General features: G+C 29.2%; 102 protein-coding genes and 2 pseudogenes (1 of these 104 running past the window's edge). 52 read left to right on the top strand and 52 right to left on the bottom strand.

Annotated elements, in window-relative coordinates:
- The 12 genes from FDT66_RS08515 to rnpA all read right to left on the bottom strand — a co-directional run.
- On the bottom strand, positions 1 to 243 hold the start of the coding sequence (locus FDT66_RS08515; RefSeq protein ID WP_138535753.1) for an O-antigen ligase family protein. 1089 nt of this gene lie to the left of the window's left edge; 243 of the gene's 1332 nt are visible here — the first part of the coding sequence; its start codon is at positions 241 to 243; the stop codon falls past the left edge of the window.
- Between the two features lie 32 nt (positions 244 to 275).
- The gene (rfbC, locus tag FDT66_RS08510; RefSeq protein ID WP_138535752.1) at positions 276 to 836 is read right to left on the bottom strand and encodes a dTDP-4-dehydrorhamnose 3,5-epimerase; all 561 of its coding nucleotides are present in this window, start codon (positions 834 to 836) and stop codon (positions 276 to 278) included.
- The gene (gene rfbA, locus FDT66_RS08505) at positions 836 to 1690 is read right to left on the bottom strand and encodes a glucose-1-phosphate thymidylyltransferase RfbA (RefSeq protein ID WP_138535751.1); all 855 of its coding nucleotides are present in this window, start codon (positions 1688 to 1690) and stop codon (positions 836 to 838) included. Before rfbA ends, rfbC begins: the two co-directional genes overlap by 1 nt.
- Positions 1691 to 1872: 182 nt before the next feature.
- Positions 1873 to 2829, bottom strand: coding sequence for a PorP/SprF family type IX secretion system membrane protein (locus tag FDT66_RS08500; protein WP_138535750.1), 957 nt, complete (start codon positions 2827 to 2829; stop codon positions 1873 to 1875).
- 6 nt (positions 2830 to 2835) lie between these two features.
- Entirely contained in the window at positions 2836 to 13287 is a 10452-nt protein-coding gene (locus FDT66_RS08495) for a T9SS type B sorting domain-containing protein (RefSeq protein ID WP_138535749.1), read from the bottom strand.
- A gap of 51 nt (positions 13288 to 13338) precedes the next feature.
- The gene (locus FDT66_RS08490) at positions 13339 to 15228 is read right to left on the bottom strand and encodes a PorP/SprF family type IX secretion system membrane protein (protein WP_138535748.1); all 1890 of its coding nucleotides are present in this window, start codon (positions 15226 to 15228) and stop codon (positions 13339 to 13341) included.
- 1 nt (position 15229) lies between these two features.
- A complete protein-coding gene (locus FDT66_RS08485) occupies positions 15230 to 17407 on the bottom strand; it encodes a T9SS type B sorting domain-containing protein (protein WP_138535747.1) in 2178 nt (725 codons plus the stop codon).
- Positions 17408 to 17598: 191 nt separating this feature from the next.
- Positions 17599 to 18606, bottom strand: coding sequence for a dTDP-glucose 4,6-dehydratase (gene rfbB, locus FDT66_RS08480; RefSeq protein ID WP_138535746.1), 1008 nt, complete (start codon positions 18604 to 18606; stop codon positions 17599 to 17601).
- Between the two features lie 2 nt (positions 18607 to 18608).
- Positions 18609 to 19652: a hypothetical protein gene (locus FDT66_RS08475; RefSeq protein WP_138535745.1), complete on the bottom strand. Its 1044-nt coding sequence runs from the start codon at positions 19650 to 19652 to the stop codon at positions 18609 to 18611.
- A gap of 22 nt (positions 19653 to 19674) precedes the next feature.
- Positions 19675 to 21363 (bottom strand): DUF6909 family protein, encoded by a 1689-nt coding sequence (locus FDT66_RS08470; protein ID WP_138535744.1) that lies wholly within the window; start codon positions 21361 to 21363, stop codon positions 19675 to 19677.
- A 27-nt stretch (positions 21364 to 21390) separates the two neighbouring features.
- Positions 21391 to 23022, bottom strand: a complete 1632-nt coding sequence (locus FDT66_RS08465; protein ID WP_138535743.1) for a S41 family peptidase — start codon at positions 23020 to 23022, stop codon at positions 21391 to 21393.
- Entirely contained in the window at positions 23003 to 23401 is a 399-nt protein-coding gene (gene rnpA, locus FDT66_RS08460; RefSeq protein WP_138535742.1) for a ribonuclease P protein component, read from the bottom strand. Before rnpA ends, FDT66_RS08465 begins: the two co-directional genes overlap by 20 nt.
- Positions 23402 to 23575: 174 nt before the next feature.
- Between rnpA and FDT66_RS08455 the strand changes: the two genes are divergently transcribed.
- The 19 genes from FDT66_RS08455 (at position 23576) to FDT66_RS08365 (ending at position 42718) form a co-directional block, all read left to right on the top strand.
- Positions 23576 to 24754, top strand: a complete 1179-nt coding sequence (locus tag FDT66_RS08455) for an acyl-CoA dehydrogenase family protein (protein WP_138535741.1) — start codon at positions 23576 to 23578, stop codon at positions 24752 to 24754.
- Between the two features lie 72 nt (positions 24755 to 24826).
- A complete protein-coding gene (locus FDT66_RS08450; RefSeq protein ID WP_138535740.1) occupies positions 24827 to 25594 on the top strand; it encodes an SGNH/GDSL hydrolase family protein in 768 nt (255 codons plus the stop codon).
- Between the two features lie 321 nt (positions 25595 to 25915).
- Complete coding sequence (locus tag FDT66_RS08445; protein ID WP_138535739.1) at positions 25916 to 26497, top strand: HupE/UreJ family protein; 582 nt, start codon at positions 25916 to 25918, stop codon at positions 26495 to 26497.
- A 55-nt stretch (positions 26498 to 26552) separates the two neighbouring features.
- Positions 26553 to 26984 carry a deoxycytidylate deaminase gene (locus tag FDT66_RS08440; RefSeq protein ID WP_138535738.1) on the top strand — a complete coding sequence of 144 codons (432 nt, stop codon included), beginning with the start codon at positions 26553 to 26555 and terminating at the stop codon, positions 26982 to 26984.
- Positions 26971 to 28542 carry a S41 family peptidase gene (locus FDT66_RS08435; protein WP_138535737.1) on the top strand — a complete coding sequence of 524 codons (1572 nt, stop codon included), beginning with the start codon at positions 26971 to 26973 and terminating at the stop codon, positions 28540 to 28542. The genes FDT66_RS08440 and FDT66_RS08435 overlap by 14 nt, the downstream gene beginning before the upstream one ends.
- Positions 28543 to 28557: 15 nt before the next feature.
- Positions 28558 to 29322, top strand: a complete 765-nt coding sequence (locus FDT66_RS08430) for a UDP-2,3-diacylglucosamine diphosphatase (RefSeq protein ID WP_138535736.1) — start codon at positions 28558 to 28560, stop codon at positions 29320 to 29322.
- 116 nt (positions 29323 to 29438) lie between these two features.
- Positions 29439 to 30428: an AAA family ATPase gene (locus FDT66_RS08425; RefSeq protein ID WP_138535735.1), complete on the top strand. Its 990-nt coding sequence runs from the start codon at positions 29439 to 29441 to the stop codon at positions 30426 to 30428.
- A 64-nt stretch (positions 30429 to 30492) separates the two neighbouring features.
- Positions 30493 to 31362 carry a DUF58 domain-containing protein gene (locus tag FDT66_RS08420; protein WP_138535734.1) on the top strand — a complete coding sequence of 290 codons (870 nt, stop codon included), beginning with the start codon at positions 30493 to 30495 and terminating at the stop codon, positions 31360 to 31362.
- A 7-nt stretch (positions 31363 to 31369) separates the two neighbouring features.
- Entirely contained in the window at positions 31370 to 32287 is a 918-nt protein-coding gene (locus FDT66_RS08415; protein WP_138535733.1) for a BatD family protein, read from the top strand.
- Positions 32274 to 33281 (top strand): vWA domain-containing protein, encoded by a 1008-nt coding sequence (locus FDT66_RS08410; protein WP_138535958.1) that lies wholly within the window; start codon positions 32274 to 32276, stop codon positions 33279 to 33281. The genes FDT66_RS08415 and FDT66_RS08410 overlap by 14 nt, the downstream gene beginning before the upstream one ends.
- Before the next feature lie 46 nt (positions 33282 to 33327).
- On the top strand, positions 33328 to 33690 hold the full coding sequence (locus FDT66_RS08405; protein ID WP_138535732.1) for a four helix bundle protein: 363 nt from the start codon (positions 33328 to 33330) through the stop codon (positions 33688 to 33690).
- Positions 33691 to 33709: 19 nt separating this feature from the next.
- A complete protein-coding gene (locus FDT66_RS08400) occupies positions 33710 to 34756 on the top strand; it encodes a vWA domain-containing protein (protein WP_171032355.1) in 1047 nt (348 codons plus the stop codon).
- Position 34757: 1 nt separating this feature from the next.
- A complete protein-coding gene (locus FDT66_RS08395) occupies positions 34758 to 35573 on the top strand; it encodes a tetratricopeptide repeat protein (protein ID WP_138535731.1) in 816 nt (271 codons plus the stop codon).
- A 47-nt stretch (positions 35574 to 35620) separates the two neighbouring features.
- The gene (locus FDT66_RS08390; RefSeq protein ID WP_246034807.1) at positions 35621 to 37366 is read left to right on the top strand and encodes a BatD family protein; all 1746 of its coding nucleotides are present in this window, start codon (positions 35621 to 35623) and stop codon (positions 37364 to 37366) included.
- 2 nt (positions 37367 to 37368) lie between these two features.
- Positions 37369 to 38127 carry an SH3 domain-containing protein gene (locus FDT66_RS08385; protein ID WP_138535729.1) on the top strand — a complete coding sequence of 253 codons (759 nt, stop codon included), beginning with the start codon at positions 37369 to 37371 and terminating at the stop codon, positions 38125 to 38127.
- Between the two features lie 65 nt (positions 38128 to 38192).
- Positions 38193 to 38501, top strand: a complete 309-nt coding sequence (locus FDT66_RS08380; RefSeq protein WP_246034805.1) for a hypothetical protein — start codon at positions 38193 to 38195, stop codon at positions 38499 to 38501.
- Positions 38502 to 38586: 85 nt separating this feature from the next.
- Positions 38587 to 40173: a SulP family inorganic anion transporter gene (locus tag FDT66_RS08375; RefSeq protein ID WP_138535728.1), complete on the top strand. Its 1587-nt coding sequence runs from the start codon at positions 38587 to 38589 to the stop codon at positions 40171 to 40173.
- A gap of 41 nt (positions 40174 to 40214) precedes the next feature.
- Positions 40215 to 42083 (top strand): SulP family inorganic anion transporter, encoded by a 1869-nt coding sequence (locus FDT66_RS08370; RefSeq protein WP_138535727.1) that lies wholly within the window; start codon positions 40215 to 40217, stop codon positions 42081 to 42083.
- A gap of 5 nt (positions 42084 to 42088) precedes the next feature.
- Positions 42089 to 42718 carry a carbonic anhydrase family protein gene (locus FDT66_RS08365; protein ID WP_138535726.1) on the top strand — a complete coding sequence of 210 codons (630 nt, stop codon included), beginning with the start codon at positions 42089 to 42091 and terminating at the stop codon, positions 42716 to 42718.
- Between the two features lie 79 nt (positions 42719 to 42797).
- On the opposite strand, the gene FDT66_RS08360 is transcribed toward FDT66_RS08365, so the two are convergent.
- Both FDT66_RS08360 and FDT66_RS08355 read right to left on the bottom strand, forming a co-directional pair.
- Positions 42798 to 43190: a hypothetical protein gene (locus FDT66_RS08360; RefSeq protein WP_138535725.1), complete on the bottom strand. Its 393-nt coding sequence runs from the start codon at positions 43188 to 43190 to the stop codon at positions 42798 to 42800.
- A gap of 41 nt (positions 43191 to 43231) precedes the next feature.
- On the bottom strand, positions 43232 to 43750 hold the full coding sequence (locus FDT66_RS08355) for a CvpA family protein (RefSeq protein ID WP_138535724.1): 519 nt from the start codon (positions 43748 to 43750) through the stop codon (positions 43232 to 43234).
- Positions 43751 to 43831: 81 nt separating this feature from the next.
- On the opposite strand from FDT66_RS08355, the gene FDT66_RS08350 reads away from it, so the two are divergent.
- The gene (locus tag FDT66_RS08350) at positions 43832 to 44188 is read left to right on the top strand and encodes a hypothetical protein (protein WP_138535723.1); all 357 of its coding nucleotides are present in this window, start codon (positions 43832 to 43834) and stop codon (positions 44186 to 44188) included.
- A gap of 4 nt (positions 44189 to 44192) precedes the next feature.
- Here the strand turns inward: FDT66_RS08350 and FDT66_RS08345 are convergent, their stop codons facing one another.
- Positions 44193 to 44987 (bottom strand): SDR family oxidoreductase, encoded by a 795-nt coding sequence (locus FDT66_RS08345; RefSeq protein WP_138535722.1) that lies wholly within the window; start codon positions 44985 to 44987, stop codon positions 44193 to 44195.
- 103 nt (positions 44988 to 45090) lie between these two features.
- On the opposite strand from FDT66_RS08345, the gene FDT66_RS08340 reads away from it, so the two are divergent.
- The gene (locus FDT66_RS08340; protein WP_138535721.1) at positions 45091 to 46455 is read left to right on the top strand and encodes a TlpA family protein disulfide reductase; all 1365 of its coding nucleotides are present in this window, start codon (positions 45091 to 45093) and stop codon (positions 46453 to 46455) included.
- On the opposite strand, the gene FDT66_RS08335 is transcribed toward FDT66_RS08340, so the two are convergent.
- The 3 genes from FDT66_RS08335 to FDT66_RS08325 all read right to left on the bottom strand — a co-directional run bounded on the left by FDT66_RS08335 (position 46452) and on the right by FDT66_RS08325 (position 48823).
- The gene (locus tag FDT66_RS08335; protein WP_138535720.1) at positions 46452 to 46811 is read right to left on the bottom strand and encodes a YraN family protein; all 360 of its coding nucleotides are present in this window, start codon (positions 46809 to 46811) and stop codon (positions 46452 to 46454) included. The genes FDT66_RS08340 and FDT66_RS08335 overlap by 4 nt on opposite strands.
- A gap of 444 nt (positions 46812 to 47255) precedes the next feature.
- Positions 47256 to 48245: a S66 peptidase family protein gene (locus FDT66_RS08330; RefSeq protein ID WP_246034803.1), complete on the bottom strand. Its 990-nt coding sequence runs from the start codon at positions 48243 to 48245 to the stop codon at positions 47256 to 47258.
- 2 nt (positions 48246 to 48247) lie between these two features.
- Positions 48248 to 48823, bottom strand: coding sequence for a hypothetical protein (locus FDT66_RS08325; protein WP_138535719.1), 576 nt, complete (start codon positions 48821 to 48823; stop codon positions 48248 to 48250).
- Between the two features lie 166 nt (positions 48824 to 48989).
- Between FDT66_RS08325 and metG the strand changes: the two are divergent.
- From metG to FDT66_RS08300, 5 genes and pseudogenes are all read left to right on the top strand, one after another.
- Positions 48990 to 51065: pseudogene (metG, locus tag FDT66_RS08320) on the top strand (methionine--tRNA ligase); the annotation flags it as partial.
- A 48-nt stretch (positions 51066 to 51113) separates the two neighbouring features.
- The gene (locus tag FDT66_RS08315; protein ID WP_138535717.1) at positions 51114 to 53438 is read left to right on the top strand and encodes a hypothetical protein; all 2325 of its coding nucleotides are present in this window, start codon (positions 51114 to 51116) and stop codon (positions 53436 to 53438) included.
- Positions 53439 to 53448: 10 nt separating this feature from the next.
- Positions 53449 to 54351: a histone deacetylase family protein gene (locus FDT66_RS08310; RefSeq protein ID WP_138535716.1), complete on the top strand. Its 903-nt coding sequence runs from the start codon at positions 53449 to 53451 to the stop codon at positions 54349 to 54351.
- Between the two features lie 343 nt (positions 54352 to 54694).
- Positions 54695 to 55153, top strand: coding sequence for a lipocalin family protein (locus FDT66_RS08305; RefSeq protein ID WP_138535715.1), 459 nt, complete (start codon positions 54695 to 54697; stop codon positions 55151 to 55153).
- A gap of 5 nt (positions 55154 to 55158) precedes the next feature.
- Positions 55159 to 55866, top strand: a complete 708-nt coding sequence (locus tag FDT66_RS08300) for an OmpA family protein (RefSeq protein WP_138535714.1) — start codon at positions 55159 to 55161, stop codon at positions 55864 to 55866.
- A 61-nt stretch (positions 55867 to 55927) separates the two neighbouring features.
- Here the strand turns inward: FDT66_RS08300 and FDT66_RS08295 are convergent, their stop codons facing one another.
- Positions 55928 to 57106, bottom strand: coding sequence for a DUF3095 domain-containing protein (locus tag FDT66_RS08295; RefSeq protein ID WP_138535713.1), 1179 nt, complete (start codon positions 57104 to 57106; stop codon positions 55928 to 55930).
- A 93-nt stretch (positions 57107 to 57199) separates the two neighbouring features.
- On the opposite strand from FDT66_RS08295, the gene FDT66_RS08290 reads away from it, so the two are divergent.
- From FDT66_RS08290 to FDT66_RS14035, 5 genes are all read left to right on the top strand, one after another.
- A complete protein-coding gene (locus FDT66_RS08290) occupies positions 57200 to 57763 on the top strand; it encodes a helix-turn-helix domain-containing protein (RefSeq protein WP_138535712.1) in 564 nt (187 codons plus the stop codon).
- A gap of 7 nt (positions 57764 to 57770) precedes the next feature.
- Entirely contained in the window at positions 57771 to 58217 is a 447-nt protein-coding gene (locus FDT66_RS08285) for a response regulator (RefSeq protein ID WP_138535711.1), read from the top strand.
- Positions 58218 to 58220: 3 nt separating this feature from the next.
- Positions 58221 to 60008, top strand: coding sequence for a CHASE3 domain-containing protein (locus tag FDT66_RS08280; RefSeq protein WP_138535710.1), 1788 nt, complete (start codon positions 58221 to 58223; stop codon positions 60006 to 60008).
- Between the two features lie 147 nt (positions 60009 to 60155).
- Positions 60156 to 60701, top strand: a complete 546-nt coding sequence (locus tag FDT66_RS08275; RefSeq protein ID WP_222927915.1) for a hypothetical protein — start codon at positions 60156 to 60158, stop codon at positions 60699 to 60701.
- 7 nt (positions 60702 to 60708) lie between these two features.
- Positions 60709 to 60858, top strand: coding sequence for a DUF5670 family protein (locus FDT66_RS14035; RefSeq protein ID WP_171032354.1), 150 nt, complete (start codon positions 60709 to 60711; stop codon positions 60856 to 60858).
- A gap of 77 nt (positions 60859 to 60935) precedes the next feature.
- On the opposite strand, the gene FDT66_RS08270 is transcribed toward FDT66_RS14035, so the two are convergent.
- Entirely contained in the window at positions 60936 to 61229 is a 294-nt protein-coding gene (locus FDT66_RS08270) for a hypothetical protein (RefSeq protein WP_138535708.1), read from the bottom strand.
- 331 nt (positions 61230 to 61560) lie between these two features.
- Between FDT66_RS08270 and FDT66_RS08265 the strand changes: the two genes are divergently transcribed.
- Positions 61561 to 62577 (top strand): helix-turn-helix domain-containing protein, encoded by a 1017-nt coding sequence (locus tag FDT66_RS08265; RefSeq protein WP_138535707.1) that lies wholly within the window; start codon positions 61561 to 61563, stop codon positions 62575 to 62577.
- Between the two features lie 124 nt (positions 62578 to 62701).
- Here the strand turns inward: FDT66_RS08265 and FDT66_RS08260 are convergent, their stop codons facing one another.
- Together FDT66_RS08260 and FDT66_RS08255 are read right to left on the bottom strand one after the other, a co-directional pair.
- The gene (locus FDT66_RS08260) at positions 62702 to 64855 is read right to left on the bottom strand and encodes a xanthine dehydrogenase family protein molybdopterin-binding subunit (protein WP_138535706.1); all 2154 of its coding nucleotides are present in this window, start codon (positions 64853 to 64855) and stop codon (positions 62702 to 62704) included.
- Positions 64856 to 64877: 22 nt separating this feature from the next.
- Entirely contained in the window at positions 64878 to 65336 is a 459-nt protein-coding gene (locus tag FDT66_RS08255; RefSeq protein ID WP_138535705.1) for a (2Fe-2S)-binding protein, read from the bottom strand.
- A gap of 147 nt (positions 65337 to 65483) precedes the next feature.
- Here FDT66_RS08255 and FDT66_RS08250 point away from each other — a divergent pair, with 147 nt between their 5' ends.
- From FDT66_RS08250 to FDT66_RS08235, 4 genes are all read left to right on the top strand, one after another.
- The gene (locus tag FDT66_RS08250) at positions 65484 to 66860 is read left to right on the top strand and encodes a DUF1800 domain-containing protein (protein ID WP_138535704.1); all 1377 of its coding nucleotides are present in this window, start codon (positions 65484 to 65486) and stop codon (positions 66858 to 66860) included.
- A 102-nt stretch (positions 66861 to 66962) separates the two neighbouring features.
- Complete coding sequence (locus FDT66_RS08245; protein WP_138535703.1) at positions 66963 to 68153, top strand: DUF1501 domain-containing protein; 1191 nt, start codon at positions 66963 to 66965, stop codon at positions 68151 to 68153.
- Positions 68154 to 68248: 95 nt separating this feature from the next.
- Complete coding sequence (locus FDT66_RS08240) at positions 68249 to 69169, top strand: hypothetical protein (RefSeq protein WP_138535702.1); 921 nt, start codon at positions 68249 to 68251, stop codon at positions 69167 to 69169.
- Positions 69136 to 70101 (top strand): WG repeat-containing protein, encoded by a 966-nt coding sequence (locus FDT66_RS08235; protein WP_138535701.1) that lies wholly within the window; start codon positions 69136 to 69138, stop codon positions 70099 to 70101. Before FDT66_RS08240 ends, FDT66_RS08235 begins: the two co-directional genes overlap by 34 nt.
- Before the next feature lie 96 nt (positions 70102 to 70197).
- Here FDT66_RS08235 and FDT66_RS08230 read toward each other — a convergent pair whose 3' ends face one another.
- The 8 genes from FDT66_RS08230 to FDT66_RS08200 all read right to left on the bottom strand — a co-directional run bounded on the left by FDT66_RS08230 (position 70198) and on the right by FDT66_RS08200 (position 76367).
- Positions 70198 to 71340, bottom strand: coding sequence for an ATP-binding protein (locus FDT66_RS08230; RefSeq protein ID WP_138535700.1), 1143 nt, complete (start codon positions 71338 to 71340; stop codon positions 70198 to 70200).
- Between the two features lies 1 nt (position 71341).
- A complete protein-coding gene (locus tag FDT66_RS08225; RefSeq protein WP_246034801.1) occupies positions 71342 to 71977 on the bottom strand; it encodes an HD domain-containing protein in 636 nt (211 codons plus the stop codon).
- Positions 71978 to 71982: 5 nt separating this feature from the next.
- Positions 71983 to 72735 carry an SDR family NAD(P)-dependent oxidoreductase gene (locus FDT66_RS08220; protein WP_138535699.1) on the bottom strand — a complete coding sequence of 251 codons (753 nt, stop codon included), beginning with the start codon at positions 72733 to 72735 and terminating at the stop codon, positions 71983 to 71985.
- Positions 72736 to 72910: 175 nt separating this feature from the next.
- Positions 72911 to 73843: a hypothetical protein gene (locus FDT66_RS08215; RefSeq protein ID WP_138535698.1), complete on the bottom strand. Its 933-nt coding sequence runs from the start codon at positions 73841 to 73843 to the stop codon at positions 72911 to 72913.
- 102 nt (positions 73844 to 73945) lie between these two features.
- Positions 73946 to 74425 carry a hypothetical protein gene (locus tag FDT66_RS08210; protein WP_246034799.1) on the bottom strand — a complete coding sequence of 160 codons (480 nt, stop codon included), beginning with the start codon at positions 74423 to 74425 and terminating at the stop codon, positions 73946 to 73948.
- A 109-nt stretch (positions 74426 to 74534) separates the two neighbouring features.
- Positions 74535 to 74870, bottom strand: a complete 336-nt coding sequence (locus FDT66_RS08205; protein ID WP_138535696.1) for a single-stranded DNA-binding protein — start codon at positions 74868 to 74870, stop codon at positions 74535 to 74537.
- A gap of 413 nt (positions 74871 to 75283) precedes the next feature.
- Positions 75284 to 75412: a hypothetical protein gene (locus tag FDT66_RS14220; RefSeq protein ID WP_262709562.1), complete on the bottom strand. Its 129-nt coding sequence runs from the start codon at positions 75410 to 75412 to the stop codon at positions 75284 to 75286.
- Between the two features lie 16 nt (positions 75413 to 75428).
- Entirely contained in the window at positions 75429 to 76367 is a 939-nt protein-coding gene (locus FDT66_RS08200) for an IS1595 family transposase (protein ID WP_138535695.1), read from the bottom strand.
- A gap of 105 nt (positions 76368 to 76472) precedes the next feature.
- On the opposite strand from FDT66_RS08200, the gene FDT66_RS08195 reads away from it, so the two are divergent.
- From FDT66_RS08195 to FDT66_RS08185, 3 genes are all read left to right on the top strand, one after another.
- Complete coding sequence (locus FDT66_RS08195) at positions 76473 to 76679, top strand: hypothetical protein (RefSeq protein WP_138535694.1); 207 nt, start codon at positions 76473 to 76475, stop codon at positions 76677 to 76679.
- A 394-nt stretch (positions 76680 to 77073) separates the two neighbouring features.
- Positions 77074 to 77550: a hypothetical protein gene (locus tag FDT66_RS08190; RefSeq protein ID WP_138535693.1), complete on the top strand. Its 477-nt coding sequence runs from the start codon at positions 77074 to 77076 to the stop codon at positions 77548 to 77550.
- Positions 77551 to 77924: 374 nt separating this feature from the next.
- Entirely contained in the window at positions 77925 to 78278 is a 354-nt protein-coding gene (locus tag FDT66_RS08185; RefSeq protein WP_138535692.1) for a hypothetical protein, read from the top strand.
- A gap of 10 nt (positions 78279 to 78288) precedes the next feature.
- Here the strand turns inward: FDT66_RS08185 and FDT66_RS08180 are convergent, their stop codons facing one another.
- Complete coding sequence (locus tag FDT66_RS08180) at positions 78289 to 78756, bottom strand: CBS domain-containing protein (protein WP_138535691.1); 468 nt, start codon at positions 78754 to 78756, stop codon at positions 78289 to 78291.
- Between the two features lie 107 nt (positions 78757 to 78863).
- Between FDT66_RS08180 and FDT66_RS08175 the strand changes: the two genes are divergently transcribed.
- On the top strand, positions 78864 to 81161 hold the full coding sequence (locus tag FDT66_RS08175; RefSeq protein ID WP_138535690.1) for a M20/M25/M40 family metallo-hydrolase: 2298 nt from the start codon (positions 78864 to 78866) through the stop codon (positions 81159 to 81161).
- 66 nt (positions 81162 to 81227) lie between these two features.
- Here FDT66_RS08175 and pyk read toward each other — a convergent pair whose 3' ends face one another.
- The 5 genes from pyk to FDT66_RS08150 form a co-directional block, all read right to left on the bottom strand.
- Positions 81228 to 82655, bottom strand: a complete 1428-nt coding sequence (gene pyk, locus FDT66_RS08170) for a pyruvate kinase (protein ID WP_138535689.1) — start codon at positions 82653 to 82655, stop codon at positions 81228 to 81230.
- A gap of 1 nt (position 82656) precedes the next feature.
- Positions 82657 to 83127, bottom strand: coding sequence for an IPExxxVDY family protein (locus FDT66_RS08165; RefSeq protein ID WP_138535688.1), 471 nt, complete (start codon positions 83125 to 83127; stop codon positions 82657 to 82659).
- Between the two features lie 91 nt (positions 83128 to 83218).
- Positions 83219 to 83956: a ribonuclease III gene (rnc, locus tag FDT66_RS08160; RefSeq protein ID WP_138535687.1), complete on the bottom strand. Its 738-nt coding sequence runs from the start codon at positions 83954 to 83956 to the stop codon at positions 83219 to 83221.
- A gap of 3 nt (positions 83957 to 83959) precedes the next feature.
- Positions 83960 to 85213: a beta-ketoacyl-ACP synthase II gene (fabF, locus tag FDT66_RS08155; RefSeq protein WP_138535686.1), complete on the bottom strand. Its 1254-nt coding sequence runs from the start codon at positions 85211 to 85213 to the stop codon at positions 83960 to 83962.
- Positions 85214 to 85220: 7 nt separating this feature from the next.
- On the bottom strand, positions 85221 to 85457 hold the full coding sequence (locus tag FDT66_RS08150) for an acyl carrier protein (RefSeq protein ID WP_004569249.1): 237 nt from the start codon (positions 85455 to 85457) through the stop codon (positions 85221 to 85223).
- Positions 85458 to 85627: 170 nt separating this feature from the next.
- On the opposite strand from FDT66_RS08150, the gene purN reads away from it, so the two are divergent.
- The 4 genes from purN to FDT66_RS08130 all read left to right on the top strand — a co-directional run bounded on the left by purN (position 85628) and on the right by FDT66_RS08130 (position 91496).
- Complete coding sequence (gene purN, locus FDT66_RS08145) at positions 85628 to 86200, top strand: phosphoribosylglycinamide formyltransferase (RefSeq protein WP_138535685.1); 573 nt, start codon at positions 85628 to 85630, stop codon at positions 86198 to 86200.
- Positions 86193 to 86828, top strand: a complete 636-nt coding sequence (locus tag FDT66_RS08140) for a ribonuclease H1 domain-containing protein (protein ID WP_138535684.1) — start codon at positions 86193 to 86195, stop codon at positions 86826 to 86828. Before purN ends, FDT66_RS08140 begins: the two co-directional genes overlap by 8 nt.
- A gap of 87 nt (positions 86829 to 86915) precedes the next feature.
- Positions 86916 to 90164 carry a VCBS repeat-containing protein gene (locus FDT66_RS08135; protein ID WP_138535683.1) on the top strand — a complete coding sequence of 1083 codons (3249 nt, stop codon included), beginning with the start codon at positions 86916 to 86918 and terminating at the stop codon, positions 90162 to 90164.
- A 3-nt stretch (positions 90165 to 90167) separates the two neighbouring features.
- On the top strand, positions 90168 to 91496 hold the full coding sequence (locus tag FDT66_RS08130) for a vanadium-dependent haloperoxidase (protein WP_138535682.1): 1329 nt from the start codon (positions 90168 to 90170) through the stop codon (positions 91494 to 91496).
- 69 nt (positions 91497 to 91565) lie between these two features.
- Here FDT66_RS08130 and FDT66_RS08125 read toward each other — a convergent pair whose 3' ends face one another.
- The 7 genes from FDT66_RS08125 to FDT66_RS08095 form a co-directional block, all read right to left on the bottom strand.
- Positions 91566 to 92306: a succinate dehydrogenase/fumarate reductase iron-sulfur subunit gene (locus tag FDT66_RS08125; protein WP_138535681.1), complete on the bottom strand. Its 741-nt coding sequence runs from the start codon at positions 92304 to 92306 to the stop codon at positions 91566 to 91568.
- Between the two features lie 79 nt (positions 92307 to 92385).
- Entirely contained in the window at positions 92386 to 94383 is a 1998-nt protein-coding gene (locus FDT66_RS08120; protein WP_138535680.1) for a fumarate reductase/succinate dehydrogenase flavoprotein subunit, read from the bottom strand.
- Positions 94384 to 94395: 12 nt separating this feature from the next.
- Complete coding sequence (locus FDT66_RS08115; protein ID WP_138535679.1) at positions 94396 to 95073, bottom strand: succinate dehydrogenase cytochrome b subunit; 678 nt, start codon at positions 95071 to 95073, stop codon at positions 94396 to 94398.
- Between the two features lie 103 nt (positions 95074 to 95176).
- The gene (locus FDT66_RS08110; RefSeq protein WP_138535678.1) at positions 95177 to 95800 is read right to left on the bottom strand and encodes a DUF6973 domain-containing protein; all 624 of its coding nucleotides are present in this window, start codon (positions 95798 to 95800) and stop codon (positions 95177 to 95179) included.
- Positions 95801 to 95825: 25 nt separating this feature from the next.
- Positions 95826 to 96191, bottom strand: a complete 366-nt coding sequence (locus FDT66_RS08105; RefSeq protein WP_138535677.1) for a DUF2200 domain-containing protein — start codon at positions 96189 to 96191, stop codon at positions 95826 to 95828.
- Between the two features lie 9 nt (positions 96192 to 96200).
- Positions 96201 to 96617 (bottom strand): SRPBCC family protein, encoded by a 417-nt coding sequence (locus tag FDT66_RS08100; protein WP_138535676.1) that lies wholly within the window; start codon positions 96615 to 96617, stop codon positions 96201 to 96203.
- Between the two features lie 8 nt (positions 96618 to 96625).
- A complete protein-coding gene (locus FDT66_RS08095) occupies positions 96626 to 99454 on the bottom strand; it encodes a VPS10 domain-containing protein (protein WP_171032353.1) in 2829 nt (942 codons plus the stop codon).
- 316 nt (positions 99455 to 99770) lie between these two features.
- On the opposite strand from FDT66_RS08095, the gene FDT66_RS08090 reads away from it, so the two are divergent.
- Positions 99771 to 101105, top strand: a complete 1335-nt coding sequence (locus FDT66_RS08090; RefSeq protein WP_138535675.1) for a DEAD/DEAH box helicase — start codon at positions 99771 to 99773, stop codon at positions 101103 to 101105.
- 78 nt (positions 101106 to 101183) lie between these two features.
- Positions 101184 to 102476: an aminopeptidase P family protein gene (locus tag FDT66_RS08085; protein WP_138535674.1), complete on the top strand. Its 1293-nt coding sequence runs from the start codon at positions 101184 to 101186 to the stop codon at positions 102474 to 102476.
- Between the two features lie 149 nt (positions 102477 to 102625).
- Here the strand turns inward: FDT66_RS08085 and FDT66_RS08080 are convergent, their stop codons facing one another.
- A complete protein-coding gene (locus FDT66_RS08080; RefSeq protein WP_138535673.1) occupies positions 102626 to 103408 on the bottom strand; it encodes an alpha/beta fold hydrolase in 783 nt (260 codons plus the stop codon).
- Positions 103409 to 103463: 55 nt separating this feature from the next.
- Positions 103464 to 104330: a winged helix-turn-helix domain-containing protein gene (locus FDT66_RS08075; RefSeq protein ID WP_138535672.1), complete on the bottom strand. Its 867-nt coding sequence runs from the start codon at positions 104328 to 104330 to the stop codon at positions 103464 to 103466.
- Between the two features lie 125 nt (positions 104331 to 104455).
- Here FDT66_RS08075 and FDT66_RS08070 point away from each other — a divergent pair, with 125 nt between their 5' ends.
- The 3 genes from FDT66_RS08070 to FDT66_RS08060 are packed head-to-tail and all read left to right on the top strand — an operon-like array spanning position 104456 to position 106193.
- The gene (locus FDT66_RS08070) at positions 104456 to 105019 is read left to right on the top strand and encodes a YceI family protein (RefSeq protein WP_138535671.1); all 564 of its coding nucleotides are present in this window, start codon (positions 104456 to 104458) and stop codon (positions 105017 to 105019) included.
- Between the two features lie 3 nt (positions 105020 to 105022).
- The gene (locus tag FDT66_RS08065; protein ID WP_138535670.1) at positions 105023 to 105610 is read left to right on the top strand and encodes a hypothetical protein; all 588 of its coding nucleotides are present in this window, start codon (positions 105023 to 105025) and stop codon (positions 105608 to 105610) included.
- Positions 105611 to 105614: 4 nt separating this feature from the next.
- Complete coding sequence (locus FDT66_RS08060; RefSeq protein ID WP_138535669.1) at positions 105615 to 106193, top strand: hypothetical protein; 579 nt, start codon at positions 105615 to 105617, stop codon at positions 106191 to 106193.
- 60 nt (positions 106194 to 106253) lie between these two features.
- Here the strand turns inward: FDT66_RS08060 and FDT66_RS08055 are convergent, their stop codons facing one another.
- From FDT66_RS08055 to FDT66_RS08030, 6 genes are all read right to left on the bottom strand, one after another.
- Positions 106254 to 106631: a plastocyanin/azurin family copper-binding protein gene (locus FDT66_RS08055; protein ID WP_138535668.1), complete on the bottom strand. Its 378-nt coding sequence runs from the start codon at positions 106629 to 106631 to the stop codon at positions 106254 to 106256.
- Between the two features lie 35 nt (positions 106632 to 106666).
- Positions 106667 to 107218, bottom strand: a complete 552-nt coding sequence (locus tag FDT66_RS08050; RefSeq protein ID WP_138535667.1) for a carboxymuconolactone decarboxylase family protein — start codon at positions 107216 to 107218, stop codon at positions 106667 to 106669.
- Between the two features lie 455 nt (positions 107219 to 107673).
- A complete protein-coding gene (locus tag FDT66_RS08045; protein ID WP_138535666.1) occupies positions 107674 to 108513 on the bottom strand; it encodes a helix-turn-helix domain-containing protein in 840 nt (279 codons plus the stop codon).
- Between the two features lie 39 nt (positions 108514 to 108552).
- Positions 108553 to 109794: an AbiH family protein gene (locus FDT66_RS08040; protein ID WP_138535665.1), complete on the bottom strand. Its 1242-nt coding sequence runs from the start codon at positions 109792 to 109794 to the stop codon at positions 108553 to 108555.
- A complete protein-coding gene (gene brnQ, locus FDT66_RS08035; protein ID WP_138535664.1) occupies positions 109787 to 111061 on the bottom strand; it encodes a branched-chain amino acid transport system II carrier protein in 1275 nt (424 codons plus the stop codon). The genes FDT66_RS08040 and brnQ overlap by 8 nt, the downstream gene beginning before the upstream one ends.
- Position 111062: 1 nt before the next feature.
- Positions 111063 to 112613 carry a serine hydrolase gene (locus FDT66_RS08030; RefSeq protein WP_138535663.1) on the bottom strand — a complete coding sequence of 517 codons (1551 nt, stop codon included), beginning with the start codon at positions 112611 to 112613 and terminating at the stop codon, positions 111063 to 111065.
- Between the two features lie 46 nt (positions 112614 to 112659).
- On the opposite strand from FDT66_RS08030, the gene FDT66_RS08025 reads away from it, so the two are divergent.
- The 3 genes from FDT66_RS08025 (at position 112660) to FDT66_RS08015 (ending at position 115038) form a co-directional block, all read left to right on the top strand.
- A complete protein-coding gene (locus tag FDT66_RS08025) occupies positions 112660 to 113445 on the top strand; it encodes an alpha/beta fold hydrolase (RefSeq protein WP_138535662.1) in 786 nt (261 codons plus the stop codon).
- A 118-nt stretch (positions 113446 to 113563) separates the two neighbouring features.
- Entirely contained in the window at positions 113564 to 114094 is a 531-nt protein-coding gene (locus FDT66_RS08020) for a sigma-70 family RNA polymerase sigma factor (protein WP_138535661.1), read from the top strand.
- Positions 114095 to 114156: 62 nt separating this feature from the next.
- The gene (locus FDT66_RS08015; RefSeq protein WP_138535660.1) at positions 114157 to 115038 is read left to right on the top strand and encodes a PhzF family phenazine biosynthesis protein; all 882 of its coding nucleotides are present in this window, start codon (positions 114157 to 114159) and stop codon (positions 115036 to 115038) included.
- A gap of 126 nt (positions 115039 to 115164) precedes the next feature.
- Here FDT66_RS08015 and FDT66_RS14165 read toward each other — a convergent pair.
- A pseudogene (locus FDT66_RS14165) lies at positions 115165 to 115343 on the bottom strand (IS110 family transposase); the annotation flags it as partial.

Below are 115343 nucleotides of genomic sequence, written 5' to 3'. Positions count from 1 at the left end.
ATTTATCTTATTCTTTTTGTAAAAAATTTTTAACAAAATAATTATAAAACATATTGCAGGAAGTATAGCTCCCAATAATAAATCATTTTCATTATAGTACCCATAATAGGGATGTTTATAATCAACATATGGAATAGCTCTAAATAAATTTATATTTAACAGCATAGCAAGCACTATTGTAGACTTTTTTAGAGCTACTAGAACAACAAAAATAAACACACAATAAATTAAAGCTTGTTCCATTATTAATTTTAATTCAAAATACTTAAAAAATATTAACTAAGCTCATTGGTAAGCTTAAAGTCAACAATTGTTTTTAAATTTTTATCTTTTTCAGATAATAAAATCTCGTCTTCACTCAACTTCCAATCTATATTCAAAGTTTTATCATTATAAATAATGCCATCTTCGGCTTCTTTGTTGTAATAATTATCGCACTTATAAGAAAATATAGTATTATCCTCTAAAGTGGCGAAACCATGTAAAAATCCTCTTGGTACAAATAATTGTTTATTATTTTCTCCAGATAATTCTATTGAGAAATGTTTACCAAATGTTAGTGAATTTTTTCTAAAATCTACAGCAACATCTATAACTTTACCTTGAATTACTCTTACTAATTTGGCTTGTGCATGTTCGCCTTTTTGTAAATGTAAACCTCTTAAAACGCCTTTTTGTGATATAGATTGATTGTCTTGAACAAAATTTACTTGTATGCCTGTTTTTTCTTCAAATATTTTTTTATTAAAAACTTCAAAAAAGTTACCTCTTTTGTCTCCAAAAACAGTTGGTTCTATTAAAAAACAACCTTTTAAAAATGTTTCTGTAACTTTCATTAAATTTTAAATAAATTGTTAGAATATCCACTTTTTAAAAGTGGTTCTGTTAAATCGGTCATTTCTTTTTTTGTAATAAAACCAGCTCTAAATGCAGCTTCTTCAATAGCACCAACTTTTAAGCCTTGTCTTTCTTCTATTACCTGCACGAATTGGCCTGCTTGCATTAAAGAATCAAATGTTCCAGTATCTAACCAAGCTGTTCCTCTATCTAATATTTCTACTGATAGTTTTCCTTGTTTTAGATAAACATTATTAATTTCTGTAATTTCTAATTCTCCTCTTTTACTAGGTTTTATATTCTTAGCAATTTTTACAACTTCATTATCGTAAAAATAAATTCCGGGAACTGCAAAATTGGATTTTGGTTTTAACGGTTTTTCTTCAATAGATAAAACATTATTTTGTTCATCAAACTCAACAACTCCATATCTTTCTGGATCATTTACATGATATGCATATACAATTCCGCCATCTGGATTATTATTTGCTTTTAATAAATTTGATAAACCAGAGCCATAAAAAATATTATCTCCTAGAATTAAAGCTACTTTATCTTTACCTATAAATTTTTCACCAATAATAAATGCTTCTGCCAAACCATTAGGGTTTTCTTGTACTTCGTATTGAAAGTTACATCCTATTTGAGATCCATCTCCCAATAATTTTTTAAAAAGTGGTAAATCTTGTGGTGTAGAAATAATAAGAATTTCTCTTATTCCTGCAGAAATTAACGTTGAAATTGGGTAATAAATCATTGGTTTATCATACACTGGCATTAACTGTTTGCTAACTGCTAATGTTAATGGGTGTAATCTTGTGCCAGAACCTCCTGCTAGAACTATTCCTTTCATATAGTGTACTATTAAAAACTATTTCAACTTTTATTTGATATGAATAATATTTATGTAGAAATAAAAGTCTAAAATATAATTTTAGCTTTCAAAAATACAATATTAACTAAGAAAGTTTACTTGTTTTTAAGTTTAATTAGTTGTAAAAACATAACTAATTTTTTATATGATTTATTGTTTAACTATTGAAAAATATAATATTTTTGAGTACATCTTGCTGCGCTTGCGCTTCTAACAAAATCGAAGCCTAAAGTAATCATATGAGAACCCACGTTAAAAGCTTGGGTTTTGTTTGTATTGATTCCAAAACCATAAGAAGCGTAAAAATTCCCTTTTTTTATTCCTACAATTGGTGCAACACTATTAGGGTTTAAAAATTGGTCATTCAAAAAATTATAACTTATGCCTGCCCAAATGTAACCATCGTTTGTTTTTTTTCTAAGCTTAAGGTTTAAATCTGTTCTAGATCTTTTGTCTGCTTCAAAATACTCTACAAAAACCGAAGGTTCAAATTCATAATTGGCAGAAAATTTATTAAATATATAGTAATTAAAAACAGTATATCTTCTTAATACCAAGGGTTCTCCGTTGGTAAATGTTGCTTCATCTTTATCTAAAATATTAGAAATATTTAAACTGATTCCGTAATGATTAAAACGATATAAAAAACTTACATCAAAATTTGAAGAATTTACACTTCTATCATCTATTACAGAAGAGTCTGATCCTGAGAAATTGTTGGTATCTATTCTAAACATATTATAACTATATGTAAAACCGAAAGAGAAAAAACTATCGTTAAATCTACTTAATGTTAAGTGACTTGCAAAGGTTATTTTAGCACCTTGTTGTGTTGTGTTTCCATTTCTATCATTAAAAACAACTAAACCTCCACCAAATCTATCTCCAATTCTACTTTCTATTGAAAAAGACTGTGTGTCTGGTGCATTTTTTACTCCTAACCACTGAGACATTCCATTGATTCGAATTCTTAATCCGGTTCCAATTCCAGCGTAGGCTGGAGTAATTACAAATGGATTGTCACCCATATAATTTAGGTATTGTGGTAAATTATTTTCTTGACTGAATAAATTTAAGTTTGTTATTATACAAATAACAATTATATATATTTTTTTCATAATCTATTATCTATATAGTGTGAAGTTTCCAATTAACTTTTTTTCAGCTCCTAAAATGTCTGAATAGTAAATAACATACCAATAATCTCCTGTTGGCATAGGTTTACCGTTATAAATTCCATCCCAACCTTGTTGAATTCCATTAAACTCTTTTAGCAATCTGCTATATCTATCGTAGATATAAACCCTAATATTATGATAGGTTTCTACTTGTTCTGGATACCAAAAATCGTTTTCATTGTTATTGTTTGGAGTGAAAAAGTTTGGAATTATAATAGGAATATACTCTCCTATAACTTTTGCAGAAACTTCGCAACCTTTTTCATCTTTTACGGTAATTGTGTATTCTTGTGTAACGTTGATTAAAAACGTATTATCAAAAATAAAATCGCCTCCATTTAAACTATAGGTATAAGGAGGTGATCCTCCATTAATTTCGGCTATTAGTGTGTTTTTTGTATCTGTATTGATAAAGATTTCTAAATTATCTACTTTTTCAATTTCTATTTGCTCGGTTACAAAACAGCCATTTGAATGTGTTGCTTTTAATTCATATTTTCCAGGAGGCAAATTTTCATATGTTCCATTAGTTTGTTGTTGTTCACCATTAAGTGTATAAGTAATTTCATCTTTTAAATCTGTGTTTATTATTCTTGATGTTACTATTGCACCTTCTGAACAAGTGTAATTTACAGATGTTGAAAGGTTTAAATTTATGGCTGGTTTTAATGAAATAGCAACTGTTTTTTCACATCCATTTTTTCCTTTTACAACTACATTGTATGTTTTTCCACCTGCTAAGTTTGAAAAAACGAATTGATTTTCTTTATAAGCTTCATTTTCTATTTTTGTTGAATATGGCGCTTCATCTCCAGAAATTTTAAGTTCAAATGACCCATTAGCATCTCCAGAACAAGAAACTTCAACAATGTTTATAGGCTCTATTAATAATTCTGTAGGTTCAGAAATTACTACTGTTTCTTTAATTGGTTCACAACCCAATTCATCTTTTACAAAAACATCATAAGTACCAGCAGCCAAATTAGGAAATACACTTTGTGATTTATAATTTACTCCATCTATACTACATAAAAAATCACCTCTTCCTCCTTTTGCGTTTATAGTTATTGATCCATTATTTGCACCAAAACATTCACTATTTTTTGTTAAAATAGGTCCATCAAAAATTAAAGGTTCTGGATTGTCAATTATAATTTCTTCATTAATTGTACATCCTGAAGTGTGTGAAGTTGTTAATGTGTAAGTTCCTGATGGTAAATCTTTAAACTCTCCAGAAGTTTGAGGAGCTCCACCATTTAAAGAAAAAGTTACTTCATTGCTAAGTGAAACATCAACAGAGGCATTTATTGTTGACAGGTAGTTCGTGCAATTTACTACTGTGTTTGTTGTTACATTTAAAGCAACTGCTTCTTGCAATTGTACAGTTACTATTTTTTCGCAACCACTAGCATCCTCAATAAAAACTACGTGTGTTTTACCACCAGATAAATTATTAAAATCTAACTGATTTTCTATAAAAATACCATCATTTAATTTTGTTTTATAAGGAGCTTCACCTCCTGAAACATCTAATGAAAATGAGGCGTTTGCTTCATTAAAACAAGTTTCATTTGTAATATTTACTGCTGTAGCTTTTAATTCAGTAGGTTCTTGAATAGTTACAGTTTCCATTATAAAACATCCGTTTTCATCTTGTACTATTACGTCATACAGTCCTGCAGAAAGGTTTGTAAACACATTTTCATTTACATATTTAACTTGGTTTATACTGTAAATTAAATTACCTGTTCCACCTTTTGCATTAATAGTTATAGTTCCATTATTTTCTCCAAAACAAGTGATATTACTAACTTCTACAGGAGCTATTAATTCTAAAGGAACTGGCTCTATAATTTCGTGAGCTGAGGTTGTAAATACACAATCTTTACTAGTAACTCTAACTTTATAAATACCTGCATCTAAATTTTTGAAAGTTTCTGAGGTTTGTTTTGGTCTTAAAACAACATCAACTTCATTTAATAATTCATATTCATAGTTACCTAAACCACCAGATGCACTCGCAGAAATTATTGCATTTTTTTCTGTTGCACAACTAATTAATGAAGCTTCTACATTTAATATTGCTGTTAATGGTGTCAACGGATTTATGTTTATAATGGTTGAAGCGTCAGAAATACATCCTTTGTTGTCTTTCACATAAAATTGATGATTGCCTGCTGTAACTGTAAAAAGGTTAGAGTTTGTAAAATTAATTCCATCTTTACTAAAAGTATAATTTCCAGTACCTCCTGTTGCTGTAACTTCTACTAAAGCTGTACCAACATCGCAAGAAATATTATTTTTAATAAATGCATTTGCTATGATTTTTGAAGGTTCATTTATTGTAACTGGAAATTTAAAATTACATGAAAAATCGTCTGATACAGTAACTGTATAATTGCCATAACTTAGACCTTTGAATATGTTTGATTTTTGTTTTGCTGAAATATTTCCTCCATCTTTTTGAATTTGGTACCAATAGTTTGTTGGATTTCCTTGTCCTCCTGAAACTGCATCAATACTAATTTCTGCAGTATTGCCTCCGAAACAATCTATTTGGTTTATTTCTGACCATGTTGCGACTATTGGTGTTGGATTATTTAAGGTAATATTTTTTGAAATTTCACATCCGTTTTTATCTAAAACCAATACTGTAAAAATATCTGCAGATAAGTTTTCTATGAAATTATTGCTACTATAATCTTGAATAAGATTTCCAGAAGATGATACTACTTTATATAGATAGTTTTCCCAACCTCCAGAAGCATTAATTAAGATAGAACCAGTATTGGAAGCGTTACAACCTATTTCTGTAATTACAGTTTGAAAATCTAATGCAGCAATTGGGTTTTCTACAGAAAACACTTCTGATATTACTTCGCAGAAAGGAGCTTCTGTCATTTTTACAACTACATAATAATCGCCTTCATTTAAATTGTTTATAGTTGTTTTTCCTATTGAATTTCCAGATGTTGTTGTTGGGTTTCCTGTTGTTTGATTAAATAAACGATAAGTATAATTTCCAGTGTAAGGAGTAGATGCATCAAAATCAATCGAAACCTCACCTGTATTGCTATCAAAACAAGAAACATCTTTTTGTTTATTTACTTGTAACTGAAATGTTTCTAAATCTTTTACCTGATGTGCTATTTCTAAGCTACAATTTGTATCTAAATTGGTTATTGAAATAGTATATATATCTTTTAATAAGTTGGTAAAAACACCAGTATTGTTTGTTTCAGAAAATCCTGAGTTTCCTTTAATTGAAAAAGATACGTTTGCTATTGGTAATGTTGATGAATAAGTTACTGTAATGTTTTCGCCTGTGATACAGTCTAAATTTTTATCAACAGAAACTGTGGCAGCAGTAATTTCTGAAAATGGTTGAATAATTGCATTTGTAGTTCCTATACATCCTGCAGAATCGTATACATTTATTGTATAATTTCCACCATTTTTATCATCAGAAATAAAGGTTGAATTATTTCCAGTTTGAACAATGGTGTCATCTGAAACATCTGCAGTACCTTTATTGTTTATAAACTCAAAAGTTGTATACGAACCTGTACCTCCAGAAACTAAAGAGGTGTTTATTGATATTTTTGCATTTTCACTTATGGTTGAAGTATTGCATAAAAACTGAGTAATTATTGGTGTTGGTACAACAATTGGGTCGAGTTCTTCTATTAAAACGTTTGCTTTATCTACACTACAACCATTTGAACCTACAACTGTAATTATATAATTTCCTGGAGATACATTTACAAAGCTATTAGAGGCAATATCAAAATTACCAGAAGAAGGACTTAAACTGTATGTGTAGTTTAAGTTTGGATTTGAATTAAGTAACGTAATTTTACCAGAATTACTGCCTTCACAAGAACTGTTTTCGATTGTATAATCGAAATTTGGTAAAATGGCTTCAGGTATTTTAATGGCTATTGTTTTAAAACAGTTGCCACTAGAAATAGCATTATCGTAAACAATTACATTATAATCATCTGCTTTAGATAAACGAATCGTTTCTGGGTTATTTACCAAATTTGTTCTTGGGTAAATTGTATTTCCTGAACTATCTTTTACTTCGAAATCGTAATTACCAGAACCACTAATTACGTTTAAAGATAATTCTGAATCTGGGATTAATGAGCAATCTAAATTCTTGGTTATGGTTCCTTCAAAATCTAAGGTTGGTATAATTTTTACAATTTCTGTAGCACTCTCACAGCCATTGCTATCTTTTATTTTTACAGAATAATCTGCTGGTTGTAAATTATTAAATACTGATGAGTTTTGAAATGTAACTCCGTTATCTATGGAGTAAAAATAAGGTGCTAAACCTTTATTACCTGTTACTGTTATCGTTTTGTTGGAATCACAGCTATTTGCTGTTACTGTAGCTATTTCTGGATTTTCACTAACATTCATGTTTACAGTATCTATCAATTTAAAACAATCTGATTGATCTTTAGCTTGTACAGTAATTGTAGATGTTGCTGTTGGATTTTTAATATTTGAAAGAGGTATTTCTATAGAAAGGTTAGAAGTAACGATGTCATTTACAAAATTTGGACTGCTTAAAGTAAATTGATAATTACCAAAACCTCCTTGTATATTGTTAATTTCTATAATTCCAGGAAAATTACATGTAATATCTTTAACGTTTAAAGCAGTTCCAAAAATTTCAGTTGCTTGTTTAATTTCAACATCTCTACTTCCCCATGAACAAGAAGCTCCATTTGTTATAATTAAATAATAATTTCCAGAAGATAAGTTTGACACTGTAATATCATTTGTATTACTCTGACTTCCGTTTAAAATATTTGCATTTGTTGTTTTGTTAAATAAACTCCAATTTAAATTACCTGTTAATGGATTTTTACTATCATCTATAGAAAAAATAATTTCTCCTGTATTAGATGTTGGACATGCATTTTTTACAACATTTCCAGTAATCAAAATTTCTGGTGAATATGCATCATAAACATCTACGCTGTTTTGTTTTATACAACCTGTAGCGTCTTTTACATAAAATGTGTAATTTAATCCTGGGGTTAAATTATCAAACACGTATTGACTTGAATTTGAAGGAATTGGACTTTGCCAAGATGAATCTGAATTAATTGAAAATTGATATGGCGCAACACCATCTTGAGCCTCTACAGTTACACTAAATCCGTCAACACAAGTTCCTCCTGGAGTTGTACTTACCACTAAGTTAGAAACCGGATAAGGAATTTCGTAAGCATCTAAATATTTTTCACACCTTACTGTAACTCCATCTGATTCCAATAACCTAATTGCAGGAAATACTTTTGTACCTGATGCAATATTCATAAAAACAGGATTTGTACTCCAATTTGTACCATTATCTGAACTATAATTTAAAATATAAGGATTGTAAGAATTGGTAGTTTCGAACTCAAACCCAAATTGACTTGGGTCTATTACAGTACAATCTGGTACAATAGGTTTTATTGTTGCATCTAACAAAATTGGGTTTTCTATTATCGCGTTTGTAGTTTCTACACAGCCATCTTTTCCTGTTACTGAAATAGTATAATTTCCTGCAGAAAGATTTATGAAATCTTTAGTAGTATTAAAATACAAATCTATAATACTTAATAGACCTGAAGGTCCATTCAATTCAATTTTGTAAGGTGCTGAACCACCTGTTATATCAAGTTTTATTGATCCTTTTTCACCAAAACATTTTGGGTTTATATTGGTTGCGTTTAAATTTAAATCTGGTGTTTTATTAACGGCTATAGTTTCTACAAATTCACAATAACCAATAGTACCAGAATGATCTCTTACAAAAACATCGTAGTTACCTGCAACATTTACACTTTTTGTGTTTTGATTTGTAAAGTCTGAATCTGTTGGCAATACTCCATTAGCAACTATTGCGTAAACATAATTAGCGTCTCCACCAAATGCATTTATTGAAATTTCGCCCTGTTTACAACTTATATTTGTAACATTTATGGAGGCATTTAATTGCGGATAAATTGTGTGACTTGAAGCAACAGATTCACATCCTAATTCATCTTTAACCTTTACAGTATATGTATTTTGAACTAAATTTAAAAAAGTATATATATTTGGAGTTGTTGTATTTGGAGAAAACCAAGGACCATTATTAATGCTAAAAAAATAATTTCCATTTCCTTGAGTTGCATTTACCGTTATTTTACCATTAGAACCATCATAACATTGTGTACTTGTAGCTGCGTGTTGCACCTCTACAGCTGGTGTAATTTCAATTGTTGCATTTGTACTTGAAAAACAATTATTTGCATCTTTTGCTTGAATTGTATATTCACCAGCAGAAAGGTTTGTAAATTGATTTTGCCAAGAAATACCATTATCTATACTATATTGATAAGGTGGTTTTCCTCCAGAAGCATTTGGAGTTATGGTTGCATCTGAACCACTACAAGAAAGTTTTTTAGTTACTGCTGCTGAAACTAAAATTTCTGTAGGTTGTGCAATAATTTCTGTACCTAAATCTAAAATACAACTCTCTTTTTTTATTTGAACACTATAACTATTAGCATTTAAATTAGATATTGTTAAAGGAGAAATACTTGAAGAAACCCAATTTTGTCCGTTTAAAGAGTACTCATAATTCCCATCAAAATTTTCTACAGATAGTGTAATGTTTCCATCTGTACCTCCTAAACAGCTTACATTATTTGAAGAAGATATAAAACCATTAAAAGATTTATTTGGTTGTATAGTAGCTGTAATGGTTTCTTTACAATCTAAACCATAATTAACATCTATAAAATATGTTCCAGGGCTTAAATTGTTAAATACATTTGAGCTTGTAGAAACGCCTCCATTAATTTGATATGTATAAGAAGTATTTGCTGGTTTTACCGTAATTGAGCCTTTGCCATCGCAAGAATAAGTAATATCTGATGTAAAATTTGGTGCTGTAGGTAAAGGATTTATTGTAATGTTTTGTAGGTTTAAAATACAGTTATTTGCATCTTTAATAGAAGGTAAGTATATTCCTGATTTTAAGTTATTAAAACTTTTTTGAGAAATGTAATTGCTACCGTCAATACTAAATTTGTAAGGTGGTTTACCACCAGAAATAGCATTAAAAGTAATAATACCTAAACTACTACAGGTGTAATCTTGCACCAAACTGGCAGAACCAAGAATTTTTGTTGGCTCTGTAAGTGTAATTGTTTTTTCATAAACACAAATATCTAAGTCTTTTGTTGCATTAATTTTTACAGTATATGTGCCACTTGCCAAATTATTGAAAATACCAGATGATTTGTATGTTGTGCCATTATCTATGCTATATTCTAAAGCATATCCAAGAGAGTTACCATCAATAGAAAGATTTATTGCCCCATCTTTTTCTCCAAAACAACTGATATTTTTTATTTCTTCTTTAAAAACTAGTTCTGCTTCTTTGTTTATAACAACTTCATTTGAGAGTTTCCAACAGTTGTTAGCATCCATTACTAAAAACTGGTAAGTTCCTTGCTTTCCGTTTGAAATATTTATTGAATTTTCTGTAAAAAAATCTGAAATTGGAATTTCTTCGGCAGTATTATAAAAATTAACTCCATTATAAGACCATATTGCATAATTGTAAACTGGTGTTCCTCCAGTAGTGTTAAATTTTATGACACCATCTGAACAATTAATATCTTTTGATACTACTGCATTAAAATCTAATGGCGTTGGTTTTGTAAAAGTTACATTGCCAATAAAATTACAATTGTTTGGTGCAGAAACCTCTACTGTATACGTTCCTTCTTGAGCAACTTCAAAACTATGATCGTTGTCTGGTTTTGGACCAACTGTTGCTAAATTTGCTCCATCTTTGAATAATTTATAAGTATAATCTCCTGGAATATTTTCCACTTGAACTCTAATTTCTCCTAAAGAAGTTGAGCAAGAAATGGAATTTGTAATTAGTTTTACATCAATATTTTTCTCTAAAACATCAATATTATTTACTGTATAAATACAAGATGTTGCTGCACTTCCTTTTTTTCTTATGAAAATAGAATAACTACCTGATGAAGAAATATTAAAAGTATTGGAATCTTGAAAAGAACCAGGATTGTTTGTTAAGCTAAATTCATAATCATTTGGAATGTTATTGATTACGATACTTCCGGAATTTCCACAAATTATATCTTCTGTTACAATTTGAGGATTTAAAGTTGCTTTGAAAACATTAAAATAAAAACGCTTAAAACAACCACCTTGAGATCTAATTTCTAAACGATATTGCCCAGGAGAATTCGCTGTAAAATCGTTGCCATTTTTAACTGTATTCCAAACACACGTATTATTTACATTTGCGCAATCTTGGTCTGTAACTGCAGCACAAGAAGTTTCATCTAGTTTTTGCCAAATTATAGTGTCTGAATTATCTATATTGGTTTCTATTTGTTTGATACTTTCATCTCCACAAAGATAAATTTCTGCTAATTGAGAACCATCATTAGGGCACGTTTTTACTTCATCTGCATAAGCTAAAAGAGGATTATCTTGTGTATAAAACGAAACTACATTTATAATTTCTGATGAACTGATACAACCTACTGGAGCCAGTTTAGAAACTGTATATGTACCAGTTTCTGAAACAGTTATTGACTGAGAGTTTCCAATTACTTCTCCTTTATCATTTTTCCATTCGTAAGAAATAAATCCACTTCCTGCAGTTAAGGTTACGTTTTCAGCACATAAAATTTCGTCACGTTCAAATTTACATCCAGAAACATCTACTAGAAAATTTGATGGTCCTTGCAAGCCTATATTACATGCATCTACTCCATAAAAACTTGGATCTTCGTTTATTGATATGCCACTTGTTTTACCAACATAGCTTGCAATTACTTGATTTTCTATTCTATTGGAGCATACGTCTCTTAACTCATTACAGTTTTCTACAACCTTAACTTTTATTCTTATATTGTATTTAGGATCTCCTTTTTCAACCAAATTATCTGGTATATTAAAACGTAAAACTCCTCTAAATTCATTACTTAAAACTGGTGGTTCGTATGTATACGTAATGCCTGGTGGTAATGATAGTTCAGCTTCTAATAAATCTACATTTTTAGGTAATCTGTCAATTAATACTGTGTTTAATGCATCGTCATTTCCTTTGTTTCTAAAGCTTACATTATACCAAATTAAATCGCCTAAATCTACTTCATCACCTGCAATATCATTACCTTCATCATCTTCAATTGTTTTAATTAATTCTATATCTGGCTCTATAATATCTATACTCATAGCATTTAAGAAAACCCAATATCCATCTCCTTGAGAAGTCATACTAACTTTTGCGCTAGTTTGGTTATTTGCTATTAGTTTATTGTTTACATTATTTACGTTAAATAAATCTGCATCAAATCCTAAAGTATTTTGGCTTTGTGGTTGTCTGCCTGTTTGAAAAGTGTCGTTTACTGTTATAGAACCATTAAAAAAGTTTGTAGCGGAATTTAAGTTTGGAGTAGATAAAGGCTGATAAGTGCCAGTTACATCTTCCATTTTAAACTGATCTCCTTTTAAATTAAAATCACCTTCTAGAGCTGCAACAAGCATTCTTGCTTTTACAGGACCTACTGGTATTGTATTAAATCCTTCATAAGAAATTTCTGCAGATTTAGGATTTCCTCCTCCTTGTATGCTTGCAAAACCATCAAAAATGGAAACTCTTCTACTTGGTTCTGTTTGATTTTCATATACAACTACCATAATCCACCCGCCTGAAGAACCTGTATTGCTTGTACCTCTTACTGTGGCTTTAATATTTGCTGCATAATAATCTCCATTCGCATCACCCAAATTACTTACGATAGAAGTAATATCTTTGTAACAAGTGTATACTACTTTTTCTGCCTCATTACTTGTTTGACCGTCGAAAATAATATCTCCAACAATATTTTGGTAGTTCCCTCCAGGAAGTTTAAATTTAATTTCATTAAAATCGTCACTTCTGGCCTCTTTTGTATCCCAATATTTATAAGGATACACTGCTGCCCAATACAAACCTGCGTATATTACTTTTGAACAACTTGGTAAATTTAATTGTGCCTTACTTGATGAGAAAGTGGTAGCATCACCATCAATATCAATATAATTTAAATTTAGCCTGTTATTTCCTTCACTTGTGCCATTGTAATCGTCGTTAGGCACAGTTCCGTCTTGATCTTTACTTACGATGTTATTTGCAATAAAAGAAATATCTCCTTTTAAATTAACACCACCATTTACAAGCCTTTGTGTGAAGGGTACATTTTTGGCTCTAGTGGAAATTTGACTGTTTTTTTGTGCGTAAAACTTTAAACCAATTGATTGTACAATTAGTAAAAGAAATAGTAATTTTCTTAGGTTTGATAACTTTTTCATATTGGGGGGATTATGAATTATAGTTGATAGTTGATTTTTTATTTTATACTTTTATTCTACATATAGTATCCATTTATCTTCTGTATAATTTCCATTTAAATTAGAATGATATAGTTCTGTAATTTCTTTTTTTGATGTTTTTCTATCCAAATAAACATACCTGTAGTTATTTTTTTTATTGATGAAAAACTTTGGATTTAGTCCTTTTCTTTTTAATTTTTCTATAAATTTATTTGCGTAGAATTTTTTGGAAAAAACATTCACAATCAAATAATAACCAGTTTGTATAGTATTATTAGATTTTAATTTCCTAATTCTTATAGGCTTAGTAGTGATTCCTTTTTTTGATGGTTTTTTTACTGTTATTTGTTTAGCTTTTATAGGTTTTTTGTTCTTTATCAATGTAGTGCTTAAGTTATTTAAAGGAATAACTCCAACTCTATCTTGATTTACTTTAACAATGGATAATAATTTTTTATATCGATTATTAAATTTTGAGGCTACCATGTTTTGGGCTTCATTATTTGTTTTAAATGAGCCTAAATACACATAATAATTATTTTTGTTTGGATGTTTAAAATAACTCGCATTAAACCCTTTGCTCTTTAAAGTGTTTAAAAAATTAATTGCGTTGTTTTTAATTGAAAAATAATTTGCAACTACGTAATATCCATCAGAGACTTTATTTTGTGTAAGATCTTTTTCAAGTTTTTTCTTTGGAATTGTAGTTCTTTCTTTTTTTGATGTAAATGATTTTACGTTTCGTTGTATAGTATCTTTGGGTTTGTTAGAAATAATTTCTACAGCTGTATTTTGCTGATTGCTTTTTATTAATTTAAGTAATTGTAAATGCTTTTTTTGTGCTTCTTTTTGTTGCAAAGCGTTAATGGAGTCTTGTTTAGCTTTGTAAGCATCAATCATTTTGTAAACGTCTTTTTGATTTTTATCATTTACTTCTTGATTTGTTTGTGCTGATTTTTTTGTAGTGGAAAGTTTGTTTTTAAATGATGAATCGTCTTTTATTGTTACGTAATCTTGTTTACCAAAATTATACGTAAGCCCAATTTCATTTGTAATACCCAAATTATTTTTGCCTTGTTCATACACAAAACCGATAGATATTCTTTCAGAAATATTAAATCCGATACCTAATGAAGTTCCGTAAAAATCGTCATAGGTAGATTGAATCCAACCTATTTTTGGCAAGTCTAAAAGTAAACTTGTAGTATATGTTAATTTGTTTTTTCCTGGTTTTTTAACAATATTTAAAAATTGAATTTTTCCATCTTTTAAAAGGCCTTCGCTATTTGCAAAAGGTTTTGTATACATCAAATGACCAGAAATTGTTTTCTCAGAAAAGGGTGTTATAAATTCGTAATCTTTTAAGTCGTAATCGAATAAATTCTCTAAAAATATTCCCATGTCAAAACTTCCTAAAGTAATATTTACTGCTGGCTGAAAGTTTATAATGGGTCTTTCTTGAAAATTACTAATAAATGGATCTGGATTTGTTACTACAATTTTACTCCTATCAATTCCGTTTCTAGAATACATAAAGTTAAATCCGAATGCAAGTGCGTTTTTTTGACTTAATTTTACTTGATATGCATAATTTAGTAAAACTCCGAAATTTTTAAATATGCCAAAGTTTTGTTGAAATACACCTAAACCAACTCCAATTTTTTCACTTATTCTTCCAGAATAACTTCCAACATATAATTGTGGAGAATCATCAAAATCTGAAAATTTATTTCTACTTAAAAAACTTAAATAGGTAGCATTTTCTCTAGCAACAGAAAAAGTAGGATTTAAAAAAAAGCGATTAGATTTTAAAAAATTATGTGAAGAAAAATTGTTGTACAATTCTTCTTGAGTATTTTGCGAAAAAATAGCGGTAACGCAAAAGAGTAAAACTACGATGTAAATGGGGGGCTTAAACATTTTATTTTATAACTGAAATAGTTCCTTTTTTTATGGGTTTATCTTTTGTTTTTATGATATAATAAAACAACTGACTTTTAGAAATTAAATCATTTCTAGGCCAATTGTTTTGATAATTTGTAGTTTTTAACAACAACTTACCATTCGCATTGTAAATTTGAACTTCTACAGCTTCTTTAAATGAATATTGGTTAGATAACACCCATGTATCATTAATACCATCTCCATTTAAAGTAAGCACATTTGGTACTGTTTCTTCCCCCTCTAGAGAAACAGTAACCGTTTTTAAAAGCTCACAATTGTTTACTTTTGCTAATAAATTGTAGTTACCTGCACTACTAATTTCAATAGACGCAACCGTACTTAACACAATACCATTGTCATCTAGCCATTCATAAGAATCTGCTCCACTAGCAGTAATTATTTTAGTTCCCCCCGAACTTAAAATAATGTCTATTGGCGAATCTATCGTAACAACAGATTCGTCAAAATCTAACAATATGATTTCTTTAGATATAACTTCACAACCAAATGCTTTTATTCTAATATGATAATTACCAGGTTCTATAGTTTCTAAAATTGCACTTGTTGCATTGGTTATAATACTATTATTTTTATACCATTGATATTGGTAACTTGTATTTTCTGTTGTTGAAAGTAATATTGAATTTCCATTACAAATCATATTAGAAGATGATGATGAAGTAATAGCACTTTCAGGCAAACTCAATTTTACATCAATTTTATTGGAACTATTTTTTACAATACCTGATGTGATTTCTAACCAATACAATCCATTATCTTCAAAATTATCAATCGTAATATCTTTTTCTAAACCATTAGTTAATTTGGCTCCGTCTTTAAACCATTGAAAGTTCAAATATGAAAGTTGATTATTTGATAATGTGTATGTATTATTTTGTGCGTCTTTTACTTCAACAGACTTTAACAATAAATCTATATTGGTAGATTCACATGAAGTGTAGTTTGTGTCTGTATCAACTTCTAATGATAAAGTATTCAAATCATTAACTACAAATTCTGAAGACTCTTTACTACTTAAACAAGATGTTCCGCTCGTAACTTTTGCCTTATAAATACCAGATTGAGTAATTTCAATTTTATTGGAATTGCTATTTGAAATTTCAACATTGTTTCTGTACCATTTTATTGAAGCATTTATAGCATCATGACCAATCTCTAAAGTTTTGGTTTCACCGTCAAGAATAATTGAATTTGTATTAGAAACTGCAGAAATACTAAAATTTGAATTTACCTCTTTAATCACCACGTTTTCTGAAGTACCTACACAACCATTTGAATTTTCTATTTCTAAACGATATGTGCCAAAATCGTCCATTGATGTTATTGTATAAGTTGGTGAGTAGTTGGGTAAACCAGTTATTTTTTCACCATCTTTAAACCAAGTATATACATAATCTTGATTGTTAGTTTCAGATTCTAGTACATAATTATTACCTGAACATAGTTCTACAATAGCATTTCCTCTTATTTTTGATACAACACTTGGTAATTTTGTAACCTCTACAATATTTGAAAAAACTGATGCAAAACAAGAACCATAAAATATTTCGCTGTAATATAAACCTGGTTCTGTAACAGTTAATTTTGGACCTCCAAAATAAAATTTTACACCATCTTTATACCATTGATAATTTGAGGCTGAAGTATAATTTAATTCTAATTGTTTGGATGCACCATTGCAAAGAATAACATCTTTATAATTATTTAAAATAAGTTTTTCTGAAGTAATATAATAGGCTTCAAAAGCATCAGATTCTGGACTAATTTTTTCTGGTGAAGAAGATTTAACCCTAAGCTTATAACCTGTTCCATGAATGGTTTGTGGTAGTTGAAAATTTACGGTAAATTTAAATGAAGTATTTTGATTGGCAATTGTTTTTAAAATTTCTGAAGAAGAAAAATCACCATTTTCATCAGATAATTCTAATGTAAAAATATTATTATCGTTAAATGTTGCGGAGTTGTAACCTATTTCAACTTCAAAAGAATTGAAGCTATCACTTGCACATGCGTAAGTGTAACTTAATATTGGTTTCTCTATATTTTGAGATACTAATAAAAGTGTACTTAAAATTAATAAAAAAGTAAGGGGGGCTCTTTTTTTAATAATTCTTGTTTTTATGTCTGTTAACAAAGTTAACAACAGGGGTTACAGAATCAAAAGTACATTTTTTTTTATAAAAAAAATTCTTTTCTATAAATTTTCTTTTGTTTTGATATATAACCACTTAGTTATCATCTTTAAAAAAAATATAGAAAAGTTTTTTTAGGAAGGCCTTTATAATTTTCTTAGGCATTCTTAATTCATTTAACAATACTGCTACCTTAATTGTATTTTTTTAAATACCAGTGAATTGTTTTTAAAATACCTGATTCAAAATTTTCATCTGCTTTCCAACCTAGTTCAGTTTCTAATTTAGAAGCATCTATTGCATATCTAAAATCGTGTCCTGGTCTGTCTTTTACAAAACTAATTTGATTTTTGTAAGAATTTTGTTTGGGTTGAACTTGATCTAAAATTTCACAAATTTTGTTGGCTATATATAAATTGTTTCTTTCGTTTTCACCTCCAATATTGTAGGTTTCACCTGATTTTCCTTTTTTATAAACTAGCTCTATTCCTTTACAATGATCTAAAACATACAACCAATCTCTTATATTTTTTCCATCACCATAAATAGGAATATTTTCTCCAGAAATTGCTTTTCTTATAATGGTTGGAATGAGTTTTTCATCATGTTGTTTTGGACCGTAATTGTTAGAGCAATTTGTGGTAACCACATTCATTCCATAAGTATGATAATAGCTTCTTACCATAAAATCTGATGAAGCTTTAGAGGCACTATATGGGCTGTTGGGTGCATATGGAGTTTCTTCTGTGAATAATCCTTTTGCTCCTAAAGTTCCGTAAACTTCATCTGTTGATATGTGATGAAATCTTGATTTTTCAAAACCTTTTTTAAAGCTGTTTGGAGAGTTCATCCAGTGATTTTTGGCGACATCCAATAAATTAAATGTTCCAAAAACGTTTGTTTTTACAAAAGCATCTGGATTTTTTATGGAATTATCTACATGAGATTCTGCTGCAAAATGAATTACTCCAGTAAAATTGTATTTTTTAAAAAGACTTTCTACCAAGCTTCTATCACAAATATCTCCTTTTATAAAAATATGGTTGGAGTTATTTTCTACTTCTTTTAAGTTGTGTAAATCTCCTGCATAGGTTAACAAATCTAAATTTATAACTTTAATTTCTTTGTTATTTTCAAGAAAATAAGATATAAAATTAGCACCAATAAAACCAGCACCTCCAGTTATTAAAATTGTTTCCATTCTTACTTTTTATAAGTATTTAAGTAGGAATTTAGCTTTAATAATAGTAAAATAAAAATCATTATTAATGCACCAACTATTGCTAGTTGAAAAGCTTTGTTTTTAGTAACTCCTTTAATTTCAGATCCAATTGGTTGAAAGTTAGAAATAACGTTTATTACTTCATATTTCTCTGATTTATCTTCAACAACAGTTTTTAAATCTGCATTTAATTTTCTATTTGTTTCAAATAACTCTAGCTCTTTTGTAGTTCTTTTTTCGCCACCTAAATCTATACTGGTGCCTGAAGATTGCTTTTTAGCTTCTTCCACCATTACTTCCATATAAACTCTTCGTAAAGTATCTATTTGAGTTAAATTTTGACGTAATAAAGAATCTGTTCTATTTAAATTTTCGTTTGTTAACGTTTTTAAACGATTAAAATATTTGTTTTTTACAACGGAGGAAATGATTACCTCATCTAACTTATTAAATATGTCATTTTTTTCTGCAATGACGTTTATTTTATGAATTTTGTAGTCCAAATCTGTAAAAGAGGCTTTAAATTCATCAAATGTGTAACTTTTAACAGTTGTTGTATCTACAGATTGAATAAAATCGTTGTAAGAATCTATAACATCATTTTGATTTGCTATAGGCTCAATAGTAAACTTTTTTAAAGCTGCAGCTTCTTCTTTATTTATATTGAAAGTATTTTGTAGGCCAAGTGTATCTTTCTGTTTTACTAAATCATTATAAAATTTTACATTATTGTACAATTGCCTAGAACTTTTAAAGTTTGGCTGTACTAACATATTAGATTCAAACCTATCTGTAGTAGTTATTTGTAAAAAAAGACCAATGATAAAACCAATTACAGCTGCAATTCCAATTTTTATAATGTTCTTTTTTAGAAAAATTAAAATGGTAATAAAAAAATGGAATATTCCTTTAAAAATATTACCTATAAAGTTGAAAAAATTCTTAAAACCTCTTCCTATGATCACAAATAAAGAGCCTAAATCTACTTCTTCTTCATTTTTGTTGGTTGGTTGATTTGTTGACATGCTAATTTTTTAATCTATAAATTTAACTATTAAAAATTTGTTCTAATATTTTTTGTGTAATTGCGTAAGTTGGTGTTACTCCTGTCATTCCTAAACCACCAGATGCTAATGTTGCTCCAGTTTCTAAAGGATTATCTGATGCATAATACGCATAACGTACTTGTACATTTTCAGAAATATTACCTCTAATTTTTGAGGCAGATTGTATTGCTTTTTGATAATGGGCTCCTTCCATTTCTAAACCTATTACATTCCAAGTAGAATTATGGAAAAACTTTAGCAAATCTTTATTTTGTAATGAGGTTCCTAAAACTGAAATCATGGAACCATCAAAAGATTTTACACCAAAACCTTCTAAATCTGCTTTAGAAAGCTCATTTTTAAAAGGATAATTATCAGCTGTTCCTTCAAAAATATGTGCAGAAGGTATCATAATATCTCCTTTACCTCCTTCTAAAATTCCTGCTTTTCCCATTATTGAAACTGATTTTACATCTAAATGTGTTTTGGTATTTTTTTCACATGTATATGGTTTCAGTAATTCATCCATAGTTTCATAGGCTTGTTCGCCAAAAGCATAGTCCATTACAATGATTACAGCATTATCTTCTACCTTGTCTTTTTTAGAGAACGATAAAACATCGAAATTTATTTTAGATGTATCTATTATTTGAACATTTATATTGGTTCCTGAGGTATCTTTTACGTAAATCAATCCGTTTGTTGAGGCGTAATCTTTTACTTTTTTTTGCAAGGGTTTGCTATTTACGTTGCTTAAAAGTTGATAAAGTTCAAAACCTTTTAAGTTTTTAGCTTCTTTTGGCAACGCATTTTTCGCATATATAGAGTTTAATACGCTGTGCATATTTGCACTAATAATATGGATTGGTCTTTCTAAAAGATTATTTAATTTTAGTACTTTTTTAATGTTGTTCGCCCATATTTCACCATAGATATGGTGTCCTATTTCTTCTACTAAAACCGAGCTGAAAGTAACCGTTCTTTTCTTGTTTTCTAAAACTTCATTGATGGCTAATTTACCTAACCAATATATTAATTGGAAAAAACGGTCTGGGTTTTCGTTTGTAGAAAAAGTTTTATAAATGGCTGAAACTTCGTCAAAAGTTCTTCCTAAAATATTTGCTAAATGTACAATGGTTACTTCTCTTTCTTTTTCAGAAATTTCTTTTTGATGAATTATAATTGTTTCTAAATGTTGCCATTCTCTTGTGAAATCTTCACCATCATTTAGGGTTACTCTTTCTTGAATTTTATGAGATTCTATAAATAAAAATGTAAGGTGTGTAAGAATATCATAAATTTCAGATCTTCCTCTGGTAATTTCAATATTCATTTGGTCTTTGTCTATTCTATAACAATTTCTTCTTCTTTTTGGAGGAATAATTGGTGTAAAATGACTGTTTTTGTAACCTTCGTCAGCAGTTAAATTTATGTATTGGCATTCTTCAATTCCTATTGGTAATCTTTCAATTACGTAGGTTAAGCCATTTAATTCTATTCTTTCTTCTGCAATAGAGCCATAAATTTCTGGTCTTAAAAGCAATAAAGATTTTCTTAAGGTTTCACCAGAAATACCCATTGGTTTGTAAAAACCTCTACTAAATAAATGACGCATAGAAATGTACAGTTTTTCTATGGCATTTGTAGATTCTTGAGCTCTAGTTCTATTTATTTTTTTGGTTTCTGACATGTATTATTTTAAAGGGCAAATATAAAACTATTTACCTGATAAAATTTGATTGTATTTATCTTGATTGTTCAACAATTCTAGTGCTTCATATATTGTTTTATCATTTTTTAGTTTGTGCTGGTAAACACCTTCTCTGTAAAAATATCTTTGCAATATTTCTTCTTTAATTATTTCTGATAAAATGTCTTTATTTTTAGATATTTCTTCAATTTTGATATCAAATAGTTTTTCTTTTATATTTTCATATTCTTTAGAAATATTATTTTTATCTGAAGCTAAATATGCTTTTTTGAATAGTTTTTCTTGATTTGTTAAAAAAGTAGTATCTATTTTTAAATAGTTTTCGAATTTTTTGAAATCGTTATTTTTAAAATCAAAATCATTTACTTTTCCAATTGTTGGGTTTTCATAATAATATTTTGTGGCGAAATTAAAAATTGCTTTCGAATCTAATAATGCTTCTGTTGTTTCGTTTTTATCGGAAGTTTTTGTAATTACATCTGGTAAAACTCCTCCACCATCGTAAACTGTTCTTCCGTTTTGAGTTTTAAAGGCGTTTATTCCACTATCGGAAAATTTAGGTACGTTGCCATCTTTATCTCTATTTGCATAGTCTAATTCTTGAATACATCTTCCACTTGGAGTATAATATTTTGAAATGGTAACCTTTAATTGTGTTCCGTAAGTAAGTGGCCTGTAACGTTGTACCAAACCTTTACCAAAAGAACGTTTTCCTAAAATTACGGCTCTATCATAATCTTGTAACGAACCACTTACAATTTCAGATGCAGATGCAGAACGTTCATTTATTAAAACCACTATTGGAATGTTTAGATCTAAAGGATTATTTGTTGTTTTATATGTATTGCTCCATTTTTTAATTTTTGCTTTTGTGGTAACAATTGTTTTTCCTTTTGGTAAAAAGAAATTAGAAATATTTATAGATTCTATCAAAGAGCCTCCAGGATTTGAACGCAAATCAAAAACTAGTTTTTTCATGCCTTGTTTTTCTAACTTTTTAAATGCTTTTCTAATTTCAGAAGATGCCTTTTCATTGAAGCGAGTTAATGTTATATAACCAGTATCTTCATTAATCATTTCTGCAAATGGTACAGGGTTTACAACAACTTTATCTCTAATAATTTCTTTTTTTATGATACTTCCTTGTCTATCAATTTCTACATTAAACTTACTGTTTGGAACTCCTTTCAAAAACGTAGATAATTGTTCAGCATCCATATTTTTTAATGATTGTCCATTAACAGAAATAATAATATCTCCTACTTTTAAATTGGCTTTGTCTGCAGAAAAATCTTTATAAATTTCTTTAATTTCAATACCTTGAGTTGTGTAAAAAACTGAAACTCCAATTCCACCATATTCTCCTGCTCTTCTAATTTTTGCAGTTTCTACATCTTGTTCGTTGTAAAAATTTGTGTACGGATCTAAATCTTTAAGTGTATTTTTAATGGCTTTATCCGTAAATTCTGCGGGATTAATTTCATCTACATAATACATATTCAACTCCTTAAATAAGGTGTTGTAAATTTCAATTTGTTTTGCAACTTCAAAAAATTTAGACTTGAATGAGTAGGTTAAAAAAACAGTTCCTACCAAGAAAATTGCTATGGTTTTGTTTTTAAAGTTGAATCGTTTCATCTTCTTTATTTTTTGTCTTGTATGTAAACAAGGTTAATAATTTTTCCATTTTACTGTAAATTTCTTCATACTTCATTTCTTCTTTACCAAGGTACGAAATCATAAAAACATACGGAGCATCTAAATTATTGTAAACAATACTTTTTTGTAGCCGATAACTTTCACGCATTAAGCGCTTAATTCTGTTTCTATCTACTGCTAATTTAAAGTTTCTTTTGGGCACAGAAACACCTACTTGAGCAGGAAAATCTGATGTATGTTCTGTTTGAATATACATCATTCTTAGAGGATAAGCTTTTACAGATTTACCTTCAGCATAAAGTTTCTCAATCAACTTTCTACTCTTTAAACGTTCTTTTTTACCTAAAGTATGCTTCATCACTACAAACTTAATAGAAAAGGAACACTTTTTAACAATTTCTAAAGCCTAACTTTAAAAAAGATGCGTATTTTTATATTAAATTCCACAAATTATTTTAAACCACATTTGTTAAATATTAAACAATATTTAATAAGTTTGTTAAAATTTATCATTTTTACTGAATAAAAATTTATGAAACCAGATTTATTTCAAGCGCCAGATTATTATAATATTGATGATTTACTAACAGAAGAGCATAAACTAATTCGTGAAGCTGCTCGTGATTGGGTAAAACGTGATGTTTCGCCAATTATTGAAGATTATGCTCAAAAAGCAGAATTTCCAACTCAAATTATTACTGGTTTGGCAGAAATTGGTGCTTTTGGACCATATATTCCAGAAGCTTATGGTGGTGCAGGTTTAGATCAAATTTCATACGGATTAATCATGCAAGAAATAGAACGTGGTGATTCTGGAGTACGTTCTACAGCTTCTGTTCAATCTTCTTTAGTAATGTATCCTATTTTTACTTACGGAAATGGAGCACAACGTAAAAAATATTTACCAAAACTGGCTTCAGGAGAATGGATGGGAAGTTTTGGTTTAACAGAACCAAATCATGGTTCCAATCCTGGAGGAATGGAAACCAACTTTAAAGATAAAGGAGATCACTATTTGTTAAATGGTGCTAAAATGTGGATTTCTAACGCTCCGTTTTGCAACATTGCTGTAGTTTGGGCTAAAAATGAAGAAGGAAGAATTCACGGTTTAATTGTAGAACGTGGAATGGAAGGTTTTTCAACTCCTGAAACTCATAACAAATGGTCTTTAAGAGCTTCATCTACGGGAGAGTTAATTTTTGATAATGTAAAAGTTCCAAAGGAAAATTTACTACCTAATAAATCTGGATTGGGAGCTCCTTTAGGTTGCTTAGATTCTGCACGTTATGGAATTGCTTGGGGTGCAATTGGTGCTGCAATGGACTGTTATGATACTGCTTTACGCTATGCAAAAGAACGTGAACAATTTGGAAAACCAATAGGTCAGTTTCAATTACAACAAAAAAAATTATCGGAAATGATAACAGAAATTACCAAAGCACAATTGTTAGCTTGGAGACTTGGTACTTTAAAAAATGAAGGAAAAGCAACTTCCGCACAAATTTCGATGGCGAAACGTAATAATGTAGAAATGGCAATAAAAATTGCAAGAGAAGCAAGACAAATGTTAGGTGGAATGGGAATTACTGGAGAATACTCCATAATGCGCCATATGATGAATTTAGAAAGTGTAATTACCTATGAAGGCACACATGACATTCATCTTTTAATTACTGGTTTAGATATTACAGGATTGAATGCTTTCAAATAAAAACATCTTTTAAAATAATAATTTAAGAGAATATTTGTAAGTAAACAATTCACTTTTAGACTACAAATAGTTATGAAAAAAGGATTTTATATTATACTTTATATTTTATTTTTAACCATTTCTTCTTGTGGAAGTGTTACTGATTTTGAAGAAAATTTAGATATAAATTCCTCTGATATAGAGGTTGATACAACTTTTATAAATCCAAATAATGGTGGTGTAAATAATAATGGTGTTTTTAAAATATTGTCTTTAGGTGATAGCTACACTATTGGAGAAAGTGTTTGTGAAACCTGCAAATTCCCTGTTCAATTAGTAGATACTTTATTAACAATTACACAAAACAAAAGTTCTTTTCCCTTAAAAATAATTGCAAAAACTGGTTGGACAACCACAAATTTAATAAGTGCAATCGATGCTGAAAATATTAATTCCGATTACAATTTGGTTACCTTATTAATAGGAGTAAATAATCAATACCAAAGAAAACCATTTTCTACTTACGAAACTGAATTTCCAAAATTGTTAGAAATAGCAACAAAAGCCGCTAATAATAATATTGAAAACTTAATTGTTATTTCTATTCCAGATTATGCTTTTACTCCTTTTGGAAGAGCTAATACTACCATTTCTTCTGAAATAGATACCTATAATAATTTTGCACAAGCATATTGTATTAGTAGAGGTATCACTTTTATAAATATTACAGATATTACAAGACAAGGTTTGGTAAATCCAGCTTTAGTTGCAAATGACGGTTTACATCCATCAAAACTTGCATACAAAAAATTTGTTGAAAGAATAACTCCTGTTGTTCTGCAAAAATTAAACCTAAATTAAGATGCTTCTTGTAGTAAAATATGTGGGCATCTTTTGCAATTAACACCTTTTTTCTTGTATTTATTACAACACTTACTTTTCGGCTTTAAACCACAGCTAGAGGAACAAATGCTATCGCAAATATAACTTTGAGATAATGGTATAGTAGGTTTTTCTGAAGTATAAAAAACAATCATTTGTATTAATTAAAGTGCAAATATAAAGCTTATTTAGAATAAATAAAAATAAAAATTGTTTAAAACCTAAAAACAAAATAAGAAAAACAATATTGTCACCATTTTTTCTTTTTATATATTTGAAATCCTCTAAATTTTAAAGAAAATGGACGATTTTATTCTCTACTTCAAAATGGGTCTTTACCATGTATTAGACTTAAAAGCTTATGATCATATTTTATTTCTGATTGTTTTAGCTGTTGTTTTCAGCTTTAATCAATTTAAAAAAGTGCTTTGGTTAGTTACCTTATTTACCATTGGGCATTCTGTAACATTGGCATTATCTGCATACGGTATTTTAAATGTTAACATGAAATTGATTGAATTTTTAATTCCGTTAACAATTTTCATTACTGGTTTTATAAACGTAATTACAGCAAAAAAATCATCTTTAGGAAAAGAAAATACAAACTTGGTTTTTGCCTTATTTTTTGGGCTAATTCATGGTTTAGGATTTTCTAACTATTTTAAAATGATGGTTGGTAAAGAAGATGACAAATTACTTCCTTTGGTAGAATTTGCACTTGGTATTGAAGCTGCACAAATAATTATAGTTTTAGGGATTTTAGTTATTGGTACGCTACTGCAAAACTTTTTTAAAGTAACTAGAAGAGATTGGATTTTAGTTTGTTCATCCATTGTAATTGGTTTTGCAATTCAAATGATGTTAGACAGGGTTTTTTGGTAAAAATTGTCTAATTATTAACGTTTCAATTCTATTAATCTTGCTACTTTCGTAAATTATGACAGAAAAAAAACAATTAAAATACGACATGGCCTATTTAAAAATGGCTTACGAATGGGGTAAATTATCACATTGCAAACGTAAACAAGTGGGCGCTTTAATTGTAAAAGACAGAATGATTATTTCTGATGGTTTTAATGGAACTCCAACAGGTTTTGATAATTGTTGCGAAGATGAAGAAGGCTTAACAAAATGGGAAGTTTTACATGCAGAAGCTAACGCAATTTTAAAAGTTGCATCCTCTACACAATCTGCAAAAAACGCCACTCTGTATATTACATTATCACCTTGTACACAATGTAGTAAGTTAATTCATCAAGCAGGAATAAAAAGAGTTGTATATGCAAGAGCATACAGAGATACTTCAGGAATAGATTTTTTAGAAAAAGCAGGCGTAGAAATTAAGTATTTACCATATGAACAAGAATAAACTTCCGTTATTTTTAGCAATTGCAGTAGTTTTTGGTGTTTTAATAGGAATGTCTTTAGGTGGAAATTCATCAGAAATGTTATCTTTCAGTAAAAATTCATCTCAAGAAAAAAAAATTAAAAGACTTATAAATTTTATTGAAAGAGATTATGTAGACACTGTAAATACAGATAGTTTACTAGATGGTGCCATAACCCAAATGCTGGGTAAATTAGATCCACATTCCGTTTACATTCCAAAAGAAAATTTACAAGCAGTTAAAGAAAACATGCAAGGTAATTTTGTTGGAATTGGCGTACAATTTAGAATGATTAGTGACACAATAACTGTAATACAACCCATTAAAGGCGGACCAAGTATAAAAATGGGCATTAAGGCTGGTGACAGAATTTTAATGGCAAATAAAGACACTTTATATGGAAAAGACATTTTAAGTGGTGCAGTACCAAGATATTTAAAAGGAAAAGCAAACACAAAAGTTGCACTTCAAATTTATAGAAAAAGTAATGATTCTATTTTTACTGTAGATATTACTCGTGGAAAAGTAAACATTAAAAGTGTAGATTTAGCCTACATGATTAACGACTCAATTGGCTATATAAAATTAGATCGTTTTGCAAGAAACACCTACTCAGAATTTAAATCTTCATTAAATAATTTAATGGACAATGGAATGACAGATTTGGTTTTAGATTTACGAGGTAATGGTGGTGGTTTTATTGACATTGCAAACCAAATTGTTGACGAATTTTTAGAGGACGATAAACTAATTGTGTTTACAAAAAATAATAAAGGTCAAATTGATGAATCATTCGCAACCTCAAAAGGAGATTTTGAAAAAGGTGGTTTATACGTACTAATTGATGAAAATTCAGCATCAGCTTCCGAAATTGTTGCAGGAGCTTTACAAGATAATGACAAAGGAACCATTATTGGAAGACGTTCTTTCGGAAAAGGTTTGGTACAAATAGAAATGGATTTAGGTGATGGCTCTGCAGTCCGTTTAACAACTGCAAGATATTACACTCCAACAGGACGTTCTATTCAAAAACCTTACGATCATGATGGTAATAAAAATTATTATAGCGATTATCAAAAAAGAGTAACAAGTGGTGAGCTACTAAGTAAAGACAGCATAAAAGTGGTAGATTCTTTAAAATACAAAACACCAAAAGGAAAAATCGTTTATGGTGGTGGAGGTATCATTCCAGATGTTTTTGTTGCTATAGATACTACCTCTTACATGTCTAGCTTCTATTTTAATACTATCAATGATTTTGCTTTTGATTATGTAGATACTAATCGTAAAAAATTAGAAAAATGGAACATCAATACTTTTGTTGATGAGTTTGATAAAGATGACGTCGTTTTTAATACTTATTTAGCATCTATAAAAGATAAAATAACACCTTCCTTTAAAGCAAAACAAAGCATACAACGTTATTTAAAAGCATCCATTGCAAATGTACTTTTTGGCGATGTTGGCTTTTACAGAATTATTCATTTAGACGATAAAATGCTCCAAAAAGTATTAGAATTGGAAAGTTTAAATGAATAACGTTTCTTTGTAGCAATGATTTCTATAAAAACATCAGAAAATAAAAAGGTTTATTTTGCTTCAGACCAACATTTGGGTGCTCCAACTCCAAAAGCAAGTTTTCCAAGAGAACAAAAGTTTGTTTCTTGGTTAGACGAAGTTAAAAAAGATGCAGAAGCCATATTTTTATTAGGTGATTTATTCGATTTTTGGTTCGAATATAAAACCGTTGTTCCAAAAGGATTTGTACGAGTTTTAGGAAAATTAGCAGAACTAAAAGATAGTGGAATTCCTATTTTTTTCTTTGTTGGAAATCATGATTTATGGATGAATGATTATTTTGAAAAAGAACTAAACATTCCAGTATATCATTCACCTCAAGAATTTCTCATCAACAATAAAAAATTTTTAATTGGTCATGGAGATGGTTTAGGTCCTGGAGATAAAGGCTATAAACGCATGAAAAAAATCTTCACATTTCCATTATTTAAATGGATGTTTAAGTGGTTACACCCAGATTTAGGTGTAAAATTAGGCCAATATATGTCTGTAAAAAACAAATTAATTTCTGGTGATGAAGACGCCAAATTTTTAGGTGAAGAAAACGAATGGTTGGTTTTATACTGTAAGAAAAAACTAACAGAACAACATTATGATTATTTCATTTTTGGACACAGACACCTTCCATTAGAAATAAAACTGCAAGAAAATGCAACTTATATCAATCTAGGAGATTGGATACAATACTTCACTTTCGGAACATTTAATGGCAACAGTTTTAAATTAACAAAGTTTAACTAAAAACGCTCTTAAATAACTTCTTTTCTATTAAACCTTTAACCTTGTTTTAACAAAATAATTTTGTTAAAATTGTAGCTTTGTTTGCGTTAAAAAAATAACACTTAATACAAGATACAATGGATGTAGATGTAAGAGCTATTAATGAAAAAATAGAAAGAGAAAGTGCCTTTATAGACATTCTTACTTTAGAAATGAATAAAGTAATTGTTGGTCAAAAACAAATGATAGAAAGTTTGTTAATTGGATTGCTTGGAAATGGACATATCCTTTTAGAAGGTGTTCCTGGTTTGGCAAAAACCTTAGCCATTAACACACTGTCTAAAGCAGTTCAAGCAACTTTTAGTAGAGTGCAGTTTACACCAGATTTATTGCCTGCAGATGTAGTTGGAACCATGATTTACAACATGAAAGAAAATGATTTTGCAATAAAAAAAGGACCAATTTTTGCAAATTTCGTATTAGCAGATGAAATTAACAGAGCACCTGCAAAAGTACAATCAGCATTATTAGAGGCAATGCAAGAACGCCAAATTACCATTGGCGATACTACCTTTAAATTAGACGAACCATTTTTAGTAATGGCTACTCAAAACCCTGTAGAACAAGAAGGTACATATCCATTACCAGAAGCACAAGTTGATAGATTTATGCTAAAAGTTGTAATAGATTATCCAAAATTACAAGACGAGCAAATAATTATGCGTCAAAATTTAACAGGAGATTACTCAACCGTAAATCCTGTTATTTCTACAGATCAAATTATTAGAGCAAGAAAAGTTGTAGACGAAGTATATATGGATGAGAAAATCGAAAAATATATTCTTGACATTATTTTTGCAACACGCTATCCAGAAAAATACAATTTAGCAAACCTAAAAGATTTAATCGGTTTTGGAGCTTCTCCAAGAGGAAGCATCAACTTAGCCAAAGCAGCAAAATGTTATGCTTTTATAAAAAGAAGAGGTTATGTAATTCCAGAAGATGTTAGAGCAGTTGTTTTTGATGTTTTACGTCACAGAATAGGTATTACGTATGAAGCAGAGGCAGAAAACGTAACTTCTGTAGATATCATCAATTCAATCATCAACGAAGTTGAAGTACCTTAGAAATTAGCTCTTAGCATTTAGCAATTAGCCAACAGCGAAAAGCAAAAAGCCAACAGCTTAAAAAATGGATACAAAAGAAATACTCAAAAAAGTTCGTAAAATAGAAATTAAGACAAAACGTTTGTCTAATGATATTTTTGGAGGTGAATATCATTCATCTTTCAAAGGACGAGGTATGACTTTTTCTGAAGTTCGCCAATATCAATTTGGTGACGATATTAGAACTATAGATTGGAATGTTACAGCACGCTACAATGAACCTTATGTAAAAGTTTTTGAAGAAGAACGCGAATTAACAATGATGTTAATGGTAGATGTTTCAGGCTCAGAACTTTTTGGAACTTCCAATCAATTTAAAAAAGATACTGTTACAGAAATTGCAGCAACATTAGCTTTTTCGGCAACCCAAAACAATGATAAAGTTGGTTTAATTTTATTTTCTGATGATATCGAACTTTTTATTCCTCCAAAAAAAGGAAAAAGTCACGTGTTAAGAATTATTAGAGAATTAATTGAATTTAAACCAAAAAGCAAAAAAACAAACATTGCAGCAGCTTTAAAGTTTTTATCAAGTGTGATGAAAAAAAGAGCCATTGTTTTTATGCTGTCGGATTTTATGGATGACGATTATGAGAAAACACTAAAAATAGCATCAAAAAAACATGATTTAACAGGAATTAAGGTTTACGACAAACATGATGAAGAAATTCCAAGTTTAGGTATGGTACCAATGTTAGATGCAGAAACAGGTAACGTTCAATTAATAAATACTGCCTCAAAATCCGTTAGAAATAGCTACAAAGCAAATGCTTTACGTTTAAATGATTATTATGTAAGCATGTTTAAAAGAAGTGGCGCAGGAACAGTAAATACCAGAGTTGATGAAAATTATGTAAAAAAATTATTAGGCTATTTTAAACAAAAAGGAAGATAAGTAAAAAATGAAAAAATACATACTACATATTTTTCTATTCATATCAATAATTGGTTTTGCACAAGATGGAATGGTAAAAGCAGAAATTGATACGGCAAATATTAGAATTGGAGAGCAATTTCAATTAAAAATTTCCGTAAATGAAACCAAAAATGTTATCATTCCAAAATTATTACTAAAAGGCTTAGAAGTTGTAGATTCTACAAAAGTTGACACAATTAAAAATTCACTCATAAGAAAATACATTTTAACAGGTTTTGATAGTGGTGCATTTTACATTCCACAACAGCAAATATTTGTAAAAAATCAAGCGTATTTAACAGATTCATTATTAGTAAATGTTGCTACAGTAGCTATTGATACTACCAAAGTGAAAAAATTTCCAATAAAGTCTATAAAAAAAGAGCCTTATACTTTTGATGATTTTAAAATATACCTATACATTCTTTTAGCAGCATTAGCCATAATTGGATTCTGGATTTATTGGTTCGTTATCAGAAAAAGAAAAGAAGAGGAAGATGGTCCTACTTACAGAACTTTACCTCCTTATGAAGAAGCGATTTATAGGTTAAATGAATTGGACGAAAAACTATTATGGCAAAATAACAAAGTAAAAGAATATTACTCTGAACTTACAGAAATTGTACGTGGTTATATTGAAAGAGAACTTAAAGTGCCTGCGTTAGAAAACACAACAGACGAAGTATTAGAGATGTTAAGAAACTTTAAACAAGCAGATACTATACAAACTTCGCAAGAAACTTTAGATAAATTAAGAAGTCTTTTAAGAGAAGCAGATTTAGTAAAGTTTGCAAAATCGAAACCTTTGGCTTTAGAAATCGAAGAAGACAGAAAAGATGCACAAGAAATTGTGAGTAATTTAAAACCTAAACCAATTATTGAAGCAGATGATGAATTGGAATAATTTTGAGTTTTATAATCCCGAATTTTTGTGGCTGCTAATTGTAGTTCCACTGTTAGCAATCTGGTATTTCTTTGTCAGAAAAAAAGACGCTGCTGTTTTAACAATGCCTAGTATTAAAGGTTTTAAAGCAGAAACTTCTATACTTTCAAAATTAAAACCAGTTTTATACCTATTAAGATTACTAGCTTTGGCTGCAGTAATTATTGCTTTAGCAAGACCTAGAAATGTTTCTGTAAGTAAAAAAACAAAAACAAACAGAGGTATAGATATAGTAATGGCTATAGATGTTTCTGCAAGTATGTTAGCTAAAGATTTAAAACCAAACAGACTAGAAGCATTAAAAAAAGTAGCTATCGATTTTGTTGATAGAAGACCAAATGATAGAATAGGAATTGTTGTTTATGCAGGAGAAAGCTTTACACAAACGCCAATTACAAGCGATAAAGAAATTATAAAAAGAACCATTTCCGAATTAAAATGGGGTCAATTAGAAGGTGGAACTGCTATTGGAATGGGTTTGGGTTCTGGTGTTAACAGATTAAAAGAAAGCGAAGCAAAAAGTAAAGTAATAATACTACTAACTGATGGTGTAAACAACTCTGGAAATATAGACCCTAGAACAGCAACAGAACTTGCAAAAGAATTAGAAATTAAAGTGTATACCATTGGAATTGGAACAAATGGAATGGCAGATTTCCCTTGGACTAGAGACCCAAGAACAGGAAAAATTAATTTCAGAAAACAACAAGTAGAAATAGACGAAGCCTTGTTAAAAGACATTGCCAAAGAAACTGATGGAAAATATTTTAGAGCCACAGACAATTCATCTTTAAAAGAAATTTACGATGAAATCGATACGCTCGAAAAAACAAAAATAGAAGAATTTAAATACTATAATTATCAAGAAAAATTTAGAGTTTTCGTCTTTTTGGCTCTCGGTTTTTTAATATTAGAATTCTTGTTGAGAAATACATTATTTAAAAGTTTTATATAGAAAGAAGTTTAATTGTTGAATTGTTTAATCGTGTAATTGTAAAAATATGTATGTGTTTTCATTTGAAAAATTAAAGGTATGGCAAGAAGCTATTGATTTGTCGATAGAAGTTTACAGTATATCTATAAATTTTCCTGCTGATGAAAAATATGGAATCACAAGTCAGTTAAAAAGAGCAACGAATTCAATTTCTGCCAATATTGCAGAAGGAACATCAAGAATTACAAATAAAGACAAGGCACATTTTTCAACAATTGCTTTTAGTACAACAATGGAAGTTTTAAATCATATTACTTTATGTTACAAATTAAAATTTATAGATGAAACTATTTATAACGACATAAGACAACGAATTTATAAAATATCAAATATGCTGAACGCATTAAGAAAATCTCAATTAAACAATTAAACAGTTACACCTTTTAATAATGTACAGAATAGAAGAACCAATTTATTTTTATCTACTCACAATTATTCCTGTAATAATTGTAATATTTCTATTGGTTTTATGGTGGAAAAAAAGTACACAACGTAAATTTTCCAATCCAAATTTACTACAAAAATTAGCCCCAAACTATTCCACATTCAAACCAGTTTTAAAACTAGTAATGTTGCTGTTAGGGATTACTTTTCTAATCATATCATTGGTAAACCCTAAAATGGGTACCAAACTAAAAACTGTAAAAAGAGAAGGTGTAGATGTTGTTTTTGCTTTGGATGTTTCCAAAAGTATGTTGGCAGAAGATATCGCGCCAAATCGTTTAGAAAAATCGAAACAAATTATCTCTAAAATTATTGATAAATTAGGTTCAGATAGAGTTGGTATTATTGTATATGCAGGAAACTCATATCCATTGTTACCAATAACTACAGATCATGGAGCTGCAAACATGTTTTTACAAAATGCAAATCCAGATATGGTTTCTAGCCAAGGAACAGCAATTAGTGAAGCCTTAGACTTAGCTAAAACATTTTATAATAATGATGAGCAAACCAATCGCTTTTTAATTATTATTTCAGATGGTGAAGATCATCAAGAAGAAACAAAACAAGTTGCCCAAAACTTAACAAATGAAGGTGTAAAAATTTACACAATAGGTGTAGGAACAGAAAATGGAGGTCCAATACCAATTCGTGTAAATAACGCAATGGTGGGTTATAAAAAAGATAATAAAGGCAAAACTGTAATTACCAAACGAAATTCAGAGGTTTTGCAAGGAATTGCAGACATTTCCGACGGAAAATACATTAATGGTAACGTTACTGAAAACCCCGTAAAAATTATTTCAGAAATTATTGCCAATGCAGAAAAAAATGAATTTGAAACAAAACAGTTTTCAGATTATAAAGACCAGTTTCAATGGTTTTTGGCATTAGGTTTGTTATTCTTAATTATAGATATTTTCTTGTTTGATAAAAAAACAAAATGGTTAAGAAAGGTAGATTTATTTAATGAAGAAAAGAATAAAAAATAAGATGAAAAAAATAAAATATACACTTATTATCTTTTTATTGCTCTTTTCAACAAAAGAAATAGCAGCACAAAAAGATACAATTGCACAACAAAGAACCGCAAGAAAAATGTTGCGACAAGGAAATGAGTTGTATCAAAAAAAACAATTTACAGATGCCTCAGTAGCCTATCAAAAAGCATTGGGTAGCAACTCTAACTACGACAAAGCCGCTTACAATTTAGGAAACGCTTTTTATCAAAATAATAATTTTAAAGAAGCAATTCCGCAATATGAATTAACTGCAAAAACAGCTAAAGATAAATTCACAAAAGCAGAAGCTTACCATAATATTGGTAATGCCATGATGGAATCTAAAAATTATCAAGGTGCTGTAGATGCCTATAAAAATTCTTTGAGAAACAATCCTAATGACGATGAAACGCGTTATAATTTGGCAGTCGCTCAAAAGCTGTTAGACAAACAAAATCAGCAAAACAAAGACGATAAAAATAAGGATAATAAAGACCAAGATAAAAAGGATAAAGACGACAAAAACAAAGATAAAAATAAGGATAATAAAGACGGAGAAGACAAAGACAAAAAAGACGAAGATAAAGACAAAGACGGTAAAGGCGATAATGACAAGGATAAAAACCAAGATCCAAAACAAGACGATAAAAAAAATCAGCAGAAACCAAAACCACAACAGGGTAAAATGACACCTCAACAAATAAAACAACTTTTAGAAAGTTTAAATAATGAGGAGAAAAAAACCCAAAAGAAAATGAATGCTAAAAAAGCACAAGGTAAAAAGGTAAAACAAGAAAAAGATTGGTAATTTTTTCGTTTAAAATGAAGATGAAGTTGAGATTTTACATATCGATATTGCTTTGCATAATAACTACAAACTTTGTAGCACAAGAAGCAATTTTAGAAGCCAAGGTAAGTAAAAATAAACTGGGCTTAAACCAGCGTTTACGCATAGAGTTCTCAGTAAACAAACAAGGTGGAGAGGATTTTACACCACCCAATTTCACAAATTTTAAAATTGTTGGTGGTCCAAGTCAATCTGTAAGTCAATCAATAGTTCAAACTCCATCTGGAAGAAAAGTAAGTTTCACACAATCATACACTTACATTATTCAGCCAACAAAAAAAGGAGAATTATCTATTGGACGTGCAAGTATAGAAATTGACGGAAAAATAATAAAGTCAGAACCCCTAAAAATTATCGTTTTAGACGCTGTAGAAATTCCCAAAGATCCAAACGATCCTAATTATGTTGCACAACAAAACATTCATTTAGTTGCCGAAATTTCTAAATCAAGACCTTACGTTGGCGAAGGAATTTATGTAGAATATCGTTTGTACGTAAGTGAAAATGTAAGCGTTTATGACACCTCTGTAACAGAAGCACCAAAGTATAATGGTTTTTGGAATCAAGACATTAAAATAAATGGTTTTCCTGTAAAAATGGGGAAATACAATGGAGAAGATTATAGGTATATTGTTTTACAAAAAGCACTTCTAATTCCAACAAAATCTGGAAAATTAGAAATTGAACCTATGAAAATGGACATTGTAATTGGTGTTCCAACAGGAAGAGCTGATTTTTTCGGAAACGTAATTACAAGAAATGTTCGAAAAGAATTTGCTTCAGAAAAGAAAATTATAAACCCTAAAAGTCTTCCTTTAGAAGGCAAACCAGAAAACTTTAATGGTGCTGTTGGCGATTTTACTTTTGATGTTTCTTTGAGCAAAGAAATTTTAAAAGCCAATGAAACTTCTCAAATTAAAGTAGCCGTTTCTGGAAGAGGAAATTTAAAATTATTTGAATTACCAACTGTAGAAACTCCTGCAGAGTTAGAAATGTATCAACCAGAAAGAAAAGAAAAAGTAAGCGTATATGCTGGTGGAATTTCTGGTGAAGTTTCAGATTCTTATACAGTTGTGCCACAATACAAAGGAAAATATAAAATACCTAAAGTTTCTTTCTCATATTTCAATCCGAAAGAAAAAAAGTACAAAACCATTGCTACTGAAGATCTTTTTGTAGATGTAAAAGAAGGTAAAGAATTGGTAAAAGTTGATACAAATGCCATTAATAAACAAAACGTTGTTTCTACAGGTAAAAACTTTAGATATATTGCTACAAAAACTACCTTAAAGCCTATTGAAACTAACAATTTTTTTAAGTCTAACTTGTTTTATATTTTACTTTTACTACCATTAATAGCTATTCCAATAGGTATTGTTATAGCAAAAAGAAATGAGGAAAGAAGTAACGATATTGTTGGTAATAAATTAAGAAGAGCAAATAAATTAGCCAAAAAATACCTTTCAGAGGCACAAAAACAATTAGGCAAAAAAGAAGCTTTTTACGAAGCTTTAGAACGTGCACTACACAATTACTTAAAAGCAAAACTAGGTATTGAAACAGCGGATATTAGTAAAGAAAAAATTACAGAAATTTTAGAGAAAAGAAATGTAAATTCAACTACAATTCATCAATTTATTGAAGTCTTAAAAAGTTCAGATTTTGCACGTTATACGCCATTTACAGCCACTCAAATGAAAGAAGAATTTGAACGAGCAAAAGAAGTTATTGTACAATTAGATAAACAATTATAACAATGAAAAAAATAGTCTTTTTATTATTGATAATTGCCAACTCTATGGCTGCTCAAAATGCAGATAGTTTGTTTGTTGCCGCAAATAAATTATATAAAAACGAAAAATTTGAAGAAGCTATTGAAAAATATAAAAAAATTGAAGCTCAAGAATTAATTTCATCAGAATTATACTACAATTTAGGCAACGCTTATTACAAATTAAATAAAGTAGGACCTACTATATTCTATTATGAAAAAGCACTGAAAATAAACCCTTTAAATGAAGATGTAAAAAACAATTTAATATTTGCAAAACGTTTGGCTTTAGATAATATTGAAGAAGTTCCAAAAACAGTTTTTCAAAAATTTAATAGCAACTTTCTTCAAAAGCTATCTTACAATCAATGGGCAATAATTGTTGTTTTGCTTTCTTTTACAGCTTCTATTTTATTTTTGTTGTTTTACTTTGCATACACACCAACAAAAAAAAGAATTTATTTTACCACGAGTATTATTAGCTTTATACTATTAATTACAATTATTTTTATAACCTACAACCAATATAATAGAGCAAAAAATAATATTGAAGCTATTGTTTTTGCAGAAAAAACTGAGGTTAGAAATGCACCAACTTTAAATGCCGAAAAAGTTTTTACATTACATGAAGGTACAAAAGTTAACGTTTTAGATGTTATAGATAATTGGAAAAAAATTAAATTAGCAGATGGTAGATTGGGTTGGATTATTTCAAGTGAAATAAAACAATTAAATGATTTTTAGTTATAAATTAACTAAAAATTCAGAAAGCTTTCTTATTTTTAACATTTCAATTTAATTTTTATCATTTGAAAACGAAAATTGCTTTTTTTTTCTCAATAATATTTATCAGTCTTCTGGTTACGCCAACTGTAATCAGTTTAACAGATGCTACGCAAGATATTTCTTATTTTTTAAATTTTAATGAAGAGGAAGAAGAGCAAAAAGGAAATGAAGAATCAAAAGTAGATTTAGAAGTAAAAATTCACCATTCATTTTATTTAAGTGGAATTTTATCTAACGTATCTTCTGTGATAAAAGATATTCGTTTTCATTCTAAAAATTATATTTCAGAATATTCTAAAATTACCACACCTCCTCCAAAGTTTATACTATAATCTTAAAAAGTATAACAAAAAAGAAATCAATTTTATTTAATATTACAAACTCTAGCAACAATGCTAAGAGTAAAAATTTTTATTTATGTTTAAACACATTAAAAGCGACTTACCAGCAAGTATTGTGGTATTTTTCGTAGCATTACCTTTATGTTTAGGTATTGCATTAGCAAGTGGTGCACCTCTTTTCTCTGGTTTAATTGCAGGAATTGTTGGTGGTATTGTAGTTGGTAGCTTAAGTGGCTCCAAAATTGGAGTAAGTGGACCCGCAGCAGGTTTAGCAGCAATCGTTTTAACAGCCATTGGCACTTTAGGAGGTTATGAAAACTTTTTAGTTGCTGTAGTTTTAGGTGGTATCATTCAATTGGTATTTGGTTTTTTAAAAGCAGGAATTATTGGTTATTATTTTCCATCTTCAGTAATTAAAGGAATGTTAACTGGTATTGGTATTATTATTATTCTAAAACAAATTCCACACTTTTTTGGCTATGATGCAGATCCTGAAGGAGATTTTGCTTTTTTTCAAGTAGATGGAGAAAATACATTCTCAGAAATTTTTAAAGCGATTAATAATATTAGTCTAGGTTCTACTATTATTGGGTTTATTGGTTTAGGAATTTTATTACTTTGGAGTAATATTTTATCTAAAAAAGGAAAATTCTTTCAATTAGTACAAGGTCCTTTAGTAGCTGTAGTAGCTGGTATTGTTTATTTTTATTTAACCAATCAAAGCACAAAATATGGTATTAATTCAGAACACTTAGTAAGTGTTCCTGTACCAGATAATTTTGATATGTTTTTGTCTCAATTTAGTTTTCCAAACTTTAGTGCAATATCCAACCCAGAAGTATGGATTGTTGGTTTTACAATTGCATTAGTAGCAAGTTTAGAAACCCTTTTATGTGTAGAAGCTACAGATAAATTAGACCCACATAAAAATGTAACCCCAACAAATAGAGAGTTATTGGCACAAGGTACAGGAAATATTTTTTCAGGAATGATTGGTGGTTTGCCAATAACACAAGTAATTGTAAGGAGTTCTGCAAATATACAATCTGGAGGTAGAAGTAAAATGTCTGCAATAATTCATGGTTTTTTCTTATTAATATCTGTAATATTAATACCAACTTTATTAAATAAAATTCCGTTATCAGTTTTAGCAGCAGTATTATTTATTGTTGGTTTTAAACTAGCAAAGCCATCAACTTTTAAAGAAATGTTTAAATTAGGTTGGAAACAGTGGTTGCCATTTATGGTTACAGTTTTAGTAATTGTTTTTAAAGATTTATTATGGGGTATAGGTATGGGATTAGCTGTAGGTATTGTAGTAATTCTTATTAAAAGTTTCCAAAATTCGCATTTTTTACATATTGAAGGTGATGATGTTGATGATGGAAAAATAAAAATGACACTTGCAGAAGAAGTAACTTTCTTTAATAAAGGAGCTATTTTAAAAGAATTAGATAATTTACCAAAAAACTCTTATTTAGAATTAGACGTAAGAAAAACTAGATATTTAGACAATGATATTATCGAAATTTTAGAAGATTTTGCTTACAAGGCTAAAGAACGAAACATAAATATTAAACTTATATCTGAAAGAGGTACTGTAGAGAATCCAGAGAGTTTTATAGAATTTTTTAAACTAAGACCAAAGAAAAAATCTGCATAATTTAGTTTTAATTTTTTTCTAAAAAATATAATTTATAACTGATGAAAAACTTTTTTTCAAATTTTAAAGGAGATGCATTTGGTGGAATTACTGCTGGTATTGTAGCACTACCATTAGCTTTAGCTTTTGGAGTTTCCTCTGGCTTAGGTCCCACTGCTGGTTTGTATGGAGCTATATTTATTAGTTTTTTTGCATCGCTATTTGGTGGAACAAATACACAAATATCTGGTCCTACTGCGCCAATGACTGCTGTTAGTATGGTTGTAATTGCTGCCATAATTGCTAGTAATGATGGCGATGTTACAAAAGCATTACCCATTATTTTAACGGTATTCTTGTTAGCTGGTTTATTTCAAATAGGTTTAGGCTTAATAGGTTTAGGTAAATACATACGTTACATTCCATATCCAGTTGTTTCTGGTTTTATGACAGCTATTGGTGTAATTATTTTATTAACACAAGTATTACCTTCTATTGGTTATTATCCAAAAGAAGATGTTGCTTATGTAGAGACCTTTAAACCAAAAGCAGAAGAAGTTATCTTAAAAAATATTTTAAAAGATGAGGTTAATGAAGGAATTTTAGTTTTAGAAGACTTTAAAGAAACCATTTCTAGAGCAGGAAAAATTACTGCAGAAGATATTCAAAAAGAATCACAAACTTTAGCTGCTAAAGAAACTTCAGGTGCATTAGGAGCCATAAAAGCATTTCCAAGAGCTATAAAAAATATTGTATGGTTAGAGCTATTGCTTGCATTAGGAACCATTTTTATTATTTATGGTTTTAAACGAATTACCACTAAAATACCAAGTACGCTTGTTGCACTAGTAGTTGTTTCTGGAGTTGCTTTTGGTTTTGATTTAGATTATAGAAGTATTCAAGAAATACCAATTGGAATTCCTGATATAAAATGGGAAATTTTTTCAGGTTTTTCATTAGGTAATATTACTCCGTATATATTTACAGCATTAACATTAGCCCTTTTAGGTGCAATAGACTCACTTTTAACAAGTGTAATTGCAGATAATATGACCAAGACAAAACACAAACCTAATAAAGAATTGGTTGGGCAAGGTATTGGAAACAGTATTGCTGCTATTTTTGGTGGAATTCCTGGTGCAGGAGCAACAATAAGAACAGTTGTAAATATAAACGCAGGTGGTAAAACAAAGCTTTCTGGAATGATTGCTGGAGTTTTGCTTCTAATAATTATGTTAGGTTTAGGTCCAGTTGCCTCAAAAATACCCGCAGCAGTTTTAGCAGGTATTTTAATTACTGTTGGTATTGGTGTAATGGATTATAAAGGCTTAAAAGCAATACCTCATTTACCAAAAGACATTAAAATTGGGCCTGTTAACTTAAGTTCAGAGGTTTTAATTATGATTATTGTGTTGCTACTTTCTACATTCTGGAATTTAGTATATGCTGTTGGTATTGGTTTAATACTTGCATCACTTATGTTTATGAAAAAAATTGGTGATTTAACAGCAAAAACAAGTAATATTAAAGCTTTAGAAAATGATGTTTGGGCAGACGAAAGTAGTTTTCCTAAAAATTTATCTGAAGAAGTTTTTATAAAACATGTAAACGGACCTTTGTTTTTTGGTTCAACTAGTGAATTTCAAGCACTATCAAAACAAATTCCTCAAACTGCAAAAACAGTAATTATACGTTTAGGTAGAATGCCATATATGGACCAATCTGGTTTGTATGTTATGGAAGAAATACTACTAGATTTAAAGAAAAAAAATATCGAGGTCTTATTTGTAAATTTACGGAAACAACCTAGATATATGATGGAAAGAATAGATATTGTACCAGACTTAATTTCGAAAGAACATATTTTCGAGAATTTTTCAGATTGTGTACAATGGATAAAAAAAAATATAAAAGACGAATTTAAAAAATAAATAATATGAGAAATTTAGCAATTAACAAAGAAGCACAAGACAACTTAACTCCAAGTAATGTTTTAGAAAATCTTTTAGAGGGTAATAAAAGATTTAGAAATAACACATTGGAAACTGTAGATTATAATGCTTTGGTAAAAGACACTGTTGGTGGACAATACCCAAAGGCGGTAGTTTTATCTTGCATTGATTCTAGAGTTCCTGTAGAACAAGTTTTCGATCAAACAATAGGAGATATTTTTGTAGCAAGAGTTGCTGGTAACTTTGAAAACACCGATATTTTAGGAAGTTTAGAGTATTCCTGCGCTGTTGCTGGAAGTAAATTAGTTTTTGTTTTAGGGCATCAAAGTTGTGGAGCAGTTAAAGCAGCTTGTGATGGTGTGGAGTTAGGTAATATTACAGCTATGCTAAGTAATATTGTACCAGCTGTAAAAAAATCTTCTGAAGAAATCACTGGTGAAGCAAATTCTAATAACAAAGAATTTGTTGCAAAAACAGTAGCTAACAATGTACTTTTAACGATGGATAGAATTCGCGAAAAAAGTGGAATTCTTCAAGAAATGGAAGACAATGGTGAAATTAAAATTGTTGGTGGAGTGTATTCACTAGAAACTGGTGAAGTTACTATGCTGTAAAAACATGCTAATAATATTAAAAAAACCCGAGATTATTACATATCTCGGGTTTTTTATTAACGAACTATTTAGTGTGTTTTTAAAACTCTGTATTCTTTCTTTTAGTTAGCCTTCCATCCCAAGATCTACCACCTAACGTAGAGGTATAATAAACTTTTTTACCTCTTACTTTAGTTACTTTAATATGCATTTTTGTTCCCATTTTAAAAGGAAAATTTGGTAAAGTACTTTCTTTAATAACCAAATAATACTCACAATCATTTACCCATTCAATATCCGATTTTATGAAATGTTCTTTATCATTATGATACTCTACATGATCATTTTCTTTAAAAATAACAATCACATCTTCACTACCATTTCTGTACGTAAAAGTATTGTTTTTTAAAATCGCACAATCTTTATCTTTATCTGTAAAAGACATTAATGCTCCTACACTTAAAAAAGCTATTAAAAAATATAATTTTTTCATTTTAAAAATTTAAAAGCAATTTATTTAAAAACTGCAAATACTTATATGTTTATGGTAGGGGATTTTTCCTCTTCTTCATACTCTTTTATGATTGAAGGAAATACTGTGGGGGCAATTTTTTTAACAGGTTCAAATAAAATAGATTTTTCAATCGTTTCTTTTTCAACAAAAGGAATAGTATCGTTCATTTTACCAAAAAAGATAAAAACTATACTTAAAATTAAACCTATTTTTAAGGCGCCAAAGACGCCACCTAATATTTTATTTAAAACTCCTAGAGCAGCAAAATCTGCTAATTTGGTTAATATTTTACCTAAAATAGCAATAATTATTATAATAATTATAAACGTTCCTGCAAAGGCTGCTAACGAAATATATTCTTCGTCCCAAGATACGGATTCTTTTAAAAAATCTCCAATAAAATATGAAAAATGTATGGCTCCGTAAACACCCGCTATTAACGCTACTAAAGAGGCAACCTCAACAAAAAGCCCTTTCATGATACCTCTTACGAACCCAAAAAGCAGTAAAGCAGCAATAATAATGTCAAAAATATTCATTCAAATAATTTCTTCAAACGTACACTTTTTTTTTAAATTTTAAAAATGGCAGTTGTATCTTTACGGTAAAATTGAAATAATATGCCAAAAATAAGTAACCTAAAAGAAAAGTGGGATTTTTTAACTACAAAACTAACAAATCAATTTGCAGATGGAGATGAGTTAAATATGGATGGTATTATTTATTTAATTGGTGTTCAAGAACTTGGACAAGGTCATCGTAAATTTAAAAAAGACGAAAAAGTAAATTTAATGCATATTGCAATTTGTAAACTGCTAGAATCTTATGGTTATTACGAATTTGATTTTTTTGATGATGAAGGTTGGCCACATTATAAAATACTTACAGAGTTACCTAACTTAAAACCTGGAGAACAAACTGTTTTAATGAAAGAGGCAATTATTAATTACTTTGAAGATTTAAACTTTTTTGAATAATTTTTTAAGTAACACTCATTTTTCTTACCAAAATAGAAAATAATTTTGGAAAAAACCTCTTAACATAAACACCTAATTTTTCTTTTGCGCCAGCAATATAAACTTCCTCTTTTTTATTTTTAATTGCTTTTAACATTAAAATTGCTAAACGTTCTGGCGACATTCCATTTCCTGTTGCAACATCCATTTTTCCTTGTGGAGTTCCATTTCCTGTTAATGCATTTTTAGAAACATTTGTATTTATAAAACCAGGACAAACTAATGTAACTGCAATATTATGATGATGATTTTCTGCTCTTAAAGAATCGAAAAAACCATGCAAAGCATGTTTACTTGCTGCGTAGCTAGATCGTAAAGGTGTGCCAATTTTACCCACAATACTTGTTGTAACAACAAATTGCCCACTTTTATTTTCAATAAAGTACGGTAAAATTGCTTTGGTTAAAGCTACTGTACCTAAGTAGTTTATATCCATAATACGTTTGTCAACAGAAATTTGAGTATTCTCAACTAAAGAACGTTGACTAATTCCTCCATTATTAATTAAAATATCAACTTTTCCAAAAATAGCGATGGCTTCAGCTGCTTTCGGGTGCAATGTGTCATACTCTTCTAAATCTAGAGTAATAATTTTTACTTTTTGTGGATTTTTACATTCATTTTTAACAAGCTCTAAACTTTCTTTCTTTCTTGATGATATGATAATTTTTACATCTTGTTTTGATAGCTCTAAAGCCAATGCTTTTCCAATTCCAGAAGACGCACCAGTAATCCAAATTACTTTGTTTGAAAAACTCATTTGTTATATTTTATGCGACAATATACCCTTTTTCATTGAGAAATAGTACATTTGGTATACTTCTTGAAAAGAAATTAAAGTACGAAAAAATCAACTTATAAAAATGAAAAAACTACTTGCAATAATATTTTTAATTTCCTCTTTAGCGCAGGCACAATTTACAATAAACGGAACCATGACAGCTGCTTTAGATACAGATTGGGTAATACTTTATAAAATTGAAGGCGCAAGACAGCAATTCGTACAAAATGCAACCATTAAAAAAGACACACTTTTAATTGACGGTAAAAAACAAGCTATTGGAACTTTTAAATTCGATTTACCAGAAAATACCAAAGCAGGTTTTTACAGAATCACTTACAGAACTAGTGGTGTAAGTTTTGTAGATTTTATTTTTAATAAAGAAAACGTTGCTTTTGCGTTTCATCCAGATTACCCTGAGCAGTCTGCTACTTTTTCAACTTCAAAAGAAAATATTTATTATAAAGATTACCTGTCTGAAATTTCTACAGCACAACAAACCTTAGATTCCATTCAGATAACAGCTATAAGAAATCCAAATTTAGATTTAAAATCAGCTTATAAAAAAGCATTTAATAAAGTAAATTCAATCCAGAAACAATACTTAACAAATGCTAATGAAATGTACGTAAAACCTTTTATTAAAGCGACTTTAAGAGTAAATCCTCCTGAAATAAAAACAACAGCAAAGGAGTATATGACAAATATGACAAGTACTTTTTTTGATAATATGGATTTTAATGATGAAACACTTATCAATTCTTCATTCTTAGTTGATAGAATTGCAGATTACGTTTTTTACATAAATTATTCTGATAATAAAGAAACCCAGCAAAAACTATATAAAAATGCTATAAATACAGTGTTTGACAAAATTTCAAACGCTACTTTTAAAAAAGATGTTATTGAGTTTTTAATTGCCCAATTTGAAAATTCAAAAAATTTAGAATTGATAGATTTTCTATTTGAAAATCATTACGAAAAACTATCTGAAAATTTACAAAACAAAGACTTTTTAAAAGAAAAAAAGGCACTATTTGCAACTGAAATTGGCAGAATTGCTCCAGATTTTTCTTGGAAAGAAAATGGTAAAAATTTAGCCCTTTCTACACTTAACGAAGCAGAAAATTATGTGTTGATTTTTTGGAGTACAGATTGCTCACATTGTTTGAAAGAAATACCACAACTACATAAATTTTTACAAGACAAAAATGATGTTAAAGTAGTTGCTTTTTCTTTAGAAAGAAACGATTTTGGTTGGAAAAACATGAAAGCAACTTTACCAAATTGGCATCATGTTTTAGGTTTAAATAAGTGGGAAAATAAAATTGCAAGAACCTATAATATTAACGCAACACCAACATATTTTGTGTTAGATAAAAACAAAAAAATTATTGCAAAACCAGAGGAGTTTATTGATGTAAAAGAGTTTGTAAATAAACTTTAAAAGTACAAGAAAGCGTCTTTTAAATGTTCAATTTTTGTGGTTTTATGTTGGTGAATAATGGCAATAATATCAAAACGTACTTCTACATCTAAATCTTTTTCAACAACATAATAATCAATAGCAGAAAGTAGAAGTTTTATTTTTTTTGGGTTTACAAAATCTTGCGGATTTCCAAAATAGTCTGTAGATCTTGTTTTTACCTCTATAACAGCTAAAACATTATTTTTTTGAGCAATAATATCAACCTCCGCTTTTAAATAACGGTAGTTTTTTTCAAGAATTTTATAATTGTTTTTAATTAAAAAATCAATTGCGAGTTGTTCTCCTTTTTTACCAAGTTCGTTGTGTTGTGCCATTTTAAGTTTTCAGTTGGCAGTTTTCAGTTAAAATTTATCATTTGAAATACCAAAGTGTTAATTTATAGATTATTATTTACATTTGTTAAAAATGAATATAGAAAACTTACTTAACTATTTAGAATTTCTTAAAACTGAATGTTTGCGTTATTCAGAAGATAATTTAGTTGATGAAAATGAATTGTAACTTTTAAAATTAGAAGTAAATAAGTTTAAGAAAACATTAAAAAAATCTAATTTAGAACCCAAAATTAAAGAGAAAGTAAATAAAATTGATTTTGAATTAACTTTACCAAAATTTAAGGGTTTTAATTTAATTGCCTATTTAACAAAAGATCATTGGAATAATGATAGAAATATAGAAGAAGTAATGGCAAAAAAATTTGTAAGAATTTCTGAACAAATAGAATACACAATTATTGAGATAAAAACAATTATATAGTTCTAGAAACTCACATAATATTGTTTTTTATCAATCTCAATTTTCACATTTCGTCCAAAAATTAAAGCTCTGTTATCTGCTTCATGACCTGCAGGAAAATCAAATAAAACAGGTATTCCTTTTGGTACAACATCTAAAATAAGTTGTTCAATAGAACTCCCCCATTTTGTTGTATTTTTTTTAATGGAAGTCATATTACCAACAATAACAGCATGTACATTATTAAAATATCCTGCGCGTTTTAGGCTCTGTAACATTCTATCAATAGAATATTTATACTCGCCAATTTCTTCAATAAATAAAATTTTTCCATCAGTATTTAACTGACTTTTAGAACCCAGCATAGAAGCTAAAATGGCTAAATTTCCACCAATTAATTCTCCTTCAATAAAAATTCCTGTGTCTAAAACTTCATTTCTGTTGTATTTAGAAGATGGTATTTCATATTTTAATGCTTCACCAAAAAGCACTTTTTTAAAACTTGCAATTGTCTGTATAATTTCTTCTGGTTTTTCCTCTAAACTGGTTGCCATCATTCCATGAATAGTTTCCACACCCAAATTATGAATATGGTTGTGAAAAGCAGTAATATCAGAATATCCAATTACCCATTTTGGGTTTTCTTTAAAGTTGTTAAAATTTAATAAATCTAAAATTCTTACGGAACCATAACCACCTCTTGCAGCCCAAATTGCTTTGATATTTGGGTTGTCTAAAGCTTTTTGAAAATCTTCGCAACGCTCCATATCTGTTCCTGCAAAATGATTATTTTGATTGAATATATTTTTTCCTAAAACTACTTTTAAACCCCAACTTTCTGCCAATTGCTTCGCTTTTTCAACAGTTGCTTGTCGGTTTTTTAAAATTCCAGCAGGAGCAACAATTGCAATGGTATCTCCAACTTTTAAATAAGGTGGTGTAACTAATTTTTCTTGTGCTTTTATTGATGAGAAAATCATCAAAAATAATATTGTACTTATTATATTTTTCATATTTAATATTTTTTATGCCAACCTAAACCAACACTTAAACCAAGACCAACATAAGATTTTTTAGCAATATTAGCGTATAATTTTATACCAAAAGAACGACCAAAACCTGTAGGTTTTCCAACAGGTATTAAACCATAGAAAACTCGAAACCTTTCTTTTTTAGATTTAAACCAACCAACACCTATTTCTAAAGGAAAACCAATAAAAGAACCTTTTGTTGTAACGTTACCATTATTATGGTATTTTTCTTTATTGTAAGAAATACCTCCAGAAAAATGATACGAAAAACCATCATCTATATATCTTTTTCCATAAAGAAAAGCATATTCATCTAAAGTCGTATAAATTGAGTTAATTGGGAAAATTAAAAAAAATTCTATTTTTTCAATATCTTCAACTCGGAAAAAACGAAATTTAAATAAGTTATCTTTTGCTTGATAATTTAAACTGATACCTCCAGAAATTCCTTTTAGGGCTCCATTTGCATAACCTACATTTAAGTCAGTAAAAATAATAGGATTTGTTTTAACTTTTAAAGAATCAATATTTTCTTGTGAGTTTATAGACGAAAAAATCATCAAAAAAATAAGTGAAATAACTAATTTACAATTCAAAATTGGTCTTGTTTCTGGGTTCTAAAAGTCAAAATACCTTCTTACTGTAAATGTATCTATTTTCAATGACTTTTAAAACTCGGTTTTTTGTACTTTTGCACTTCAAAAATTAGTCCATAATAAATATAAAGAACACATGAGTGCTCCAAAAAGATATACAATTACAGCAGCCTTACCGTACACAAATGGTCCTATTCATATTGGTCATTTAGCAGGTGTTTATGTTCCTGCAGATATTTATGCGCGTTATTTGCGTTTAACAGGTAAAGATGTTGCGTACATCTGTGGTTCAGATGAACATGGAGTTGCTATTCCTATGAGAGCCAAAAAAGAAGGTGTTTCTCCTAAAGATATTATCGATAAATATCATGGTATCATCAAACAATCTTTTGCAGATTTTGGTATTTCTTTTGATAATTATTCGAGAACTTCTTCAAAAATTCATCATGAAACTGCTTCAGAATTTTTCGTTGATTTATATAATAAAGGAGAATTTATAGAAGAAGTTACAGAGCAATTGTATGATGCTGAAGCGAATCAGTTTTTAGCTGATAGGTTTGTGGTAGGAACATGCCCAAAATGTGGTTTTGAAGAAAGTTATGGAGACCAATGTGAAAATTGTGGAACGTCTCACAATGCAACTGATTTAATAAATCCAAAATCTGCAATTACAAGGAATGTCCCTACAGTAAAAGAAACCAAACACTGGTTTTTACCTTTAGATAAACATGAAGCTTTTTTACGTGAGTGGATTTTAAAAGGACATAAAAAAGACTGGAAACCAAATGTTTACGGGCAAGTAAAATCTTGGGTAGAAGATGGATTAAGACCAAGAGCTGTAACCAGAGATTTAGATTGGGGAATTCCAGTTCCTGTAGAAGGTGGAGAAGGAAAAGTGTTGTATGTTTGGTTTGATGCGCCAATTGGTTACATTTCATCTACCAAAGAATGGGCTGCAAGAGAAGGAAAAAATTGGGAAGATTATTGGAAAAAAGATGATACTAAACTGGTGCATTTTATAGGAAAAGACAACATTGTTTTTCACTGTATTATTTTTCCAAGCATGCTAAAAGCGCATGGAGATTATATTTTACCAGATAATGTGCCAGCCAATGAATTTTTAAATTTAGAAGGAAACAAATTATCAACTTCTAAAAACTGGGCAGTTTGGTTGCACGAATATTTAGAAGAATTTCCAAATCAGCAAGATGTTTTACGTTATACATTAACTGCAAACGCACCAGAAAGTAAAGACAACGATTTTACTTGGAAAGATTTTCAAGCAAAAAACAACAACGAATTGGTTGCTATTTTTGGTAATTTTATCAATAGAGTTGTCGTTTTGACAAACAAATATTACCAGGGCATTATACCTACTCCAAACAATTTTACAGAAGTTGATGAAGATGTTTTAGCTGCTGTAAAAGAGTTTCCGAACATCATTGGAAAATCTATTGAAAGATATCGTTTTAGAGAAGCATCGCAAGAATTGATGAATTTAGCAAGACTTGGAAACAAGTATTTAGCAGACGAAGAGCCTTGGAAAGTTATAAAAGTAGATGAAGAACGCGTAAAAACAATTATGTATATTGCGTTACAAATAGCTGCTGCTTTAGCAGTTGTTTCTGAACCTTTTTTACCTTTTACTTCGGATAAATTAAAATCTATTCTTAATTTGTCATCTCGAGCGCAGTCGAGAGGGCTTTCTTGGGAAGATATTTCTAATAAAGATATTTTAATTTCAGATGGTCATCAAATTAACAAAGCAGAACTATTATTCTCAAAAATAGAAGATAAAACCATTGAAGAACAAGTAGCAAAATTAGAGGCTACTAAAATTGCAAACGAACAAGAGAAAAAAACGATTGTTCCACAAAAAGATACCATTGAATTTGAAGATTTCACAAAATTAGATATTCGAATTGGAACCATTTTAGAAGCAGAAAAAGTACCTAAAACCAAAAAACTTTTAAAACTAAAGGTTGATGTCGGTATAGATACCAGAACAATCGTTTCAGGAATTGCAGAAAGTTTTTCTCCTGAAAACATCATTGGTCAGCAGGTTTCTGTGTTGGTAAATTTGGCTCCAAGAAAAATTAAAGGTGTAGAAAGCCAAGGAATGATTTTAATGACAGATACACCTGATGGAAAATTGGCTTTTGTAGAACCAGAGCAAAAAGTTAAAAACGGGCAAGAGGTTAGTTGATTTTTTGGTATGATTTTTGATGTAATTTTTACAAAAAACACAATACTTATGACCAAACACCTTAATTTTCGCAAAATTATCCTATTTTCTTTATTTATTTTATCATTTTCAAACATAAATAGTCAAAATAAATCAAACATCATAGAAAACTCTTTTTCAGAAGAAGAAACAGTTTATGTACATTTAAATAAATCTACCTATATAAAAGGAGAGCATATTGGTTTTACAGCCTACGTATTTAATAAAAACACCAAAGTACTTTCTTCAAAAACATCTAATTTATATTGTACTTTATCTGATAAAAAAAATAAAACTATAAAAAGTAAACTTATTAAAGTTTCTAACGGTATTGCTTCAGGTAATTTTATTTTAGACGACTCGCTTAATGCAGGAAACTATATTTTTAAAGCGTATACGAGTTGGATGCTAAATTTTGAAGCCAAAAACTATTTTGTTGAAAAAATTACGGTCTTAGATAATAAAACTCCTCAGCAAATCGATTCTAATACTGTAGATATAGATGCCCAACTCCTACCAGAAAGTGGCACATTATTATATAATACCACGAATACCATTGGAGTAATTGTAAAAGATAAGTTTGGTAATGGTGTGCCAAATATAAAAGGCGTTTTGTTAGAAAATAATAAAGTTATTAGAACTTTTAATTTAAACAAATTAGGAATAGGTAGATTTTCTTTTTTATTAAAAAAAGGAAATTCTTACAACGTAACCATAAATCATCTAAATAAAAAAACATCTATTAATTTATTACAAACAGCAAAAGAAAAAGGAGTTGTATTACAGGTTTCTAAAGTAGACCAAGAAGCTTTTATTTCTATTAACACAAATAACAGAACACTTAAGGAAATTAATGATAAAACTTATTTTTTAAAAATAAATAGCAATTTACCTAAATCTTTTAAATTAAATTTTGATAAAAACAATAGCATTAAGAGAGTTTTACAATTAAAAAAATTACCAAAAGGGGTAAATACAATAGCTCTATTAAACGAAAATAGATTGGTAGTAGCTGAAAGGTTATTCTTTAATTATCACGGTTTAGAAATTTCAAAAGTTACAAATTTTAAAACAGAACAAAACAAAGATACTATTTCAACAACATTAACGCTATCAGATATAAATAAATTAACAGATGGTAATGTGAGTGTATCTATTCTTCCAGAAAAAACTAAATCTTACATAAAGCAACACAATATAATATCTCAAACATTAATACAGCCATATGTTAAATCTTTTGTGGAAGATGGTGGTTACTATTTTAAAGATATTAATAATGAAAAAAAACATCACTTAGATAATCTATTAATTACCCAAGGATGGAGCAGTCATAATTGGCCAAATGAGAAAAAAGAATTTATATATCCTTTTGAAAATGGAATAAATATCAAGCTAAACATCCCTAATTCTGGGAAAAAAGGATCTTATTTAGTGCATCATACGAGTAATAAAGGATCAAGAATTATTGAATATGATGAACCTATAAAGGCTATACAACTTAAGGGGTACTACCCAGAAGGTGATAAAAATCTTTATGTTTCGAGTATGAATAAAAAAGGAATAGTATCAAAACCTAATGCCCTTTATGCTCAATTCTTTCCTGCTATAATACCAAGTCTTAATATTACTTATTCATTGAAACAAAATAACTCAGAAAAAAACAATTCTTACGATGACTATTTTAAGTTTTACGCCCAAAACAAAATAACAAAATTAGATGAAGTTATAATTAAGGCAAACAAAAGAGAAAAGGAGATAGAAGATTTAAGAAAAAAAACAATGGGTAGACTTTTTGTGTTAAATAAAATTGAAAGAAATATGCCTTTATCTATATTTCTTAATGAAAAACCGGGTGTATTTGCTTTTGATAATTTTGAAGATGGAACTTTTACGGCTATAAATACTAGAGATAAAACAGCAATTGCAGTTTATTTAGATGGTTTTTTAGTCCAAGATTCTTTTACATTATTTAATTATTTTTTATATGATGTAGAATATATAGATGTTAATTTAAATGATTTTTCAGGAGGCCTAAGGTTAGGACCTGGGGGTGCTGTAAGAATAAAAACAAACCCACTTTTAAATTACAAAGAAAAAGAAACAGCAGTTTCTTTAGTTTTTCCAGTAACATTTAGTGAGTCTAAAAAATTTTATGAACCAAAGTATACTAATTATAAAAATAACTTCTTTAAAAATTATGGTGTTGTTAGTTGGTTACCGAAAAACGCAATAGATAATAATAAAATTTATTTAGAATTTAAAAAGAAAGAACAAAATAAAGTAAACTTGTTTATAGAAGGAGTTACAAATAACGGTACATTTATTTCTGAAAAAATTATTGTTGATTTAAAATAAAACTTAGTGAATGCTAAAAATAGCATATCATCCAATATATAAACACGAATTACCAGAAGGCCATCGTTTTCCTATGGAAAAATATGACCTTTTACCACAACAACTATTATACGAAGGAACTTGTAAAAAAGAAAACTTCTTCGAACCAGAAATACCAAATAATAAACATTTTTTTACAGTTCACGACCCAGAATATTTTTTTGATTTACTAAACATTACACTATCTCAAAAAGCAGCCAGAAAAATTGGTTTTCCTTTATCTGAAGTTTTGGTAGAAAGAGAAATGGTTATTGCAGATGGAACTATGAAAGCATCTGAATTTGCCATAAAAAATGGAATTTCGATGAATATTGCTGGTGGTACACATCACGCTTTTTCAAATCGCGGAGAAGCTTTTTGTATGTTAAATGACCAAGCAATTGGAGCAAAATATCTTCAAAATAAAGGGCTAGCAAATAAAATTTTAATTGTAGATTTAGACGTACATCAAGGAAATGGAACAGCAGAAATTTTTAAAAATGATACCTCTGTTTTTACATTTTCAATGCACGGAAAAAGCAATTATCCTTTTATAAAAGAAAAAAGTGATTTAGACATTCCTTTGGAAAACAACACGAATGATAGCGAATATTTAGACACCTTAAAAAGTACACTTCCAAAACTTATCAATCAAGAAAAGCCAGATTTTATTTATTATTTATGTGGTGTAGACGTTATTGAAACTGATAAGTTGGGTAAATTAGGGTTGACAGTAGAAGGTTGTAAAAAAAGAGACCAATTTGTTTTACAAACCTGTTTCGATTTAAAAATTCCTGTAATGTGTTCTATGGGTGGAGGCTATTCACCAGATATTAATATGATTGTAAACGCACACGCAAACACCTTTAGGCTCGCTCAAGAAATTTACTTTTAAAAAACCTTTTAAAGTGTTCTTTTGGTCGTTTATCGAGTAATTTACTCATTTTAAAGAAAATAAAAAATAAACTTATCTTTTATTAATAGTTTTATTACGTCTTACAAAAGATAATTTATAGAGCTATATACGTTCCCCTAATGCAGACTTTATTTATTTAAAAAGTCGCCAAAGCTAAATTTAAGTTAGTTTTGGTCGACTTTTAGTTTTTCAAAATCTACATAAAACATAAAAAAATCATTTCAAAAGATTAAAAATCCATATGCATCCATTTTTTTTTCTTTAGAGTTACAATTATTACAATATCTGTTGTTTATTTGTATATCTAAAAAAAGAATTAATTATGAAAAAAATAATGATTTTAATATTTGCGCTCACACTATTTTCTTGTGGCGCATCTAAAAATGTAAGATCTAAAGAAAAAACAATTAAAGGAAACTGGGTTTTAAACAAAATAACTTATAGTAAAACTGGAGATTATAATGTAACTTTATTTAATGATGCTTCTAAAGAGTGTTTAGAAGGTAGTACATGGAAATTTGTACCAAATAACAACACAGGAGTTTACACTGTAAATAATCAGAACTGTATTGCTGGAGAAAGAGAATTCATTTTTGTAATTCAAGAAATTAATGAAGTTTCTGGTTATTACGATTTTTTATTGAAGCCAAAAAATAACGAAAATAACGTAGGTTTTAGGGTCGAATTATCTCAGCTATCAGAAAACAGTATGAAATGGCAACAAAATTTAACTGTTAACGGAACTCCATTTATTATTAATATGAACTTTACAAAACAATAAATATTATGAAAAAATTAATCAAAAAAATATCAATTTTTGCAATTGCAATTACCTTAACATTAGGTTTTTCTAGTTGTGAAGCAACTAAAAATGCAAATAACAAACAAAAAGGTGGTGTAATTGGTGCTGGTGCAGGAGCCATTATTGGTGCCATTATTGGAAACAATGTTGGTAGTGGAGATAACAGTAAATTAGGTGCTGTAATTGGTGGTGTAATTGGTGGTGGAGCAGGAGTTTTAATTGGTAAACGAATGGATGAACAAGCCAAAAAAATTGAAACAGAAATTCCTGGAGCTAAAGTAGAAAGAGTAGATAATGGTATTGTTGTTACTTTTGATGAAAATAGTGGTGTTTATTTTGACACAAACAAATCAAACATAAACGCAAAATCTCAGGCAACACTAAACAAACTTTCTAACGTATTTGCGGAATTTCCAGATACCAACATTTTAGTTGTTGGGCATACAGATAACACTGGTAAAGCCGAATATAATATGGCTTTATCTGAAAAGAGAGCAAAATCTGTAACTAATTTTTTAGTAAACAAAGGTTTGGCAAGCAGCAGATTTAATACTTTATGGTATGGTGAAGAACAACCAAAATATGATAACACAACAGAAAGTGGAAGAGCAAAAAACAGAAGAGTAAATGTTGCTATTGTTCCAAACGATAAAATGATTGAAGATGTAAAAACACAAGCTGGTGAAAACTAGAATTGCACTTCTTACATAAAATAAAAAAAGCCGCTAATTAGCGGCTTTTTTGTTTTAAAAATTATTTCCAAAAATATGCTGTATGAGCGTTTAATTTTCTTTTTAATTCGCCAGCTGCACTTGTATAACCACCTTCAGTTCCATCTACAAAGTGTATGTGCTTTTCTTCTCTATCTTCAATATAACAAGACATTATAGATGCATACGTTGCATGTATTCCATAAATAATTTCTCTGTCTGACTCTAAACTATCTAATAACAATTTTAGCTTATTTATTTGATTTTCATTTCCAGAAAAAACAGTGTTTATAGAACCATCTAACATAATGGTATCTGATAATTGAGATACTTTAAACAAATACTCTTTTCCGGCTTTAAAATATTTAAAATAAAGTTTTCCGAAATTGGTAATTAACCAGTTTTTAATCAAATATTTTCTATCCAATTTTCCTAAACGTGCATACATTTCATGTTTAATTTTGGCTAAAGAAGTATTTAATTTTAGTTTTACAGTAGTTATAGGTGCTCTTTCGCTTAATTCACCAAAAATATAATCTATTTCATCCATAATTTTAGTGAAAATTTCAGCTTGTTTGGTTTCATTTTTGCACATTACCAATAAGCAAATTACTTTTTTATCTTCACTAATAGGCTCTATTTCATCCCATCTACATTCCATACCTTCTAAATCAATTGGAACATTTTTATAAGAAACCTCTAAAGAAGTGTTGAAATTGTCTTTTATAAATTTTTCAGCATATTTTAATCCATTTCCAATAACAACTGGAGTTACTAAAAAAGGGTTTAATTTTAGTTTCGCAATTCTAATTGTAGCTTCACTTTTATATACTTCACTAACTGCAATTTTACCAACTCTTAAGGTAAAATTAAAGTTGTTTTTTACGTGTTTAGCATAATTTTCTAGCGCTAAAAAAACCGAACTTAAAATTTCGTCAGGCACTAAAAAGGTTGCTCCATCACCACCAAAAAAATACGGAATTGTAATATTAGAGTCAATTGTTTTTATTTTATTTAAAACGGTAATAATGCTTCCAGTTGCAACCAAATTAACATCATTATGTTTTCCTTTTCTAATAACACTTGTAGAGTTTACAATGTCTGTAACCACAACTGTCCAATTATTTGGTACAGAATTAAATAAATTTTCACTCTTTAAAAGTTCTCTTAACGCAATATTATGAAACTTCAAGTTCTTATAAAAGTTTGTATTGTTTGCCATTAATTGATGTTGGAGTTTATCATTATTTTTTTACGAAGGTATAAATTAAATATATGTAAATATCTATTATATTAGCATTGTAATATTGTAAAGATGAAAATATTTATAAAGTTTGATTTTACAGCAATTTGTAATAAACTTTTAGAAGAAAAATTAAACGAACTCGAAATTAAATACAAAGTTTTAGGGTTTGGTGAAATTGAATTTACAGAAAAAGTTTCTCAAGAAAAATTAGACGCTTTAAATGATGCTTTAAATGAATACGGAAGCGAAATTGTAGAAAATCAAAAAAGTATTTTAGTACAAAAAATTAAAGACACTATTATAGATATGGTTTTTAATGACGATACTAATATTAACGTAAAAAGTTCTGTGTATTTAGCTGAAAAATTAGATCATAGTTATGGTTATTTATCAAACTTATTTTCTGAAGTTACCTTTACATCTATAGAAAACTTTATAATTCTTCAAAAGATAGAATATACAAAACAGTTAATTACAAATAATGAGTTAACTCTTACAGAAATTGCTTTTAAACTAAATTATTCTAGTGTTGCACATTTAAGCACACAATTTAAAAACACAACAGGTATTACTCCTTCTGCCTTTCAAAGAATAATTACAAAAAGAAGAGAATTAAGTAACGAAAATAAATAGCTAAACAATGCAAGAAGAAGATGTATTTATAATTTTAGCAGACGATGATGAAGATGATCGTTTGTTTTTTGAAGAAGCCTTTGATGAATTAAAAATAAATACCAAAGTAGCTACTTTTAATGATGGTGTTGAGCTCATGGATTATTTAAATAAAGAAAACAGCTTGCTGCCCAATATTTTATTTTTAGATTTAAATATGCCCAAAAAATCTGGTAAACAGTGTTTACAAGAAATTAAAAAAGAGGCTCGTTTTAAAGATATTGCAATAGCAATTTACTCCACTTCTGCTTCTGAAGAAGATATAGAAAACACCTTTGTTATGGGAGCTAATGTGTACATAAAAAAACCAAACGACTTTAAGCAGTTAAAAAAAGTACTCTCAAACGTAGTTACCATAAACTGGCAATATCATACAAGTGGACTAAATAAAGATAATTTTTTATTAAGACTATAACTCATGTTAAGAACAATTGTAAAATCTGAACGTGTTTTAAAAATTACCTTTGGTATAAGTTTGTTTATTATACTTTGTATGGGCGGTTTTGCCTATAAACATGTTCGTAAATTGGTAGATTCTTTTAACCTAGTAGAACATACTTACGAAGTAAACGTACAATTAGAACAAATACTTTCTTATTTAAAAGACAGCGAAACAGGTCAAAGAGGTTATTTAATTTCTGAAAACACAGAGTTTTTACAACCTTTTTTTTCTGGTAGAGAAAACACCAACAACACTTTTGCAAGATTAAAACAATTAACTAAAAACGATACAGTACAACAAAATAACCTTAAAAAGTTAAATACTTTAATTGATAAAAAATTAAAAGCATTAGATCAAATTCTTACTCTAACCAATGAAAATAAGTTAAATTCAAAACAATTCAACGCGCTTTTAATTGAAGATAAAAAAATTATGAATGAAATTCGCTCTAAGGTTAGCGAAATGATTAATCATCAAAATGAATTGCTTAAAGAACGTAAAAAACTAAGTACAGAAAGCCTTTCTAACACACCCATAATTATTTATTCAGTTTTAATTTTAATGTTATTATTACTGTTGCTTACCTATTTTAGAATAAATAAAAACCTTAAAATATTAAAGTTTAAAAATGGACAGTTAGAGGTTTTTAAAGAATCTACAAATCAATCAGAAATTGTAAATAAACATAGTACTTGGACGTATTTTACTGAAGAAAACAGATACGAATTTTCAGATAATTTATACCGTCTTTTAGGCGAACAACCACAATCGTTTGAACCTAATTTAGAAAACTTTTATCAATTTGTACACCCAGAAGATGTAAATCATGTAACAGAACAAGTAACAAAAATGATGGAGACTGAAAACCTTCCTTTTTTATATTATAGAATTGTTCAAAAAAATGGTACTATCAGGCATTTTAAAGCCTATGCAAAAGTATTGGTTAGTAGTGAAGACAATACTAGAAGGGTTTTAGGAACAACTGCAGACGTTACTGAAGAGGTACAAAGTTTTAAATTATTAGAAGAAAGAAATTTAGAACTAGAACGTAATAATAAAGAATTGTCGTCTTTTAACTATGTTGCAAGTCACGATTTACAAGAACCTTTAAGAAAAATTCAAACATTTATATCTAGGTTAGAAGATAAAGAAGCTGCATCATTATCAGAAAAAGGTATTTTATATTTAGATAGAATAAAAAAAGCAGCTACAAGAATGCGTTTGTTAATAGATGATTTGTTACAATTTTCAAGAACCAACAAATCTGAAGAAGCTTTTGCAGTTACTAACATGAATATTATGTTAGAAAATGCAAAACAAGAGTTGGCAGAAATGATATCAGAAAAAGACGCAAAAATAACTGCAGATGCCATACCCATGATAACAGTTATTCCTTTTCAAATACAGCAATTGTTTACAAATTTAATTGGTAACTCTATAAAATATAGCAAAAAAAATACGCCTCCAATAATTACCATTTCTTATTCAAAAGTAAAAGCCGATGACGTTTTAAAGTTAAAAAAACCAAAGTACAACTACTATCATAAAATAGTTTTTACCGATAACGGAATTGGTTTTGAGCAAGAATATGCTGAAAATATTTTTGTGCTTTTTAATAGATTACACAACAAAAATGAATATTCTGGAACCGGAATTGGCCTTTCTATTTGTAAAAAAATAGTAGAAAATCATCAAGGTTATATTTTTGCAGAAGGAAAAATAAATGAGGGTGCAATTTTTGAAGTATTTCTTCCATTAAAATAATTTTTTTAGTTTTGTTTTTCAAACATTTTTCCTTTCATATTCAATGAAATAATGGAAATTCTATAATTTATCATGTAAATTCTATAACAATAAAACCATATTTTATATGGAGCTTTGCACAGATACAAAAAATCAATACAAATGTATATGGACAAAAAAATACTAAAAAGCTTTTTTCTTAGTGTTTTTCTGTTTGCAATAATGTCTTGCGACAACAATAATAATGGTAAAACAGAAGAAGATAACTTAAAGAACAAGGAAGATAAGATTACTAGAAACCAAGATGATGCAAAACTTTTTGTTACTGCAACTGAAAATTACATTCGTTTAATTAATTATAACAATTATTTAAAAACTAAAGACAGTTTAACTGTAGAAACAAAGTTTTTTTTACAATCATTAAATAACGAAATACAAAACCGTTTAAGTAACTTAAAAAAAGTTTCTAAAGACGAATTAATACTATTACCTAGTAAAGACGAAGTTTTATTTTTAGACAAAATAGATAGTGTACATAAAAGCGAAAAAGATTACCTGATAAAACTTGATGAAATGCTTGATAAGCAATTAAGTGTCATGGAAAATTTAATTAAAAAATCTAACAACATAAAAATGAATGTGTTGGCCAATGAGACTGAAGATTTTTTAAAAGCTCAAAAAGAAAACGTAAAAAAAATTATTAGCAAAAGATAAACGAAACATGAAAAATCTCTTATATACCATCACAATACTTATTATTGTAATTTGGGCATTAAGTTATTTTGTTTTTGCCTTAGGATCTTTGTTAATTCATCTACTATTATTACTTGCTATTGTTTTAGGAATTTTGGGTTACAGAATTAAAAATTAAATTCCTTATCTAATTATACACTCATTTACAAATAAAAAAACACCTTTTCAGGTGTTTTTTTATTTGGTAGTATTCTTTTATTCTTTCTTTTTCAAATCTAATATTTTTGAACCTTCATAAGATATTTCAAAAACCTTTCCAACATAATCACCAGTAATTAAATCGAACTTATTTTTTGCAGCTAAATCTAATTCTTCAAATTGAAGGGCTTTTCTTTCAGAATCTGTAAAGAAATAATAATTTCCTTCTGCTCCATCAAAAGTTGCAATTACTTCTTTTTCTATAGTTGTCTGAAATTTTGAATCTGTAGTTTTTGTTCCCGAAAATATTATCGCAGTAAACAATATATAAGTAAGTGCTAAATTTTTCATCTCTTATGAATTTTTGTTCAGTTTTTTGTTTCTCAAAAATAAAAACTTACCTATCAAAAAACTTTATATAATTACCTCATAATCTTATATAATTTCTAAAAAGATACATGTAAAAAAATGTAAACATCTAAAAATAAGTGATTTAATGTCCTAAAAAACTAAATTTTATAAGAATATGTGAAATCTTATAACAAAAAAAAAAAATTGTGTAACACGAAAAGTCGATTCAGGTGTTTTCTTTGTAGTATCATTTTAAGTAAAAGATATAACGTAATTAATTAATCTTTATTTAAGAATATAAATTAATAATAATCAAAAAATCAAACCGATCATGATTACTGTAAATTCTAAATTAAACGGCTTAAATTTATTTTTTAATAAATTACAAAAAGAAATTGGAGGTACTTTAAATAGAACAAAAAAAGAACAATTTTTAAAAATAAATAATAAAATAGCAAACGGAACCATTCGTTCTATTAGCTTAGAAGATGGTATTAGTGTATTAGAATTTAATATTACTTCTAACCAAGACTTTCAAATAAATATAGATGCAAAAACTGGCTCTCATGTAAATTTTGTATACTGTTCTAAAGGAAAAATTTCTCACTCTTTTAAAAATCAAAAAAACAAAAATACTATAGAAACGTTTCAAACCAGTATTTTATCTAATGTTGTTTCTAATAAAAACACCATTACATTATTTAAAGGTGTAGAAACTAATACAACTATAATTTCTGTAAATACATCAAGTAGTAAAGGAAAAGCTTCTGAAATTAATACCGCTATAAAAAATATTTTTATTGATGGTAAAACTGAAGATTATATTTATTTAGGTTCTTACAACCTTAAAATTGCAGAAAACATAAAGCAATTAAGAGCTATTAAAAACGAAGGTGTTGTAAAAGCATTACTTACAAAAGGTGTTGTAAACCTAATTTTAGCTTTAGAAATTGAGCAACATAAAAAAGATTTAAACAATACTGAAGTTGCAACAAGTTCATTAACAAAAACTGAAATGGAGCTAATTAAAGATTTAACTGAGTATGTAAACAATTACCCAGATATGGATCATAAAATTAATGTTTTAACTCGTAAAGTTGGTCTTACAGCTGCAAAAGTACAAGAAGGTTTTAAGTTAATGCACGGTTTAACTGTTTGTGAATATATTAGATCTGTACGTTTACAAAAATCTGAAGACTTAATTATGAATACAGATTTAACAATATCTGAAATTGTATATAGTTTAGGTTTTTCTAGTAGAAGTTATTTTTCTAAAAGATTTAAAGAAATGTATAATTGCTCGCCAAGTAATTATAAGAAAAAAAATAAGTTAGCTGTATCAGCATAATATATATCCAAAAAATTCTTGAAAAAGAAAAAACTGAAAAAGAAAAGAAAAGTAAAATAAAAATCTCAAGACGTAAATGTCTTGAGATTTTTTTATTTCCAAAAAAGTGTATAATTAAAGTTAATTACCCTAAAATACTACTCTTTTTAATTTCATTTACAAATGGTTGATTGTACAATCTCTTTCCTAAAGCTGCATTAATTGCATTTGCTACTGCACCACCTGCAGGAGGTAAACCTGGTTCTCCTAAACCTGTTGGCGATAAATTATTTTGTACAAAATGGACCTCTACTTTTGGAGTTTCACCCATTCTAATCAACCTATATTTATCAAAGTTTTTATATTCTGGTTTTCCATCTTTAAAAGAAAAATCTGCATACATTGCATGCCCAATTCCGTCAATTACACCACCTTCAACTTGATTTTTAGCTCCTGTAGGATTTACAACAACACCACAATCCACAGCAACTGTTACTTTTTTTATTACAGGAATTCCGTCTTTTAATTCTATTTCTGCAACTTCTGCAACATGTGTATTATGGCTATAATAAGCTGCAAAACCTTGATATGTTCCTTCAGCATTTTTTCCCCAATTAGATTTTTCTCTTACCAACTTAATTGTGTCTTCCATTCTTTGTCCAGAATATTCGATTCTTTTATCGTCCGTATTTTTTACATTTTGAAGCAAATCTAAACGTAATTGAATCGCATCTACATTTAGCTCTGTTGCTAATTCATCAAAGAAACTTTGCTCAGCAAAGGCTAAAAAATTGGTATATGGTGCTCTCCAAGCTCCTGTAGTTATGTTACTTTTATAGTTGCCAGTTTCCACTTTATAATTTGGAATACAACCAGCTGGAAAAAAATTAGGAATTAAACCATACATATTTCCATTTACTGCTGCTTCTTTTAAGTGATAACCTGTAACTTTTCCATCTTTTAAAGATGCTTTTATTCTATATTTTATAGCAGGTCTGTATGTTCCTGCAGTCATATCATCTTCTCTCGAAAAAACAACTTTTATCGGTTTTTTTGCCAAATTAGAAATTTCTGCAGCTTCCAAAGCAAAATCTCCATACAATCGTCTACCAAAGCCACCACCCATTCTTGTCATTTCTAAATGAATTTCATCTACTTTTCTTTCTAATAATTTTGCGACTCTATTTGCAGTCCATTGTGGAGTTTGAATTGGACCTACTAAATGAATTTTATCTGCAGTAACATCTGCATAAAAGTTCATAGGTTCCATACAATTGTGTGGTAAAAATGGCGAATTATAAGTTCTTTCAATTACTTTATCTGCTGTTGAAAATGCCTTTTTTATATTTCCATCTTCTCTTCGAACGTCAAAATCTTTTCCGTCTAAAATTTTGTTTAAAATTTTGTCGTGTTTTTCTGTACTTTCTGCTTTCGAATCTGTTTTCCAAGTCGCAGAAAGTGCTTTTTTACCTTTCATTGCTGCCCAAGTAGAACTTGCCAAAACTGCAATTTTATCTCCAAATTTCAATACATCAGAAACTCCATTTACAGCTTTTGCTTTGGCATCATCATAGGTATCTAATTTTTGTCCAAAAGCTGGTGGTCTCAAAACAGAGGCATACAGCATTCCTTCAGTTTTATAGTCTAAACCAAAAAGCGGTTCTCCTGTAATAATTTTATCAATATCTACATTTATAGCATCTTGACCAATAATGGTAAAATCTTTGGTTTCTTTTAGTTGTGCTTTTTCTGGAACTTCTAGTAAAGCAGCTTCTTTTACAACAGCTCCATAACCTAATTTTTCTCCTTTTTCGTTAGTTATAATTCCTTTTGAAGCTTTTAAAGTGGTTGCATCTACATTCCATTTTTTTGCGGCTGCATTTACCAACATTTGTTTTGCAGTTGCGCCTGTTTGTCTTAAAGCATCCCAACCTTGACGTATAGATTGACTTCCACCTGCAACTTGCCTTGTATAATTTTTAGTATCTAAAATTCCTTGAGCTACTGTTACAGTTTTCCATTCTACATCTAATTCTTCTGCAATAATCATTGGCATAGAGGTTTTTACACCTTGTCCTATTTCTGGATTTGGTGAAAAAATAGTTACATAACCTTCATCTGAAATTTTAATAAAAGCATTAAAATCGTTAAAGTTTAAACTAGCAATATCTACTGGCATTTTAGCTTCTGGCTTGCAAGCCGTTAAAAAGTTGAATCCAATTAACATGCCTCCACTTGCTAAAACAGATGTTTTTAAAAAGTTTCTTCTGCTAAAATTATCGTTTTTATGTAATTTCATGATTTTATAATTTTAGTTTTATTTACATTTTTTGTGAAGCAACTTTTACTGCTTTTTCAATTCTATTATATGAAGCACATCTACAAATATTACCATGCATTGCATTTCTAATTTCTTCTTCTGATGGGTTTTTATTTTCTGCTAAAAAAGCGGAAGCCGTCATTATTTGTCCTGCTTGACAGTAACCACATTGTGGTACATCAATCTCTTTCCAAGCTTCTTGTACTGGATGATTTCCGTCTTTAGACAACCCCTCAATGGTAGTAATTTTTGTGTTGTCTAAAATAGAAACTTGTATTTGGCAACTTCTAGTAGCAACACCATCAATATGTACTGTACATGCACCACATTGTGCAATACCGCATCCAAATTTTGTGCCTACTAAATTTAGTTCATCGCGTAAAACCCAAAGTAATGGTGTATCTGCGTCTGCAGTAACAGAAACTTGTTTCCCGTTAACATTTAAAGTGTAATTTGGCATAAGAAATGGAGTTTTATATTATTGAGGTAAGTTACAAAAAAAATAAACTATTTTTAAAGAACTTAAAAATTGAATTTGTTTTAAGAGGTTTTTAACAATTTTAACCTGTGTAATTAAACTATTTTTAAATTTAGAAGTCTAAATAACATGAAATCAGCACACATACAACATTTATATAATAGAATCGGTTTTGGTATTACACCCTTAAAACTAGAGCGTTTATCTAAAAAAAGTAAACATGAAATTGTAGATGATATTTTTATAAATTCAGCAACTATAACTCCTATAAAAGCTGATCTTTCATTTTTAAAAGATATAAAACCTGGTGATTTAAAAGACAAGGAAAAAAGACAAGAAATTAGAATAAAAAGCAGGAAAAAAGTACAAAAATTTTCTGTTTCTTGGATGGAAAGAATTTTAAATCCTACAGAAGTTTTTAGAGAAAAAATGACGTTATTTTGGGCGAATCATTTTGTAAGTGAAAGTAGAAACAACATACTTTTTACGCAGAATTATAATAATTTACTACGAGAAAATGCTTTCGGAAATTTTAAAGATTTTACAAAAAAAATAGCCAAAGACGCATCAATGTTAGGTTATTTGAATAACAAACAAAATAGAAAAAAGAGTCCGAATGAAAATTTTGCCAGAGAATTAATGGAGCTCTTTACATTGGGCCAAGGAAATTATACAGAAACTGATATTAAAGAATCTGCTAGAGCTTTTACAGGATATTCACATAATTTTAGAGGACAATTTGTGATGCGAAAAAATCATCATGACGAAAATGAAAAAACTTTTTTTGGCAAAACTGGTAACTTTACTGGAGATGATATTATTGATATTATTTTAGATCAAGAACAATGTGCAAAATTTATTTCAGAAAAAATATATCGCTATTTTGTGAATGAAAATATCAATAAAAATCACGTTGCAGAAATGACAGCTATTTTTTATAAAAATTATGATATTGAAAAGTTAATGCGATTTGTTTTACTATCTGATTGGTTTTATGACGATGAAAATATTGGTACAAAAATAAAATCGCCTATGGAGTTTTTAGCTGGCATTCATACCATAGTTCCTTACGATTTTGAAAAACCAAAACAAGCCATATTAGTACAACGTTTGTTGGGCCAAACTTTATTAAGACCACCCAATGTTGCTGGTTGGAAAACTGGTAGAAATTGGATTGACAGTAATACTTTGGTTAGGCGTTTACGCTTGCCTTCCATTTTATTAAATAATGCCGAAATCACTTATTCAGATACTGGTGATGAAGAAACTATGGTTACAAATTTAAGTGCCAAAAAGCTAAAAAGAAAAGCGTTTATTAGAACAAAAACAGATTGGAGTTCTTTTGAAAAAAACTATGAAAAAATTGATAACAAAAATTTAATTACTCAGGTTTTATCATCAAAAATAAACCCAGGTACAGAAAAATTATTGCTAGAAAATATAAACATTCCAAAGAAAGATTTCTGCATACAATTAATGTCAACTCCAGAATATCAACTTTGCTAAAAGACTAACTTATGAACCTTTTCACTTACAAATGTGTTACGATTTTTTAAGATAGTTTTGAAAAGCAACATATAACCAATAAAAAACAATAAGAACAAACATATGAAACGTAGAGATTTTTTAAAACAAACTACTTTTGCTTCAGGAATGTTTTTTGTTCCTCAGTTTTTAAAAGCTTTTGAACAACAACTTCCAAAAACTTTTAGCCATAAAAAAGTTGTAATTATTCAGTTAAAAGGTGGTAACGATGGTTTAAACACAATAGTACCTTTTAGAAATGATATTTATTATCAACAAAGAGAAAATATTGCTTTAAAAGAAAATGAAATTTTAAAAATTTCTGATGAAGTTGGTTTTCATAAAAGCCTACAACCATTGCAAAAAATATATGATAAAGGTTTTGTTAGTGTAATAAACAATGTTGGTTATCCAAACCCGAATTTATCACATTTTAGATCTACAGATATTTGGCAAACAGCAAGTGATAGCAACGAATATTTACAAAACGGTTGGGTTGGAAGATATTTAGATTTTACCAAAGCAAACCCATCAAAAGCAATAGAGGTAGATGAATCTTTATCATTATTATTAAAAGGAAATACGCAAAATGGTTTGGCAGTTACTGATGCTAAAACGCTTTACAATTCGCTAAAAGAACCTTTTTATAAAAATATAATAAATGCAAATACAAACGCTCATTTAAACGAGCACAATTTAGGGTATTTATACAATACTATGATTGATGCAAAATCGTCTGCAAAATATATTTTTGAAAAAACAAAAGTAAAAACAGCCTCAAACAATTACCCTAAAAACTTATTTGGCAAACAATTAAAAACCATCTCTCAGTTTATAAATTCTGGTTTAGAAACACAGGTATATTATGCAGGTTTAACAGGTTTTGACACACATGCAAACCAGCAAAATACACAAGCTCGTTTGTTAGAAACTTATGCAGAAAGTATGGCTATTTTTGTTGAAGATTTACAACAAAATAACAATTTTGATGACGTTCTAATTCTTACTTTTTCAGAATTTGGGCGTCGTGTAAAACAAAACGAATCTAAAGGAACAGATCATGGTGCAGCAAATAACGTTTTTGTTATTGGTAAAAACTTAAAACAACAAGGTTTGTATAACAGTTTACCTAACTTAAGTGATTTAGATGCTAATGGAAATATAAAACACGAAATAGATTTCAGAGAAATTTATGCTACAATTTTAGATAAATGGCTGCAAGTAGATGATGTTTCTATTTTAAATAAATCGTTTTCTAAATTGAAATTTGTGTAGTTTTTTGATACATCAAAAAAAGAGTAAAAATAAATTGATAAATTTGTTTAACTTCAGGTATAAATCGTTTTATATCATTATAATTGTAAACAGTTATGAAAAAAACAACCTTATTAATATTTATTTTTTTACTATTTACTGTAAATAGTATTTCTGCTCAAAACAATAAAAATTGCGATTGCGAATGGAATGGCAAAGTGATTCCTGAACTGAATGTTCCACCATGTGAATACACGGACAACAGAAAAGACGACAGCTACAGAAAATATGCAGCTTATGCCTGTTGTCTTGAAAAATGCAAGGAAAAACATAAAAAAAGTAAGACTATTTCTTCTAAAAACTCTAGCAAAAAAAGTAAGACTATTTCAAAAAATAATCAATCAACAATTAGCTTAGATGATTTAAATTCTCAATTAGAATTAGTCTCAAAAGAAGCCAAAAACCTTGAAGATGTAAACACAATTTATGATGTATCTTTTGATGACATACTGTCGAAAAGAACTGCTTCTAAAAAATCAAATAATCAACTTGACGATTCTTTTTTAAACAACAGCAATTCAGAAAGCAATAATGACAATTTGGACTTTCTCACTCAAGAAACAGTTTCGCAAAAAAATAATTCTAGCTTTAAAATTGATTATAAAAATGATTTGCAAGGTGTCATTAATCCTGAAACAAATAAAGTACTAATACCATATAAAAAGTGGAGCATCGAAAAATTTCAAGATGGCATTGCAAAAGTATCTATTGACATTGATTCTGAAAAAATTTGTAGTTGTCGTTTAGGTTATTATTCTGCAAGCGTCAAAGAAGTTGGGTATGTAGATGAACGAGGGCAATTTATTGATGGTTCAAGAAAAGTAATCACTGGTAGCTTTAAGAACGAAACTAAACTGTTAATAGTAAAAGGCAATTACAACAAAGCAGCATCAGATTTAAGAGACAAGCGAGACGCACAAGAATGTATAAAAAAAGGTAAACAATGGAAAATAGAGGCAAAAAGAAGATATTTATAATAATAGCTTTATTACTTTTTAGTGTTGCAAATATTAATGCTCAAATAGACACTAGAACTCAAAATAAGATTAAAGCTAAATTTTTAACTGCTCAGGAACTTTATGACAATAAGGAATATACAGAAAGTTTAGAAAAAGTAAATGAGATTGAAAAGCTTACTGATGGTAAACTATTAGCCGCAGCACAAAACTTAAAAGTAAAGTGCTTAATTGGTCAGGAAAAGTATATAAAAGCTAAAGAAGAGTTGTACACACTGGAAGGACTTAACCTTTCCAGTGATATTATAAAGGACATTTCCTCTTATAGCTCTAAAATTGAAAATTATATAGAGGCGGAAAAAGAAAAAAACAAGCAAATAATTAGTAAAATAAAATTAAAGTTAGGTCCAAAAAGTGTTGAAGCTATAAAAACATGGGACATAAAAAAACTTTGGGGATTTAACATTGACAATAAATTTGGATACATAAACAGTAATTTTGAAATAATTATACCATTTGAATATGAAGATGGCTATGATAGAATATATCCGGAATGGAATTACTTACCAACCAAATTAAATGGAAAATGGGGCATTATTGATAGGACGAATCATGTTGTAATAACACATAAATATGAAGCTGCATATAAATTAGGCAACAAAGATTTCTTTCAAGTTAAAAAGAATGGAAAATTGGGTATTGTTGATAAGAATGAAAAAATGATAGCTGATTTTATTTATGATGAGATTTGGCAGTTTTTCGGAAACCTAGGAATAGCTTTTGTTAAGTTAAATGGAAAGTGGGGCTCATTGAATGAAAGAGGTGAAATTGTAATAGACATTAAATATGATGATTTAGATCATATTAGTACCAACGATATTTTAGAAGCTGAGCTAAATGGAAAGAAAGGAAAAATAGATAGAAAAGGTAATATTGTAGAGCCATTCAAGTAAACTATAGAATAAGGCAATAGTTTACAATATTATACATAAATTTACTTCTAATTCTCATAATAAACTACCATATACAAATGCGTTAAACGAACTCAGCTAATTATACTGTACTTTTCGAATAATTCGTAATGCTTCTTTATAGTTTATATACGTAGTTTTATCGATTAAGTTTCTGATATAATTCTTCGCTTTTTTTAATTGCTCAGCAGCATCTAAAAAACCATGTAAGTAACAAATTAAATAATTTGTTGGCAGTCTTAGAACATCTAAATATTCCGTTTTAGAAAGTGGTTTGTTTTCTTCTATTTTTTTAACAACAGTATTGCAATTGTTGTAGATATGATTTATAATTTCAACATCAAATTTTGGAGGTTCAAATAAAAACTCTTTTACAATATCGTGTTTACCATTGTTTTTAAAATGAATAATTGTTTTTTCTAAAGGATAGTATTTTTCTTGTTTTTCTAAACCCAAAAAAATGTATTCCGTAACTATAAATGAATTGTTATTGTAACTTATTTGAACATCATCTAAGGCAGAAAAAAAGAGTTTTACTTGTTCGTTTATCAACTCAATATCTACTCTAGAAAAAAACTCTTGGTTATTTATAATTTTACGTTCTCCAGCCCAACACAATACAAACTGTTCATTAAAAACTTTATATTGTGGATTGTATTCTGGTTTGTGATTATTCATAAAATCAAATACACCATTTAGGGTTAATTCAATATTATTACTTGCATTTTTTTCTATGGCTTCAACAATTTCTTTGTTGGTATTTCTAAGCTCAAAATTATTACTCAAAAAAGGCATAGAATTGCTACCTCTTCTATAAAAAACAGTGTTTCGTTTGTATTTCCAAGTGTTTTTTAAAAGTGAAGTAACTTTTTTATTTGGGTAAATTGTAACCAAACCAACTACTTTGTGCCTTTGTAAACGCGGAAAAGGCACATTTTCATATTCAATTTTTGGAGGGTTTTTTAAATAGGCATTTACCAAGTTCTGAATTTTACTATCGTCAAAAAAATCGACTCCAATTATTTTATTGGCAGCATCTTCTACACCAATTATAATGTATGAATTGTTTTCTGGATTTGAGTTGGAAAGCGCACAAACGTGTTTTAAAAATTTTGCTTTTCCTTCTTTAGAGCCAAATGATATTTTTTGCTTTTTATCGTAAAAACTGTTCTCATCGTTATGAGAAAGTAGGTTTTTGATTAAAAGTCTTTTGTTAATCATTTTAACTATATAAATTTATTTCTTTTTGAATATTTTCTCTTGCTTTTGCCTCAAATAATTGTTGATATTTCTCTGTAAAAAATAGCTTTTCGCGATTTAAAAAATCTTGTAAAACTTTTTTTCTTGCTGGAACATATAAAAAGTCAGGATACAGTTTGTATTCTTTTCTAATTTTTTGAGTGTATGCTTCGTAAACTTTCCAGTTTTGACCTAAAATACATAAATCGAAATCTAGCAAAAAAGCATTGTCTAAATCATCATCAATAATAATTTTATGTTTTTTTGTTGAAAGTATTAATTGAGAAATTTTATGAATATCTAGTTCTTTAAAAAGATGTTTTTGTAAATTTTTTTTGGCAAATTTTGCGCTTCTGGCTTCGTTTTTTTTGGATCTGGCTTTGTAAATAATATCGTGAAACCAAATTGCAAATAAAACTTCGTCTAAATTTTTAATTTCTGAAGCATTTTCTTTTGCCAAATTTAGCATGGTGTTAATATGCTCTAAATTGTGGTAATGCCTGTTTCTTTCGGAATATTTTTTCTTTATTTTTAGTGAAATTTTATTTAGAATCGACAAATCTTGACAATATTTTTCACTTAACGCTATCCAATCTTTGTACAATTCTTTAGTATCCATTTCTATTAATTTTTATTCATGATTGTTGCTGTTGCCTGTGCTGTTGGATACACTACTAAATCTTCGATATTTACATGATAAGGCCTTGTAATAACAAAATGAATAATATCGGCAATATCTTCTGCTTGTAATGCTTTATAACCTGTATAAACCGCTTTTGCTTTTTTAACATCTCCCTTAAAACGAACTTCAGAAAATTCGGTTTCTACAGCTCCAGGATGAATTGCAGAAACACGAATGTTGTGTTTGTTTAAATCTATCCTCATTGCTTTATTAAGGGCATTTACAGCGTGTTTTGAAGCACAGTATACATTTCCATTCGGATAAACTTCTTTACCAGCAATAGAGCCTATATTTACTATGAAACCATTGTTTCGCTCTGTCATTTGAGGAATGAGAGCTTTAGAAACATATAATAACCCTTTTACATTAATATCCATCATTGCATCCCAATCATCAATATTTCCATCTTGTATGGTAGATAAACCATGTGCGTTTCCAGCATTGTTTATTAAAATATCTATTTGTTGAAAGTTTTCTGGAAGTGATTTTATGGCTTTTTCAACTTCGTTTCTTTTCGAAACATCAAACTGTAAGGTAGTAACCTGGGTAAGCTTGCTTAATTTATGTTGAAGTTCTTGTAAACGTTCAGCTCTTCTACCACAAAGAATTAAACGAATGTTATTTTTTGCAAAAATTTCTGCGGTGGCTTTTCCAATGCCTGAAGTTGCGCCTGTAATAAATGCTGTTTGCTTCATTTTTACTTTGTAAATTAATTATGTTTAAAAGTAATTAAATGTATTTTTAGAAACGATTTTTTCTTGTTTTAATTTTCATTAAAATATAAACAAAGAAAAAACCGTCCTCCTCAGGACGGTTTCTCTTTCAATTGACTATTGAGAAATAGTCAACCAAAAATCAACTAACCAAACTTTATTTTAAATTTCTTCTAATTTTTGTTTTTCTTATTACTTTAGTACGTTTTCTATCACTATTTCTTACAATAGATTTGGTACTTTTCTTTGTTGTTTCTCCTTTTAAATATTGTACAAAACCTCTACCTGAAAAATCGTATGTGGTTTCAGAGTTTACGTTATATAATTGAATCTTTCCATCATTAATAACGCTTAATTCGAACTCTTCAATATCTCCTCCATCATAATTAAGTGTTAATATTTTTAGGTCTTCAAAACCTACTACGTCAAACACTTCATAACCTCCTACGAAACTCCAATTTATATTTGCAATATGCGTGCCAAAGTTATCTTGCGAGCTATAAAATGTTGTTATATTTTCTGGTGTAAATTGCAAGTAGTTTTCGCTATCAAAAGCATTTGGAACTCCACCATTTGTACTTGTTTTTTCCCAAGCTGTAAACTCTTGTAAAAAGTACTCGATGTTTTCGTAAAATAATTTATCATAATCAAATGTATTTGTTTGATATCCTATTAAAAAATAGGTAACACCTAGTCTGTAATTATACAATCTTATTTCGTTGTTAGAAATTACGGTTACTTCAAAATCGTTTCTACCATCTAAATCGTGATTGGTTTCTAAAATTCCTGTAAAAGTGTTGTAAGTTCCTACGTCTATACCCAAACCATTTCCTGTTACACCAATATCTACAATATTGTTATTTGCATATAATATTCCGTTTAAGAATGATAGTGTAAATGCTTTTGCAACAAATGGGATATCACCATTTCCAATAGTTCTGTGATAATCTACATACCATAAATCATAATCGGAAACAATTTCTTCTAAGGTGATTTCATTTCTTATAAAATCATCTTGATAAATTCTATTACATGAGCTAAATACTGCTCCTGTGATAATAATTGCTAAAAGTAGTTTTAAAGATTTCATAAGCTTTCATTTTATGGTTATGCTTATGAATATTCAAATTACGTGCCAAAAATAAAACCACTAATTTTTTAGTGGTTTAAATGCTGATATTTAAGTTGTTATCTATTTTTTATTTGCAGATGGAAAAAACTTTGGAGTTAGCTGTTTTATATTTTCTACCTTAAAATAATATGTTTCATTTCCTTTTTTATAGGATAAAACAGCTTCGTTTTCTTTCAAATCAAATTTAGATTTTGTTACGTTTGGAGGCGTATTTTTTAACTCTTTGGTTGTGTCTACATCTAAAATAAGATCTCTTTTTTCTCTTATTGAGGTACTAAAATGACCTATTAAAATTGTTTTATTTTCTTTTTTTGAAACTTCTAGCTTTGTTTCTTTTTGTTGAAAATAAAGAGAATCAAACTTTATTTCAAATGCGTTTAGCAAATGAATTTCTACCATAGTTCCACTAACTCCTGGTTGACCTCCAGACCAATTGTTGTATACTGCTTTTTCAACCTTAAAAGGTGGATTTTCTACAAATTTGTTACTGCTACATTGAGAAAAACTAAATATTATTGTTAAGATTGATAAAATTTTCATTGTTTTCATTTTTCTTGTTTACTTAACTTTATTCAAATGATATGCCAAGATATAATAAAATCCACTCAAATTGAGTGGATTTTACATTTTTCATAGAACTATTTCCCCATTATTTGCTTCCTAAAAGTAATAACTCACTTGCTAGAATTTCTGTTACATATCTTTTTTCACCTTCTTTTGTGTCATAAGATCTGTTGGTTAATTTTCCTTCAATAGCAATTTCTTGTCCTTTATTTACATAGTTTTCTACAACGTTTACCAAACCACCTTTTATAACAATGTTGTGCCAATAAGCTCGCTCTATTTTATTACCAGCTTTGTCTTTATAGCTATCGTCTGTAGCCATTGAAAATTTTGCCATTTTGTTTCCATCTTGGAAAGTTACTATTTCTGGCTCTTGACCTAATCTACCAATTAATTGTACTTTGTTTCTTAACGTATTCATAAGATAAGTTTTTGTGCATTTTTTTATTTGAATGCAGGTTTATAATTTTTTTTGTCAACTCGTTTGACGCTGCAAAGTTGAGACACGTTTACAATTTTATTCGGTTACAAAACAATTACTTTCGGTTGTAATTATTTGTAGTCGTTTGTAAACGGATAATTTGTTGTACATTTGGCATCTATATACAATAAGGGACAACCTAATATATTATACTCTTGATAAATTTTGTTGAATTTTTTAAAAATTAAAACCTTTAAAGGTGGTCGATACACCTTTACCCATTTTATTGGGGATAATTCAAAGATTATAATTCTCCGACTTTTAAAGTCTTTAAAATGAAGAACGAACTACAAATTAATCAATGCCTTGATGTTGACAAGCTACTCTGATTTACGGTCAAAACCGATTTGCAATTATTTAGTAGGTTTGTCTTTAGATTGAGGTACAGATACACTCAATACCCCGTCTAAAGTTCCATTTATTTTTAACTTATTTTCGTACTTTTTTGGACGTTTTTTATTTTGCTTTTTATCCTCTGCCATAATGCAAATTTACAAATTAATTAATAGCAGTCAATTCTTTATAAGATAAAGCACTCTCACTATCATTTAAAAACTTTACAAATCTATCATTAGAAGATAAATGACGAGTATTAAAACGTGCCGAATATTCATCTAAATAACGCTCTAAATACTTATCACTTACTTGATGATAAACACCATATAAACCACGTTTTAAAACACTCCAAAAGTTTTCTATTGTATTTGTATGCACAGTACCTTCAACATAAATATTAAGTGCGTGTTTAACGCTATCGTGAGTATAATGTCTTTTTAAGTGATTATAGACTGGTGCTTCATCAGAATAAATTGTAGAACCTTTAGGGACGTGTTTAGATATAAATTCTCCCATATTTTTCAATTCTGCATTAGGTACATGTTTTAAAACAACTTTACCATTACGCTCAATAATTCCAACAACAGTTTTCTTTGGGGTAAAAACTTTACCCTCATTCGTTAAATCCTTATTTTTATATGAGCGTTTTTTGTTTAAGTGTTTGTTTCCTTCTTTACCACCTATATAAGCTTCGTCAACTTCTACCGTTTTAGTATCTCCCAACATTCTCGGAGATTTATCTTTTAGCATTTCTCTAATTCTATGTAAAACAAACCAAGCTGACTTTTGGGTAATTCCTAAATCTAAAGCCAACTGAACAGAACTAATACCTTTTTTATGTGTTGTGGCTAAAAATATAGATGCAAACCAAATTCTCAAAGGAATTTTAGAGTTGTGAAAGATTGTACCAACCTTTACAGTAAACTTTTTATAACATTCGTTGTTAGAACACTTAAAACCCCTTGTAGTTCTATATGGCTTATCTGCTTCACAATGAGGACAAGTAGGTTCTCCTTGCCAACGTATTTGCTCATAGTATTCTATGCAAGTAGATTCTTCTTTGAAGTAGTCTAATAATTGAGGTAGAGATTTGAAGTTCATAGTATTTCTGTTTTAAAATACAAATATAATCGAATATATTGACATATAAAAGCTAAAATGCATATATATTCGACTATATATGTATTTTTTGCATATATTTGTATTATGGTTACATATAAAGAGCAACAAGAAAATAAGAAAGCATATGTTTTGCTTAAAGACTGTGAATTAATAGGTGTGTTCGGTAATATTAAGAAAGTATGTGATTTTATGAATGGCGAAGATTTTTATAGTTACAATACATTAATCAGAAAAAAAGAATACCCTATTTTGTACAAAGGTTACAAATTATATAAAACAAAACCTATTTAGTTTTATTAACTTAAATTGTTGATAACTTTGTATTTAAGGTTTAGTAAACAAGAACAAACAAATTCTAGCGATTATATTTGTATTTAAGAGTAGATATACATAAAATATTTACGAATATATACACAAATGTACACAAATCTACTAATCACCCTTTATGTTTTTTGTTATGTTAACCGTTATGCTAACTTATTTTTTTATATCTTTGGCTTGTAGAAATGAAAAAAGACCTAAACTTTGGTCGGTCAGGTCTTTTAGATGTTCTATAGTTGTAACAAAAAATAAGGAGTTTTATTGGATTTTTATATCCTAGAAAAATAGATGTTTAAAATCTACTCCTTTTTTGTTGCTCCAAAGATACGAAAATTAATATTAATACCAAGTTAAAAATTAAATTATGGACTTAATTAACGCACTTATTGAAGAAAAAAACTCTTTATTTGAAAGAATAAAAGCTATAGACGTACTATTAAAGTCTTTCAATGTTGAGATAAAAAAATCTACCAACCATAATCAAACAGAAATAGTTTCTGATAAAAAGGATAAAGAAATTATTAAAGGCTTAACAGATGCAAATAGGTTTTTATTCGTATTAAAGAAGCATCAAAGATTTATGAAAGTTAGAGAGATTGCAGAATATTTAAGTAAAGAGACTGGTGAAAATATTGATAATTGGATTCCAAAAATGTCAAGAAAAACTAGAGTTCTAAAAAATGCTAATAAGATTGTTAAATATCAAGTAGGAACAAAAAATACAAATGTATTCTGGGGAAGTCCTAATTGGATAGATAAAAACAATGAAATTTTAAAAGAATATATTTATTCAAACTCAAATATTAATAATTCTAAATCCGATAATTTATTTGATTTATAAAAAAGCACCCAAAAGGATGCTTAAATTTTTCAGAAAGTGAGGGGTTGAAGATGGTTTCATTTGCTATTCCTAAATCAAGTTTAGTATACTCAACCTCGCTTTTTTTAAGACTATCATCATTAGATAGCAACAGATTGTCCGTTAAAATGTGTGCCGTTTCTCATTAGAATAGGGCTTTTAACTTAAAATCGGAAAACGTCAAAGTTCGTAGCTTTGGCGTTTTTTCATTTACAAATATAATGATTTTTTAATTACAAACCCACCTTGTAGTTCTGGTGGTTTATTATTAGGTTCTTATATTGCAATAATTTAATACTAATTTTTTAAAAAAGTATCTTGTCCCTTTAGGTATATAGATGCCGTACATTTATCAAATGGAAAATAGAGAATGTTTAGAGTGTAAAGAACCTGTAAAAGGTAGAGTAGATAAGAAATTCTGTTCAGATTATTGCAGAAATGCTTATAATAATCGTGTGAACAAAGACAGTAAAAATTTGATTAGAAACATTAATAATCGTCTTCGAAAAAATTATAAAATTTTATCCGATTTAAACGTTTCTGGAAAAACAAAAGTAACCAGAACCAAATTATATGATAAAGGTTTCGATTTTCAGTTTTTTACATCTATTTACAAAACAAAGACTGGAAACACTTATTTTTATATTTATGACGAAGGCTATTTGGCTTTAGACAACGAAATGTTTTTATTGATTAAAAGAGATTCTTAAAATTAAAAAACTACAACCAAGTATTTCCTTGTACTTTAATGGCAGCCTTTAAAACATCTTTTTGACTCAATTGGCCTATTAATTTTCCGTTATCAACAACTGGAAATCTTCGTCTGTGCGAACTAATAAATTTAAAAGCCGCATCAAAAACATTCATGTCTTTATCAATCGTATCTACATCTGTAACCATGTATTTACCTACAGTATTATTAGTGTCTGCTGGCATATTATAGTACTTACTTTCTGAAATATGTTTAATACAATCTGTTTCAGATATAATACCTATTAATTCATTTTTATCATTTACAACAGGACCTCCAGAAATTTTATTGGTAATTAATTGTTCAATTACGTGATCTAAAGAATCTTCTGCTTTAAAAGTTATTAAATTAGTTGTCATATAATCTGAAACTAAAATTTGCGATTCTTCTTTTGCTTGATTTGTATCTCTTTTTCCTTGAAAGCTTTTAATTCCCATAATAATTAGTTTTTTGATTGTACGAAAGTTAGCGAATTTTCTGTTTCGTTTTACTTTTTTATTAAAGTTTTTTTTATTTCTTACATTTATAAAAACTAATTTTTCAAATGAAAAGATTTTCTACCATTGTTTCTGTACTTATTATTTTAGGAGTAATTTATTGGAGTTTTGCCGATTTAAAACCTTCTTTATCTTCTGAAAAAATAACATCTGAAACTGATTTTTCTATAAACAATGCACTTGCTCATCTTAAAAATATTAGTAAAGAAGCGCATTATGTAGGAGCTGAAAATCATAAAAAAGTACAAAATTACTTAGTTTCTGAATTACAGAAAATTGGTTTTGAAACTGAAATTCAAACACAAACTGCACTTAATAAAAAATGGTTTGCTGCCACAACTACAGAAAATATTATCGCAAAAATAAAAGGTACTGAAAATGGTAAAGCACTAATGCTTTTAACCCATTATGATTCCAATCCACATTCATCTTTAGGTGCAAGTGATGCTGGTTCTGGTGTAGTAACAATTTTAGAAGGAATTAGAGCTTTTTTAGCAAAAAAAGAAGTTCCAAAAAACGATATTATTATCCTCTTTTCTGATGCTGAAGAAATTGGTTTACTTGGTGCACAAGCTTTTGTAGACAATCATTCTTGGACAAAAAATGTAGGTTTGGTTTTAAACTTTGAAGCTAGAGGAAGTGGTGGACCAAGTTACATGTTAATGGAAACGAATGGAAAAAACAGCAAATTATTAAGTGAGTTTTTAGCTACAAAGCCTAATTTTCCTGCAGCAAACTCTTTAATGTATTCCATTTATAAAAAACTACCAAACGATACAGATTTAACCGTTTTTAGAGAAGATGCAAACATTAACGGATTTAATTTTGCTTTTATTGGTGATCATTTCGATTATCATACAGCGCAAGATTCTTACGAGCGTTTAGACAGAGAAACCTTGTTGCATCAAGCAGAATATTTAACAACTTCTTTAAATTATTTTGCAAATTCAAACTTATCAAATTTAAATTCTGATGAAGATTTTGTGTATGTAAATTTTCCTTTCATTAAATTAATTACTTATCCTTTTTCTTGGGTTTTACCAATGTTAATTATTTGTACAATCATTTTTATTATACTTCTATTCTTCGGAATTTCTTTAAATAAAATAGATGTAAAAAACATTTTAAAAGGATTTATTCCCTTCATCCTATCTTTAGTTTTATGTGGTGGAATTTCTTTTGGTTTATGGAAGTTACTCATCTTAATTCATCCACATTATAATGATATTTTACATGGTTTTACCTATAATGGTTACACCTATATTTCAGCTTTTGTGTTTTTAAATTTATGGTTATTATTTACTATTTACAAGAGAACTTCACATCAAGACAAACCCACCAATTTATTAATAGCTCCTATTTTTTTCTGGTTAATTATTAATTTTATAATTAGTGATTCTTTAAAAGGTGCTGGTTTTTTAATTATACCTGTTATTTGTGCTTTGTTTATTTTAGCAATTGCTGTTTTTACTAATTTAGAAGATAAGTTAAAGCGTATTTTATTCACTATTTTATCAATACCAACTATTTATATTTTTGCGCCTTTGGTAAAAATGTTTCCAGTTGGTTTGGGGCTAAAAATACTATTTGTTAGCGCTCTTTTTATTGTACTGGTTTTTGGTTTAATGATTTTATCTTTTCATCAAAAAAAATCTTTTTGGACACAGAAATGGTCAGGAATTTTAGCCATTCTCTTTTTTGGAATTGCAACTTACAATAGTGGCTTTTCCATTGATAATAAAAAACCTAACAGCATTGTTTACATTCAAAATTCTGATGATAAAACAGCCTATTTTGGAACGTATAATACTACTTTAGATAGTTATACAAAACAAATATTTAAAGATGATTTTGTAAAAGGTGGTATAGACAATGCCGAAACAAAAAGTAAATACAATACTCGTTTTAAATATCATAAAAAAACTGAGTTTAAAGCAATCTCATCTTCAGAAATTATTACAGAGTTAGATACCATTATTGGCAATAAACGTTTTTTAGAAATTACCATTTTACCTAAAAGGAAAATAAATAAACTTGAGTTTACTACTAAAAACAAACTTAGCTTACATCAATTTAAAGTAAACGATGTTTTGGCAAATAACGGTAAAGTTTATAATTTAAAAACTGGTACTTTTTTGGTGTATCATTTAGGAAATTCCGATAAGGAAGTAACACTTTCCTTTTCTGTGAATTTAAATCAAAAGTTAGAGATAGTATTAAATGAAATTTCTTACGAATTGTTAACGAACTCTCACTTTAATATAAAACCAAGAACAGAAGAGATGATGCCAATGCCATTTGTTACTAATGATGCAATAATTATTACTAAAAAATTGAAACTTTAATAAAACTAAAAAAGCATTTCGGTTTCTCGAAATGCTTTTTTAAATTTAATATCTAAGGTAGATGTTTTACTCTATTTCAGAAACTCTTAGTGTATTTACCATACCTTTTTCTTCAACAGGCATAGAAGTAAGATTTATCATTAAATCGCCCTCTTTTACATATCCTTTTTCTTTAGATATTTTATTAATATCTACTACAGTATCATCTGTACTTAAGTTCTTATCGTAATAAAATGCTTTCACACCCCAAAGTAAATTTAGTTTTCCTAAAATTCTTTTTTCTGATGAAAATGCTAAAATACTAGATTTTGGTCTCCAAGCAGAAATTTGAAAAGCTGTATATCCGCTATTGGTTAAGGTAGAAATTGCTGCGGCATCAATATCATTTGCCATTAATGCTGCATGATGACAAACTGCTTTAGTAATAAATCTATTGGTTCTAATATGTGGTGCTTCATGTGGTACTTTAATCAAATCAGAGTTTTCTACACTACCAATAATTTCTGACATTTTTTGAATCACTCTAATTGGGTGTTTCCCTACAGAAGTTTCTCCAGAAAGCATTACTGCATCTGCACCATCCATAATAGAGTTTGCAACGTCGTTCACCTCTGCTCTTGTTGGTACAGAGTTCTCAATCATGGTTTCCATCATTTGCGTAGCAATAATTACAGGAATTCTTGCTTTTTTGGCTCTTTCTACCAACATTTTTTGAATTAATGGAACTTCTTGCATTGGAATTTCTACACCTAAATCACCACGTGCAACCATTAAACCATCACAATATGGTATTAGAGAGTCTATATTTGCAACTGCTTCTGGTTTTTCAATTTTTGCAATTACTGGAACTCTATAATCTGAATGTAGTGCAATTAAATCGCGTAACATTCTTAAATCTTCTGGAGTTCTTACAAAAGAAAGTGCAATCCAATCTACATGTAAGCTTAATGCAAAAATTGCATCTTCTTTATCTTTTTTAGTTAATGCTGGTAAAGAAATTGCTGTATTTGGTAAGTTTACTCCTTTTTTAGATTTTAAAGCACCACCAACAATTGTTTTTACAACTACTTCTTTGTCTTTATCTGTAGAAACTACTTCGAACAGAAGTTTACCATCATCTACCAAAATTTGTTCACCTACTTTTACATCTTTTGGAAAACGTTGGTAGGTCATAAATGCCTTTTCTTTTGTGCCAACACATTTTTCTGTTGTGAATGTAAACAAATCTCCATCTGCTAAAATTACATTCTCTTCCATTACACCTACACGTAATTTTGGGCCTTGTAAATCTGCTAAAATAGCTACATTATAACCATTTTCTTCATTTACTTCTCTTATGGTTTGTACTGTTTTTTTAACGTTCTCATATTCTGCATGAGAAAAATTAATTCTAAATACATTTACGCCTTCTTTAGCTAAATTTTTTAAAATTTCTTTTGTTCCGGTTGCAGGACCAAGTGTTGCTACTATTTTTGTTTTTTTATAATTTGTCATATTAAAAAATTAAAAAATCTTTCGATTTTAGGGTGTTTTTGTCTATTGAATAAGATGTGATTACCTGATCAATATTTTTTATTTTATTTACTGTATTTAAAACAAAATCGTATTTAACTTCACCAGAAATTTTTATAAAAAAGTCTACCTTTTTTTTTTCAGGAATTAAATATGTTTTTGTTTCTGTTGTTAATAATAGTTCATTGGGTTCTGTTTGATTTTCTTTCTTAAAGCTATTTGCAATTAGAAACCACTCAAAGTCATATTTTTTGCTTGAGAAATTAAAAATAGAGAAGGAACCCTTTTTTTGATTGCTTTCAAATTCTAAATCTTTTGGTGATTTAGATAAACGAATATTTAAATTTTTATTTAATAAATATGCTAACCTATAATCTTCTAATGCTGTATGAATACCTATTAATGAATATTCTTCTTCACAAAAATCATCTAAACCTAAAGCATAAATTTGCATAAATCGTAAATTAACTCAGCGTTTATTAACATGGCTAAATTACTAATTGTTTGCGAGTTTACATTGTTATTTTAACGAAAACGTTATCGTTTTAGTCTAAAGAAATTTGATTTTGAAAAGTATAATACACTCTTTTGGCAGCTTGTTCTTCTGCTTTTTTCTTTGAGGTGGCTCTTCCTTTGGCTATTTGCTCACCATCAATACTAATTTTTACACTAAAGTGTTTAATTGTTTCGTTGCCAGAATCTTCATATGTATCAAACTTATATTTTTTCTTTTGTTTTTGACACCATTCTATAATTACACCTTTATAACTTGTAATTTTACCTTCTAATTTTTCGATATCAACATAAGGTACAATTACATTTTCATAGATAAACTTTTGACAAAAATTATAGCCTTTGTCTAAATAAATAGCGCCAATTAAGGCTTCAAAAATATTCCCATGAATATTGTCACCAACATTGGCTTGATCTATATTACTATCTACAAATTTAATTAAATCAAGGTCTTTTCCAAGTTCATTTAAATGCTCTCTGCTTACAATTTTAGAACGCATTTGCGTTAAATATCCTTCTGTACCTTCTGGAACTTTTTTATATAAATAAGATGCAATTACAGAACCTAAAATAGAGTCTCCAAGAAATTCTAAGCGTTCGTAATTTATTGGATTACCATCACTATCTATCTTTTGAACAGATCTGTGCGTGAAAGCTTTTTTGTATCTATTTATTTTCTTTGGAGAAAAGTTAAGTAGTTTTTTTAATTTGTAAAACAATTCTGCATCTTCCTCAGTGTGAGATTGCACTATTTTACGAATAAAATTCATAGATTACTCATCTAATTTCTTGAATGCAACACATGCATTGTGTCCTCCAAATCCAAAAGTATTACTCATTGCTACTTTAATTTCTCTTTTTTGAGCTTTATTAAGTGTTAAGTTTAATTCCGGATTTATATTTTCATCTATATTTTCATGGTTGATGGTAGGTGGAATAATTCCATGTTTCATTGCCAAAATGGATGCAATAGACTCAATAGCTCCTGCAGCACCTAATAAGTGACCTGTCATAGATTTTGTTGAGTTTATATTGATATTCTTAGCATGATCTCCAAAAACTTCAGAAATTGCTTTTAATTCAGCAACGTCTCCAAGTGGAGTTGAAGTACCATGTGTATTAATATGATCTACATCTTCTGGTTTAATTCCTGCATTTTCTAAGCAGTTTTTCATCACTGCAATTACACCAATTCCATCTGGATGTGGGGCTGTCATGTGATGTGCATCAGAAGACATTCCTCCTCCAATAACTTCTGCATAAATTTTTGCACCTCTTGCTTTTGCATGTTCGTAACTTTCTAAAACAATAGCACCTGCTCCTTCTCCTAAAACAAATCCGTCACGTTCTGCATCAAAAGGTCTTGATGCTGTTTCTGGACTTTCATTTCTAGTTGATAAAGCGTGCATTGCATTAAAGCCTCCAACACCTGCAATTGCAACAGCTGCTTCTGAACCACCTGTAACAATAACATCACAAGTTCCTAAGCGAATGTAATTTAAAGCATCTATCATCGCGTTTGCGGAAGATGCGCATGCAGAAACTGTAGTATAGTTTGGGCCCATAAATCCATTTTTAATAGAAATATTTCCAGGAGCAATATCTGCAATCATTTTTGGGATAAAGAAAGGATTGAATCTAGGTGTTCCATCACCTTCGCCAAAGTTTAAAGCTTCGTTTTGAAAAGTTTCTAAACCTCCAATTCCTGCTCCCCAAATTACGCCTACACGTAATTTGTTAATTTCGTCTAGATTTAAATTTGCATCTGCAATAGCTTCATCTGAAGCTACCATTGCATATTGTGTAAACCTATCCATTTTACGCGCCTCTTTTCTATCAATAAAATCGGTCGCGTTAAAGTTTTTTAATTCACATGCAAAACGAGTTTTGAACTTGGCAGCATCAAAGTAAGTGATAGGTGCTGCTCCGCTAACTCCGTTAACTAAGGCGTTCCAATATTCTTCAATATTATTACCAATTGGCGTTAATGCGCCAAGTCCAGTGACTACAACTCGTTTTAATTGCATATAAATGTTACTTTTTTGCTTCTTCTATATAACTTACTGCTTGACCAACTGTTCCAATGTTTTCAGCTTGATCGTCTGGAATTTGAATATCGAATTCTTTTTCGAATTCCATAATTAACTCAACAGTGTCCAAAGAATCTGCTCCTAAATCGTTTGTGAAGCTAGCTTCTGTTGTTACTTCGTTATCGTCAACTCCTAATTTGTCTACGATAATCGCTTTTACTCTTGATGCAATGTCTGACATAATTTTTTAATTTTTAAATTTTAAATCGGGGCAAAAATACAAATCTTATTAATTATATCTAATTTTTGTCCGAAAAATGATTACTAAAAGTAAAGAAAAAATTTTAATCTTCCCAAAAATAATCAGTTTGTTAATAATTATTCCTTTTTTTGTAGCTTAGAAATATAGTTATGAAGCGTATTGTTATTTTTGCTTCTGGTTCTGGAACGAACGCAGAAAACATTATTAAGTTTTTTAATCATACTAAAACCGCTAAGGTTACTAAAGTGTTGTGTAACAATGAACATGCCAAAGTTTTTGATCGTTGCAAAAAACTAAATATCAGTTGTTTACATTTTAATAGAGCACAATTTTCTGAGTCAGATTTTGTGTTGAATATCTTAAAAGAAAAAGCAGATTTTATAGTTCTTGCAGGTTTTTTATGGAAAATTCCAGTCAATATTATTGCTGCTTTTTCAAATAAAATTATAAATATTCATCCTGCTTTATTACCTAAATATGGTGGAAAAGGAATGTACGGAATGCATGTTCATAAAGCTGTAAAAGAAAATAAAGAAACGGAAACTGGCATCACAATTCACTACGTAAATGCAAATTATGATGAAGGTGCCATCATTTTTCAGGCAAAAACTACGTTAAATGATGCAGATACTCCTGAAACAATCGCACAAAAAATTCATGTTCTGGAGCAAACCTATTTTCCGAAGGTAATAGAAGAGGTAATTTTAAGTACAAATGAGTAAAAAAAAGTTTTATGTTGTTTGGAATGGGCGTAAAAAAGGAATTTATACGTCTTGGAACGTCTGCAAAAAACAAATTGACGGTTTTGAAGGTGCACAATACAAATCTTTTACAAGTTTAGACGAAGCTGAAATTGCTTTTTCTAAAAAGTATGAAGATTATAAAGGTAAAAACACTAAAAAACCGACTTTATCTAAAACTGAAAAAGTAAAATATGGTTCTCCTAATTTAGAAAGTATTTGTGTTGATGCTGCTTGTTCTGGAAACCCAGGAAAAATGGAATATAGAGGCGTACTTACCCACAATAAAAAAGAAATTTTTAGAAAAGGGCCTTATAAAAAAGGAACAAATAATATTGGCGAATTCTTAGCTTTAGTTCATGGAATTGCACTTTTAAAAAGTAAAAACAAAGAAGATATTCCTATTTATTCCGATTCTAAAATTGCTATGAGTTGGGTAAAACAGAAACGTTGTAAAACAAACATTACTTTTGATGCTTCTAATAAAGACTTATTAGAATTGATAAAAAGAGCTGAAAATTGGCTTAAAGAAAACACCTTTAAAAATCCTATATTAAAATGGAAAACCAAAGCTTGGGGAGAAATTCCAGCAGATTTTGGGAGGAAGTAAAGTTAACTTTAACATAAAATATCGTTAAGTGTTAATTTTTTCTTAATTTTATATATATTTGAGAATTCTAACTCAAATTCTCAAATTATGAATAAATTTCAAAAGTTATTGCTTTTGTTATTATGTTGTGTTTTTTTTTATAATTGTAATAAGAATGAAAAAGAAACCACAGAGTACTTATTCAACAATATCTCCGCTAAAAATTCAGGAGTAGATTTCAAAAACTTATTAAAAGAAGATTCAAAACACAGCATCATCAACTACATTTATTTTTATAATGGTGCTGGTGTAAGTGCAGGTGACATTAATAATGATGGGTTGCCTGATCTTTATTTCGTATCTAATCAAGGAGAAAATAAATTGTACCTAAATAAAGGAAACTTACAATTTGAAGATATTTCAAAAAAAGCAAATATTAATAGTTCTTCTGATTGGAATACAGGCGTTACAATGGTAGACATTAATAATGATGGTTTATTAGATATTTATGTTTGTGCAGTTTCTGGACTTTTAGACTTCAAAGGTAAAAACGAACTCTTTATAAATAATGGAGATAATACTTTTACAGAAAAAGCTGCAGAATATGGGTTAGATTTTTCAGGGTTTTCTACACAAGCCTACTTTTTTGATTATGATAAAGACAATGATTTAGACGTATATATTGTAAACCATGCTACTCATACAGTAACTTCACACGGAAAAGCATCACTAAGAAATAAAAGAGTTGCATTGGTTGGTGATGTTTTATTAAAAAATGATAACGGAAAATTTACAGATGTTAGCGAAGAAGCCAACATTTTTGGAGGTGTAAATGGTTACGGATTAAGTGCCTCTATTGCCGATTTTAACAATGATGGTTGGGATGATATTTATGTTTGTAACGATTTTCATGAAGATGATTACTATTACATTAACAATCAAGATGGAACTTTTAGAGAAGAGCTTAAAGAGTCTTTTTCAACAATTTCTAGATTTTCTATGGGAAGTGATGTGGCAGATATCAATGGTGATGGTTTTCAAGATTTAATAACCTTAGACATGTTACCAAGTAACGAACGTGTTTTAAAAGAAACTGAAGGTGATGACGCCATGTATAACATGCAAGAAAAGCTAAGAAAACAAGGGTATAAAGATCAATACTCTAGAAATATGCTTCAAATTAATGAAAAAGGTAACTATTTTTACGAAACGGCTTTATTAAATGGTGTGGCAGATACAGATTGGAGCTGGTCTCCGCTTTTTGCAGATTTTGATAACGATGGACAGCAAGATTTATTTATTAGCAATGGAATTAAAAGAAGACCAAATAGTTTAGATTTTAAAAAATACGTATCCAGTTCTTTTAAACAAAAAGGTCAAAAAGAAGGTTTGCTATGGCTATTTAAATCTATCAATGAAATGCCTAATGGAGATGTTTCTAATGAAATTTTTAAAGGAAATTCAGAAATTTTTGAAAAGAAAACAGGTAATTGGATTGAGCAAAAACCTTCCCTTTCTAACGGAGCAATTTATGCAGATTTAGATTTAGATGGTGATTTAGATATTATTACAAACAATTTAGATAGTTACGCTAGTATTTACGAAAACACAACCAACAACAAAAAGAACTCAATTAGTTTGGTTTTTAACTACAAAAAAGGCAACAAAAAAGGAATTGGAACCAAAGCAATTATTTATAATAATGGTAAAAAGCAACTCAAACAATTATTTACCTCAAGAGGTTTTATTTCTTCGGTAGAACAAAAACTTCATTTTGGCTTAGATACTGTTTCTAATATAGATTCTATCAAAATTATTTGGCCTGATAATACGTTTCAAAAAATTAAAAATCCTGAAGTTAATAAAACCATTTCAGTAGCTTATGTTGACGAAAACCCTATTAAAAAATACACCTTAAACGAAAAATCACCTGTTTTCACACCTAACAGTACAATCAATTTCAATCATAAAGAAGATTCTTATTACGATTTTAATAGAGAAAAAATAATACCTTATCAGGTATCTAAATTAGGTCCAGCAGTTGCAATTGGTGATGTTGATGGAAATGGTTACGATGACATTTATTTAGGAAATAGTTCTGGAAACGCAGCAGAGCTATATTTAAACAACGGAAATTCATTTAAAAAAAGCATTCAAAAACAATTTGAAGAAGATGCTAATTATGAAGATAATGATGCCGTTTTTTTAGATTTTGACAATGATGGAGACCTAGATTTATATGTAGCTACAGGTATTCATAAAAACAGAAATAGAAACTTAGAAGTTGATCGTTTATATATTAATGAAAACGGAAAATTTAAGAAAACAGAAAATAAAACACTTCTAAACCCACTAAACACCTCTTGCGTTGCTGCTTACGATTACGATAATGATGGTGATGAAGATTTATTTATAGGAAATTTATCAAACCCTGTTAGTTTTGGTTCCAACGTTAATTCTGCAATTTTAGTAAACGATGGAAATGGGAAGTTTAAAGCAGATTTAAACTTTAAATTAAACGCCAAAGTTACCAATGCCACTTGGGTAGATATTAATAACGATAATCAAAAAGATTTATTAATCGCTACAGAATGGGGAAAACCCAATATTTTTATTAATAAAAACGGGCAATTATCACTCTTACAAATTTCTAACAATTTAAATGGCTTATGGCAATCTATCACTGCTTTTGATGTTGATAAAGATGGTGATAAAGATATTTTGTTAGGAAACTGGGGATTGAATACAAAATTTAATCCAACACTAGAAAATCCATTAACTTTGTATTATGGTGATTTTGATAAAAATAACAAGAAAGAAACCATTATTGCCTATTCCAAAAATGGGAAAGAGTATCCTGTAAATTCTAAAGATGAAATGGCATCTCAAATGAACATCATTAGCAAGCAATTTGTAGAACATAAAAATTACGCTCTAAAAACGGTGAATCAAATTTTTTCAGCAGATGTTTTAAATGATGCAAAGAAATTTACTGTTAACACATTAGCTTCTGGTTATTTAGAAAATAATAATGGAACCTTTGATAACTTTAAAGAATTTCCAAAAGAATTACAAACCGCTCCAATTACCAACTTTAACTCAATTACAATTAATGGTGAAAACGGAATTATAGTTTCTGGAAATTCATTAAGAGTAAATACGTATCATGGAGGTTATACATCGTTAAAAGGTGTTTTTCTAAAATCCATTTCTGATTTTAATTTTGTATCTGATTTTGGTATTTTTCCATTTAACTCACAGGTAAAATCTGTAAATTCTATTTCAATGAAAAATGAAAATTTACTCTTGGTGATTTCTAATAACGATTCTTTAAAAACATATTCTTATAAAAAATAATTCATGATTTTTTTACGAAAAACATTTCCTATTATTTGTATTTTATTGCTTTTTTCTTGTAAAAAAGAAAGCGAAAAAATTGAAATTACAGCAGAAGATTATCATAAAGTTACAGACAAACTTACTTCGGTAATGGTTCATGATATTTTTTCTCCTCCAGTTGCTAGTAGAGTTTACGTTTACCCAAATATTGCGGCTTACGAAGTTTTAAATTCGGAAGACTCCAAATACAATTCGCTGGTAAGTCAATTAAATGGATTAACCGCTTTTGCAACCGAAAACAATAGTAATAACGTAGATAAAAAGTTAGCTGCTTTAATTGCTTATTTAGATGTTGCAAAAGAATTGGTTTTTTCTAAAGAAAAAATAGAACTTTATAGAGATAGCCTCTTTACAGTATGGAAAAACCGTAATGAAAATGCTTTTTTATCAGCAAAAGAATATTCAAAACCGTTTTCTAAGCATGTAAAAAATTGGATGAATTCAGATAGCTATAAGGAAACCAGAACAATGCCAGACTTTAATATTTCTTCCAATAATCCTGGTATTTGGGAACCAACTCCACCAGCATATATGAAAGGAATTGAGCCACATTGGAATAAAATAAGAACTTTTGTTTTAGATTCTGCAGCACAATTTAAACCCATTCCACCGCCAAAGTTTTCTATGGAAAAAGAAAGTGCATTTTTTAAAGAATTAAAATATGTATATGATTTAACCAATGAAATTAAAGAAAAAGGAAACGATTCTGAAGAATTAAAAATAGCTCAATTTTGGGATTGTAATCCATTTGTAGCAGTTAATAAAGGTCATTTTATGTTTGCCTCGAAAAAAATTACTCCTGGAGCACATTGGATAGGTATTTGTAAAATAGCTGCAAAAAAAACAGATTCAGATTTTGAAAAAACGGTGTTTGCCTATACCAAAACCTCAATTGCGATTTTCGATGCTTTCATTAGTTGTTGGGACGAAAAGTACAGAAGTAACTTAGTGCGTCCAGAAACTTTGATTAATAAATTTATGGATGATTCTTGGACACCACTTTTACAAACACCTCCATTTCCAGAATACACAAGTGGACACTCTGTAGTTTCTGGCGCAACTGCAGAAGTTTTAACAGCAATTTTTGGTGACAACTTTTACTTTGAAGACACTACAGAAATACCTTATGGTTTACCGATGAGAAAATTCACTTCTTTTAGAAATGCTGCCAAAGAAGCTGCTATTAGTAGAATTTATGGTGGAATACATTACAATGCTGCTGTAAATGAAGGTTTAACTCAAGGTATTCAAGTTGGGCAGTTTGTAAATAAGTCTTTAAATTTTAAATAACATTATATTAAAAAAGCCTGATAGAAATATTAACTATCAGGCTTCTTTTATTTATCTATTTAAATTTTTCTAAACAGAAGCTTTCATTAATTCTCTGTTCATTCTTGCAATGTTTTCTAAAGAAATTCCTTTTGGACATTCTACTTCACATGCTCCTGTGTTTGTACAGTTTCCAAAGCCTTCTAAATCCATTTGTGCAACCATGTTTCTAACTCTGTCTGCTGCTTCTACTTGACCTTGTGGCAATAAAGCGTATTGAGATACTTTTGCACCTACAAATAACATTGCAGAACTATTTTTACAAGTTGCCACGCACGCTCCACAACCTATACAAGTTGCTGCATCCATTGCTGTATCAGCAGCATCTTTTGCGATAGGAATTGAGTTTGCGTCTTGTGTGTTTCCAGATGTATTTACAGAAATGTAACCTCCAGCATGTTGTATTCTATCAAAAGCTGAACGATCTACCACCAAATCTTTAATTACTGGAAAAGCAGCAGATCTAAATGGTTCAATTGTAATAGTATCACCATCTTTAAACATTCTCATATGTAGTTGGCAAGTAGTTACACCTCTATCTGGACCATGTGCTTCACCATTAATATACATAGAACACATACCACAAATACCTTCTCTACAATCATGATCGAAAGCAACTGGTTCTTCACCAGAGTTTACTAACTGTTCATTTAAAACATCCATCATTTCTAAAAAAGACATATGTTCTGAAATTTCAGTAACCTTGTAATCTACCATTTGACCCTTTTTACTTGAGTCTTTCTGTCTCCAAATCTTAAGTGTTAAATTCATTTTTATTAGTTTTTGGTTTTTAGTTGTTTGTTGTTAGTTGTTGTTTCCATAAACTAACAACCATCAACCATAAACTATATTATTTATAACTTCTTTCTTTTACTTCTATATTTTCATAAACCAATGGCTCTTTGTGTAAAACAGCATCTTTTGGTTCTCCTTTGTATTCCCAAGCAGAAACAAATTGAAATTCTTTTAATCTTTTTGCTTCACCTTCTGGTGTTTGGTGTTCTTCTCTGAAGTGACCTCCTGCAGATTCCTCTCTAACCAAAGCATCTTTTGCAAACAATTCTCCTAATTCCAAAAAGTCTGCAACTCTACCTGCTTTTGCTAATTGTTCGTTATATTCTGTATCTGTTCCTGGCACATTTACATTCTTCCAGAAATCTTTTCTTAGTTCGGAAATTTCTTCGATAGCTTCTTTTAAGCCTTCTGCGTTTCTAGACATTCCACATTTATCCCACATAATTTTTCCTAATTTTTTGTGGTAATAATCTACAGAATGTGTTCCCTTATTGTTGATAAAGAAAGATATTCTTTCAGTAACTTCTTTTTCTGCAGCGTCGAATTCTGGTGTATCTGTTGCTATTTTTCCTGTTCTAATATCATCAGCTAAATAATCTCCAATAGTATAAGGCAATACAAAATAACCGTCTGCTAACCCTTGCATTAATGCAGAAGCTCCTAATCTGTTCGCTCCATGATCTGAGAAATTAGCTTCTCCAATTGCATAACAACCAGGAATAGTTGTCATTAAATTATAATCAACCCAAACACCACCCATTGTGTAGTGTACTGCAGGGTAAATCATCATTGGTGTTTCGTAAGGATTTTCATCTACGATTTTCTCATACATTTGGAATAAGTTACCGTATTTTGCTTTTACGATTTCTTTTCCTAATTCTTTAATTTTAGCCTCAGAAGGATTGTTGATGTTTTTTATTTTTGCTTGCTCTGTTCCATAACGAATGATTGCAGCAGCAAAATCTAAATACACAGCTTCACCAGTTGCATTTACACCATAACCAGCATCACAACGTTCTTTTGCTGCTCTAGAAGCAACATCTCTTGGAACTAAGTTACCAAATGCTGGATAACGTCTTTCTAAATAGTAATCTCTTTCGTCTTCAGATAAATCTGTAGGTTTTTTCTTTCCTTCACGAATTAACTTTACGTCGTCTAAATTCTTTGGTACCCAAATACGACCATCATTTCTTAAAGATTCTGACATCAAAGTTAATTTTGATTGATAATCTCCAGAACGCGGTATACATGTTGGGTGAATTTGTGTATAACATGGATTCGCAAAATAAGCTCCTTTTTTATGAATTTTCCAAGCAGCAGTTACGTTAGAACCCATTGCATTGGTTGATAAGAAATATACATTTCCATATCCACCAGAAGCAACAACAACTGCGTGTGCAGAATGACGTTCTATTTCTCCTGTTACAAGGTTTCTTGCGATAATTCCTCTAGCTTTTCCATCAACAATAACAACATCTAACATTTCATGACGATTGAACATTTCAATCTTTCCACGAGCAATTTGACGGTTCATGGCAGAATAAGCTCCTAATAATAATTGTTGTCCTGTTTGTCCTTTTGCATAAAAAGTTCTAGACACTAAAACTCCTCCAAAAGAACGGTTGTCTAACAATCCTCCATAATCACGAGCAAAAGGTACACCTTGTGCCACACATTGATCAATAATATTTGCAGAAACCTCTGCTAATCTGTATACGTTTGCTTCACGAGATCTGTAATCTCCACCTTTTACAGTATCATAAAATAATCTGTAAGTAGAGTCTCCATCTCCTTGATAATTTTTCGCAGCATTTATACCTCCTTGAGCAGCAATAGAGTGTGCTCTTCTTGGTGAATCTTGATAAGCAAATGCTTTTACATTGTAGCCTAATTCTGCTAATGTTGCAGAAGCAGAACCACCTGCTAAACCTGTACCTACAACAATAACATCAATATGACGTTTGTTGGCAGGATTTACCAAATTAATATGGTTTTTATAATCTGTCCATTTATCTTTCAATGGACCTTGAGGTACTTTTGAATCTAAAGCCATAATTATATAAGATTAATGGTTTAAGTGATGATATAAAGCAATAAAAATAAATCCTGCTGGAACTATAATTGCATATGCTTTACCAAATGTTTGTAATTGTTTTTTTCTTATTGTTGAAGCTCCTACTGATTGAAATGCAGAAGCAAAACCATGTGCTAAGTGCAAGCCTAAAAATACGAATGCAATCACATATGCTCCAACTCTTAAAGGACTTACAAATTTATGAACTAACTCTTCATAATAACGAAAACCTTCTACACCTTCCATTGTACCAGACCAATCTCCTTGAATAAATTTGGTGTTGATTTCTGGAAACCAAAAATCAATAAAATGTAAAACGATAAAAGCCAAAATTGTAATTCCGCTTAAAATCATGTTTCTACTGAACCAAGTTGAATTTGCAGCTCCGTTATTTTTCGCATAAGATACTTTTCTTGCTTTTGAGTTTCTCAATTCCAAGATAAAACCCATTACGAAGTGAAAAACAACAGCAAAAATTAAAACCGGCTGTAATGCAAATTGCACAACAGGATTTGTTCCCATAAAATGTGACACTTCATTAAAAGTGTCTGGACTAAAAACCGATAAAATATTAATTGATAAATGCTGAAGTAAGAAGAACATCAAGAAAAACGCAGAAAGCGCCATTGCTACTTTTCTTCCAATTGAAGATTTAAAAAATCCGCCCATTGTATAAATTTAGTTAAAATTGTATTACAAAAATACGGCTAAAGGGATTGGTTTACAAAGAATTTACAACGTTTTCGTACGTATTTAGAATAATTTTAAATAATTACTCATCTATTTTATTTGAAGCTACCAAACATTTGTTGTTTTTCCACTTTCCTTTTAAGGTTTCTTTGGGAATTATTTTTCCGTCACAAGTTAAAAAATTACCTTCTTTATCTTTTTTAATGATTTTCATTTTCCCTTGATGAATTGCATTAATTATTCTAAAAATTAACCCTTCTTTAGAAACATCACTGTTTTTAGTGATAAGTTTTAACCCTTCTTCATTATTATAAAGATCCATTTCGGATGAAATTTCATCGGGTACAACTCCGTCTTCTAATTTCTTTTTTTTGTAAGTAATATAATTGTCTCTTTCATGAGCTTTTCCTAAAGATCTTGCTGACGATTTGCCTAACTCTTGTCTTAATCTTGCCATCCAATATGCGTGCCTAAAAGCATCTACTTGACCACCTGCAGCATCACCATCTAACAAATTTGTTTTTCTGATAGAATCTGCAACTTTATTAGTTTCCATAGAGATTTTTAAAGATTTTTTTGCTTTAAATGGATGAAATAAAACCCATCTTTTTATAGGGCCTGATAATTTTAAAAAGTTTTTAAAATCGGATTGTGCATTTATTGAAATTGCAAATGCGAAGAATATTATTGGAAGGAGTTTTTTCATTTATTTACGTAATAGTATTTTTCTTTTAAGCTTCTCTTAAAATTTTCTCCATTTTTTTTCCTTTAGCCAATTCATCAATTAATTTATCTAAATAACGTACTTTTTGAGTTAGTGGATTGTCTATTTCTTCTATTCTGTAACCACAAATTACCCCTTTTATTAAATGAGCATTTGAATTTAAATTGGCTCTTTCAAAAAATGTTTTAAAAGTAACTTTTTCATCGATAAGTTCTTGTATTTTTTTCTCATCGAAACCAGTTAACCACTCTATAACTTCATACAATTCTTTTTGTGTTCTTCCCTTTTTTTCGACTTTTGTTACATAGTGAGGCCAAACAGAAAAAAACTTCATTTCTGCAACTCTTTTATTGTGTTCTGGTGTTGTTTTCATTTTTGTAAACTAATTGCTCTCAGCATATTTTTTAAAATTATTTAAAATTGCTTGCCAACCTGTTTTTTGCATTTCAACAGGGTTCGTATTTTCTGTTTCAAAAATTGTTTTTATTGCTGTTAAATTATCATCATCTGTAAAAAAAGTATCTACTTTTCTGCCATCTTCTAATGTGTAAGAAATTTGTTCGTATTCTATGACTTCATCATAAGTTCCTCCTAAATCGAAACTCATTTTTCCGTCTTTAGATGCCATTGTAAAAGAGAATTTACCTCCTTTTTTCAAATCATTTTCAGCTTTTGGACAATGCCATTCATCTGAAGCAAAATTCCAGTTTGTAATGTGTGCTGGTTTTGTCCAAAATTGCCAAACTTTTTTAACGGATTTATTCACTACAGTTTTTATAGTTACTTTTTTTGAACCCATAATTAAGACTATTTTATTTCAAACTCACTTTCAGCATCACCAATTTTTACTGTATATTTTCCTTTTGGTAAATAATAAATATCGTTTGCTGCTTTATTTATGTTTGCTTTTTTGTTTGCTTTTTCATAATCTCTTTTCCCTTTTTTAGAAAAAGATAAATCAAAAATAGCTTTGTTGTAACCTTTGTCTGCAGCGATGTTTATAGCGTTTACTTTTACATCTCCAGAGTAAATATCAACTGTTACGTTTTTTGATGAATTTGAGTAAAATGGAATTTCAATTTCTGGTGTATAAGCTTCTCTCCACTGACTCCAAGAACGCCCCCAATTTCCACTTTTTCTAACATTATCAATCGCAAAAACATGAGTGTTTTTTAATAAAACCTCGTTTGTCATTTTTTGTAGGTTGGCTAAGTTTGTTTTGTACAAACTTCTACCATGTGTACCCACAATTAAATCTTTTGCTATTGGTTGTACAAAAACATCATGTACTGCAACGTTTGGTAAATTATTACCAAATGCTTCCCATGAGCTTCCTTGGTTGAAAGAAATATACAATCCATTATCTGTACCAACGTATAAAATATTTTCGTTTTCAGAATCTTCTTTTATAACGTTTACAGGAGATGTAGGTATGTTGCTACTAATGTTTTTCCATGTTTGTCCGTAATCATCAGACATGAAAATATACGTTGTAAAGTCATCAAATCTGTAACCGTTTAAAGTGGCATAAACTCGTTCTTTTTTATGTTCAGAAGCGATAACTCTAGAAACCCATAAATTTTGTGGTAGGTTATCAGAAATTCTTGTCCAATTTCCGCCACCATTTTTGGTTACATTAATATATCCATCATCTGAACCTACATAAATTAACCCAAATTGAAATGGACTTTCAGAAATTGAAGTTAACGTTCCATATGCAACATTTCCTTTTTTTCCACCAGTTGTTAGATCTCCAGAAATGGTTTCCCAATCATCACCTTGATTTAAAGAACGATGTAATTTATTACCTCCTAAATATAAAATATCTTGATTGTGTTTCGATAAATGAATTGGTGTTTGCCAATTGAAACGATAAGGATTTTCACCTAAAGTATGTTTTGGTTGAATGTATGTATTTTTACCTGTTTCTCTATTTATTCTAAAATAATTACCAAATTGATACCCAGTATATACAATGTTTTGATTTCTTTCATCTACTTGAACCTGCATTCCATCTCCACCCATAATAGATTCATATGGATTTTGACCACTCTGCTGCCAACTTTTGTTAATTCTTGCATTATTGTCTGCTACCCAAACTCCATTATCTTGCAAACCTCCGTATACTTTATAATTCTTTTGAGTATCTGCATACACAGCATAAAACTGGCCAACTGCTGGGTCGTTTAATTTAATCCAATTTTCACCATCATCATAAGAAAGGTTTAAACCACCATCATTTCCATTTAATAAATGACCAGATTTTTTTGGATTTACCCACAATGCTTGATGATCTGAATGTACATTTTCTCTACTAATAGAGGTGAACGTTTTTCCGCCGTCTTTCGATTTTATAATTGGAACTCCTAACACATAAATTCCGTTTTCGTCTTGTAAATCTACTCTAATTTCTCCGAAATAATATCCATAAGAACTATATACACCATCTAAATAATTATCGTGTGTTTTTTTCCATGATTTACCACCATTTGTTGTTTTAAAAATCTCTGCTCCAATAACTTGTGTGTCAAACAACATTGCATTTGCATCTTCTAAATAACTTGCTAAATCTGCAGGTTTTACTGTACCAACACGTACCATTTGTTTTACGTTTTGTGCTCTGTATTTTTCTTGAAATCCGTTATTTTTTAAAAAGGCGTTTAGTTTTTTGTCTTCTAATTTTAAAAAATCGGTTGCAGACATGGTTTTAAAATCTTCTTTTGTTAGAGCAGCTGAAGTTTTTTTATCTTTTCCTTTTGGTCTTCTAAACTGACTGTCGTGCAAAGCATACACCGTATTTTCATTAAAAACCGCCAAACCAATTCTACCAACTCCATTTCCTGTTGGAAAACCAGCATTATCTGCAATCTTCGTCCAAGAAGTTCCTGCGTCTGTACTTTTATAAATTGATGAATTGTTTCCATCTCCATCGAAATTCCACGCTTTACGTTCTCTTTCCCAAGAAGCAGCATACATAACATTAAAATTTTCTGGTGCAAATGCTACATCAATAATTCCTGTATCTTGATTGATATAAAGTGTTTTTGTCCACGTTTTTCCTCCATCTGTAGTTTTAAAAATTCCTCTTTCTTCGTTGGCAGAATACAAATGTCCAATCACTCCAACAATTACCTCATCTGCATTGTTTGGGTTGATAAGAATTCTACTAATATGATGTGAATCTAACAAACCTACATTTTGCCATGTTTTTCCATTATCTATAGATTTTAACATTCCTATTCCAGCATAAGAAGAACGAGAAGAATTTTTTTCTCCAGTACCTACCCAAATTGTACCACTTTTCCAATCTACAGCAATATCTCCAATATTTTGTGTGGGAGAATTGTCTAAAATTGGCGTAAAAGTAGTTCCGTTATTATTTGTATGCCACAAACCTCCTGAGGCATATCCTACATAAAATTCTGTTGGATTTTCTGGATTCACAGCCACATCTGATACTCTTCCACTCATTACTGTAGGTCCAATATTGGTAAATTCAATGTTTTTAACCATTGAAGATTCCATCATCTTTGATTTTTTATCTAAAGAATTTTGAATAATGGAAGAACTTGTTGGTGTTTGGGCTACTAATGAAGCAGAAAAACACACCATTAAAAAGTTTAAAATAGATTTCATAAGGAATTAAATTTGGTTTTGAAGTGATGAAATTACTACTTGTAAAATGAATATCAAAAAAATTAACAGCTTTTAAGTTTTTATGGTAAATGTTTACCAACCTTACATGCTTTTCAAAAAGGTTCATAAACAACCCATTTTGCGTTAGGGATTGTAGCAAATGTTTGAGCTCTTTTGTTTGCCTTTTTGGGCAAATAAAAAGCGAGTGCGAAAAGCCCGTTAAAACGCCCAAAAGAACGAAAAACATCTTCAACTTAAAACAACGTATCTTTGCCAAAGAAATGGCTACATAAAGCACATTTTGTAACTACAATTTATGACATTTAAAGACTTAGGTTTGTCTGCATCATTGGTAAAAGCAGTTGAAGAAAAAGGATACACCAAACCATCACCCATACAAGAAAAAGCGATTCCGCATATTTTAGCAGGTAAAGATATTTTAGCATCTGCACAAACAGGAACAGGAAAAACAGCAGGTTTTACTTTGCCTGTTTTACAATATTTAGCAGAAACAAAACATCCTAAATACAGACCGTTAAGAGCTTTGGTTTTAACACCAACAAGAGAATTAGCAGCACAAGTGTATGACAATGTAAGGGAGTATAGCAAATATATAAATATAAAATCTGCAGTGGTTTTTGGTGGAGTAAAAGCAGCATCTCAAATAAAAACTTTAAAACAAGGCGTTGATATTTTAGTGGCTACACCTGGTAGATTGTTAGATTTACACGACCAAAGAGCGGTTTCTTTTAAACGTGTTGATGTGTTAATTTTAGATGAAGCAGACAGAATGCTAGATATGGGTTTTGTAAGAGATATCAATAAAATCATTAGCTTTATGCCAGAAAAGCGTCAGAATTTATTGTTTTCTGCTACGTTTTCTAAAGATATTAAGAAATTAGCAGAAGGAATTTTAAGAAATCCTATTTCTGTGGAAACTGCTCCGCAAAATTCTACCGCGAAAAAAGTTACTCATAAGGTTTATAAAGTTGATAAAAAACAAAAAACAGCATTAGCTATCAAGCTGATAAAAGATAATAATTGGAGTCAGGTTTTAGTATTTACTAGAACAAAACACGGTGCTAATAAATTAACTGAGAAATTTATTAAAGCAGGAATTTCTGCAGCTGCAATTCATGGAAACAAAAGTCAAGGAGCTAGAACAAAAGCATTAAAAAACTTTAAAGATAATTCTATTAAAATTTTAGTAGCAACAGATATTGCCGCTAGAGGTTTGGATATACCCTTATTACCTCACGTAATTAATTTTGAATTGCCAAATGTACCTGAAGATTATGTACATAGAATTGGAAGGACTGGTAGAGCTGGAGCTGCAGGAGAAGCAATTTCTTTTGTTTGTAGTGAAGAGGTAGAATACCAAAAAGAAATTGAAAAGTTATTAGGCGAAAAATTAAACTCTTCTATTTTAGAAGGTTTTGAACCTACTGATACTGCACCTCCAAAAAGAGCTGCCACACAAAGCAAAGGTTCTTTTGGAAAAAAGAAAAAACAAAGATCTTCTAATAAAAATTTAGGAGGTTCTTCTGATGAAAAAAAACCAAAAAGAAAACCACATTTTAAAGGAAATAAACCCAAAAGTACAACCTCTGGACGAGGAAGAACTGGTGCACCTAAAAAGAAACGTTTTTAGTACTTTTAAGATATTTAACTGTTATTTTTTGTTGCTTCTTATTATTGCTACCTTTGTATTTCATCAAAAAATAAACATATGAAATACCATAAAATAAACTCAGAACTTTTTATAAAAAACCGCAAAAACTTTGTTGCTCAAATGAAGCCAAAAAGTTTAGCTGTTTTTAATTCTAATGATATTTATCCTATTTCTGCAGATAGCACAATGCCTTTTGAGCAACATAGAGATATTTTTTATTTATCAGGTGTAGATCAAGAAGAAAGTATTTTAATGTTATTTCCAGATTGCCCAAATGAAAACCTCAAAGAAGTTTTATTTTTAACAGAAACGAATGATCATATTGCAGTTTGGGAAGGAGAAAAACTTACCAAAGAAGCAGCTACTAAAACAAGCGGAATTAAAACAGTTTTTTGGTTGCAAGATTTAGAAAAAGTTTTATTTGAAATGGCTTCTTATGCAGACACATTTTATATAAACACCAACGAACATTATAGAGCAAATGTTGCTACAGAAACACGCGAAGATCGTTTTACAAAATGGTTACTGGCAAAATATCCTGCACATTCTGTGGCTAAAAGTAATCCTATATTACAACGTTTACGTTCTGTAAAAGACCAAATTGAATTGGATTTAATGCAACAGGCTTGTAATATTACTGAAAAAGGTTTTCGTAGAATTTTAAATTTTATAAAACCAGGTGTTTGGGAGTATGAAATTGAAGCTGAATTAATTCATGAATTTGTAAAAAACAGATCTAAAGGATTTGCTTATACTCCAATTATAGCTTCAGGAAATAATGCGAATGTTTTACATTATATTGAAAACAATCAAGAGTGTAAAGCTGGCGATTTAATTTTGTTTGATATTGCAGCAGAATATGCAAATTACAAAAGTGATTTAAGTAGAACTGTGCCTGTTTCTGGGCGTTTTTCTGACAGACAAAAAGCAGTATATAATGCTGTAAATCATGTTAAAAAAGAAGCTACAAAATTATTAGTTCCAGGAACTATTTGGAAAGAATATCATGTTGAAGTTGGTAATATTATGACAGCAGAGTTATTAAAGTTAGGTTTGTTAGATAAAGCAGATGTGCAAAACGAAGACAAAAACTGGCCAGCTTATAAAAAATATTTTATGCACGGAACTTCGCATCATATTGGTTTGGATACGCATGATTACGGATTGTTGCACGAGCCAATGCAAGCAAACAATGTATTTACAGTAGAACCTGGTATTTATATTCCTGATGAAGGTTTTGGAATTCGTTTAGAAGATGATGTCGTAATACAAGAAAAAGGAGAACCTTTTAATTTAATGCGAAATATTCCTATTGAAGCTGATGAAATTGAAGATATAATGAACCAGTAATATGCTGGATTAAATTTAAAAAAGCGAGTTTAAAAACTCGCTTTTTTTATTGATAAAATAAATTCTCATAAGAGCCTCTCTAATAGTGATGATTTAATTACTATAATCTAATGAAGAAATATAATTAACTATCAAGAAAAGAGGAAAAATTACCCTAGAGAAGAAATAAAATTAATTGCCTGATTATTAAACGTTTCTGGTTGTTCTACATTTACAACATGTCCGCAATTATCCACCACAAAAAGTGATGATGTTTTATGGATTTTTACAATTCGTTTTATAGAAGGTAAAAACAAATGATCTTCGGAACCCATCACATAAAAAGTAGGGATATTAATGTCTTTAGTTCTAAAAAAACGTAATAGAGGATTAATTTCTGACGTTAATTTGAACCAACGTAAAAATTCTTTTTGATATAATTTCTTTGCTTCGTTTACAAACAACAATCTTGATTTTTTATGATTTTTCTTTGGCATAATAATAAATGCAAAGAGTTTGTACAAAAGCATATAAGGCACTACAGATTTAAAAATATTACCCACTTTCATTAAAACCTGTGAACGGAAATTCATTTTAATAATAGCACCACCCATAATCATACTTTCTACTAAATCTGGCCTTTTTTCTGCTAAATTTCGTATTAAAATTGTACCTAAAGAAATACCAACAAAATGAGATTTTTTTATTTCTAAATGGTCTATCACCTCTACAATATCGTTGGTAATTGCATCAAAAGTATATTTAGGATTAAAAGTATCTTTTAGCTTAGGTTTGCTGTTTCCATGACCTCGCAAATCTAAAATTAACACGTTAAATTGATTTTTAAAATCACGAACTTGCTTGTACCAAATTGAACTACTACCTCCTGCACCATGTACAAAAGTTACCCATTTTTGAGAAGTTGAATGTGGATATAAATAATAGTTTAGCAAATACCTGATTTTTTTAGATTTACAAAAATAGTCATTTTAAGATTGATGATTACAATTAGTCTTTTATCTCTAATTTATAACCAACTCCATGCACGTTTATCAACTTGATATTCTCGTCTTCTTTTAAGATTTTTCGAAGTTTAGAAACATACGTGTCTAAGCTTCTGCCTACAAAAACACCATTATCTTCCCAAACTCTTTTGGTAAGTTCTTCTCTTTTGATAATTTTATTTGGGTTCGCCACAAAAATCTCTAACAACTCACATTCTTTTTTAGATAGTGGAATTTCCTTTGCTTGTTTTACTAATTTATTTTGTTCTGGATAAAATTGAAAAGTGCCTAAATTTTTAGTGTTTTTTGATGTGTTTCCTGATGTTTCTTGATGTGTTTTGTGTAAATAAAATCGCTTGTAAAACATTCCTAAAATTATTGGAATAAAAATGTAAAATAGCCAACTAGAATTAGAGGCTATTTTTACACCTAAAAACTGAACTTTAATTTTGTAGTTGTTTTCTGGTAAAAATCTTCCTGTACAAGGTATGATTGTTTTATCTTCTTCATTATTAACCTCATAACTATATGCCACTTCTTGTGAGGAATTTTCGATAACTTCAACTCTATATTTTTTATGAAAATGAGTCTTTTCAATTACTTGTTTTAGAATATCTACCAAAGTATTTGGTTCAAAAGAAAGTGGTTTTTCAAAGGAAATTTGATATTTAAAATCGTTAATTTTCTTTATTGGTAAGATTAACGAAACAGAATCTTTATTAGACAATAACAATTGATTTCCAACTTCACGAAGTACAATTTTTGCACGCTCAGAAAAGTCGGTTTTATTTTCTTGCGGAGTCGTAAAACTCCAAATAGCAAAAATAACAATTGCTAAAATGAATATTGAAAAAAACTTCTTTTGCTTCATAAGTGGTACAAATAACCTACATTTTTATCAATTTTTACAACTGTTTGCACTTCTTTTACATTTTTTTGACACTTTTTTTGTGATGTAGAAATAGTTTTACCGAAACAAAATCTAAATATCAAATTATGAAAAAAAGTATCTTATTAATTGCAATTGCAATGTTTTCTATTAACTTTTCAATTGCTCAAGAAAAATTACCTATCAACATTCAAAAAAGCACCATAAAATGGATTGGTGAATACACTTTCTATTTTGGAGGTCATGATGGTTTTATCAACTTTAAAGAAGGATATTTTATCAAAAGAAATGATGTAATTACTGGAGGCACATTTATTATTGATATGAACTCGATTACTAATACAGATATTAAAGAACAAAAAGGAAAAGATGGATTAGTTAGTCATTTAAAAAATGAAGATTTTTTTGAGGTAGAAAAATATCCTACAGCAAGCTTAAAAATAACAAAAGTTGAATATTCTGATAAAGTAAGTGCAAGATTAGAAGCAGATTTGACATTGAAAGGAATTACAAAATCCATCAACTTTCGAGTAAAATTTGACTATAAAGAAAAAGAAATGAAAACACGTTTTAAGATTGATAGAAAAAGATGGAACGTAAATTATGAAAGTAAATTTAAAGACGGTGCAATTTCTGATGCCATTGGTTTTGAAGTTTCTGTAAAATTATAAAAAATGAAAACTAAAATTATTACAGTACTATCAGTAGTTCTTTTTTATTCTGTTGATGTTTTAGGTCAAAAAAATGAATTCAATTTAATAAAACTCGATTCCACTTGGGGGCAAGAAGTAATTTATTTTCCAGCAAGAGAAATAAATTATGTTGGTGTTGGAGATATTCGTTTTCCACCAGAAGGTTGGATAAAACCAGAACACACCTTTTTTTGGTCCTACACTTATGCTTGGAAAATAGATTTAAATAGAAAAATTACTACTAAAGAACTAGCTTCTGCATTAGTAAAATATTTTAATAGTTTAAATAAAGTTGATATAAATGATAAAGCAGACAAAAGAAAAGCTACTGCGACAATTAAGGAAATTAAAAAAAAGAAATCAACCACATTTTTTGAAGGAAAAGTAGATACTTACGATCGTTTTGCAACAAATAAAAGGTTCATATTAAATGTAAAAATTGAAAGTCATCTTTGTAAAAAAACTCAAAAAACGACTATTTTATTTACCTTTTCTCCGAAAAATTATAAACACGAGGTTTGGAAAACTTTAGATGATATTGAATTGGTAAATGGGTTTTGTAAAAAATAAGAATATGAAAAAAATAATTTTAATACTGTTTTGTTTTAGTACAAATCTGCTATTATCACAAGAAACAGAAGAATTTTCAATTCTTAAAAACACCAAAAATTGGAAAAAAGAAATCATTAAGTTTCCCATAGATTGGGCTCCTGATTTAAACGTTACAGGTTTTGAAGAGCTTCGCTTTTCGCCAAATTGGGCGGATGCTAAAAATGATGAATTCTGGTCTTTAGTAATTGCTTGGAAAATAGATGCTACATCAATACTTACCACAAAAGAAGCAGAACATAATCTTAAAAGTTATTTTGATGGTTTAATGAAACCAAATCATTGGTCGAAGGAATTTCCGAATCCAAAAGTAACGTTCAAAAAGGATAAAAATTCGTCTACTAATTTTACTGGTGAAATGACTTTTTTCGATGGTTTTCATACAGGAAAAGTAATTACTGTACATATAAAAGGAGAACAATTCTTTTGTAATAAACAGCAAAAAAACGTCATTGTTTTTCGATTATCTCCAAAAAATACGGAACATAAAATTTGGAAAACCTTGGAAGAAATTGAACTTGATAAAGCCTTTTGTGAGAAATAAAAGCATAAAAAAAAGACGAACATTTCTGTTCGTCTTTTTAACAACTAACTAAACTTAAAACTACTCTACTATTAAAGTATATTGTGGTGTTGGGTTTAAAGGGCAAAAATACACGTACTCTCCTTTTGTAAGTGTTACTTTTTTAGAACTTTGTTTTGTGTTGTTCTTTACTTGCTCAGTAACGTAAGCGTTTTTTATGTGTGCTTTTACATCCGATTTCGGAGCCAAAACAAAACCAATATTATGTCCAACATTATTGTTAGAAATTTCAAAAACGTAAGTTCCTTCAGATAAAGTAATTTGCTTTTGTGTGAATTCTCCTTTTGTTTGTTCTAATGAAACTGTTTTTACAGCATCATTTTTCGTCGTTTTTTCTTGTGCATTTGTATTGAATGCAAAACCTATGATTATTACTAAAATTGTGATTATTTTTTTCATCTTTTCTTAAAATTTAAATTGTTAATTATTTTTTATTAAACTGTTTCTAAAATATCAGCTACTGCAACTACTGGAAAATCTACAGGAACTTCTGTTGTTCTGTGGAAATAATTGGTAATGGTTATTTCTCCTACCAAAATAACTGCATCTGCCACGTTTCCTTTGGTGTAACCTTGTTCTAATAAGTTTTCTAAAATTGTTGGGTCTGTTGCTCCTCTGTTTAAAGCAATGTTTCTTGCGAATTTTGCCAAAGCATCTAATTTTGAGTCAAAAGAAGCTGTTCCTGCTCTTAATTCTAATATTTGATTTGCTGTAAAACCATTCATTTTACCAATGGCAGTGTGTGCTGATAAACAATACACACATTCGTTTACTTGACTTACTGCTAAATTAATTACTTCTTTTTCTTTTGCTGAAAAACTTGTTTTTCCATTTCCAATTGCTAAAAAGTTTGCCAAAGCAGTTTCACTGTGTGCAAAAGTTGCGTATAAATTTGGTACAAAACCTAGTCCTTTTTCTAATTGATTAAAAATTGCTTGGTTGTTTTCTGATACTTCGTTTTTTGTTGGTACGTTAAATGTGCTCATAATTTTTGTTTTTACAATGCTGAACTTGTTTCAGCATCTTGTTTTTAATTTGTTATTTATTATTAGAATTGTCATTGAAATTGAAATGACAGTTGTTTATTCGCAGATACAAATTTGTTGTTCTGTGTTTTGTTCATCATAGGTTTGGTAACCCCAACAGTTTGGACATTGTGCTTGTTCTTGTGTTTTCATAATTTGTATATTTTTAATTTGTACTGATTGACATTGCAAAGATGCAACCAACATGAAGGCTTAAAAATGGACAAAAGTTCCTTTGGTTTGGACAAGGAAAAAATGTTGGCAAAAATGCACGCGTGAAGGATTGAACAAGTTGTTTGAGCTCTTTTTAAGTTTGATAAAACTTAAAAAAGCGAGTTGTGAAAGCCTAACTTTTTTCTTTTTCTGAAAAAAGGCACGCCCAATAATTTAGAATAGATACTGAAACGAGTTTGGTATTAATATTCTTTTTTAAACTGCAATGGAGATTTGGAAATTGCTTTGGTAAAAAAGCGCGTAAAATAGGCAGGATCGTTAAAACCGAGCTCAAAAGCGATTTCTTTTACGGTTTTATCGGTATAAATTAACAAGCGTTTTGCTTCTAATAAAATGCGGTTTTTTATAAATTGAGATGGTGTTTTTGTACCCAATTTCTGGAAGTGTTTTGTAACGGATTTTGGCGAAATTCCTAATCTGTTTGCATAATCTGTTACAGAATGTAGCGTTTTAAAATTTTGCTCTACTAACAAACTAAAGTCTTTAAACAATCGCGTTTCTGTGTCTTCTTTTATAACGTGATTTTCCTTTTTTACACGAACTGCATGAATGATAAATTGCTTTAAATACGACTGCAACATGTCATATTGTGCAGTTTCGTTTTGCTGAAATTCCTCCACCAAACTCTCTAAAATAAAATTGAGTTTTGCTGTGTCTTTTTCGCAAGGTTTTACAAACGGCGTTTCGTAAATATTATTGAAGAGAATTCCGTTACAAGCTACTTCTGCATCGTGTGTTTGTATGCAGTAAAAATCTCGCACAAAAGTAAGTTTATAAGCTGTTTTTATTTTTTCTGAATCGACTGTAAAAACTTGATTTGGTGACAAAAAAAACAATACATTATCGTCAAAAGAATATTCTTCAAAATCGATATTGTACGTTCCTTTTCCTTCTTGAATCCAATAAATAGCATATGCGTTTATTTGCTCATTATGGTTTATGGTACACGCTTTATCAAACTGAACTTTACTTAACGAAAATGTATCTTTAAACGAATATGTTGCGATGTCTTGAACTGCCAAATTGTATTTTTTTGTTTGGTCGTGAAAGTTTTTGGAAACTTATTTTTTTTGAAAACGAACATTTTGAGGTAAAGGTGAAGAAAGTTCTTTACTAACTATCTTTCTTCTCATTGAAGATTTATCTTTAAAATGACGTGAAATATTTTTTACTATATCTAAGTAATTATCTGACCCATCTTCTCTTTGATGATAATAAATTTTAATTGAACGACAGTTTTCATGCTCAAAAATTGTATTTAATAATACTCTATCAGATAAGCCACAGGAATGTCCTAAAACTATGACTTGATATTTTATACTATCAATTTGTCTTAATAAATTATTGTATGCAGTATTTTGAAAGTATTGAAAAGATTTAAAAAACTTTAAATATTCATTGTCATCAATATTTTCTATTAACTGATAATCTTCATCCATTTCATCACCAAAGCCAAAGACTGGTTTAAAATGTTCAGAATTTACTTCTCCATGAATGCTATTAATATTAGTATTCCTATAAGAGATATTTTGATAAGTAACTAAATTATAAAAACAAGAACTATCTGTATAATTAAAGTTTGCTATATAAGATTCACAGTAAACATTCTTACTCAACTCTTCTTCTTTATAAATTTTATTAATATGTTCAACATCTTTTTCTAAAGTAAATTCACGATCATCCCATTTATTATTATTAAGCGATGAATTAGGTTTAAAAATGTCATAAATTTTTATAAATTCTTCTTTTGTTGCAATTTTCTCTACGTCAAATTTCTTTAAAACTTTATTGTCTAAATATTTAATTAAAAGATTTTTTACCTCTTCGAATTCATTATTTAATTTCAAAATTTTTTCTTTTCTGGTTTTTTTTGTTTGATTTTCGTCAAAATTTCCAAATTTTAACTTTACAATTTTCTTTAGTTGTAAATAGTATTCATTTTCAATATCTACCCAGTTTTCAATTGAGTTTTTGTTATTTATCAATACAAAAAAATCATTTTTGACCTTTAATAAGGTTTTTCTATGAAATTTATCTTCAATAAATAATATATCCTTATTATAAGAAATATCATTTGCATAAGAAATTTCATTCATTAAAATATTAAAATCACTAAAGTTTTCTATTTTTTTAGTTGATAATAAATGAATTAAATCATTGTCTATTTCAAATACTTTACTGTACTCTATCTCTAAATAATTCTTTTCTAAATTTTTCCATATATCATTAATGAAATCCTTATAAGAAGTTGGTAAACCGTGAGCTAAATCAAAGCCATTTCCGACAAGTATTAATTTATTCATTTGTTTTATTTGGTATTAAATTCAACCCGAAAAAAACCAAAATAGATGGTAAAACCCAACCCAAACTAAAGTTTGCTAACGGAATTATGTTTTTAATCCCAACTAAATTTTCTCTCGGAATTACAAATCCTAAAAAATCTGGAACACTAAAAATAAACGTCACTAAAACAACGCCTCTAAACACCAATTTTGAGGCATATTTATTGGGTACAATGTTTAGTAAAATCAACACAATAGTTATTGGATATAAAAACATCAACGCAGGTACAGCCAAAGTAATAATTAAATCTACTTGATAACTTCCTACGAAAATTCCAATTACAGAAGCAATTGCTGCAGTAATAATATATGCTTTTTTCGATTCGTTGCAAATTCCTTTGATGTAATCTGCAGTTCCTGTAACAATACCAATTGCAGTAGTAAAACAAGCTAACGCCACTAAAACACTCAAAAACGTAGTTCCTAAATTTCCTAAAGTTTGTATACTTAAGCTCGTTAAAATTGCTGTTCTGGAAGCGTTTTCTGCAAATGTAGATGCCAATAAAGATCCGCTTAAAATTAAACCTCCGTAAATTAGCAACAAACCAGTTCCTGCAATAAAACCTGCTTTTCTAATGAGTTTTCTTTTCGCATCAAAAGTGGTGTGCGAACTGTAGTTTAAAGAAATAATAATTACTGCGCCAACCACAACACCACCAATCGCATCAAACGTTTGGTAACCTTCTAAAACTCCATCTACAAAAGGGGTTTTAAATGTTGAAGGCGTTACAATTCCTGGTGCACTAAAAACAGCAATTCCGATAATAATTAATAAAATAAGTACAATAATTGGCGTTAAAAACTTACCAATTAAACCAATTACTCTAGATCTGTTGATGGCAAAAATAAATACCAAAACAAAGTAAATAATACTGGTATAAATTGCTGCTGTATTTGCAAAAGGTTGCACAGTCATTTCATGCGTTACAGCTGCTGTTCTTGGTGATGGAATTGCGATGGCAATCAAATAGATTAGCAAACAATAAACAGTACTAAACAAAGGAGAAACTTTTTTACCAAAATCGTATAACGTTCCTTGTAATTTTGCGTGCGCAAAAATCGCTAAAATAGGAATGGTAACTGCTGTTAGCACAAAACCAAATACAACAATCCACCAATCTGAACCAGAATTTGCACCCAAAGATGGAGGTAAAATCAAATTTCCTGCTCCAAAAAAGAGTGAAAAAAGTGCGAAACCAGCAATCCAAATTTCTTTTGTTTTGTTCAAATTAGTCTACTTTTTTAAGGTTTAAATGTTCAAAATCGAAGCTGAAATCGGTAATTGGTGCTACAAATTTCATAGTTGCACCTGTTGCGTTTCCATTTTCATCAAAAGTAAAGTTTACAAAAACATCGGCATCAAAACTTCTATTGTTCCATTTTGCAACGTAAGTAGTGTAATTATAAGGTAGTAGTTCGCCAATTATATCTGTAGATCTTTTGCTTTTTATAGTGTATGTATTTCCATCAAAAGAAATGATTACATCACCAAACCAAGCATCGTTATAAGTACCCACAATTTGACTTGGTTTTGGTAAACTTTTATCATTCTTAATCAAGGTAATCTTGTTGTAAACACTTGCTTTTATACTGTCGTTATATTTTAAATAGTTGGCATTTCTATCTCCATAGGTTTTTATCCAATTTCTATCTTTATAATCTAAATAACTATCTTTTATAGTATTTGTAATGGTGTTAAATGCGTTTCCATTCATTTGATTTGTTAAAACAATAATTCCTAAATTTAAATCTGGAATCATCGTAAATTGTGTAACAGTACCTAACAAACCACCTGTGTGATATACTTGCTTGTATCCGCCTTTTACATCGGTTAAAAACCAACCCAAACCATACCCTCTAAAATTAGAGTTGTACCAATCATTTTTACCCACTTTTAAAGGCGTTTGCAATTGCCAAAGCTCATGAAATTGATTCGAACTTAACAAACGTTTTCCATCTTCGGTTACAGCATCATTCATTAAAAATTTTGCCCAAGTTAGCATGTCTTTTACATTACTAACAATTCCTCCTGCAGCATTTGCTGTTTCGCTCCAATCGTGAGGAATTTGAATTACTTTTCCTTCAGTTCTTGTATGTGCATCAATAATATTGGTACGGTTTGTAACTCTGTTGTAAGAAGCTTTACTGTTGTTCATTCCAACAGGTTTCATTATTTTTTGTTCGATAAATTCTTCCCAAGAAAACCCACTTACACGTTTTAAAACTTCACCAGCAATGATAAACATATTGTTATTATAAGCAAATTTACTTCGAAATGAACTTTCTGGTTTTAAGCGCTTTACATTGTTAATCACATCTGTAACTGTAAAATCGTTTCCTTCAGGAAAAAACATTAAATCTCCTGCACCTAAAGCCATTCCACTTCTATGTGTAACCAAATCTCTAACCGTAAATTCTTGTGTTACCCAAGCATCATACAATTGAAATTCTGGAATGTGTTTTCTTACTTTATCGTCCCAATTTAATTTGCCTTCATCTACCATCATCGCCAATGCAAAACAGGTAAAACCTTTACTGTTAGAGGCAACTCCAACCAAAGTATTTTCATTCATATCTTTTTTTGTGGTTAATGAACGTACTCCATAACCTTTTGCATACACAATTTCACCATCTTTTAAAATTCCGACAGAAATACCAGGAACATCGAAAGTGGTGAGTGTTTCTTGTATTAATTTGTCTAATTTTTTATATTGAATTTGAGCAGAAACAACTGTTGATGATAACAGAAAAGCGAAAATGAATCCTTTTATAAATTTCATGTTTGTAGAATTATTTTTAAACGTGAAATATACATATTTTTGATTGATGCAAAAATCAATCACTTTTAAAAACGCAAACATTTCTTTTTCTGACGAAGGAAAAGGAACTGCAGTTGTTTTAATTCATGGTTTTTTAGAAAACTCCACCATGTGGAAAGACATAATTCCTGAAATTGCTAAAAGAAATCGAGTAATTACCATTGATTTATTAGGTCATGGAAAAACAGATTGCATTGGGTATTCTCACTCTATGGAATTGTTTGCAGAAACCTTGGAAGCTGTTTTAAAACATTTAAAAATTCGAAAATCAATTTTAATTGGCCATTCTTTGGGTGGTTATGTTGCTTTGGCTTTTGCAGAAAAAAATCCGCAAAAAATAAAAGGTTTGTGTTTGATGAATTCCACCTCAAATGAGGATGATGATGGACGTAAAAATTTACGTTTACGAGCCAATAAAATGATTCAACAGAACTTTACAAATATGGTTAGAATGTCTTTTTTGAATTTGTTTGGCGAAGAAAGTAGAACAAAATTTAAAGAGGAAATGAAAGTGGCTTTAAGCGAAGCTTTACAAACACCAATTCAAGGTTATATTGCAGCGCAAGAAGGTATGAGAATTCGCCTAAATAGAAATCATGTTTTAGCAAAAAATGACTTTAAAAAACTGATAATTATTGGTAAAAAAGACCCTGTTTTAAATTATGAATTGTCTTTAGCAGAAGCCGAAAAAACAAATACAGAAGTTGTTGTTTTTAATGATGGACACATGAGTCATATTGAAAATAAAACGGAGTTGATTGATGCTTTGAAAAGATTTGTGAAATATTGCTAAACTTGACTTTCTCAAAAAAAACCATTAGCTTCGTTTAACTTCTGATATAAGTCATTTAAACAGACATCATATCAGTTTAATGTTAGCAACAAGCTAAAAACAAGCTAAAACCAAAACTGTGAAAACTGAAATTAATACAATTTGGATTGACTTAAATGAAGAACTTTATAAGTTCATTTTAGGAAAAATAAAAGATGAACAAACATCAAAAGATATTCATCAAGAGGTTTTCTTAAAAGTCCAATCGAAAATCCATCAACTAAAACATACTTCTAAACTTACATCTTGGGTCTATCAAATTACTAGAAATAGTATTATTGATTATTTTCGGAAAAAAGAGAATAAAAATATATCAATAAATGATTTAGATATCCCAGAAACAGAGGGTAATAATTTTGATTACTCAAACCTAACAAATTGCATCAATCAAAAAATAGAAAACCTTTCTACTCAACATAAAGAAGCAATTATTTTAACTTCCTTTAAAAACTATTCACAAAAAGAACTATCAGAACATTTAAAAATCTCTTATTCTGGAACGAAATCAAGGGTTCAAAAATCTAAAGAGATTTTAAGAAAAAATATTTTAGATTGCCCAAATGTAGAATCTGATAGCAGAGGTAAATTACTAGATTTTGAAAATAATTGAAATTAGTTACGTCTTTTTCCAACCAATTACGTCCATCCTATATAACATATAAAAAAATAAAAATGGACAATTCAAAAAAAATAATTAAAGTACAAATCCTTAACGCTTTCGCCGAAAATGGAAAAGGTGGTAACGCAGCAGGTGTAGTTTTAAACGCAGATGAATTAACTGCTAAAAATAAACTTGAGATTTCTAAAAAAGTAGGCTTGTCGGAAACCGCTTTTGTTTCAAAATCTAAAACAGAAGACTTTAAATTAGATTTCTTTACTCCAACTAAGCAAATAGCGCATTGTGGACACGCCACAGTGGCAACATTTTCTTATTTAAAACAAATAGGTGCTCTAAAGAATGATAGTTCTTCAAAAGAAACCATAGATGGGAAACGAAAAATAGAAATAATTGGAGATTTAGCATTTATGGAACAATTGGCTCCAAAATATACTGATGTAAGTCACAAAGAAAGTGTGATTCTAAAATCATTAGGATTAAAGAAAACTGACCTAATCCCAAATGCACCAATTCAATTAGTAAATACAGGAAATTCATTTATTCTCGTTCCTGTTAAAAGCAATGAGATTTTAAAGAATATGATTCCAGATTTTGACTTGATACGCGAAGTTAGTGATGAATTCGATTTAATTGGCTACTATGTATTTTCTATAGATACAGAATATGACGCTACTTCAAGAATGTTTGGTCCTCGTTATGGAATATTGGAAGAATCAGGAACAGGAATGGCGGCTGGACCACTTGGATGTTATTTATTTGACATTTTAAAAATCAAGAAAAAAAGTTTTAACATTCAACAAGGTAAATATATGAAAGAGCCTTCACCAAGTCTAATTATTGTTAAATTACAAATCGATAACGAAAAAATAAAGGATTTAATGGCTGGTGGAAAAGGAATACTAAATAAACAATTAGAGGTTGAAATAAACGACTAAAAGCCAGTTGCCAACAAAGAACTGAGCTAAAAAACAACATTTTTCTTCATTAAATTTGAACATTATTATACTAAGCTTAAACTTTTGTTTAAGCTTTTTTAAAGTATAATCTCATCTATTATTTTACTAATTTATCTTTAAAACAGAAGCAAAAGTTGGATCATATGGATGTCCAGATTTTGCTATTGCAAAAGCTTGTTTTAGTAATTTATTAGATACTGCAATCAAGGCTAATTTTTTACTTTTACCCTTATTTACAATTCTTTCATAAATATCTCTACACCCTTTGTTGTGCTTACAGGCAG

It is taken from the genome of Polaribacter aestuariivivens (assembly GCF_005885675.1).
Taxonomy (GTDB): domain Bacteria; phylum Bacteroidota; class Bacteroidia; order Flavobacteriales; family Flavobacteriaceae; genus Polaribacter; species Polaribacter aestuariivivens.
Note: the sequence above shows the minus strand (reverse complement) of the source record. Positions and strands in the feature narration are given on the sequence as shown.

Coding starts and splice junctions, on each gene's coding strand:
- rfbC (WP_138535752.1), bottom strand. CDS start 836: ATGAAAGTTACAGAAACATTTTTAAAAGGTTGTTTTTTAATAGAACCA.
- rfbA (WP_138535751.1), bottom strand. CDS start 1,690: ATGAAAGGAATAGTTCTAGCAGGAGGTTCTGGCACAAGATTACACCCA.
- FDT66_RS08500 (WP_138535750.1), bottom strand. CDS start 2,829: ATGAAAAAAATATATATAATTGTTATTTGTATAATAACAAACTTAAAT.
- FDT66_RS08495 (WP_138535749.1), bottom strand. CDS start 13,287: ATGAAAAAGTTATCAAACCTAAGAAAATTACTATTTCTTTTACTAATT.
- FDT66_RS08490 (WP_138535748.1), bottom strand. CDS start 15,228: ATGTTTAAGCCCCCCATTTACATCGTAGTTTTACTCTTTTGCGTTACC.
- rfbB (WP_138535746.1), bottom strand. CDS start 18,606: ATGGAAACAATTTTAATAACTGGAGGTGCTGGTTTTATTGGTGCTAAT.
- FDT66_RS08475 (WP_138535745.1), bottom strand. CDS start 19,652: ATGTCAACAAATCAACCAACCAACAAAAATGAAGAAGAAGTAGATTTA.
- FDT66_RS08470 (WP_138535744.1), bottom strand. CDS start 21,363: ATGTCAGAAACCAAAAAAATAAATAGAACTAGAGCTCAAGAATCTACA.
- FDT66_RS08465 (WP_138535743.1), bottom strand. CDS start 23,022: ATGAAACGATTCAACTTTAAAAACAAAACCATAGCAATTTTCTTGGTA.
- rnpA (WP_138535742.1), bottom strand. CDS start 23,401: ATGAAGCATACTTTAGGTAAAAAAGAACGTTTAAAGAGTAGAAAGTTG.
- FDT66_RS08455 (WP_138535741.1), top strand. CDS start 23,576: ATGAAACCAGATTTATTTCAAGCGCCAGATTATTATAATATTGATGAT.
- FDT66_RS08450 (WP_138535740.1), top strand. CDS start 24,827: ATGAAAAAAGGATTTTATATTATACTTTATATTTTATTTTTAACCATT.
- FDT66_RS08445 (WP_138535739.1), top strand. CDS start 25,916: ATGGACGATTTTATTCTCTACTTCAAAATGGGTCTTTACCATGTATTA.
- FDT66_RS08440 (WP_138535738.1), top strand. CDS start 26,553: ATGACAGAAAAAAAACAATTAAAATACGACATGGCCTATTTAAAAATG.
- FDT66_RS08435 (WP_138535737.1), top strand. CDS start 26,971: ATGAACAAGAATAAACTTCCGTTATTTTTAGCAATTGCAGTAGTTTTT.
- FDT66_RS08430 (WP_138535736.1), top strand. CDS start 28,558: ATGATTTCTATAAAAACATCAGAAAATAAAAAGGTTTATTTTGCTTCA.
- FDT66_RS08425 (WP_138535735.1), top strand. CDS start 29,439: ATGGATGTAGATGTAAGAGCTATTAATGAAAAAATAGAAAGAGAAAGT.
- FDT66_RS08420 (WP_138535734.1), top strand. CDS start 30,493: ATGGATACAAAAGAAATACTCAAAAAAGTTCGTAAAATAGAAATTAAG.
- FDT66_RS08415 (WP_138535733.1), top strand. CDS start 31,370: ATGAAAAAATACATACTACATATTTTTCTATTCATATCAATAATTGGT.
- FDT66_RS08410 (WP_138535958.1), top strand. CDS start 32,274: ATGAATTGGAATAATTTTGAGTTTTATAATCCCGAATTTTTGTGGCTG.
- FDT66_RS08405 (WP_138535732.1), top strand. CDS start 33,328: ATGTATGTGTTTTCATTTGAAAAATTAAAGGTATGGCAAGAAGCTATT.
- FDT66_RS08400 (WP_171032355.1), top strand. CDS start 33,710: ATGTACAGAATAGAAGAACCAATTTATTTTTATCTACTCACAATTATT.
- FDT66_RS08395 (WP_138535731.1), top strand. CDS start 34,758: ATGAAAAAAATAAAATATACACTTATTATCTTTTTATTGCTCTTTTCA.
- FDT66_RS08385 (WP_138535729.1), top strand. CDS start 37,369: ATGAAAAAAATAGTCTTTTTATTATTGATAATTGCCAACTCTATGGCT.
- FDT66_RS08375 (WP_138535728.1), top strand. CDS start 38,587: ATGTTTAAACACATTAAAAGCGACTTACCAGCAAGTATTGTGGTATTT.
- FDT66_RS08370 (WP_138535727.1), top strand. CDS start 40,215: ATGAAAAACTTTTTTTCAAATTTTAAAGGAGATGCATTTGGTGGAATT.
- FDT66_RS08365 (WP_138535726.1), top strand. CDS start 42,089: ATGAGAAATTTAGCAATTAACAAAGAAGCACAAGACAACTTAACTCCA.
- FDT66_RS08360 (WP_138535725.1), bottom strand. CDS start 43,190: ATGAAAAAATTATATTTTTTAATAGCTTTTTTAAGTGTAGGAGCATTA.
- FDT66_RS08355 (WP_138535724.1), bottom strand. CDS start 43,750: ATGAATATTTTTGACATTATTATTGCTGCTTTACTGCTTTTTGGGTTC.
- FDT66_RS08350 (WP_138535723.1), top strand. CDS start 43,832: ATGCCAAAAATAAGTAACCTAAAAGAAAAGTGGGATTTTTTAACTACA.
- FDT66_RS08345 (WP_138535722.1), bottom strand. CDS start 44,987: ATGAGTTTTTCAAACAAAGTAATTTGGATTACTGGTGCGTCTTCTGGA.
- FDT66_RS08340 (WP_138535721.1), top strand. CDS start 45,091: ATGAAAAAACTACTTGCAATAATATTTTTAATTTCCTCTTTAGCGCAG.
- FDT66_RS08335 (WP_138535720.1), bottom strand. CDS start 46,811: ATGGCACAACACAACGAACTTGGTAAAAAAGGAGAACAACTCGCAATT.
- FDT66_RS08330 (WP_246034803.1), bottom strand. CDS start 48,245: ATGAAAAATATAATAAGTACAATATTATTTTTGATGATTTTCTCATCA.
- FDT66_RS08325 (WP_138535719.1), bottom strand. CDS start 48,823: ATGATTTTTTCGTCTATAAACTCACAAGAAAATATTGATTCTTTAAAA.
- FDT66_RS08315 (WP_138535717.1), top strand. CDS start 51,114: ATGACCAAACACCTTAATTTTCGCAAAATTATCCTATTTTCTTTATTT.
- FDT66_RS08310 (WP_138535716.1), top strand. CDS start 53,449: ATGCTAAAAATAGCATATCATCCAATATATAAACACGAATTACCAGAA.
- FDT66_RS08305 (WP_138535715.1), top strand. CDS start 54,695: ATGAAAAAAATAATGATTTTAATATTTGCGCTCACACTATTTTCTTGT.
- FDT66_RS08300 (WP_138535714.1), top strand. CDS start 55,159: ATGAAAAAATTAATCAAAAAAATATCAATTTTTGCAATTGCAATTACC.
- FDT66_RS08295 (WP_138535713.1), bottom strand. CDS start 57,106: ATGGCAAACAATACAAACTTTTATAAGAACTTGAAGTTTCATAATATT.
- FDT66_RS08290 (WP_138535712.1), top strand. CDS start 57,200: ATGAAAATATTTATAAAGTTTGATTTTACAGCAATTTGTAATAAACTT.
- FDT66_RS08285 (WP_138535711.1), top strand. CDS start 57,771: ATGCAAGAAGAAGATGTATTTATAATTTTAGCAGACGATGATGAAGAT.
- FDT66_RS08280 (WP_138535710.1), top strand. CDS start 58,221: ATGTTAAGAACAATTGTAAAATCTGAACGTGTTTTAAAAATTACCTTT.
- FDT66_RS08275 (WP_222927915.1), top strand. CDS start 60,156: ATGGACAAAAAAATACTAAAAAGCTTTTTTCTTAGTGTTTTTCTGTTT.
- FDT66_RS14035 (WP_171032354.1), top strand. CDS start 60,709: ATGAAAAATCTCTTATATACCATCACAATACTTATTATTGTAATTTGG.
- FDT66_RS08270 (WP_138535708.1), bottom strand. CDS start 61,229: ATGAAAAATTTAGCACTTACTTATATATTGTTTACTGCGATAATATTT.
- FDT66_RS08265 (WP_138535707.1), top strand. CDS start 61,561: ATGATTACTGTAAATTCTAAATTAAACGGCTTAAATTTATTTTTTAAT.
- FDT66_RS08260 (WP_138535706.1), bottom strand. CDS start 64,855: ATGAAATTACATAAAAACGATAATTTTAGCAGAAGAAACTTTTTAAAA.
- FDT66_RS08255 (WP_138535705.1), bottom strand. CDS start 65,336: ATGCCAAATTACACTTTAAATGTTAACGGGAAACAAGTTTCTGTTACT.
- FDT66_RS08250 (WP_138535704.1), top strand. CDS start 65,484: ATGAAATCAGCACACATACAACATTTATATAATAGAATCGGTTTTGGT.
- FDT66_RS08245 (WP_138535703.1), top strand. CDS start 66,963: ATGAAACGTAGAGATTTTTTAAAACAAACTACTTTTGCTTCAGGAATG.
- FDT66_RS08240 (WP_138535702.1), top strand. CDS start 68,249: ATGAAAAAAACAACCTTATTAATATTTATTTTTTTACTATTTACTGTA.
- FDT66_RS08235 (WP_138535701.1), top strand. CDS start 69,136: ATGGAAAATAGAGGCAAAAAGAAGATATTTATAATAATAGCTTTATTA.
- FDT66_RS08230 (WP_138535700.1), bottom strand. CDS start 71,340: ATGATTAACAAAAGACTTTTAATCAAAAACCTACTTTCTCATAACGAT.
- FDT66_RS08225 (WP_246034801.1), bottom strand. CDS start 71,977: ATGGATACTAAAGAATTGTACAAAGATTGGATAGCGTTAAGTGAAAAA.
- FDT66_RS08220 (WP_138535699.1), bottom strand. CDS start 72,735: ATGAAGCAAACAGCATTTATTACAGGCGCAACTTCAGGCATTGGAAAA.
- FDT66_RS08215 (WP_138535698.1), bottom strand. CDS start 73,843: ATGAAATCTTTAAAACTACTTTTAGCAATTATTATCACAGGAGCAGTA.
- FDT66_RS08210 (WP_246034799.1), bottom strand. CDS start 74,425: ATGAAAATTTTATCAATCTTAACAATAATATTTAGTTTTTCTCAATGT.
- FDT66_RS08205 (WP_138535696.1), bottom strand. CDS start 74,870: ATGAATACGTTAAGAAACAAAGTACAATTAATTGGTAGATTAGGTCAA.
- FDT66_RS14220 (WP_262709562.1), bottom strand. CDS start 75,412: ATGGCAGAGGATAAAAAGCAAAATAAAAAACGTCCAAAAAAGTACGAA.
- FDT66_RS08200 (WP_138535695.1), bottom strand. CDS start 76,367: ATGAACTTCAAATCTCTACCTCAATTATTAGACTACTTCAAAGAAGAA.
- FDT66_RS08195 (WP_138535694.1), top strand. CDS start 76,473: ATGGTTACATATAAAGAGCAACAAGAAAATAAGAAAGCATATGTTTTG.
- FDT66_RS08190 (WP_138535693.1), top strand. CDS start 77,074: ATGGACTTAATTAACGCACTTATTGAAGAAAAAAACTCTTTATTTGAA.
- FDT66_RS08185 (WP_138535692.1), top strand. CDS start 77,925: ATGGAAAATAGAGAATGTTTAGAGTGTAAAGAACCTGTAAAAGGTAGA.
- FDT66_RS08180 (WP_138535691.1), bottom strand. CDS start 78,756: ATGGGAATTAAAAGCTTTCAAGGAAAAAGAGATACAAATCAAGCAAAA.
- FDT66_RS08175 (WP_138535690.1), top strand. CDS start 78,864: ATGAAAAGATTTTCTACCATTGTTTCTGTACTTATTATTTTAGGAGTA.
- pyk (WP_138535689.1), bottom strand. CDS start 82,655: ATGACAAATTATAAAAAAACAAAAATAGTAGCAACACTTGGTCCTGCA.
- FDT66_RS08165 (WP_138535688.1), bottom strand. CDS start 83,127: ATGCAAATTTATGCTTTAGGTTTAGATGATTTTTGTGAAGAAGAATAT.
- rnc (WP_138535687.1), bottom strand. CDS start 83,956: ATGAATTTTATTCGTAAAATAGTGCAATCTCACACTGAGGAAGATGCA.
- fabF (WP_138535686.1), bottom strand. CDS start 85,213: ATGCAATTAAAACGAGTTGTAGTCACTGGACTTGGCGCATTAACGCCA.
- FDT66_RS08150 (WP_004569249.1), bottom strand. CDS start 85,457: ATGTCAGACATTGCATCAAGAGTAAAAGCGATTATCGTAGACAAATTA.
- purN (WP_138535685.1), top strand. CDS start 85,628: ATGAAGCGTATTGTTATTTTTGCTTCTGGTTCTGGAACGAACGCAGAA.
- FDT66_RS08140 (WP_138535684.1), top strand. CDS start 86,193: ATGAGTAAAAAAAAGTTTTATGTTGTTTGGAATGGGCGTAAAAAAGGA.
- FDT66_RS08135 (WP_138535683.1), top strand. CDS start 86,916: ATGAATAAATTTCAAAAGTTATTGCTTTTGTTATTATGTTGTGTTTTT.
- FDT66_RS08130 (WP_138535682.1), top strand. CDS start 90,168: ATGATTTTTTTACGAAAAACATTTCCTATTATTTGTATTTTATTGCTT.
- FDT66_RS08125 (WP_138535681.1), bottom strand. CDS start 92,306: ATGAATTTAACACTTAAGATTTGGAGACAGAAAGACTCAAGTAAAAAG.
- FDT66_RS08120 (WP_138535680.1), bottom strand. CDS start 94,383: ATGGCTTTAGATTCAAAAGTACCTCAAGGTCCATTGAAAGATAAATGG.
- FDT66_RS08115 (WP_138535679.1), bottom strand. CDS start 95,073: ATGGGCGGATTTTTTAAATCTTCAATTGGAAGAAAAGTAGCAATGGCG.
- FDT66_RS08110 (WP_138535678.1), bottom strand. CDS start 95,800: ATGAAAAAACTCCTTCCAATAATATTCTTCGCATTTGCAATTTCAATA.
- FDT66_RS08105 (WP_138535677.1), bottom strand. CDS start 96,191: ATGAAAACAACACCAGAACACAATAAAAGAGTTGCAGAAATGAAGTTT.
- FDT66_RS08100 (WP_138535676.1), bottom strand. CDS start 96,617: ATGGGTTCAAAAAAAGTAACTATAAAAACTGTAGTGAATAAATCCGTT.
- FDT66_RS08095 (WP_171032353.1), bottom strand. CDS start 99,454: ATGAAATCTATTTTAAACTTTTTAATGGTGTGTTTTTCTGCTTCATTA.
- FDT66_RS08090 (WP_138535675.1), top strand. CDS start 99,771: ATGACATTTAAAGACTTAGGTTTGTCTGCATCATTGGTAAAAGCAGTT.
- FDT66_RS08085 (WP_138535674.1), top strand. CDS start 101,184: ATGAAATACCATAAAATAAACTCAGAACTTTTTATAAAAAACCGCAAA.
- FDT66_RS08075 (WP_138535672.1), bottom strand. CDS start 104,330: ATGAAGCAAAAGAAGTTTTTTTCAATATTCATTTTAGCAATTGTTATT.
- FDT66_RS08070 (WP_138535671.1), top strand. CDS start 104,456: ATGAAAAAAAGTATCTTATTAATTGCAATTGCAATGTTTTCTATTAAC.
- FDT66_RS08065 (WP_138535670.1), top strand. CDS start 105,023: ATGAAAACTAAAATTATTACAGTACTATCAGTAGTTCTTTTTTATTCT.
- FDT66_RS08060 (WP_138535669.1), top strand. CDS start 105,615: ATGAAAAAAATAATTTTAATACTGTTTTGTTTTAGTACAAATCTGCTA.
- FDT66_RS08055 (WP_138535668.1), bottom strand. CDS start 106,631: ATGAAAAAAATAATCACAATTTTAGTAATAATCATAGGTTTTGCATTC.
- FDT66_RS08050 (WP_138535667.1), bottom strand. CDS start 107,218: ATGAGCACATTTAACGTACCAACAAAAAACGAAGTATCAGAAAACAAC.
- FDT66_RS08040 (WP_138535665.1), bottom strand. CDS start 109,794: ATGAATAAATTAATACTTGTCGGAAATGGCTTTGATTTAGCTCACGGT.
- FDT66_RS08030 (WP_138535663.1), bottom strand. CDS start 112,613: ATGAAATTTATAAAAGGATTCATTTTCGCTTTTCTGTTATCATCAACA.
- FDT66_RS08025 (WP_138535662.1), top strand. CDS start 112,660: ATGCAAAAATCAATCACTTTTAAAAACGCAAACATTTCTTTTTCTGAC.
- FDT66_RS08015 (WP_138535660.1), top strand. CDS start 114,157: ATGGACAATTCAAAAAAAATAATTAAAGTACAAATCCTTAACGCTTTC.